This is a genomic window from Nocardia sp. NBC_01499, assembly GCF_045040275.1.
Classification (GTDB): domain Bacteria; phylum Actinomycetota; class Actinomycetes; order Mycobacteriales; family Mycobacteriaceae; genus Nocardia.
In genome coordinates this window covers 4,252,931-4,366,426 of sequence record NZ_CP109426.1, presented here as the reverse complement: position 1 = coordinate 4,366,426, position 113,496 = coordinate 4,252,931, and the positions used below count along the sequence as shown (strand labels likewise).

General features: G+C 66.3%; 108 protein-coding genes, 3 pseudogenes and 1 riboswitch (1 of these 112 running past the window's edge). Of the genes and pseudogenes, 67 read left to right on the top strand and 44 right to left on the bottom strand.

The genetic code is table 11. The features are described 5' to 3' along the window. Positions 1-413, bottom strand: partial view of a cupredoxin family copper-binding protein gene (locus OG203_RS20180; protein WP_405167186.1) — the 5' portion only. Its footprint begins 16 nt before the window's first position; 413 of the gene's 429 nt are visible here — the first part of the coding sequence; the start codon lies at positions 411-413; its stop codon lies off the left edge, out of view. A gap of 103 nt (positions 414-516) precedes the next feature. On the opposite strand from OG203_RS20180, the gene OG203_RS20175 reads away from it, so the two are divergent. The 7 genes from OG203_RS20175 to tsaD all read left to right on the top strand — a co-directional run bounded on the left by OG203_RS20175 (position 517) and on the right by tsaD (position 7,349). Further along, entirely contained in the window at positions 517-1,965 is a 1,449-nt protein-coding gene (locus tag OG203_RS20175) for an NAD(P)H-hydrate dehydratase (RefSeq protein WP_405167185.1), read from the top strand. Positions 1,966-2,271: 306 nt separating this feature from the next. Then, on the top strand, positions 2,272-3,444 hold the full coding sequence (gene alr, locus OG203_RS20170) for an alanine racemase (protein ID WP_405167184.1): 1,173 nt from the start codon (positions 2,272-2,274) through the stop codon (positions 3,442-3,444). Next, a complete protein-coding gene (locus OG203_RS20165; RefSeq protein WP_405167183.1) occupies positions 3,441-4,523 on the top strand; it encodes an alpha/beta fold hydrolase in 1,083 nt (360 codons plus the stop codon). Before alr ends, OG203_RS20165 begins: the two co-directional genes overlap by 4 nt. Further along, the gene (gene tsaE / locus OG203_RS20160; protein WP_397294334.1) at positions 4,516-4,962 is read left to right on the top strand and encodes a tRNA (adenosine(37)-N6)-threonylcarbamoyltransferase complex ATPase subunit type 1 TsaE; all 447 of its coding nucleotides are present in this window, start codon (positions 4,516-4,518) and stop codon (positions 4,960-4,962) included. Before OG203_RS20165 ends, tsaE begins: the two co-directional genes overlap by 8 nt. Positions 4,963-5,017: 55 nt before the next feature. Further along, complete coding sequence (tsaB, locus tag OG203_RS20155; protein WP_405167182.1) at positions 5,018-5,809, top strand: tRNA (adenosine(37)-N6)-threonylcarbamoyltransferase complex dimerization subunit type 1 TsaB; 792 nt, start codon at positions 5,018-5,020, stop codon at positions 5,807-5,809. A 5-nt stretch (positions 5,810-5,814) separates the two neighbouring features. Continuing rightward, entirely contained in the window at positions 5,815-6,309 is a 495-nt protein-coding gene (gene rimI, locus OG203_RS20150; RefSeq protein WP_405167181.1) for a ribosomal protein S18-alanine N-acetyltransferase, read from the top strand. Then, positions 6,306-7,349: a tRNA (adenosine(37)-N6)-threonylcarbamoyltransferase complex transferase subunit TsaD gene (tsaD, locus tag OG203_RS20145; RefSeq protein WP_405167180.1), complete on the top strand. Its 1,044-nt coding sequence runs from the start codon at positions 6,306-6,308 to the stop codon at positions 7,347-7,349. The genes rimI and tsaD overlap by 4 nt, the downstream gene beginning before the upstream one ends. A 76-nt stretch (positions 7,350-7,425) precedes the next feature. Here the strand turns inward: tsaD and OG203_RS20140 are convergent, their stop codons facing one another. Beyond that, the gene (locus OG203_RS20140) at positions 7,426-8,988 is read right to left on the bottom strand and encodes an Hsp70 family protein (protein WP_405167179.1); all 1,563 of its coding nucleotides are present in this window, start codon (positions 8,986-8,988) and stop codon (positions 7,426-7,428) included. Positions 8,989-9,729: 741 nt separating this feature from the next. Here OG203_RS20140 and groES point away from each other — a divergent pair. Both groES and groL read left to right on the top strand, forming a co-directional pair. After that, positions 9,730-10,029, top strand: coding sequence for a co-chaperone GroES (gene groES, locus OG203_RS20135; protein ID WP_014981824.1), 300 nt, complete (start codon positions 9,730-9,732; stop codon positions 10,027-10,029). Positions 10,030-10,184: 155 nt separating this feature from the next. Then, positions 10,185-11,795, top strand: a complete 1,611-nt coding sequence (gene groL / locus OG203_RS20130; RefSeq protein ID WP_405167178.1) for a chaperonin GroEL — start codon at positions 10,185-10,187, stop codon at positions 11,793-11,795. Between the two features lie 88 nt (positions 11,796-11,883). Here the strand turns inward: groL and OG203_RS20125 are convergent, their stop codons facing one another. The 3 genes from OG203_RS20125 to OG203_RS20115 form a co-directional block, all read right to left on the bottom strand. Then, the gene (locus OG203_RS20125; protein ID WP_405167177.1) at positions 11,884-12,135 is read right to left on the bottom strand and encodes an RskA family anti-sigma factor; all 252 of its coding nucleotides are present in this window, start codon (positions 12,133-12,135) and stop codon (positions 11,884-11,886) included. Between the two features lies 1 nt (position 12,136). Continuing rightward, positions 12,137-12,712 carry a sigma-70 family RNA polymerase sigma factor gene (locus OG203_RS20120; RefSeq protein WP_405167176.1) on the bottom strand — a complete coding sequence of 192 codons (576 nt, stop codon included), beginning with the start codon at positions 12,710-12,712 and terminating at the stop codon, positions 12,137-12,139. A gap of 363 nt (positions 12,713-13,075) precedes the next feature. Continuing rightward, positions 13,076-13,369, bottom strand: coding sequence for a WhiB family transcriptional regulator (locus OG203_RS20115; protein WP_014981828.1), 294 nt, complete (start codon positions 13,367-13,369; stop codon positions 13,076-13,078). A gap of 630 nt (positions 13,370-13,999) precedes the next feature. Between OG203_RS20115 and OG203_RS20110 the strand changes: the two genes are divergently transcribed. From OG203_RS20110 to OG203_RS20100, 3 genes are all read left to right on the top strand, one after another. Continuing rightward, positions 14,000-14,881: a hypothetical protein gene (locus OG203_RS20110; protein ID WP_405167175.1), complete on the top strand. Its 882-nt coding sequence runs from the start codon at positions 14,000-14,002 to the stop codon at positions 14,879-14,881. 179 nt (positions 14,882-15,060) lie between these two features. Further along, the gene (locus OG203_RS20105; protein ID WP_357386413.1) at positions 15,061-15,639 is read left to right on the top strand and encodes a sigma-70 family RNA polymerase sigma factor; all 579 of its coding nucleotides are present in this window, start codon (positions 15,061-15,063) and stop codon (positions 15,637-15,639) included. Continuing rightward, positions 15,632-16,720, top strand: coding sequence for an anti-sigma-D factor RsdA (locus OG203_RS20100; RefSeq protein ID WP_405167174.1), 1,089 nt, complete (start codon positions 15,632-15,634; stop codon positions 16,718-16,720). The genes OG203_RS20105 and OG203_RS20100 overlap by 8 nt, the downstream gene beginning before the upstream one ends. Before the next feature lie 181 nt (positions 16,721-16,901). On the opposite strand, the gene OG203_RS20095 is transcribed toward OG203_RS20100, so the two are convergent. Further along, a complete protein-coding gene (locus OG203_RS20095; protein ID WP_022567296.1) occupies positions 16,902-17,315 on the bottom strand; it encodes a DUF5319 domain-containing protein in 414 nt (137 codons plus the stop codon). 484 nt (positions 17,316-17,799) lie between these two features. Between OG203_RS20095 and guaB the strand changes: the two genes are divergently transcribed. Next, entirely contained in the window at positions 17,800-19,344 is a 1,545-nt protein-coding gene (gene guaB / locus OG203_RS20090) for an IMP dehydrogenase (RefSeq protein WP_405167173.1), read from the top strand. A gap of 298 nt (positions 19,345-19,642) precedes the next feature. Continuing rightward, positions 19,643-20,833 (top strand): GuaB3 family IMP dehydrogenase-related protein, encoded by a 1,191-nt coding sequence (locus OG203_RS20085; RefSeq protein ID WP_405167172.1) that lies wholly within the window; start codon positions 19,643-19,645, stop codon positions 20,831-20,833. Here the strand turns inward: OG203_RS20085 and OG203_RS20080 are convergent. After that, on the bottom strand, positions 20,817-21,626 hold the full coding sequence (locus OG203_RS20080; protein WP_405167171.1) for an alpha/beta fold hydrolase: 810 nt from the start codon (positions 21,624-21,626) through the stop codon (positions 20,817-20,819). The genes OG203_RS20085 and OG203_RS20080 overlap by 17 nt on opposite strands. Before the next feature lie 135 nt (positions 21,627-21,761). On the opposite strand from OG203_RS20080, the gene guaA reads away from it, so the two are divergent. Then, positions 21,762-23,330, top strand: a complete 1,569-nt coding sequence (gene guaA, locus OG203_RS20075; RefSeq protein ID WP_405167170.1) for a glutamine-hydrolyzing GMP synthase — start codon at positions 21,762-21,764, stop codon at positions 23,328-23,330. A 61-nt stretch (positions 23,331-23,391) separates the two neighbouring features. On the opposite strand, the gene OG203_RS20070 is transcribed toward guaA, so the two are convergent. Next, positions 23,392-23,607 carry a hypothetical protein gene (locus OG203_RS20070; protein ID WP_405167169.1) on the bottom strand — a complete coding sequence of 72 codons (216 nt, stop codon included), beginning with the start codon at positions 23,605-23,607 and terminating at the stop codon, positions 23,392-23,394. Further along, complete coding sequence (locus OG203_RS20065) at positions 23,600-25,222, bottom strand: PspC domain-containing protein (RefSeq protein ID WP_405167930.1); 1,623 nt, start codon at positions 25,220-25,222, stop codon at positions 23,600-23,602. The genes OG203_RS20070 and OG203_RS20065 overlap by 8 nt, the downstream gene beginning before the upstream one ends. A gap of 157 nt (positions 25,223-25,379) precedes the next feature. Between OG203_RS20065 and OG203_RS20060 the strand changes: the two genes are divergently transcribed. Continuing rightward, the gene (locus OG203_RS20060) at positions 25,380-26,756 is read left to right on the top strand and encodes a PspC domain-containing protein (RefSeq protein WP_405167168.1); all 1,377 of its coding nucleotides are present in this window, start codon (positions 25,380-25,382) and stop codon (positions 26,754-26,756) included. Positions 26,757-26,888: 132 nt separating this feature from the next. Continuing rightward, positions 26,889-27,524, top strand: coding sequence for a response regulator (locus OG203_RS20055; protein WP_405167929.1), 636 nt, complete (start codon positions 26,889-26,891; stop codon positions 27,522-27,524). A gap of 93 nt (positions 27,525-27,617) precedes the next feature. On the opposite strand, the gene OG203_RS20050 is transcribed toward OG203_RS20055, so the two are convergent. Continuing rightward, positions 27,618-28,739 (bottom strand): serine/threonine-protein kinase, encoded by a 1,122-nt coding sequence (locus tag OG203_RS20050; RefSeq protein WP_405167167.1) that lies wholly within the window; start codon positions 28,737-28,739, stop codon positions 27,618-27,620. Positions 28,740-29,023: 284 nt separating this feature from the next. On the opposite strand from OG203_RS20050, the pseudogene OG203_RS20045 reads away from it, so the two are divergent. The 5 genes and pseudogenes from OG203_RS20045 to OG203_RS20025 form a co-directional block, all read left to right on the top strand. After that, positions 29,024-29,407: pseudogene (locus OG203_RS20045) on the top strand (hypothetical protein); the annotation flags it as partial. 179 nt (positions 29,408-29,586) lie between these two features. After that, on the top strand, positions 29,587-30,693 hold the full coding sequence (locus OG203_RS20040; RefSeq protein WP_405167166.1) for a tyrosine-type recombinase/integrase: 1,107 nt from the start codon (positions 29,587-29,589) through the stop codon (positions 30,691-30,693). Beyond that, the gene (locus OG203_RS20035) at positions 30,690-33,206 is read left to right on the top strand and encodes a tyrosine-type recombinase/integrase (RefSeq protein WP_405167165.1); all 2,517 of its coding nucleotides are present in this window, start codon (positions 30,690-30,692) and stop codon (positions 33,204-33,206) included. The genes OG203_RS20040 and OG203_RS20035 overlap by 4 nt, the downstream gene beginning before the upstream one ends. Before the next feature lies 1 nt (position 33,207). Further along, positions 33,208-33,729: a DUF6262 family protein gene (locus tag OG203_RS20030; protein WP_405167164.1), complete on the top strand. Its 522-nt coding sequence runs from the start codon at positions 33,208-33,210 to the stop codon at positions 33,727-33,729. A gap of 71 nt (positions 33,730-33,800) precedes the next feature. After that, a complete protein-coding gene (locus OG203_RS20025; protein WP_405167163.1) occupies positions 33,801-34,511 on the top strand; it encodes an HAD family hydrolase in 711 nt (236 codons plus the stop codon). Positions 34,512-34,543: 32 nt separating this feature from the next. On the opposite strand, the gene OG203_RS20020 is transcribed toward OG203_RS20025, so the two are convergent. Both OG203_RS20020 and OG203_RS20015 read right to left on the bottom strand, forming a co-directional pair. Then, complete coding sequence (locus OG203_RS20020) at positions 34,544-35,239, bottom strand: hypothetical protein (protein ID WP_405167162.1); 696 nt, start codon at positions 35,237-35,239, stop codon at positions 34,544-34,546. 186 nt (positions 35,240-35,425) lie between these two features. Further along, positions 35,426-35,650: a hypothetical protein gene (locus OG203_RS20015; RefSeq protein ID WP_405167161.1), complete on the bottom strand. Its 225-nt coding sequence runs from the start codon at positions 35,648-35,650 to the stop codon at positions 35,426-35,428. Positions 35,651-35,790: 140 nt separating this feature from the next. On the opposite strand from OG203_RS20015, the pseudogene OG203_RS20010 reads away from it, so the two are divergent. Then, positions 35,791-36,201 (top strand): annotated as a pseudogene (locus tag OG203_RS20010) (hypothetical protein); the annotation flags it as partial. Between the two features lie 77 nt (positions 36,202-36,278). Continuing rightward, positions 36,279-37,991 carry a DNA polymerase Y family protein gene (locus OG203_RS20005; protein ID WP_405167160.1) on the top strand — a complete coding sequence of 571 codons (1,713 nt, stop codon included), beginning with the start codon at positions 36,279-36,281 and terminating at the stop codon, positions 37,989-37,991. Here OG203_RS20005 and OG203_RS20000 read toward each other — a convergent pair. Then, positions 37,982-38,779: a class I SAM-dependent DNA methyltransferase gene (locus tag OG203_RS20000; protein ID WP_405167159.1), complete on the bottom strand. Its 798-nt coding sequence runs from the start codon at positions 38,777-38,779 to the stop codon at positions 37,982-37,984. The genes OG203_RS20005 and OG203_RS20000 overlap by 10 nt on opposite strands. A 63-nt stretch (positions 38,780-38,842) precedes the next feature. Between OG203_RS20000 and OG203_RS19995 the strand changes: the two genes are divergently transcribed. Both OG203_RS19995 and OG203_RS19990 read left to right on the top strand, forming a co-directional pair. After that, entirely contained in the window at positions 38,843-39,625 is a 783-nt protein-coding gene (locus OG203_RS19995) for an alpha/beta fold hydrolase (protein ID WP_405167158.1), read from the top strand. A 20-nt stretch (positions 39,626-39,645) separates the two neighbouring features. Next, positions 39,646-40,542, top strand: a complete 897-nt coding sequence (locus tag OG203_RS19990) for a sucrase ferredoxin (protein WP_405167928.1) — start codon at positions 39,646-39,648, stop codon at positions 40,540-40,542. 102 nt (positions 40,543-40,644) lie between these two features. Here OG203_RS19990 and OG203_RS19985 read toward each other — a convergent pair whose 3' ends face one another. Next, positions 40,645-41,625, bottom strand: a complete 981-nt coding sequence (locus OG203_RS19985; protein WP_405167157.1) for an SDR family NAD(P)-dependent oxidoreductase — start codon at positions 41,623-41,625, stop codon at positions 40,645-40,647. Positions 41,626-41,785: 160 nt separating this feature from the next. Between OG203_RS19985 and OG203_RS19980 the strand changes: the two genes are divergently transcribed. The 4 genes from OG203_RS19980 to OG203_RS19965 all read left to right on the top strand — a co-directional run bounded on the left by OG203_RS19980 (position 41,786) and on the right by OG203_RS19965 (position 47,142). Continuing rightward, positions 41,786-42,241 carry a hypothetical protein gene (locus OG203_RS19980; RefSeq protein ID WP_405167156.1) on the top strand — a complete coding sequence of 152 codons (456 nt, stop codon included), beginning with the start codon at positions 41,786-41,788 and terminating at the stop codon, positions 42,239-42,241. Positions 42,242-42,264: 23 nt separating this feature from the next. Further along, positions 42,265-45,603: an error-prone DNA polymerase gene (locus OG203_RS19975; protein ID WP_405167155.1), complete on the top strand. Its 3,339-nt coding sequence runs from the start codon at positions 42,265-42,267 to the stop codon at positions 45,601-45,603. A 119-nt stretch (positions 45,604-45,722) separates the two neighbouring features. After that, positions 45,723-46,955: a DUF4349 domain-containing protein gene (locus OG203_RS19970; protein ID WP_405167154.1), complete on the top strand. Its 1,233-nt coding sequence runs from the start codon at positions 45,723-45,725 to the stop codon at positions 46,953-46,955. After that, positions 46,912-47,142: a DUF167 domain-containing protein gene (locus OG203_RS19965; RefSeq protein ID WP_405167153.1), complete on the top strand. Its 231-nt coding sequence runs from the start codon at positions 46,912-46,914 to the stop codon at positions 47,140-47,142. The genes OG203_RS19970 and OG203_RS19965 overlap by 44 nt, the downstream gene beginning before the upstream one ends. Before the next feature lie 90 nt (positions 47,143-47,232). Here OG203_RS19965 and OG203_RS19960 read toward each other — a convergent pair whose 3' ends face one another. Next, complete coding sequence (locus OG203_RS19960; protein ID WP_405167152.1) at positions 47,233-47,697, bottom strand: tRNA (cytidine(34)-2'-O)-methyltransferase; 465 nt, start codon at positions 47,695-47,697, stop codon at positions 47,233-47,235. A gap of 238 nt (positions 47,698-47,935) precedes the next feature. Between OG203_RS19960 and OG203_RS19955 the strand changes: the two genes are divergently transcribed. Then, on the top strand, positions 47,936-48,658 hold the full coding sequence (locus tag OG203_RS19955) for a hypothetical protein (RefSeq protein WP_405167151.1): 723 nt from the start codon (positions 47,936-47,938) through the stop codon (positions 48,656-48,658). A gap of 10 nt (positions 48,659-48,668) precedes the next feature. On the opposite strand, the gene OG203_RS19950 is transcribed toward OG203_RS19955, so the two are convergent. Further along, a complete protein-coding gene (locus tag OG203_RS19950; protein ID WP_405167150.1) occupies positions 48,669-49,214 on the bottom strand; it encodes a carboxymuconolactone decarboxylase family protein in 546 nt (181 codons plus the stop codon). A gap of 273 nt (positions 49,215-49,487) precedes the next feature. On the opposite strand from OG203_RS19950, the gene OG203_RS19945 reads away from it, so the two are divergent. The 4 genes from OG203_RS19945 (at position 49,488) to OG203_RS19930 (ending at position 52,665) form a co-directional block, all read left to right on the top strand. Further along, entirely contained in the window at positions 49,488-49,652 is a 165-nt protein-coding gene (locus OG203_RS19945; RefSeq protein WP_405167149.1) for a hypothetical protein, read from the top strand. A 273-nt stretch (positions 49,653-49,925) separates the two neighbouring features. Next, entirely contained in the window at positions 49,926-50,984 is a 1,059-nt protein-coding gene (locus OG203_RS19940) for a lipase family protein (protein WP_405167148.1), read from the top strand. A gap of 219 nt (positions 50,985-51,203) precedes the next feature. Further along, on the top strand, positions 51,204-52,262 hold the full coding sequence (locus OG203_RS19935; protein ID WP_405167147.1) for an alpha/beta hydrolase: 1,059 nt from the start codon (positions 51,204-51,206) through the stop codon (positions 52,260-52,262). Between the two features lie 76 nt (positions 52,263-52,338). Further along, complete coding sequence (locus OG203_RS19930; protein WP_405167146.1) at positions 52,339-52,665, top strand: DUF3017 domain-containing protein; 327 nt, start codon at positions 52,339-52,341, stop codon at positions 52,663-52,665. A gap of 72 nt (positions 52,666-52,737) precedes the next feature. Here OG203_RS19930 and OG203_RS19925 read toward each other — a convergent pair whose 3' ends face one another. Continuing rightward, the gene (locus tag OG203_RS19925) at positions 52,738-53,688 is read right to left on the bottom strand and encodes an oxygenase MpaB family protein (protein WP_405167145.1); all 951 of its coding nucleotides are present in this window, start codon (positions 53,686-53,688) and stop codon (positions 52,738-52,740) included. 164 nt (positions 53,689-53,852) lie between these two features. Here OG203_RS19925 and OG203_RS19920 point away from each other — a divergent pair, with 164 nt between their 5' ends. Continuing rightward, positions 53,853-54,506 carry a TetR/AcrR family transcriptional regulator gene (locus tag OG203_RS19920; protein ID WP_405167144.1) on the top strand — a complete coding sequence of 218 codons (654 nt, stop codon included), beginning with the start codon at positions 53,853-53,855 and terminating at the stop codon, positions 54,504-54,506. Between the two features lie 29 nt (positions 54,507-54,535). Here the strand turns inward: OG203_RS19920 and OG203_RS19915 are convergent, their stop codons facing one another. From OG203_RS19915 to OG203_RS19905, 3 genes are all read right to left on the bottom strand, one after another. Next, positions 54,536-55,654 (bottom strand): homoserine O-acetyltransferase, encoded by a 1,119-nt coding sequence (locus OG203_RS19915; RefSeq protein ID WP_405167927.1) that lies wholly within the window; start codon positions 55,652-55,654, stop codon positions 54,536-54,538. A gap of 38 nt (positions 55,655-55,692) precedes the next feature. Then, on the bottom strand, positions 55,693-57,030 hold the full coding sequence (locus OG203_RS19910) for a bifunctional o-acetylhomoserine/o-acetylserine sulfhydrylase (protein WP_405167143.1): 1,338 nt from the start codon (positions 57,028-57,030) through the stop codon (positions 55,693-55,695). Positions 57,031-57,123: 93 nt separating this feature from the next. Continuing rightward, positions 57,124-57,234, bottom strand: a riboswitch (SAM riboswitch). Between the two features lie 51 nt (positions 57,235-57,285). Then, entirely contained in the window at positions 57,286-58,005 is a 720-nt protein-coding gene (locus OG203_RS19905; protein WP_405167142.1) for a TetR family transcriptional regulator, read from the bottom strand. Between the two features lie 132 nt (positions 58,006-58,137). Here OG203_RS19905 and OG203_RS19900 point away from each other — a divergent pair, with 132 nt between their 5' ends. The 4 genes from OG203_RS19900 (at position 58,138) to OG203_RS19885 (ending at position 63,357) form a co-directional block, all read left to right on the top strand. After that, the gene (locus OG203_RS19900; RefSeq protein WP_405167141.1) at positions 58,138-59,634 is read left to right on the top strand and encodes an MFS transporter; all 1,497 of its coding nucleotides are present in this window, start codon (positions 58,138-58,140) and stop codon (positions 59,632-59,634) included. Between the two features lie 305 nt (positions 59,635-59,939). Further along, complete coding sequence (locus OG203_RS19895; RefSeq protein ID WP_379286579.1) at positions 59,940-61,157, top strand: NADP-dependent isocitrate dehydrogenase; 1,218 nt, start codon at positions 59,940-59,942, stop codon at positions 61,155-61,157. A gap of 324 nt (positions 61,158-61,481) precedes the next feature. Continuing rightward, positions 61,482-62,657 (top strand): MFS transporter, encoded by a 1,176-nt coding sequence (locus OG203_RS19890; protein ID WP_405167926.1) that lies wholly within the window; start codon positions 61,482-61,484, stop codon positions 62,655-62,657. 52 nt (positions 62,658-62,709) lie between these two features. Further along, positions 62,710-63,357, top strand: a complete 648-nt coding sequence (locus OG203_RS19885; protein ID WP_405167140.1) for a TetR/AcrR family transcriptional regulator — start codon at positions 62,710-62,712, stop codon at positions 63,355-63,357. Here OG203_RS19885 and OG203_RS19880 read toward each other — a convergent pair whose 3' ends face one another. Both OG203_RS19880 and OG203_RS19875 read right to left on the bottom strand, forming a co-directional pair. Further along, positions 63,358-64,491 carry a serine hydrolase domain-containing protein gene (locus tag OG203_RS19880; protein ID WP_405167139.1) on the bottom strand — a complete coding sequence of 378 codons (1,134 nt, stop codon included), beginning with the start codon at positions 64,489-64,491 and terminating at the stop codon, positions 63,358-63,360. A gap of 162 nt (positions 64,492-64,653) precedes the next feature. Further along, positions 64,654-66,306, bottom strand: a complete 1,653-nt coding sequence (locus OG203_RS19875; protein ID WP_405167138.1) for a purine-cytosine permease family protein — start codon at positions 66,304-66,306, stop codon at positions 64,654-64,656. A gap of 398 nt (positions 66,307-66,704) precedes the next feature. Here OG203_RS19875 and OG203_RS19870 point away from each other — a divergent pair, with 398 nt between their 5' ends. The 6 genes from OG203_RS19870 (at position 66,705) to OG203_RS19845 (ending at position 72,620) form a co-directional block, all read left to right on the top strand. Then, a complete protein-coding gene (locus OG203_RS19870) occupies positions 66,705-67,961 on the top strand; it encodes a lipid-transfer protein (protein WP_405167137.1) in 1,257 nt (418 codons plus the stop codon). Between the two features lie 55 nt (positions 67,962-68,016). After that, on the top strand, positions 68,017-68,454 hold the full coding sequence (locus OG203_RS19865; protein ID WP_405167136.1) for an SRPBCC family protein: 438 nt from the start codon (positions 68,017-68,019) through the stop codon (positions 68,452-68,454). Positions 68,455-68,512: 58 nt separating this feature from the next. Then, on the top strand, positions 68,513-69,391 hold the full coding sequence (locus OG203_RS19860; protein WP_405167135.1) for a MaoC/PaaZ C-terminal domain-containing protein: 879 nt from the start codon (positions 68,513-68,515) through the stop codon (positions 69,389-69,391). Between the two features lie 90 nt (positions 69,392-69,481). Then, positions 69,482-70,360 (top strand): SDR family oxidoreductase, encoded by an 879-nt coding sequence (locus tag OG203_RS19855; protein ID WP_405167134.1) that lies wholly within the window; start codon positions 69,482-69,484, stop codon positions 70,358-70,360. Between the two features lie 28 nt (positions 70,361-70,388). Continuing rightward, positions 70,389-71,648 carry an acyl-CoA dehydrogenase family protein gene (locus OG203_RS19850; RefSeq protein WP_405167133.1) on the top strand — a complete coding sequence of 420 codons (1,260 nt, stop codon included), beginning with the start codon at positions 70,389-70,391 and terminating at the stop codon, positions 71,646-71,648. Between the two features lie 117 nt (positions 71,649-71,765). Continuing rightward, the gene (locus OG203_RS19845; RefSeq protein ID WP_405167132.1) at positions 71,766-72,620 is read left to right on the top strand and encodes an alpha/beta fold hydrolase; all 855 of its coding nucleotides are present in this window, start codon (positions 71,766-71,768) and stop codon (positions 72,618-72,620) included. A 7-nt stretch (positions 72,621-72,627) separates the two neighbouring features. On the opposite strand, the gene OG203_RS19840 is transcribed toward OG203_RS19845, so the two are convergent. From OG203_RS19840 to OG203_RS19830, 3 genes are all read right to left on the bottom strand, one after another. Then, the gene (locus OG203_RS19840; RefSeq protein WP_405167131.1) at positions 72,628-73,467 is read right to left on the bottom strand and encodes an SDR family NAD(P)-dependent oxidoreductase; all 840 of its coding nucleotides are present in this window, start codon (positions 73,465-73,467) and stop codon (positions 72,628-72,630) included. Positions 73,468-73,618: 151 nt separating this feature from the next. Beyond that, positions 73,619-74,365, bottom strand: coding sequence for a hypothetical protein (locus OG203_RS19835; RefSeq protein WP_405167130.1), 747 nt, complete (start codon positions 74,363-74,365; stop codon positions 73,619-73,621). An 88-nt stretch (positions 74,366-74,453) separates the two neighbouring features. Continuing rightward, on the bottom strand, positions 74,454-75,374 hold the full coding sequence (locus tag OG203_RS19830) for an alpha/beta fold hydrolase (RefSeq protein ID WP_405167129.1): 921 nt from the start codon (positions 75,372-75,374) through the stop codon (positions 74,454-74,456). A 62-nt stretch (positions 75,375-75,436) separates the two neighbouring features. Between OG203_RS19830 and OG203_RS19825 the strand changes: the two genes are divergently transcribed. Continuing rightward, positions 75,437-76,309, top strand: a complete 873-nt coding sequence (locus tag OG203_RS19825; RefSeq protein ID WP_405167128.1) for an exodeoxyribonuclease III — start codon at positions 75,437-75,439, stop codon at positions 76,307-76,309. Positions 76,310-76,339: 30 nt separating this feature from the next. Here OG203_RS19825 and OG203_RS19820 read toward each other — a convergent pair whose 3' ends face one another. Together OG203_RS19820 and OG203_RS19815 are read right to left on the bottom strand one after the other, a co-directional pair. Continuing rightward, positions 76,340-77,257, bottom strand: coding sequence for a helix-turn-helix domain-containing protein (locus tag OG203_RS19820; protein ID WP_405167925.1), 918 nt, complete (start codon positions 77,255-77,257; stop codon positions 76,340-76,342). Between the two features lie 595 nt (positions 77,258-77,852). Beyond that, positions 77,853-78,161 carry a hypothetical protein gene (locus tag OG203_RS19815; RefSeq protein ID WP_405167127.1) on the bottom strand — a complete coding sequence of 103 codons (309 nt, stop codon included), beginning with the start codon at positions 78,159-78,161 and terminating at the stop codon, positions 77,853-77,855. Between the two features lie 5 nt (positions 78,162-78,166). On the opposite strand from OG203_RS19815, the gene OG203_RS19810 reads away from it, so the two are divergent. From OG203_RS19810 to OG203_RS19790, 5 genes are all read left to right on the top strand, one after another. Next, the gene (locus OG203_RS19810; protein WP_405167126.1) at positions 78,167-78,388 is read left to right on the top strand and encodes a hypothetical protein; all 222 of its coding nucleotides are present in this window, start codon (positions 78,167-78,169) and stop codon (positions 78,386-78,388) included. Positions 78,389-78,819: 431 nt separating this feature from the next. Then, positions 78,820-79,314, top strand: a complete 495-nt coding sequence (locus OG203_RS19805; protein WP_405167125.1) for a hypothetical protein — start codon at positions 78,820-78,822, stop codon at positions 79,312-79,314. 356 nt (positions 79,315-79,670) lie between these two features. After that, entirely contained in the window at positions 79,671-80,615 is a 945-nt protein-coding gene (locus OG203_RS19800; protein ID WP_405167124.1) for a hypothetical protein, read from the top strand. 877 nt (positions 80,616-81,492) lie between these two features. Continuing rightward, positions 81,493-81,849 (top strand): hypothetical protein, encoded by a 357-nt coding sequence (locus OG203_RS19795; protein WP_405167123.1) that lies wholly within the window; start codon positions 81,493-81,495, stop codon positions 81,847-81,849. Positions 81,850-82,301: 452 nt separating this feature from the next. Further along, positions 82,302-82,856, top strand: a complete 555-nt coding sequence (locus OG203_RS19790; protein WP_405167122.1) for a recombinase family protein — start codon at positions 82,302-82,304, stop codon at positions 82,854-82,856. An 88-nt stretch (positions 82,857-82,944) separates the two neighbouring features. Here OG203_RS19790 and OG203_RS19785 read toward each other — a convergent pair whose 3' ends face one another. Then, entirely contained in the window at positions 82,945-84,552 is a 1,608-nt protein-coding gene (locus OG203_RS19785; protein ID WP_405167121.1) for a hypothetical protein, read from the bottom strand. Between the two features lie 281 nt (positions 84,553-84,833). Further along, on the bottom strand, positions 84,834-86,420 hold the full coding sequence (locus tag OG203_RS19780; protein ID WP_405167120.1) for a recombinase family protein: 1,587 nt from the start codon (positions 86,418-86,420) through the stop codon (positions 84,834-84,836). A 304-nt stretch (positions 86,421-86,724) separates the two neighbouring features. Between OG203_RS19780 and OG203_RS19775 the strand changes: the two are divergent. From OG203_RS19775 to OG203_RS19765, 3 genes and pseudogenes are all read left to right on the top strand, one after another. Then, positions 86,725-86,853 (top strand): annotated as a pseudogene (locus OG203_RS19775) (exodeoxyribonuclease III); the annotation flags it as partial. Next, positions 86,850-87,335 carry a ribonuclease domain-containing protein gene (locus OG203_RS19770; protein WP_405167119.1) on the top strand — a complete coding sequence of 162 codons (486 nt, stop codon included), beginning with the start codon at positions 86,850-86,852 and terminating at the stop codon, positions 87,333-87,335. The pseudogene OG203_RS19775 and the gene OG203_RS19770, both read left to right, overlap by 4 nt. Then, positions 87,335-87,817 (top strand): barstar family protein, encoded by a 483-nt coding sequence (locus tag OG203_RS19765; RefSeq protein ID WP_405167118.1) that lies wholly within the window; start codon positions 87,335-87,337, stop codon positions 87,815-87,817. The genes OG203_RS19770 and OG203_RS19765 overlap by 1 nt, the downstream gene beginning before the upstream one ends. Positions 87,818-87,824: 7 nt before the next feature. On the opposite strand, the gene OG203_RS19760 is transcribed toward OG203_RS19765, so the two are convergent. Then, positions 87,825-88,457 (bottom strand): TetR/AcrR family transcriptional regulator, encoded by a 633-nt coding sequence (locus OG203_RS19760; protein WP_405167924.1) that lies wholly within the window; start codon positions 88,455-88,457, stop codon positions 87,825-87,827. Positions 88,458-88,522: 65 nt separating this feature from the next. Between OG203_RS19760 and OG203_RS19755 the strand changes: the two genes are divergently transcribed. From OG203_RS19755 to yhjD, 3 genes are read left to right on the top strand one after another with little or no spacing between them, the layout of a single operon-like run. Then, positions 88,523-89,515 carry an oxygenase MpaB family protein gene (locus OG203_RS19755; RefSeq protein WP_405167117.1) on the top strand — a complete coding sequence of 331 codons (993 nt, stop codon included), beginning with the start codon at positions 88,523-88,525 and terminating at the stop codon, positions 89,513-89,515. A gap of 48 nt (positions 89,516-89,563) precedes the next feature. After that, positions 89,564-90,595 carry a tryptophan--tRNA ligase gene (gene trpS / locus OG203_RS19750; RefSeq protein ID WP_405167116.1) on the top strand — a complete coding sequence of 344 codons (1,032 nt, stop codon included), beginning with the start codon at positions 89,564-89,566 and terminating at the stop codon, positions 90,593-90,595. A gap of 39 nt (positions 90,596-90,634) precedes the next feature. After that, positions 90,635-91,663, top strand: coding sequence for an inner membrane protein YhjD (gene yhjD, locus OG203_RS19745; protein WP_405167115.1), 1,029 nt, complete (start codon positions 90,635-90,637; stop codon positions 91,661-91,663). Here yhjD and OG203_RS19740 read toward each other — a convergent pair. The 5 genes from OG203_RS19740 to OG203_RS19720 form a co-directional block, all read right to left on the bottom strand. Further along, positions 91,634-92,794: an RDD family protein gene (locus OG203_RS19740; protein WP_405167114.1), complete on the bottom strand. Its 1,161-nt coding sequence runs from the start codon at positions 92,792-92,794 to the stop codon at positions 91,634-91,636. The genes yhjD and OG203_RS19740 overlap by 30 nt on opposite strands. Positions 92,795-92,798: 4 nt before the next feature. Further along, the gene (locus OG203_RS19735) at positions 92,799-93,458 is read right to left on the bottom strand and encodes a hypothetical protein (RefSeq protein ID WP_405167113.1); all 660 of its coding nucleotides are present in this window, start codon (positions 93,456-93,458) and stop codon (positions 92,799-92,801) included. A 1-nt stretch (position 93,459) separates the two neighbouring features. Beyond that, positions 93,460-94,743, bottom strand: a complete 1,284-nt coding sequence (locus OG203_RS19730) for a hypothetical protein (RefSeq protein ID WP_405167112.1) — start codon at positions 94,741-94,743, stop codon at positions 93,460-93,462. Beyond that, a complete protein-coding gene (locus tag OG203_RS19725) occupies positions 94,740-95,066 on the bottom strand; it encodes a hypothetical protein (RefSeq protein WP_405167111.1) in 327 nt (108 codons plus the stop codon). Before OG203_RS19725 ends, OG203_RS19730 begins: the two co-directional genes overlap by 4 nt. Before the next feature lie 126 nt (positions 95,067-95,192). Continuing rightward, the gene (locus tag OG203_RS19720) at positions 95,193-96,479 is read right to left on the bottom strand and encodes a D-alanyl-D-alanine carboxypeptidase family protein (RefSeq protein ID WP_405167110.1); all 1,287 of its coding nucleotides are present in this window, start codon (positions 96,477-96,479) and stop codon (positions 95,193-95,195) included. A gap of 121 nt (positions 96,480-96,600) precedes the next feature. On the opposite strand from OG203_RS19720, the gene OG203_RS19715 reads away from it, so the two are divergent. Together OG203_RS19715 and OG203_RS19710 are read left to right on the top strand one after the other, a co-directional pair. After that, entirely contained in the window at positions 96,601-98,145 is a 1,545-nt protein-coding gene (locus tag OG203_RS19715; RefSeq protein ID WP_405167109.1) for an MFS transporter, read from the top strand. Then, entirely contained in the window at positions 98,135-98,758 is a 624-nt protein-coding gene (locus OG203_RS19710) for a TetR family transcriptional regulator (protein WP_405167108.1), read from the top strand. The genes OG203_RS19715 and OG203_RS19710 overlap by 11 nt, the downstream gene beginning before the upstream one ends. A 37-nt stretch (positions 98,759-98,795) precedes the next feature. On the opposite strand, the gene OG203_RS19705 is transcribed toward OG203_RS19710, so the two are convergent. Continuing rightward, positions 98,796-99,695 (bottom strand): phenylalanine 4-monooxygenase, encoded by a 900-nt coding sequence (locus OG203_RS19705; RefSeq protein ID WP_405167107.1) that lies wholly within the window; start codon positions 99,693-99,695, stop codon positions 98,796-98,798. A gap of 368 nt (positions 99,696-100,063) precedes the next feature. Between OG203_RS19705 and OG203_RS19700 the strand changes: the two genes are divergently transcribed. Beyond that, complete coding sequence (locus OG203_RS19700; protein ID WP_405167106.1) at positions 100,064-100,267, top strand: type II toxin-antitoxin system VapB family antitoxin; 204 nt, start codon at positions 100,064-100,066, stop codon at positions 100,265-100,267. Positions 100,268-100,276: 9 nt separating this feature from the next. Here the strand turns inward: OG203_RS19700 and OG203_RS19695 are convergent, their stop codons facing one another. Next, positions 100,277-101,788 carry an alpha/beta hydrolase gene (locus tag OG203_RS19695; RefSeq protein ID WP_405167105.1) on the bottom strand — a complete coding sequence of 504 codons (1,512 nt, stop codon included), beginning with the start codon at positions 101,786-101,788 and terminating at the stop codon, positions 100,277-100,279. A 162-nt stretch (positions 101,789-101,950) separates the two neighbouring features. On the opposite strand from OG203_RS19695, the gene OG203_RS19690 reads away from it, so the two are divergent. Continuing rightward, a complete protein-coding gene (locus OG203_RS19690; RefSeq protein ID WP_405167104.1) occupies positions 101,951-102,631 on the top strand; it encodes a RadC family protein in 681 nt (226 codons plus the stop codon). Between the two features lie 82 nt (positions 102,632-102,713). Next, positions 102,714-103,520: an LLM class flavin-dependent oxidoreductase gene (locus tag OG203_RS19685; RefSeq protein ID WP_405167103.1), complete on the top strand. Its 807-nt coding sequence runs from the start codon at positions 102,714-102,716 to the stop codon at positions 103,518-103,520. A gap of 45 nt (positions 103,521-103,565) precedes the next feature. Here the strand turns inward: OG203_RS19685 and OG203_RS19680 are convergent, their stop codons facing one another. Next, on the bottom strand, positions 103,566-104,492 hold the full coding sequence (locus OG203_RS19680; protein WP_405167102.1) for a hypothetical protein: 927 nt from the start codon (positions 104,490-104,492) through the stop codon (positions 103,566-103,568). Between the two features lie 173 nt (positions 104,493-104,665). Between OG203_RS19680 and OG203_RS19675 the strand changes: the two genes are divergently transcribed. Beyond that, a complete protein-coding gene (locus OG203_RS19675; protein ID WP_405167101.1) occupies positions 104,666-105,061 on the top strand; it encodes a PPOX class F420-dependent oxidoreductase in 396 nt (131 codons plus the stop codon). A 58-nt stretch (positions 105,062-105,119) separates the two neighbouring features. Beyond that, on the top strand, positions 105,120-106,970 hold the full coding sequence (locus OG203_RS19670; protein WP_405167100.1) for a hypothetical protein: 1,851 nt from the start codon (positions 105,120-105,122) through the stop codon (positions 106,968-106,970). 78 nt (positions 106,971-107,048) lie between these two features. Here OG203_RS19670 and OG203_RS19665 read toward each other — a convergent pair whose 3' ends face one another. The 4 genes from OG203_RS19665 to sdhC are packed head-to-tail and all read right to left on the bottom strand — an operon-like array spanning position 107,049 to position 110,487. Further along, positions 107,049-107,822 carry a succinate dehydrogenase iron-sulfur subunit gene (locus OG203_RS19665; protein ID WP_405167099.1) on the bottom strand — a complete coding sequence of 258 codons (774 nt, stop codon included), beginning with the start codon at positions 107,820-107,822 and terminating at the stop codon, positions 107,049-107,051. After that, the gene (gene sdhA / locus OG203_RS19660; protein ID WP_379286621.1) at positions 107,822-109,573 is read right to left on the bottom strand and encodes a succinate dehydrogenase flavoprotein subunit; all 1,752 of its coding nucleotides are present in this window, start codon (positions 109,571-109,573) and stop codon (positions 107,822-107,824) included. The genes OG203_RS19665 and sdhA overlap by 1 nt, the downstream gene beginning before the upstream one ends. A gap of 30 nt (positions 109,574-109,603) precedes the next feature. Further along, on the bottom strand, positions 109,604-110,086 hold the full coding sequence (locus OG203_RS19655; RefSeq protein ID WP_405167098.1) for a succinate dehydrogenase hydrophobic membrane anchor subunit: 483 nt from the start codon (positions 110,084-110,086) through the stop codon (positions 109,604-109,606). 2 nt (positions 110,087-110,088) lie between these two features. Further along, a complete protein-coding gene (sdhC, locus tag OG203_RS19650) occupies positions 110,089-110,487 on the bottom strand; it encodes a succinate dehydrogenase, cytochrome b556 subunit (protein ID WP_405167097.1) in 399 nt (132 codons plus the stop codon). Between the two features lie 277 nt (positions 110,488-110,764). Between sdhC and OG203_RS19645 the strand changes: the two genes are divergently transcribed. After that, positions 110,765-111,166 (top strand): cytidine deaminase, encoded by a 402-nt coding sequence (locus OG203_RS19645; protein ID WP_405167096.1) that lies wholly within the window; start codon positions 110,765-110,767, stop codon positions 111,164-111,166. 12 nt (positions 111,167-111,178) lie between these two features. On the opposite strand, the gene OG203_RS19640 is transcribed toward OG203_RS19645, so the two are convergent. Together OG203_RS19640 and OG203_RS19635 are read right to left on the bottom strand one after the other, a co-directional pair. Beyond that, positions 111,179-111,448: a hypothetical protein gene (locus OG203_RS19640; protein ID WP_405167095.1), complete on the bottom strand. Its 270-nt coding sequence runs from the start codon at positions 111,446-111,448 to the stop codon at positions 111,179-111,181. A 10-nt stretch (positions 111,449-111,458) separates the two neighbouring features. After that, positions 111,459-111,728 (bottom strand): hypothetical protein, encoded by a 270-nt coding sequence (locus OG203_RS19635; protein WP_405167094.1) that lies wholly within the window; start codon positions 111,726-111,728, stop codon positions 111,459-111,461. 99 nt (positions 111,729-111,827) lie between these two features. On the opposite strand from OG203_RS19635, the gene OG203_RS19630 reads away from it, so the two are divergent. Further along, the gene (locus OG203_RS19630) at positions 111,828-113,117 is read left to right on the top strand and encodes a thymidine phosphorylase (RefSeq protein WP_405167093.1); all 1,290 of its coding nucleotides are present in this window, start codon (positions 111,828-111,830) and stop codon (positions 113,115-113,117) included. The last annotated feature ends 379 nt before the right edge of the window (positions 113,118-113,496 follow it).

Here is a 113,496-nt window from a genome sequence, read left to right as displayed (position 1 = left end):
GTGCCGCGCATTTCCGGGTGCAGCGAGCACAGGTAGCGGTAGGTGCCCGCGACGGTGAAGGTGTAGCTCCAGTCGCCCTTGTCGATGATGGGGCTGTTGAGGCCCATGGCCTTGTCGCCGATGCCCTGCACGGTGTGCGGAGCCTTGTCGGAGAAGTGCCAGGTGACGGTGTCGCCGATCTTGACGGTGACGTCGGCGGGGGCGAACTTCATGTTGTTCACATCGACGGTGATGGCGGCGGGCTTGGTGTCGCCCGTCGGTTGGGGCGTCGTGGTGGTCGGATGCGGGTGCTTCGTGGTCGTCGCGGCGGCGCCGGAATCGCTACCACCGCACCCGGCGACCAACAGTGCCGCTGCCAGCACGAATCCGGTAACCACCGGGGTGGACCTTGCACGGGGCTTGACCATAGGCATGATCGCCAAGCGTAGTCTGCTGTCGTTGCGGGCTTGTGTGGCACTATCGGCGCCCCGGGGCCGCGCAGTGATGCTCGAGCAGTACCGAAGTGGAGGATCGCTCATGTCCACGCAGCGGGGTTACTACACCGCCGACGAAGTCCGCGCGGCCGAGGCCGAGTTGTTCACCCGAGTTCCCGACGGCGTCCCCATGCGACGCGCGGCGCACGGCCTGGCCACCGTCGTCGCGCGCGAGCTGCGGGCGCGCACCGGCGGCGTCGCCGGACGCGCGGTGACCCTGCTTGTCGGCTCCGGCGACAACGGCGGCGACGCGCTGTGGGCCGGATCGATGCTGCGCCGTCGCGGTGTCGCGGTGACCGCGGTGCTGCTGAACCCGGCCCGTGCGCACGCGAAAGGTCTTGCGGCGCTGCGTAAGGCGGGCGGCCGGGTGCGCGACGAGGTCGATGCTCCCGACTTGGTGATCGACGGCATCGTCGGCATATCCGGTCGCGGAGCGCTGCGGCCTGATGCCGCGGAACTCGTTGCGGCGCTTAAGGTTCCGATCGTTGCTGCGGATTTGCCGAGCGGGGTCGATCCGGATACCGGCGCGATCACCGGGCCCGCCGTCCGCGCCGATGTCACCGTCGCCTTCGGCGCGTACAAGCCGGTGCATGTCCTGGCCGCGCCGCACTGCGGGCGAATCGAGCTGGTGCCCATCGGTTTACGATTACCGGAGCCGAATCTGGTTGCGCTGGAACCCGCCTCGATCGGCGCGAACTGGCCGGTGCCGGATGCGGCCGACGACAAGTACTCCCAGGGTGTGACCGGCGTCTGCGCGGGCAGCGCCGACTATCCGGGTGCGGCGGTGTTGTGTACCGGGGCTGCCGTCGCGGCGACCTCGGGCCTGGTTCGTTACGCCGGAACGGGGGCCGCCGATGTGCTCGCGCACTTCCCGGAAGTCATTGCCACCGAGCAGGTCTCGGAGGTCGGCCGGGTCCAGGCCTGGGTGTTCGGCCCCGGCGCGGGTACCGACGCCGACGCGCACAAACGGCTCGCCGAGATCCTCGCCACCGACCTGCCCGTCATCGTCGACGCGGACGGCCTCACCATGCTCGCCGCCGAACCCGGCCTGGTCCGCGGTCGCTCGGCGCCGACCGTATTGACCCCGCACGCAGGCGAATTCGCGCGATTAACCGGAGCGGAGGTCGGCGACGATCGGGTCGCCGCGGTCCGCGCCCTCGCCGACGATTGGCAGCTCACCGTCCTGCTCAAGGGCCGCGCCACCCTCGTCGCCACCCCCGGTGCCCCGGTCCTGGTCAACGAAGCCGGCGCGTCCTGGGCCGCCACCGCGGGCGCGGGCGACATTCTCTCCGGCATCATCGGCACCCTCCTCGCCGCTGGCCACCCCCCGGCCTGGTCCGCCGCGGCCGCCGCGCGAGTCCACTCCCTCGCCGCCAATCTCGCCGCGCACGAAGGTCACCCCGAAGCCGCGCCCATCTCGGCGACCCCGCTGCTCGACCACATCCGCCCCGCCATCCGAACCCTGCGCGCCCTGGCCCGCCCGGAACTCTGACTCGAGCGTCGTCACGCGTGCGGGTTCGGCCCGGCTGCTCGGCGGGCACCCGTGGTCCGGCCGCGGCGGATGCAGGTTCGGCCCGCTGCTCTCGGGCCACCCGCGACCTGGCCGCAGCGCCGCGCCAGCCCGCCCCACTGTGCCGCAGAACACGGCCGCGGCAACTCGCCGCAACCAGATATCCCCGCGCCAATAGACTTCAGCGAGAACAATCGTGACGACTGACTTCGACAGCACATGGGTAACTCGTCGGGTACGGGCTGACCGCAGCCCACCGCGTCACTGCCAGCCGCCGACGCCACCGCCGTGGCAGCCAACGTCTGGCCTGAATTCCCGGAGAGGCGGACTAGCGTGAACGCGCAGGTGGAGACTGTCGTCGATCTGGATGCCATCGCACACAACGTCGGCGTCCTTCGCGAGCTCGCGGGCGACGCCGCCGTGATGGCGGTGGTCAAGGCCGACGGCTACAACCACGGCGCCGTCGAGGTCGCCACAGCGGCGCTGGCCGCGGGTGCCGCCGAACTCGGCGTCACCACGATCGACGAGGCCGTGCTGCTGCGCGAGGCTGGCATCACCGCGCCGATCCTGAGCTGGCTCAACGACTCCGACGCCGACTACGCCGCCGCGATCGCCGCCGACATCGAGATCGGCGTCTCCTCGCTCAGCCAGCTGCGTGCGGTGGAAGCGGCGGCAAGGAGCACGAGCCGCGCTCCGACGATCACCCTCAAGGTGGATACCGGACTCAACCGCAACGGCCTGTCGACGGCCGAATACCCACAGGCCCTCGCGGAACTGCGCACCCTCGTCGACGAGCAGGCGGTGCGCTTCCGGGCGATTTTCTCCCACCTCGCCCGCGGCGACGAGCCCGAGCACCCGACCAACGACCTACAGCGCGACCGCTTCCTGGAGGCCATCGCCGTTGCCAAGGAGCACGGCCTTGAACCGGAACTGGTGCACCTGGCCAACTCGCCTGCCACGCTGACCCGCCCGGACCTCGCCTTCGACCTGGTCCGCCCCGGCATCGCGATGTACGGCCATTCCCCGATCCCCGACCTCGGCGACTTCGGACTGCGTCCCGCGATGACCTTCCAGGCGCGCGTCGTTCAGGTGAAACAGATCGCGGCCGGGGCGGGCGTCTCCTACGGGCACACCTGGATCGCCCCGCGCGACACCACGGTCGCGCTCATCCCCGCCGGTTACGCCGACGGCGTATTCCGGCCGCTGAGTGGACGTTTCGAGGTATGGATCGGCGGCGCGCGGCACCCGAACGTCGGCCGGGTCTGCATGGACCAGTTCGTGGTCGACCTCGGTGACAATGCCGCGAACATCCGCGAGGGTGACGTCGCGATCATGTTCGGCGGCGGTCAGGGCGAACCACGAGCCGAGGACTGGGCAAACCAGCTCGACACCATCAACTACGAGGTGGTCTGCGCCCCACGCGGCAGAGCGGTCCGCCGCTATGTGGGCGGTGCCCGGTGAGACGTCCCCGGATCACCCCGGTTCGCGGCGGCCTGGCGACCGCGGGCGTGATCGGTGCCCTGGCCGGTGTGCACGCTCTGCGCCGCGCGGGCGCCCGCGTGCTCTGGCCCGCTCGCCGCGACGAATATCGCGACGAGAACTTCGATCTCATCGATCAGGACCGCTCCGGCGCGGTGCTCACCGAGGACGGCGTTCGCCTGGCCACCCGCGAGTGTGGCCCTTCGGACGCGCCGGTCACCGTGATCTTCGTGCACGGCTTCTGCAACACCATGGAGTCCTTCCACTTTCAGCGCCGCGACCTCGAAAAGCGCTGGGGCGCAAGCGCGCGCCTCGTGCTGTTCGACCTACGCGGGCACGGCCGCTCCGGCACACCGGAGACGGAGAGCTGCACCGTCGCCCAGCTCGGCCGCGACCTCGCCGCGGTGATCACGACGAGCGCGCCGACCGGACAGGTGGTGCTCGTCGGTCATTCGCTGGGCGGCATGGCGGTGCTGGCGGCCGCCGCGCAGTTCCCGGAGTTGTTCGCGGCCAGGGTGATCGGGGTCGCGCTGCTCTCCACCGCCGCCGCCGAGGTCACCGCCGCCGGCATCACCCAGCTGCTGCGCAACCCGGCGATCGATGGGTTCCGGATGGCCGTGACCACCGCGCCCGCGCTGGTTCAGGCGGGCCGTTCCACGGCGCGGCAGGTGATCACGCCGATCCTGCACGTCAGCTCGTATCACGGCCAGGTGAGTCCAACCCTGTCCCGCTTCACCACCATGATGATCGACCGGACACCGGTCGAGACCATCGTGAAATTCCTGAAAGCCATCGAGCTGCACGATGAATCGGCCGCGCTGCCAACTCTCGCGCAGCTGCCGGTGCTCGTCCTCGGCGGCACCAACGATCTGGTGATCCCGTTCCGCAACTCCCGCGCGCTGTCGCATGAGCTGCCGAGCAGCGAGTTGATCCGGCTCATCGGCGCCGCGCACATGGCGCACCTGCAGTTCCCGGATATCGTCAACGACGCGCTCGATCGATTGCTCGTGCGCGCGGGCGTGCTCGAATCGACATCGGTCTCGGAGGTGACCAGTGGCTGACCGGCAGCAGCGGATCCTGCCCACCGTCGCCGACACCGAGGCGCTCGGCCGTGAGCTCGCGGCCGGGCTCGGCGCCGGTGACCTGGTTGTGCTCGACGGTCCGCTCGGCGCGGGCAAGACCGCGCTGACCAGAGGCATCGCCGCCGGGCTCGGCGTACAGGGCCGGGTCAGCTCGCCGACGTTCATCATCGCCCGCCAGCACCGCGCGGGCGAGCGCGACGGCGCGGTGCCGTTGGTGCACGTCGACGCCTACCGACTCGGCGGCGATCTGGACGAGCTGGACGCCCTCGACCTCGACACCGATCTGCATCAGGCGGTGGTCGTGGTGGAGTGGGGCCGCGGCGTCGTTGAACACCTGACCGATCGACACCTGCGGGTGCTGCTTTCCCGCGAACCGGATTCGGACGTGCGCACCGCCGTATGGGAATGGGTCGATTAACTACCTGGTAGCTCCGCACCGGCGGCAGCTACCAACCGGTATCGTTGGATCAATCATGCTGGTATTAAGCGTCGACACCGCGACACCCGCCGTGACAGCGGGATTGGTGGAACTGGAGCAGGCCGCACCGGACGCGGCCACCGTCGGTGGTGACCGCTTACCGGTCGCTCGCAACGGCACTGCTGGCGACGGGGCGGAGATCGCTGGCAACGACACCGCCGGTGCGTCCGCTCAGGTCGCCGCCAAGACGCGCACCCTCGCCACCCGCGTTCGAGTCGATCCGCGCGCGCATGCCGAGGTGCTCACCCCGCAGATCCTCGAATGTCTCACCGAGGCAGGACGTTCCAGGACCGACATCGACGCCATCGTGGTCGGCATCGGACCTGGCCCGTTCACCGGGCTGCGCGTCGGCATGGCGACGGCGGCGGCCTTCGGTGACGCGCTTGGCATTCCGGTGTACGGCGTGTGCAGCCTGGACGCGATCGCCGCCGACGCGGTGTCGGACCTCACACCCGACAGCGAGCTGCTCGTGATCACCGACGCGCGCCGCCGCGAGGTGTACTGGGCCCGCTACCGCGCCGGCGTGCGCGTCGCGGGGCCGGACGTCGCCAAGCCGAGCGAGGTGGACATGGGGGAGGCGACGGTGATCGCCGGATCGGCCTCGCACGTCGACTTCTTCGACCTGCCCGTGCTTCCGGTGGAGACGCCGTCGCCCGCCGGGCTCGTGCAGGCCGCCGCGGCCGAGCTGCTCGCGCACACGGTGCCCGCCGCGCTGGTGCCGCTGTACCTGCGCAGGCCCGACGCCGTCGAGAAGAGCTACCGCACCCTCGACCGGACGGGAGCGTGATCTGCGTGACAATCCGAATCGAGCCGATGGTCACTGCGGACATCGAGCGGTGCGTCGAACTCGAGCAGCTGCTGTTCCCGGAGGACGATCCCTGGCATGCGGTGGCGTTCCAGTCGGAGCTGGCCGCGCCGCACAATCGCTACATCACCGCCCGCGACGACGACGGGCGAATGGTCGGCTATGCCGGGGTCGCGCTGCTCGGTGATGACGAACACCCCGAAGCCGAGGTGCACACCATCGGTGTCGACCCGGCCTTCCTGCGCGGCGGTATCGGCACGCTGCTGCTCGAGGCCCTGCTCGACGAGGCGGGCAAGCGCGGCGGGCCGGTGTTCCTCGAGGTGCGCACCGACAACACGCCCGCGATCGCGTTGTACGCCAAGCACGGTTTCCACATCATCGGGTTGCGCAAGAACTACTACCACCCAAGCGGCGCCGACGCCTACACCATGCGCAGGCCGGCGCTGAGCGCGCTGCCCCTCCCGGACGAGGTTCTTTCGTGATCATCATGGGCATCGAAAGTTCCTGCGACGAAACCGGAGTCGGCATCGTGCGCAGGCACGACGACGGTAGCTGCGAACTGCTCGCCGACGAGGTCGCCTCCAGCGTCGACCAGCACGCGCGCTTCGGCGGCGTGGTACCCGAGATCGCGTCGCGGGCACATCTCGAGGCGATCGTGCCCGCCATGCGCCGGGCGCTGGCCGCGGCCGGCATCGCCAAGCCGGACGCGCTTGCCGTGACCATCGGGCCCGGTCTGGCCGGTGCGCTGCTGGTCGGTGTCGCGGCCGCGAAAGCCTATGCGGCGGCGTGGGATGTGCCGTTCTACGCGTTGAATCATCTCGGCGGGCATGTCGCGGTGGACACGCTGGAGCACGGTCCGATGCCGCCGTGCGTCGCGCTGCTCGTCTCCGGCGGGCACACACATCTGTTGAAGGTCACCGATCTGGCCGAGCCGATCGTCGAGTTGGGCAGCACCGTCGACGACGCGGCCGGCGAGGCGTTCGATAAGGTGGCGCGGCTGCTCGGGCTCGGTTTTCCCGGCGGCCCGGCGCTGGATGCCGCTGCGGCCCAGGGGGATTCGCGTGCGATCGCGTTCCCGCGCGGGATGACCGGGCCCAGGGACGCGCGCTACGATTTCTCGTTCTCCGGTCTGAAGACGGCTGTCGCCCGCTATGTCGAGTCTGCGCAGCGCAGCGGCCTGTCCGCCGAGGACCTGCCGATTCCGGATATCGCGGCGTCGTTCCAGGAGGCGGTCGCCGATGTGCTCACCATGAAGGCGGTGCGCGCGGCCAAGGACGTCGGCGTCGACACGCTGGTGCTCGGCGGCGGCGCGACCGCCAACTCCCGTATCCGGTCGATGGCCGAGGAGCGGTGCACCGCAGCCGGTTTGACCCTGCGCGTGCCCAAGCCCCGGCTGTGCACGGATAACGGTGTGATGATCGCGGCCCTCGGCGCGCACGTGATCGCGGGTGGCGCGAAACCGTCCCCGCTGACGGTGGCAACCGATCCAGGCCTGCCGGTCTCGATCAGCCGCGTCAGCTGAACTGCCTGGGGCGTCGGCTAGGTCTCGATCAGCCGCGTCAGCTGAACTGCCTGCGGCGTCGGCTGATTGGCACGGATCAGTCGGTCTCGCCGTACTGACCCTGGCTCGTCCAGCCGGGGTATGTGGAACCGGAGTTCTGGCGGAATGGCGCTGGCAGGTGGGATTGGGCGGGCGCCTGCGTCGGTTCGGATTTCTGGCTCGGCACGGCGGAGGGGGTCTGCGTGCCAGGGCGGCTCTGTTCCTGGGTGGACGAACCTGCTTGCGGGGCAGCGGAATTGCCGAAGAGCGGGCCGAGCAGCTCGGGGAACGGGATGACCGGGAGGTTCGGGTCGGGGCGCAGCGTCGGCTGAGTCGGCGGACTGGCCGGTGTCGGCGTCGGGCTGCTCGACGGCTGGCCGTGATCCTGGGTGATCGGCGGAATGTTGCCGCCGGGCGGACGATTGGTGCTCTCCTGGTTGCTGCCGCCGGTGGCGGTGCCTGCCCCGGTCGGCGCCACGTTGCTGCCGGGCGACGGCGGCTGCTGCACACTGCTCGTGGTGCCCGCGGGAGAGACCTCGTTGTCGGAGGTGGGTGCGAACGTCTTCACGCCGTAGCCGATGATCAGCCCGACCACCACGATCGCCCCGGCCAGCGTGCCGACCACCTTGGTGAACGTGCCGACCGGCGCGTCGGAGCCGAGCGCGGCCACCGGGAACACCGACGGCTGCACCGAATCGGCAACCAGCGCGGCGCCTTTCGCGATCACCGCGTCGGGGTCCTCGACGGTGAACACCGGAACGTCCAGCTGCGCGGCGAGCGTGTCGACGACGGCGGGAATGTTGGCTCCGCCGCCGATCACCGTCACCGCCTGCGGGAACTTGGGCGCCCGCGCGAACACCGCGGCGGCGAACACGGCCGTTTCGCGCAGCAGGTCGGCGATCAGCTCCTCGAAATCGGCCCTGGTCAGTTTGAGCGGCTGGCCAGCGACGTGGTCGATGGTGACGGCGGGCGCGATGGACAGGTGCTCCTTGGCCGCGCGGCCGCGATTGGTCAGCATGCCGCGATTGGGGCGGGTGCCGCGCCTGGCGTAGTGCAGGTCGACCAGGTGGTGGTAGATGAGGTCGTCGATGGCGTTGCCGCTGATCGCGATGGTGCGCTCGGACCGGAGCACGGTGCCGTCGGCCTGGTCGGCGACGGTGACGCTGAGTCCGGTCGCGCCGAGGTCGATGACGGCGACGGTGTCGTAGCGGTCGAGCAGGCCGGTGTGCCGCAGGTAGGTGAGCGCCGCGGTGCCTTCGGGGACCAGCCGTAGCTCGCGCTGCTTGCCGGTGGCCGAGCGGATCGCCTGCGCCTGCTCCTTGCTGCGGTAGGCGACGGCGACGCTGGTCGGCGGGCGACTGGTCGGCGATTCCAGATTGCGCGGCTGCGCGCCGGCGAAGCGCGCGCCGACGGGATAGCCGCCGTCGTGCGCCAGTTGCGAGGTCGGCAGCTGGGTGGTCATCAGCTCGATCGAGGACGCGACGAGGTCGCCGAGATCGGAGTGCGCCGCGTCGGCGGACACGACGCGGTAGTCGAAGCTCTGCGCGCCGTTCGGCGCGGTGGCGACCAGCGCCGAGCACACGACCTCGGAGCCGGCCGAAATGCCAAGAGATGTTCGCATGTTCATTCACCTCCCTTCGAGCGGATGGTCATCTGTAGCGCCGACCATCTCGAATGGACTGCCGGATCGCCGTGTGGTCGACGAACGATCCGGACTGGAAACCCGTTCGGTCCCGTAGTCCGGATAGGCCGCGGGGACCGACGATGGATCACGTGTGGCTAGCTCTCTGGTGCAGCTCTGATGGCGCTGGTTCTTCTGTGACGCTGGGTGTTCGATGACGCCGGAACTTCGGATCACGCTGAGGTATTCGGTGACGCCGAGCGGTGTAGCGACGTACGTTCTGTGACAACCCCTGGTCTCCGACGGCACTGGTTCGTGACGAACACAGCGGTCGGACAGCGACCGTCGTCAATACTGTCACAATCCGTTATCCGAACGTTACAGTTTTCCGGATCTCTTGAAAACCCCTCCGGGCGTGCGTTGGGCGTGTCGGCGACCACGGGCGTGCGTTGGAGCGCTCGCGAGAGCGAATGCTCGAGGCCGCGTGATCTGAAATTGGCACATCCCGGCCTTGAGCGCTGGCACTCTCATGTATAGAGTGCTAGTCGGCACTGCTGATGTGCGCGGCCGGACTTTCGTCCTTCCGGTGCACTGTGCGTGTGCCAGGCATTTTTGACTACTGAGCAGGGGTCCCGGCACCCGCGACGACGGGGCTATGCGACAGGGTCAGCATCAAAACCTGATACCGATGGTCCGGAACAACAGTTGCGGACGACATCCCCTGAAAGTGGAGGGCTCAACGTGGCGAGCGTGAACATCAAGCCGCTCGAGGACAAGATCCTCGTCCAGGCCAACGAGGCCGAGACGACGACGGCCTCCGGCCTGGTCATCCCCGACACGGCGAAGGAAAAGCCGCAGGAGGGCACCGTCATCGCCGTCGGCGAAGGACGCGTCACCGACAAGGGTGACCGCATCCCGGTCGACGTCAAGGAAGGTGACACCGTCATCTACAGCAAGTACGGCGGCACCGAGATCAAGTACCAGGGCGAGGAATACCTCATCCTGTCGGCGCGCGACGTGCTGGCCGTCGTCACCAAGTGACCCGCGCTCCGCGCGGTCGTTCCGGCGAGAGCCGGAATCGAGTGATGAATGCTCACCCGACCGCCGGGATCGAGTCGTCATGACGCTGCCCCGGTTCCCCTGAGCGGGGACCGGGGCAGTGTCGTTTCCGCCCTGGAATCCAAGGAATAGGACTTATGCCAAAGCAGATCGAGTTCGACGAGAAGGCTCGCCGGGCTCTGGAACGCGGCGTCGACAAGCTCGCCGACGCCGTCAAGGTCACCCTCGGCCCGCGCGGTCGCCACGTGGTGCTCGCGAAGGCCTTCGGCGGCCCGACCGTGACCAACGACGGTGTCACCATCGCGCGCGAGATCGACCTGGAAGATCCGTTCGAGAACCTCGGCGCGCAGCTGGTCAAGAGCGTCGCCACCAAGACCAACGACGTCGCCGGCGACGGCACAACCACCGCGACCGTGCTGGCCCAGGCGCTGGTGCGGGCCGGCCTGAAGAACGTTGCCGCCGGCGCGAATCCGATCTCGCTCGGCTACGGCATCGCCAAGGCCGCCGACGCGGTCTCCGCCGCGCTGCTCGCCGCGGCAACCCCGGTGTCCGGCGAGAAGGCGATCGCGCAGGTCGCCACCGTGTCCTCGCGCGACGAGGAAATCGGCGAGATGGTCGGCAAGGCACTGACCGTGGTCGGCAAGGACGGTGTCGTCACCGTCGAGGAGTCCTCGACGACGCAGACCGAACTCGTCGTCACCGAGGGCGTGCAGTTCGACAAGGGCTACCTCTCGCCCTACTTCGTCACCGACACCGACAGCCAGCAGGCCGTGCTCGAGGATGCGCTCATCCTGCTGCACCGCGAGAAGATCAGCTCGCTGCCTGACTTCCTGCCGCTGCTGGAGAAGATCGCCGAATCCGGCAAGCCGGTGCTGATCATCGCCGAGGACGTCGAGGGCGAGGCGCTGTCCACCCTGGTGGTCAACTCGATCCGCAAGACGATCAAGGCCGTCGCGGTGAAGGCGCCGTTCTTCGGTGATCGTCGCAAGGCATTCCTCGACGACCTGGCCGTTGTCACCGCGGGCACCGTGATCAACCCCGACCTCGGTATCAACCTGCGCGAGGCCGGCCTTGACGTGCTCGGCCAGGCGCGGCGCATCGTCGTCACCAAGGACGACACCACGATCGTCGACGGCGTCGGCACCAAGGAAGACATCGCGGCCCGCGGCGCGCAGCTGCGGCGCGAGATCGAGGCCACCGACTCCGACTGGGATCGCGAGAAGCTCGAGGAGCGGCTGGCGAAGCTGTCCGGCGGCGTCGCGGTGATCAAGGTCGGCGCGGCCACCGAGACTGCGCTCAAGGAGCGCAAGTACCGGGTCGAGGACGCGGTGAGCGCGGCAAAGGCCGCCGTCGAGGAGGGCATCGTGCCCGGTGGCGGCTCCGCGCTGGTGCAGGCGGCCGCGAAGCTGATCGAGCTGCGTGACTCGCTGTCCGGCGATGAGGCCACCGGCGTCGAGGTGGTGCGGACCGCACTGTCGGCACCGCTGTTCTGGATCGCCACCAACGCGGGCGTCGACGGTTCCGTGGTCGTCAGCAAGGTCGCCGAGGGCAAGGAAGGCTTCAACGCCGCCACCCTCACCTACGGTGACCTGCTGACCGACGGTGTCGTCGACCCGGTGAAGGTGACCCGCTCGGCCGTCGTGAACGCGGCGTCGGTGGCGCGGATGATCCTCACCACCGAGAGCGCGATCGTGGAGAAGCCCGCCGAAGAGGCGCACGACCACAGCCACCACGGTCACAGCCACTGAGTCGGTCCGCAAAACCAGTGAAGGCCCTCGGACGTCGAGTCCGGGGGCCTTCGTTTTACGAAATCCAGAGGCTTTCGTTCTTACGAAATCATGATGCTACGGGCGGCTTTTCGGCGGCGATGGCCGCGAGCAATCGGGTGCGCAGCGTGGCGGGCGGCGGGGTCGCCGTAGTGCTGGCGAGCGTGGCGAGTGCCTCTCTCGTCCGCCCTATCTCTCTGCTGAACTCCGCGCGTAGAGCGGGGTCTTCGGTGTCGAGCAGTTCCTGCACCTCATGGTGATCTACGTCGTCGATCGATCCGAGCGCGACGGTGTGCGCGAGATCGACCTGGCGTTCGTTCATCTCACGTCACCCCCAAACTTCTTTTGAGTCGTGTCAGTCCGTCCCGAATTCGGGACTTAACGGTCGGTAACCCTACTCCGAGGTAAAGCGCTACCTCCGCGTAGGTTCGCCCGCCGTAGTAGGCGAGCGAGATGGCCTCTCGCTGGGTCTCGGTCAAGGTCGCGAGCCCGTCGAGGACGGCCTGCTGTTCGAGCCTTCGCTCTACCTCTTCGGTTACCTCGTCGAATTCGTTACCGAGAACCCTTATTCCGTAGGCGACTTCGCGTTGGGTGTGCGCCTGCTCGGCCCGCACCCGGTCGACGGCGCGCCGGTGCGCGAGCGTCATCAACCACGTCACGGCCGACCCCTTGTCGGCGTCGAAACTGGCTGCCGTGCGCCAGATTTGCAGGTAGACCTCCTGCGTCGTCTCCTCGGCGTAGCCGGGGTCGTGCAGGACGCGCAGCACCAGACCGAAGACGCGCGCGGACGTCCGGTCGTATAGCTCGGCAAAGGCTTCCTGGTCGGACTCGCCGCAACGGTGTAGCAGGAGGGCGAGTTCGATGCTCTCGGCGGCGCGGGCCGTAACCGCAGAATCCACACCGGGTGGGAAGGCATCTCTTCGGAACGAGTCGCCCTCTGCGGCCGGCTGCCGCGTTGTCACAACGCTCCATTCTGTGTCATCGGTCACCACCGTAGCGGGTCGCTATGACCTCCCTTCGGCTGGGGTGTCGGCAAACCACCTGTGGCCCAGCGACTTTGCGGAAAACTTCGACACGCCAGGTGGCTCCGACAAGAGACACGCCGTGACACGCCGATAGCTAAACGCGAAACGCAGGGCTCGACAGGGTGTGCGGCTGTGGGTCGTAGCCGCCGCAGGCGTGGCGGTGGTGACCGCGTATTGCCTGCCGGTTGTTTGCTAGGGATTCGGCGCGCCGCACCTCATGGATGGGAGCAATTTCAACTACACCGCCATGCGGCGCCGATTGCGCCTGGCGTGCATCTCACGTTCGGTCTCGGACATGCCGCCCCAGATGCCGTAAGGCTCGCTGACTTTGAGGGCGTGGCTGCGGCACTGCATCAGCACCGGGCAGGCCCGGCAGATCTCTTTGGCGCGCATCTCGCGCGCGGTACGGGCTCGGCCACGTTCGCCGTCGGGATGGAAGAACACGGCCGAGTCCTGCCCGCGGCAGGACCCTCGCATCTGCCAATCCCAGACATCGGCGTTCGGCCCGGGGAGGTGGGTCGGCATGGGCATTGTGTGAACTCCTCGTGGTGCGAGCTCGTCAGCGTTGTCGAGCAGTTGTTCTGCAAAAGTGTGGTAGGCCACGGCGCTGTGTCGGCGAAGTGCCCCTGTGCTCGCCCGTTGCGGTCGCTGCAATTTCGCGCGGCGCCGACCGTGGCGATGAGCTACGTTAGGTCCAGCCGCGAAATTCCGTCAATAGTTCGACGCAGCAGTTTCCCAAATCTTAGGCCGCGAAATTTAACCTCTGAGCTGTTTACTTTTCGCATTGGTTCCGGAGATACTGATCGGTTGACTAGTGGCCCATGGCTCGCCGCTGCTCCGGCTCAGGACGTATTTCCGCTGGTAGACCATACTTTTGGGGGCAGGGGCTCGATCGGCGTCCATCGGGGGTCGGGTGGGCGTGGTCACAGCGACGCGCGGCGGCGGGTGTGGCGAGCAGATCCGAGATGGCGTAAACGGGGCGTTGAGGTTAATTGCGCGAAACGCATGTGAATTCGGATCGCGGGCGCTCGGTGATTGCCGGTACGAGATTTACCTGATGGAAACATCGCTTAGTGATCAGAAATGCTGAGTGGTTGCCAGTTGGATGGGCAAGGTCTTTCTCCCGGCCATCTCCGCACCGCCCGGTATAGAGTTTCGGCCGTGTTCGCACCTGCTCCACTCGGAGATACCCCATTCGAGATACTCGCCGAGAGCGCGTTCGGCGCGCGCCCAGGCCGCGCCGCTGCCGAGTTGCCGACCGCGCCCGACGCGCTGAGTTCCTGGTATCGGGCGGTGGTTCTCGGCGGTCAGGGTCGATATGCGGCGGCCCGCGCGGAATTACGAATTGTCCGCACCCTCGGCACCGATCCGATTGTGCTTTCGCTGGCCTCGAGTACCGAGGGTTCGCTGCTGCGCCAGCTCGGCTGGCATGCCCGCGCCGCAGCCTGCGACGGGCGGGCCGCCGCACTGATCTCCGCGCGGTCGATCGGTGATCGCGCGACCGGCCCCGCATCCGCCGACTATCCCTTCGAGCGCGGCGACGCCATCTGTGACGCGCTGACCGGTCTCGCGGCCGACGCGCTCGGCATCGGCCGGGTCGCGCTGGCCTGGCGGCTGCTGCGGCGCTGCGCGGACCTGGTGCCCGATAACGAGCTCGGCTGGCGGCCCGCCGTCCGCAGGCAGTGGGTCAGCGCCGAAACCGCGCTCGCCGCAGGCACTGTCGAGCCAGCCCTGACGCACGCGGCGGCGGCGCTCGAGCTCGCCGAGCGCGGGCCGTCGGTGCGTCATCTGGTCAAGTCCCGGCTGTTGGTCGCCGCGGCGGCCGCGGCGGCGGACGAGCACGACCGGTCGCGCGCGCTCGCCGAGCATGTCGCCGAGCAGTGTCGCGAACACGGCCTGCTGCCGTTGCGCTGGGCGAGCGCGATGCTGCGTGCGGGGCTCGGCGTCGATGGCGCCGCGGCGGAGGCCGAGGACTGCGCCGCGACCATCGTCCGACGTGGCGGTCGGTTTCGTCCGGCGACGACGGCGCAATCGACCGCCTAGCTGTCGCAAAGCTTTTAAGCCGGACTACATCAGGTTGCGCGGGGCCTGTGCCGGGAAGGGCGACCGTGTTGCCTTGTTCCGCGCGCTGTATCGCTATTGTTAGATCCGTTCCGCCCCTTCGGCGGAAGCACTGGTCATCACTGGCCGTGCCACTTGTAACGCCGGGAATCTCTCTGACGATGACGAACATGGGCGAAGAGTTGGACCTCGCCGTCACTGCGGCCGCGCAGGGCGACAGATCCGCTTTAGCTCAGGTACTGGAGATGATCCGCCCGCTTGTGGTGCGTTATTGCCGCGCGCGGATCGGAGCCGCGGAGCGTGGGCAGCTCTCCGCGGATGACGTTGCGCAGGAGGTCTGTTTGGCCGTGATGACCGCCTTGCCCAGGTATCAAGACCAGGGCAGGCCCTTCATGGCCTTCGTTTACGGAATCGCTTCGCACAAGGTCGCCGACGCCCATCGCAACGCCGCCCGTAACAAGGCGGAGGCGATGGCCGAAGTACCAGATGTCATATCCACCGACCATGGCCCGGAACAACGAGCTCTCGAATCGGAGACGAGCAGGCAGATGAATCGTCTGCTCGCGACACTCCCCGAGAAACATCGAGAGATCTTGATCCTGCGATTGGTCATGGGTTTGTCAGCCGAAGAAACCGCAGTCGCCGTGGGCAGTACGGCGGGAGCGATACGAGTGGCCCAGCACAGGGCACTCGCGAAACTGAAGTCTCAAGTGGCGAGGGCAGGTGAAATGTATGGCTAGGGATGGCGAGCGCGGTCGGGGTGACTGGAAAGCGCGGCTTGGATCGCGAAATAGCGGTCCCTACGCCGACGCGTCCGGAGACACCGGCCCGGTCGATATCGCCGCGGTACGCCGCGACGATGCGTTGATCGACGCCATCGGGAGCGATGGCCCGGTACGGACCGACAGCGCGGAGGAATATCAGCTCGCGACATTGCTCGCGGACTGGCGGGCGGAGCTCATCGCTCCGCCGATGGCCGATGCGCCCGATCTTGATGCGATCGTCGCGGCGGTCAATCAGGAGATCGGCGCGCGTCAGGTACGGATCGGGGCGCAAACCACCAACCGATTAAGGCTGGTTCGCCCGTTGCTCGGGGCCGCGGCGGCACTCGCGCTGGTCTTCGGCGGCATGACGGCGTTCTCGTACAACTCGGAACCCGGCGATCCGCTGTGGAAGGTCAAGGAAGTCGTCTTCAACCAGGCGGCGCAGAGCACCGTGGCGCAACGGGCGGGCACCGATCTGGATGAAGCGGGGAAGCTGATCAACCAGAACCCGGTGCAGGCCAAGGCGCGTCTCGAGCAGGCGAAGGCGAACGCGGACCAGGTCGACAGCCCGGAAAAGCACGACAAGCTGATGACGGAGTGGAAGCGCCTCGTCAGTCAGCTGCGTGACATGGGCTACGGCGATCTGGCGGATCAGCTCGATCAGGGCACCTCGGGCCCGGTCGACCCGTCGACCGGCATCAGCGTGACGCCGAAGCCGGTGCCGCCGGTCGGCGACACCACGGTGCCGACGACTCCGCAGACGAAGCCGACCCAGCCGAGTCAGCCGACCGACAAGCCGACCGAGCCGAGTGAACCGACCACCCCGACCAACGACAAGCCGACTCCGCCGACGGTGACCACGCCGCCGCCGACGGCGGAGCCGACCACCACCCAACCCCCGGCGACGCCGACCACTGTGTCCAAGCCGACGGTGGTCGAACCGACCGGCGACAACGGCGGCGCGCCGACGGTACCGACTCGGGTACCGACACAAGGCAATCCGAGTAGCACGTTCGTCATCCCGCCGGGTTCCGGTGGCGCGGCGACACCGAGCTAGTAAGCGGCGCTAGCAACCGTCAAGAAACTTTCGATAAGACAAGAACCGATTGCCAACCGGCGGTCGGTTTTCTGTCTTTCAGGGTGCCGCGCGCCAGCGCCTGTGCGTCGAAGATCACAGCGTCGTACGCCGTATCGCCCGGTCCCCAGAGGGCCGCGGCATCGGCTCGGTGGCCCGAACCTCAGTTGTCGAACCCGTCGAATCCGTCGCCGTGGAAGGCCTCGTTCATCGAGGCGTCCGCGTATCCCCGGCAGTAGTCCCAGGTGACATACGCTTCCGGCGTCGGATCGTAGGCGGGCTCGTGCGGGCGCACGGTGCCGTCCACCAACAGTTGAAGTAGGTTGGCGCGCAACATGTCCCAGTCGTGGTAGTGATCCTGCCGACAGTCTTCGCAGCTGACCACGAGTCCGCGGATACCGCGGTGCGCTAGTAGCGCCTCGTAGACAGCGAGATCGGCGAGATCTTCCTCGACCGCAAGGCGCTCGTGGGGATCCAGCGGCTCACCGGGCTCGATGGCGTCGAGCGCGGCGGACGGGTCGGAGGGGTCTCCGGCGAACGGATCCGGCGGCAAGCCAGGTGGTAGATGGTCACGCACATCCCCACGGTACGCAGAACAGGGTGGTCTGCGCCAGCTATGTCGGCCGCAAGTTTCGCCGGTGCTTACCCACCCCCGGTCGGCTCCGCCTCCCTACCGTCCCCCGATGCTTACCCACCCCCGGTCGGCTCCGCCTCCCCACCGTCCCCCGATGCTTACCCACCCCCGGTCGGCTCCGCCTCCCCACCGTCCCCCGATGCTTACCCACCCCCGGTCGGCTCCGCCTCCCCACCGTCGCCCGGTGCGTACCCATTTCCGGTCGGCTCCGCCTCCCCGCCCGCCCCCGGTGCGCACCCGCCCCCGGTCGGCTTCGCCCCCCAGTGGGCTCACTTCGCCGACGAGTTTGCGGGACAGATACCATGGTGTCAGGCCCCGGCGAGCACCCGACACGATTCCCGGAGCCACCAGTCCATCCCATCAGCTGCGCGCGACGCCGGTGACCCCGGCGCCGGTCGCTGTCGACGTCCAGGAGGGGTCGATCCGAATGAGTAATCCCGTATCGGGCGAACGCACCGCTGTCCGCCCATCTACGGGTGGTGACGATCCGAACAAGATCGCCATGCTCGGCCTCACATTCGACGATGTGCTGTTGCTGCCCGCCGCCTCGGATCTCATCCCAAGCTCTGTGGAGACCTCCAGCCAACTGACCAGGGATATCCGGCTGCGGACCCCGCTGGTCAGCTCCGCGATGGACACGGTCACCGAGGCGCGGATGGCCATCTCGATGGCAAGGGCGGGCGGCATGGGTGTGCTGCACCGCAATCTGTCCGGCGCCGATCAGGCCGCCCAGGTGGAGACCGTGAAGCGGTCCGAGGCGGGCATGGTGACCGACCCGGTCACCTGCCGCCCGTCCGACACCCTCGCCGAGGTCGACGCCATGTGCGCCCGGTTCCGCATCTCCGGTCTGCCGGTGGTGGACGAGGTCGGCAGCCTGGTCGGCATCATCACCAACCGCGACATGCGCTTCGAGGTCGACCAGAACCGCAGGGTCGAAGAGGTGATGACCAAGGCGCCGTTGATCACCGCGCAGGAAGGCGTGACCGCGGAGGCCGCGCTCGGCTTGCTGCGCAGGCACAAGATCGAGAAGCTGCCGATCGTCGACGGCAACGGCAAGCTGCGCGGGCTGATCACCGTCAAGGACTTCGTCAAGACCGATCAGTACCCGGATGCCACCAAGGACCGCGACGGCCGCCTGCTGGTCGGTGCCGCGGTCGGTGTCGGTGACGACGCCTGGTCGCGCGCCATGACGCTGTCCGACGCCGGTGTCGACGTGCTCATCGTCGACACCGCGCACGGTCACCAGGCCCAGGTGCTGCAGATGGTCACCAAGGTCAAGGCCGAGGTCGGCGACCGGATCCAGATCGTCGGCGGCAACGTCGCGACCAGGGCCGGTGCGCTTGCCCTCGTCGAGGCGGGCGCGGACGCGGTGAAGGTCGGCGTCGGTCCCGGCTCAATCTGCACCACCCGCGTGGTCGCCGGTGTCGGCGCGCCGCAGATCACCGCGATCCTCGAGGCCGTCGCCGCGTGCAAGCCGCACGGTGTTCCGGTGATCGCCGACGGCGGCATCCAGTTCTCCGGCGATATCGCCAAGGCGATCGCCGCCGGCGCGTCCACCGTGATGCTCGGCTCGGTGCTCGCCGGCACCGCCGAATCGCCGGGTGAGCTGATCCTGGTGGGCGGCAAGCAGTTCAAGAGCTACCGGGGCATGGGTTCGCTCGGCGCGATGCAGGGCCGCGGCCAGGCCAAGTCCTTCTCCAAGGACCGCTACTTCCAGGACGACGTGCTCGCCGAGGACAAGCTGGTGCCCGAGGGCATCGAGGGCAGGGTGCCGTTCCGCGGACCGGTCAACCAGGTCATCCACCAGCTCGTCGGCGGCCTGCGCGCGGCCATGGGCTACACCGGCTCGCAGTCCATCGCGCACCTGCAGGACGCGCAGTTCGTGCAGATCACCGCGGCGGGTCTCAAAGAGAGCCACCCGCACGACATCACGATGACCGTCGAGGCCCCTAACTACACTGGTCGCGGCTAGCCTGCTTGATGTTCGTGTACGAGACCGCTTGGTCCGTGCATGATTGAGCGTGCCTACGGATCTGGGTACAGCACCGACGGTCGAGCGGAGTTAGGGGCCCTAAGGTCTCTATCTGGCCGCCCACAGGTAAACCACTGGAGGCGCGAGTTTTGCGAGCGCCGTTCGCGGCCCGTCTCGCGTCCGAGTGGCCGAAGCGCATGCGCCGCAGGCGCGAGTCTCGGCCGCTCGGACGCGAGACACCCGGGGGCCGCGAACATGCAGCGCCGCAGGCGCTGCAAATTAGACAAGGAGTACAGACGTGCGCGACATGGTCGAGATCGGCATGGGCCGGACCGCCCGGCGTACCTACGAGCTGGACGATATCGACATCGTTCCCTCGCGCCGGACCCGCTCGTCGAAGCAGGTGTCGCTGTCCTGGCAGCTCGACGCCTACCGCTTCGAGATCCCGTTCCTCGCGCATCCGACCGACGCGCTGGTCTCGCCGGAGTTCGCCATCGAGCTCGGGCGGCTCGGCGGGCTCGGCGTCATCAACGGCGAGGGGCTGTGGGCCAGGCACGCGGACGTCGCCGCGAAGATCGACCAGCTACTCGAACTCGTCGGCAAGGGCGGCTACGAGCGTGCGGTCTCGCTGCTGCAGGAACTGCATGCCGCGCCGATGCAGCCCGAGCTGCTCGCCGCCGCCGTCGCGCAGGTCAAGGCGGCCGGTGTCACCGTCGCAGTGCGGGTGAGCCCGCAGAATGCCCGCGCGCTGACTCCCGCGCTGGTGCAGGCCGGTGTCGACCTGCTCGTCGTGCACGGCACCATCATCTCGGCCGAGCATGTCGGCGGTGTTGTTTCGAACGACCCGCACGCGATCGCCGGCGACGGTGAGCCGTTGAACCTCAAGACCTTCATCGCCGAACTGGACGTGCCCGTGGTCGCGGGCGGGGTCAGCGATCACCGGACCGCGCTGCACCTGATGCGCACCGGCGCCGCCGGTGTCATCGTCGGCTACGGCTCGTTCCCCGGCGCGACGACCACCCGCGAGGTGCTCGGCATCGGCGTGCCGATGGCCACCGCCATCGCCGATGCCGCCGCCGCGCGCCGCGACTACCTCGACGAGACCGGCGGGCGCTACGTGCACGTCATCGCCGACGGCGATGTCGAAACCTCCGGTCAGCTCGCCAAGACGATCGCCTGCGGCGCGGACGCCGCGATGCTCGGTGTGCCACTGGCGTTGGCCGCCGAGGCGCCGGGCCGCGGCTGGTACTGGCCGTCCGCCGCTGCGCACCCCTCGGTGCCGCGCGGCTCGCTGCTCGGCGTGGAATGGGAGCTGGACGAGGGCAACGGCGACGTGGTGCGCCCGAGCCTCGAGCAGGTGCTGTTCGGCCCCTCCGACGACCCGTTCGGTTCGCTGAATCTGGTTGGCGGGCTCCGGCGTTCGATGGCGAAGGCGGGCTACTCCGACCTCAAGGAGTTCCAGAAGGTCGGGCTCAGCGTTCGCGCGTGATCCTGATCGGGGTGATCCGTTCGCGCAGGAATTGCCGCATGGCGATGTTCACCGGTTCCGGGTGCGTCATGGTGACCGCGAGCCTGGCGCCCGCGATCTCGACGTAGCTGGAGCCGGTGAGTCCCTGCGTCAGCTGCCTGGCCCGGTCCGGCGGGATGCCGCTGTCGGTGGCGTGAATCACCAAGGCGGGACAGGTGATTTCGGACAACCGCTCCAGCACCGAGTCCCGGCTGAGCAGGCAGCCCGCCGCGACCTCGATGCCGCGGCACTCGCGCAGCAGCCAGCGGGTTGTCCAGATGGTCCGGTACCAGTTGTCGTTGCCGATCAGCCAGGACGCCAACTGATTGACCGCCTGCTGGCGCGAGCCGTCGTCGTACCACTCCTCGAGGAACTTCTGCGTGGCGTCGGACTGCTCGGGGGTTGGGCCGTTGGCCTCGGTGCTGATCAGGATCAACGCCGACACCCGTTCCGGCGCGATGAGCGCGGTGCGCAGCGCGGTGAAGCCGCCCTGCGCGGTGCCGCCGACCACCGCGCGCTCGGCGCCGAGGTGGTCGAGCACGGTCAACGCGTCGCGTGCTGCGGTCCAGTAGGTGAATGGCAAACCCTCGTCCCTGGTGCGCCCGTGCCCGCGCGCGTCCCAGGAGACGATCCGGAATTCCGGTGCCAGCGCGGCCATCTGGGCCGCGAACATCGTCCGGTCCATGAAGAATTCATGTGCTAGCAGCACCACCGGGCCGCTCCCGCCGCTGTCCTCGTAGTGGATGTCGGCGTCGATCGCGCGGGCGAATGGCACGAGCACGAGGATAGCCAGCGGTGCGGGGGCGAGTGGGGCGATTTGCTGGCTCGTCTTTTTGCTTGCTGGAGCTGGGCTCGGCGAAGGTGCTGTGCCGATGGTTCGCCCGTGTTGCCGCGTCACTAAACTGTGCTGGTGGCAGATACACAGAGACCGGTCCTCGTCGTCGACTTCGGCGCGCAATACGCACAGTTGATCGCCCGGCGGGTCCGTGAGTCGAGTGTGTTCTCGGAGGTGATCCCGCACACCATGACGGTGGCGGAGATCGCCGAGAAGCAGCCGCTCGCCGTGATCCTGTCCGGCGGTCCGTCCAGCGTGTATGCCGATGGCGCACCGCAATTGGACGCGCGGCTGTTCGACCTCGGCATCCCCGTCTTCGGCATCTGCTACGGCTTCCAGGCGATGGCGCAGGCACTCGGCGGCACCGTCTCGCACACCGGCACCCGCGAATACGGCCGCACCGAACTCAATATCGACGGCGGCGTGCTGCACGGCGGACTGCCGACCATCCAGCCGGTCTGGATGAGCCACGGCGACGCGGTCACCGACGCGCCGGAGGGCTTCGAGGTCACCGGCACCACCGCGGGCGCCCCGGTCGCCGCGTTCGAGGATCCGGCCAGGCGCCTGGCCGGTGTGCAGTACCACCCCGAGGTGCTGCACTCGCCGCACGGGCAGCAGGTGCTCAGCCGGTTCCTGCACGAGATCGCCGGCATCCGCGCCACCTGGACGCCGGCCAATATCGCCGAGTCGCTGATCACCTCGGTGCGTGAGCAGATCGGTACCGGACACGCGATCTGCGGGCTGTCCGGCGGTGTCGACTCCGCGGTCGCCGCCGCGCTGGTGCAGCGCGCCATCGGCGACCGGCTGACCTGTGTGTTCGTCGACCACGGCCTGTTGCGGGCCGGCGAACGCGAGCAGGTGCAGCAGGATTTCGTCGCCGCGACCGGTGCCAAGCTGGTGACCGTCGACGCGGTCGACAAGTTCCTCGGTGAGCTGAAGGGCGTCACCGATCCGGAAGAGAAGCGCAAGATCATCGGGCGTGAGTTCATTCGATCCTTCGAGGACGCGGTCTCCGAGGTCGTCATCGAGCAGGGCGGCGGCGCTGCGCCGAAGGTGGAATTCCTGGTGCAGGGCACCCTCTACCCGGACGTCGTCGAATCCGGCGGCGGCAGCGGCACCGCGAACATCAAGAGCCACCACAACGTCGGCGGACTGCCGGACGACCTGGAATTCGAGTTGGTCGAGCCGCTGCGGCTGCTGTTCAAGGACGAGGTGCGGGCCGTCGGCCGCGAGCTCGGGTTGCCCGAGGAACTCGTCGCCCGCCAACCGTTCCCCGGCCCCGGTCTCGCCATCCGCATCGTCGGCGAGGTCACCGAGGATCGGCTGGCCCTGCTGCGGCAGGCCGACGCGATCGCGCGCGAGGAGCTCACCGCGGCCGGGCTGGACAAGCAGATCTGGCAGTGCCCCGTCGTGCTGCTCGCGGATGTGCGCAGCGTCGGCGTGCAGGGCGACGGCCGCACCTACGGCCACCCGATCGTGCTCCGCCCGGTCTCCAGCGAGGACGCGATGACCGCCGACTGGACCAGGCTGCCCTACGAGGTGCTCGAACGGATCTCCACCCGGATCACCAACGAGGTGGCGGAGGTCAACCGGGTCGTCCTCGATGTGACGAGCAAGCCGCCGGGCACCATCGAGTGGGAGTGAATCCCCAGTAGCGCAACAACAATGGCCCGTCCTGGTGGACGGGCCATTGTTGTTCGGTCGATCAACCGCGTCGGCGCGGGGAGACCACGAGCACGATGCCGACGATGATCGCGGCGAGCACCACGATCCAGCCGATCGGGACCACGCTGTTCGCCGGCCACGACTCGGGGCCGACGAAGGCCCACGCGCTCACGCCGAGGGCGAGCAGGCCGATGATGAGCAGCGAGGCGGACGGGCCGCGGCGGGTCTCGACGGATTCGTTGGACTGGTCAGCCACGGTGCACCTCCGCGTTTCCGGCTCGGACATCGATATTCAGGTCGAGCACCGGAGCGCCCGGGGTATTCGGGCCGCTGATGCCGTCGACACATTTGACATCACCCATGCTCGCCGCGCATTTGCTGCGCACCGTCATGCCCGCGGGCAGCCACACCTGGAAGTCGCCCATCTGCACGTCGACATCGACGGTGCGGTTCTCGGTCAGGTTCAGCCGCCGCAGGTCAAGCGAGCCGGACCCCATCGTCACCCGGTACTTCGCGTCCAGCTGGCCGACCGAGGTCGGCGTCCAGACGTGCTCGCCCATCGCGCCGCGATTGAAGTCGATCGGGCCGATCGCCGAGGCGAGCAGGACGAACCCGGCCAGCGGAGCGGTCAGCACCAGCAGGCCGTAACCGCGTCGCAGGAAGGCACCGAGGACAAGTCCGAGCCCGATCACCGCCAACGCCACCGCCGCGATCCGGCCGGGCGTCATCCACTCGACACCCGAGGCGGCCAGCGCGCCCGCACCCGCCGCGGCGAGGATGGCGAGACCGATGATCACCGGGGTCAGCCGGGAGCGCGGGCGCTTCGGCGGTGGCGCGACGATGGTGCGGACCGGGGTCGGTTCGGGCAGGTCCCAGGCGAGGGGGGCGACGCCGAGCGGGTCCCAGGAGGGTGGGGTGGTGCGGCCGATGGTGGCCGGGGTCGGGTGCTTCGGCGCGGCGGATGTGCCGGTGCCGGTGGGGGATTGGGGGGTGCTGCCCGGCTTGCTGAGCGACGGGGTGTGGGGGCTGCTGGCCGGTACGGCGGAAGTCGTTGCGGCGCCGCGTGTTTCGACAACCTCGGTGGTGTTGTCGCCCTTGCTGAGCAGGACGGCGTCGTATCCGCCTGGTGCGTCACCCTTTTCGGGGCGCGCCGCGGCGTCGCTGTCCGCTCCCTTGTGCAGCCGGTCGACGCTGCGCACCTGGTCGGTAGCGATCGGACCGGAATCCTGGTGCGGCAGCACGGTTTCGCCGCTCGGCGCTTCCGGCGCGTAGGTGTCCGGCAGCTTCGTGTACGGCGTGTACGCGCTGGTCGGCGGCACATACATATCGCCCGCGGTGCGCTGCGCGCCCTGCGGGAAGACCGCGCCGGGGTAGCCGGTCGCCATGATCCCGTTGTCCGCGCTGAACCCGCTGAACTCACTGGTGGTCCCCGGCGGCGGTTCCGGATTGCGCAGGTGCAGCATCCACCAGCCCGCCAGCATCAACGCCATGCTGATCAGCCCCGAGCCGCCGAGACCGACGCCGACCGGACCCATCGTGCTCACCGCGATGGCGAGCGCGACGATCAACACGATCGTCTTGGTCTGCGACTGCGAGCTGTGCCCCTTGCCGACCAGCGACTCCGCCGCCGACGACTCGTCACCGGCGGCGCTGAGCAGCAGCCACGCCAGTAGATAGAGCACGACGCCGGATCCGCCGAAGATCGCGGACACCACGAAGGCCACCCGCACCAGCACCGGATCGACGTTGTACCGCTGCGCGAACCCGGCCGCCACGCCCGCGATCGGCCCCTGCCGGGGCAACCGCGCCGGGCGCGTGCGCCAGATCTGCTGGAGCTGGTCCCCGAAGCTCGTTTTCGTCATGGTTCCCATCCTGTGCTTGACCAGCACATCCGCACATCGGGGAGAACCCTGAAGATTCTCCTGATCCTTTTGGAGCCGCCCGGTCAGACCATCATCCGCCGAATGGCAAAAGATCAGGGGGATTCCTGATGGCTAGCTGTCGTCCGGACGTGCCACTATCGAGAGCATGTACCCGTCTGCGCCCTCGTTCGATAGCCGGGGGTTCGATGCCACGCGGGGGTTCGATGCCGCGCGCGGTTTCGGACCCGCGCCGGTGTTCGACCCCGGGCAGCCGCCGCATGCGCGGATGGCGCGACGGTCGGGCGGGCGAATCGTCGGCGGGGTGGCCGGCGGCATCGCCGATCACCTCGGGATCGACGTGTTCAAGGTGCGGATGGCGTTCGTGCTGCTTTCCGCGCTCGGGGCCGGCATCGTCGCCTACGGGTTGCTGTGGATCTTCACCCCCGGCGGCACCGATGTGGCGAAGGCGTCCGGCTCCGAACGGCGCCAGGCGATCGGGCTCGCGATGCTCGGCGTCAGCCTCGCGGTCGGGGTGTCGTGGCTGTTCAGCGGGACCGCGGCGAGTGTGATCGCGCCGATCATCGCCGTCGCGATCGGCGCGGCGCTGGTGTGGCGGGAGTACGACGCCGAGGGTCCTCGGTCGCTACTCGGCCTGCCCGCGCGCCCCTCGGTGGTGACCTGGGCGCGCATTGTCGCGGGCGGCACGCTGATCGTGGCCGGGCTCGGTGTTGTCGTGCTCGCCAGGATCGATCTGAGCTCGCTCGGGTCCGCGTTGATCGCGGTGGCCGTCACGCTGGTCGGAGCCGGGCTGCTGACGGTTCCGCTGTGGCTGCGCATGATGCGGGCGCTGAACGCCGAACGCTCCGCGCGCATCCGCAACGAGGAACGCGAGGAGATCGCCTCCCACCTGCACGATTCGGTGCTGCAGACGCTGGCCCTCATCCAGCGTCAGGCCGACGACCCGCAGGAGGTGGTGCGGCTGGCCCGCAGCCAGGAGCGGGAACTGCGCAAGTGGCTGTTCGAGGATTCCGGTCCGGCGCAGTCGAGCCTGGCCGCCGCGCTGCGCACCATCGCGGGCGAGGTGGAGGACCAGCACGGCGTGAAGGTGACGCCGGTGACCGTCGGCGATGTGTCGATGGATATCGGCGAGACCGGATCCGGCCTGCCCAAGGAGCACTTCACCGCGCTGCTCGGTGCGAGCAGGGAGGCGCTGGTCAACGCCGCCAAGCATGCGGGAGTCCCGGAGATCGACCTGTTCGCCGAGACCGAACCGCACCAGGTGAGCATCTTCGTGCGCGACCGAGGCGCCGGTTTCGACACCACCGCCGTGCCGCAGGACCGGCAGGGTCTGGCGAAGTCCATCCGAGGCCGGATCGAGCGCCGCGGCGGCCAGGTGGAGATCCTGTCCACGCCGGGCCGGGGCACCGAGGTGCGAATCACCATGCCGCGCACGGATTCCGGTGGTCAGGACGACCAGGACGCGGATGCGGCGGCGACCGTCGACGCCGAGCAGGTGCCGGAGCCGGTGCATCCCGGGCAGTGACAGATTTTCGCGACCGTTGTTTTCAGTGCGTCGCGCCCACATGTGGTACCGATGGGGATGCGGGCGGCCCGAGGGCGGCTCGCGCGCCAGGGTGGGTCGATCCACCGACAGTTGAGGAGAAGCAGGTTGACGGTGCGGGTCTTTCTTGTTGATGATCACGCAGTGTTCCGGTCGGGTGTGCGGGCGGAGTTGAGCAGGGAAACCGACATGGAGGTCGTCGGCGAGGCAGGCGGGGTGGCCGAGGCGATCGCGGGGATCAAGGCGACGAATCCGGATGTGGTGCTGCTCGATGTGCACATGCCCGATGGTGGTGGCGTCGCGGTGCTCGCCGGCATCGAAGAGGGACCGGTGTGCCTGGCCTTGAGCGTGTCCGATGCCGCTGAGGACGTGATCGCGGTGATCAGGGCGGGCGCCAGAGGCTATGTGACCAAGACAATTTCGGGCTCGGAACTGGCCGATGGCATCCGCCGGGTGTCCGGCGGCGACGCGGTGTTCAGCCCGCGGCTCGCCGGGTTCGTGCTCGACTCGTTCACCGGCAAATCGCAGGTGCCCGAGCCGCCGCTCGATCCGGAACTGGATTCGCTGACCCCGCGCGAACTCGAGGTGCTGCGGCTGCTCGCCCGCGGCTACACCTACCGCGAAATCGCCGAAACCCTGTTCATCTCGGTGAAAACCGTGGAGACCCACGCCTCCAACGTGCTCCGCAAAACCCAGCAGTCCAACCGCAACGCGCTCACCCGCTGGGCGCATCGGCGCCGCATCGACTGACTTCGCGGACCCGCTTGATTCCTCGCAGACCGATCAGCCGTTTGCCACGGGTGCGAGACGTCAACCGGCTGTATGTGATTGGTAGAGCAGGGTTTACATCATCGCGATGATGATCGCGATGATGATGACCAGCCCGATCAGCAGGCCGACGGCGATCGCCAGCGGCGCGTTGCTCGCCTGCGGCGGCTTGGTCCGCTGCGGCGCGGGAATCGCCGAGGCGCCCGCGGGGGCGCGGTGCGGGCGCGGCAGCGGGGTCGAGTGTGGACTGCGCAGGCCGGACGCCGAATTCCGGGCCGCCCACGCCGGAATCGTGCCGTCCTCGGTGCGCACCGGCGCGCCGAGAATGTAGGGTCCGGTGCCAGGACCGAAAGCCGCGGTGAGGATTTCGTCCCTGGCCTCGGCCATTGTCGGTCGCCGCTGCGGCGCGGGCTCCAACATGTGCAGCAGCGCCTCGGTGAGCATCCCGCTGCGGGTCGGCGGAATGATCTGCGCCATCGCCGCGCGGTGGACCAGCACATCGCTGTCCTCGTCGAGACCGAACGGCGGCTGCCCCTCGATCGCGGTGTACAGGGTGGCGCCGAGGGAGAACACGTCGCTGGCCTTGGTCGGCTGCGCGCCGCGCGCCACCTCCGGCGGCAGGTAGGCGGGGGTGCCGGTGATCACGCCGTCGGGTTCGTCGGAGTGCTCGCCCGCGCCGCGCGAGATGCCGAAGTCGCTGAGCTTGGCCATGCCGACGATCGGACCACGGTCGGCGACAAGGATATTGCCCGGTTTGATGTCGCGGTGCGTGATGCCCGCCGCGTGCGCGGCGGCCAGTGCGTCGGCGACCTGCGCGCCGATCTGCGCCACCTCGATCGGCGGCAGCGTGTCGACCAGCGCGAGCGCCTTGGCCACATTGCGCGACGGTAAGTGCTCCATCACCAGCCAGGGTTCGCCCGCCTCTAGCACCACGTCGTACACGGCGATCGCGTGCTCGTGCGAGAGCTTGGCCGCGACCCGGCCCTCGTGCATGATCTGGCTGCGGATCTCGTTGGCCTCTTCTTCGCCGAGCCCGGCCGTCGAGATGACCTGCTTGATGGCGACATCCCGGTCGAGCAGCCGGTCGTGCGCGAGCCAGACCGCGCCCATGCCACCGCCACCCAGCTTCGACTGCAGCCGGTAGCGCCCGGCAACAAGATAGTCGGGGCCGACAATGGGACGAGCGCGTTCGGTCACGGTGCGAGGGTAGCGGAAAACAGGGTTAGCTGGCCCGATTCGATGCCCGGCTCGCTGCCGAGATAACGGCTGGGCACCGACCGGGCGGCGTTTTACAACGGCATCGTTTCGAAATCGCGGGCGCGAGGGTGGGGCCTTGACGGAACCCGGGGGTCGGTTTCTACTGAGCAGGTATCGAACGTATATTCGATACGGATCGATAGCTGAATCGGTGCTGATCTCTTCATCGAGGGGTCGTTCCGCACGCGTCGCCTCGGGTCCATCGTGGGAAGTAGGTGGTAGGGATGGGTTCGGATGCGAAACCGCAGGAGGGGACACAACCGCATACGACGTCGCTCGGGGTCGGGCGGGAGAGCCCGCCGACGCTGGCTGAGCTGCGCAGAAGAATGGCGGCGATACCCGGTCGCGGCGAGGCGGCGGCCGAGCGCATTCCGCTCGACGCCGAACTGCGCAGGGAGTCGCTCGCGGTGCCGTCCGCGCTCGCTGACCTGTTGCCCGGTGGTGGCCTTGCCAAGGGTTCCGTCGTGTCCTACACGGGTGCGCGTTCGCTGCTCGCCGGCCTGCTCGCCGCGGTAACCGAGGACGGCGGGCATGCCGCGGTGGTCGGGGTGCCTCGGCTCGGCCTGCTCGCCGCGGTGGAGATGGGTGCTCAACTGGAACGACTGGCCTTCTCTTGGGGTCTTCGACCTGCGGCGTGATGTCGTGTCGGAGACACTCCGGCGGGTTTTTGCGACGGTTCTTTGGGGTGTGTAGCTCTGTAGCTCCTTGTTGACCGACGACGGAGTTGGAGGGCAATCGAGTGCGTGCGTTTTGTGTGCAGATGCCGTCAGGTGTTCGGTACTGGACGGTGGTCGACGACGGCTACGAGATCGAGCCGGTCGTGGATAAGTATTTGCGGGAGTTGCGGTTCGGCCGAGATCGAGCGGAGTCGACGACGAAGGCGTATGCCGAAAGTATTGCGCTGTTCCTGCGGTGGTGTGTCCAGACGGGGCGTCAGTGGCGTTCAGCGGCAAGGGATCTCGGGCTATTCATCGTTTGGTTGAAGTACGCCCGGGGTGACGGTAGTCGGGTGTTGGCCGGTCCTGGCGTGGAGCAGGTGCGCAGCGATTCGCGGATCAACAAGGTGCTGGTCGCGATTCGCGGGTTTCTGTCGTTCGCGGTGGCGGCCCGGGAGGTTCCGGGTTGGGTGTTGGAGCAGATTTACGAGCTGGGTGACACTCGGGACTTGCCGTTGGCAGTGCAGGGCGAGGATCTGCGGCTGAGGTATCGGTTGCGGGCGCGTCATAGCCTGCATCAGCCGCAGAAGACGATGGTGGACAGGGCCACCGATGAGGAGGTCGTCGCGTTGTTCCGTCAATGTCGGTCGGCGCGGGACCGGCTGGTCGTGTTACTGCTGGCTCGGGCGGGTTTGCGTCGGGGTGCGGTTGCTGGTTTGCGTCGGTGTGATTTGCATTTGTTGCCGGACAATTCGGTGCACCTTTGCCAGGTCAAGGGCGCGCATCTGCACGTGGTGCGGCGCAATAATCCGAACAGGGCGGTGGCGAAATCGCGGTATTCCCAAGCGGTTCCGCTGGATTTCCTCGTGGTCCGCGCGATAGAGCTTTATCTGTTGGAACGTGAGGAGCAGCCTGCGGCGGCTGATTGTGATTTCTTGCTGGTCAATCTGTTTCGGGAGCCGCTGGGCGCTCCGATGTTGCCGGGCGCGATCAACGAGCTGTTCGCGGCGTTGTGTGTTCGGGCGCAGCTGGCCCGAGCGATTACGCCTCATCAATGCAGGCATGGGTTCGCCAGTAATTTGGCCGATTCCGGAGCGTTGCTGGATGAGATTCAAGGGTTGCTCGGCCATGCATGGGCGGCCTCGGCTCAGCCGTATTTGCATCCGTCACCCGATAGGTTGCGGAATGCGGTCGAGCGAGTGCCGTCTCCTCGGGGGCTGTTGGAGGGCACACTGTGACGGCGGCGCGGCTTGTTGTCGAAACGGCGGTCTCCGAACCCGACGAAGCAGTAGCTGCCGAGTTGTGGTCGCTGATCAAGCCGGAGTTTCTGGCGATGTTCGAGTGGTCGCCGACGCGGCGAGTGTTGTTGTTCCCCAAGCAGCATCCGTTGTTCGGTCGGAAGTACTGCATTGCGAGAGGTTGCGGGGTCAAGGCAGAAAATACCGAGGGTCTGTGCAATACCTGCAGGAAGAGTTGGGAAGAAGCCGGGCGGCCGTCGCTGACCGAATTTTCCGAGACTCCCCGGGACCGGTTGAACGTCAGTTACGGCGAATGCCGCGTCGGGTCGTGTCGGCGCCCGTGGGAAACCAAGTATGCCGGGATTTGCCGTGAGCATAATGCTCAGCGCACTCGCGTTCTCAACCTGACGGTCCGGGAGTTTCTGGTGAGTCCGGATGTCGTTGGCCTGGAATCGATCGGCCCTTGTTCGGTTGCCGCGTGCACGCGTGAGCGGCACAGCGTCGGACCGTATTGCCATATCCACGATCGGCACTGGAGGAAGTTGCGGCAGCAACATCGGTCCGAGACCGGTGCGATGGAGACGGAGGCCGATGAGCAACGTTTCCAATTGCGAACCCCGGCTATTCCGTTTGGCAACGAGTGCAGTCTGCGCGGACTTCCGGATCGGGTCGTTGCCGAAGTGCTGCTTGGGCTTCAGCAGCGGGCCGAGGTCCATCAGGCAAAGACGACGGTCGAGAGTCTGCGACATGTGACCGCGAGTCTGGTCATGAACCAGGCCGAGTCGATCGAGCAGTTGGTGCACAGTGAACTGACCGAGAACGCCCAGGGGCTCTACAGGCAACTGGTCACCTTGGGTCGCCGCGCTCGGATCACCCCGGAATCCGAGCGGGTCAAAGACGAGTGGGACACCTCGGTGTTCGGTTTCACCGGGACGCTGCGATTCGGGAAGATTTTGCAGCCCTGGCTGCGAGAAGCAACCAAAGTCTGGGCCTACAACGAACTTCCGCAACGTCGTGGCACCGCAACGAAATCGGCGGTTCAGTTCGAGGTCAAATGCGTGACCGTGCTGTCGGAGAGCTTGTGGTTGCAGCGGCCCGGGGATCACGGAAACGATCCAAGCGTGCTGTCTCGCAGCGATATCTGCGGGTTCCTGAACAGGATGATGTTCCTGGTCGCCAACGATTCGATGAGCGCCAAAACCCGGCGGACCACGATCACCTCCCTGCGCCGAGTGTTCGGCAAAATGCGTGGCCTGGGTTTGGCCCGGGCGGGGCAGTCGATGCAGGGCCTGCCCGATGATTTCGCCATCCATCTCGAAGACATTCCCGCGCCCGAAGAACCAGACCCGTTGGGCCGCGACTTGCCGGTCGAAGTGATGCGGCACATCTGTTCGCATCTTGACGAGTTGGAGCATCGCTCGGCGAGAGAGGTGCGAGTGGCGGTCGAGCTGTTAATCGATACCGGTCGCCGACCCGACGAAATCTGTCAGTTGCCGCTGGACTGCCTGGATCGCGACGCGCAGGGAAAACCGGTCCTGATCTACACGAACTTCAAATCCAACAGGCCCGAGTCCCGGTTACCGATCCCCGAAGCGACCGCGGCGGTGATCATGGCGCAGCAAGAACGGGTCCGTTCGCGTTTCTCCGGCGAGCCAGCAGACAAGCTGAAGCTCATTTCTGCGGCATCGCGCAATCCGCATGGGCGGCGGGCATTCAACGACCAATACGTGTCGATGCGACATCGGGAATGGGTTCTGGCGCTCCCGGAAATCACGCTTCCCCTCACGGTCGAGGAAGGTGGGAAGCTGGTGACGAAGATGCTGCCGTTCGATCGGTCGAAGATCTTTCTCTACGCCTACCGCCACACCTACGCGCAGCGGCACGCCGACGCGGGAGTCCCGATCGATGTCTTGAGTGAGTTGATGGGACATCGCTCGATCACCACAACGCAGGGCTACTACACCGTTGTCGAGAAGCGGCGTCGAGACGCCGTCGACCGGCTCACGACAATGCATTTCGACCGGCACGGCAACAAAATCTGGCGCGCGGCAGAAGTGTTGCTGGAAGCTGAACACATGCGCCGGGCCGTCGGCGAGGTCGCTGTTCCCTACGGCAGTTGCAGCGAACCCAGCAACGTCGCGGCCGGCGGCAACGATTGCCCGGTCCGGTTCCGTTGCGTCGGATGCGCGCATTTCTCCACCGATGTTTCCTACTTACCGGATCTGGAGGCATATCTGGCCGACCTGCTCCGCAGCCGCGAACGACTCCGCGGTGCTCTGGAAGCCGACGATTGGGCCAAGGCCGAGGCCATGCCCTCCGACGAGGAGATCATTCGCATCCGTCGACTGATCTCGCGGGTCAAAGCCAATGTCGACGACCTCTCCGGAGAAGATCGAGAAAAGATCGAGGAGGCAATCGGGGTCGTGCGCCGCGCCCGCAACCGGGTTGTCGGCCTGGGAACACCACGCATCCGCCAGCCTCTTCCCGATATCCGCCCTGACAGGAGCGCATGAGATGGGCAACCCCATGATCGAGGGCCGCCGCGCCGACTCCGCACGACGTCGTCAACGAGTTATCAAGGCGCTCAACCACGCTCGCGTCAACGGCGGCGAGATCAGTGTTTCAGCGATCGCCCGCGCCGCAAGCGTCGACCGCACTTTTCTCTATCGGCATCAGGATCTGCTCACCGAGATCCACACCGCCCAAACGACACCATCATCGGCCGACGCCAACTCGGCGCCGGTCACACGGGAATCGTTGAAAGCCGATCTCGCCAACGCGCAGCAGCGCATCGCTCGCCTGGCCGCGCACAACAAGCAGCTGGAGCGGAAGCTCTCGGAAATGATGGGCGAGCAGGCCTGGCGAGAGTCCGGGCTCGGCGCACCCACCGACATCGACCAACTCCAGCGGCGCATCACCATGCTCGAACAGCAAGTCGTCGAGCTCACCGGCAAACTCGAAGAGCGCGACCAAGAACTCGACGCGGCCCGCGCCGCGAACCGAGAACTCTTCACCAACATGAACAAACAACGCTGAGAAGGGGGTTGGGCTCCGCTGCGCGGAGCCCAACCCCTCAACCCGCACTCGAACGAAAGCCGTTGACAGTCATGCCGATAACGCACCATTCAGACCAACCGATCCAAGCCGTGATCTTCGACTGGCGAGGCACGCTGGTGTCGGGTTTGGACCCACACGGCTGGACACGCGAAGCGCTTCGCCGCATCGGTCGTGAACACGACGACCACGCGACCGCAGCCTTATGGCAGGCGATCGAAATGGCGGCTGGTCGGCCGGACCGGCTCGGCGGGCCGCACGTCGACACCAGCGCCGCACTGCACAAAGACACCTACTACGCCGTGTTCGCAGACGCGGGCTTCGACACCGAAATCGCCGACGCTCTCTACGCTGTCGAGTCCGATCCAACCTACAACCCATTCGCCAGCGATGCCGCCAAGACACTGCGGGCAGTGGCTGAAATCGGTTGCAAGATAAGCATTCTCAGCGACATTCACTTCGACATTCGACCGGCCTTCGCTCAAGCAGGTCTGCTCGATCTGATCGACACCTTTGTCCTGTCCTACGAACACGGGATACAGAAACCCGACCCCGCCATATTTCGCCTGACCCTGGATCGACTCGCAACCCTGCCCGAACACACCCTGATGGTCGGTGATCGAGCCTCCCACGACGGGGCCGCGGTCGAGTCCGGAATGCCAACCCTGCTCATCCCCACCCTGACCGACATCGAACACAGACGACTCCACCTCGTCGAGGGCATCATCGCCGCCAGCCATCAACGCCTTGCCGACAGGCAATAACGACCACCACACCTGGTGGGCGGCCCGGTCGATCATCCAGTGCTAGTGCGGCGTTCGATAGTCGGCGTCTCCAGGGTCCAGGACGTTTGATCGGGACCGCTGCCCGCAAGGACTAAGCGGCCGGTTCTGGGTTGAAGTCCCTTACCTGAGACCCGGACGTCGAGGTGAACGGACTGAAGGCGGCCTCGGCCGCGGCCGAGGCCGCTATAGGCGGCAGGTCGGGATTCCAGCCGCAGATCTGAGCCGGCCCAGTCGCCGCCGGTGACTACCAGTACTGATCGGTGGCTCCGCACTCTCGCCATGAGGGCACGAGACCGGCTCGGCGCCACTGCGGCACCCGCGAGATCGAGTACCACCAAGTCGAGGCCGTCGAGCAGCACGGCCAACACGGCGAGCCTGTCCTGGCCTGGTTGAGGGATGTGAGCAAGTCGGGAGAGATCTGCACCCATCTCTGCCGCGGCGAGCAAGCCGAGTTGGTGGCATCCGATGACCGCGGCGGACTTCCCGGAGCCGGTGACAGCGGCTAGCAAGCCGTTGACGAGCGAATTGCCCGAGCAGACGACCACGCTGCCCTTGACGAGACCACCGGCGGGCAGCAACCGCCCGAGCCCACCCGGCACGCCGAGCACGTCCTGCTCATGCACGTCAGCCTGGGCCGAGGCGCCCACGCGCGATGGAATCGCGGCCATCCGCGCCCGCAGCACCTCCAGCTGATCGTCCACAGGCATTGCTGCTAATGATTTGCTAGCGGCTGCGTTCGCGCTGGAGTCAGGCTCCTCGCCTGGCAATTGAATCGAACGCATGTTCTAATGATTACATGTCATCGGCCTTCTGGGACAGCCCCCCGCCCAACTTGGGTGAGGTCATGTTCTGCGGTCGTTGCACGGGCTCGAATCATGATCACATTCGGCTGGTCAGGGCTTGTTCGTCTCGAACATTTGCTCGCCGTTGTTCCCGCCGAGGAGAAACCCGAATCGGTCTAGATCCGTGCGCAGATCCTCGATCGAGTAGTCGGGTCCGGCGAACCTGGTCAGCGACGCTCGAACAGCCGGGTCGATGTTTGCCAGCCAGTCATCAAGGAACTGGAGCAGCTCGACAAGTTCAACGGCATCCTCAACAGCAAGTCCGATCTGGGGCACCCGACAACAATGCACCACGACGCGCCATCACACTGCCTATGCACCACACCTGTTGTGATCTGCTACCGTCGCCCCGAGAGTCGCTGAGCTGCACAAACTTTCCTCAAGCACCAGCCTCGCAGGCCTGGACCCCCAGAGAAATTGCCGTGATCCCCGATCCGGGCCCGGACCCGGTTGAGGTGGCCGCCGTGTTGCTCGACGGCCTAGACCTGGTCGTGCTCGGCCTCGGCGGCGCCGCCGTCGCGCCCGCCCGCACCCGGGTGATCGCCGCCCGCGCCCGCAACAAGGGCGCCACCCTCGTGGTCACCGACGGCCGCTGGCCCGGTGCCGCCCTGTACCTCGACGCCCGCATCGCCGGTTACGCGGGCCTCGGGCACGGCCGCGGCCGCCTGCGCTCCCTCGGCCTCGACGTCGAAGTGCGCGGCAAGGCGGGCCCACCCCGCCGCGGCCGCCTCGACCTCCGCTCGACCTCCGGCCGGGTCGAATGGGCACCGCACGAAACAGTCACGCGCACCGTCGCACCGGCCGATACCAGGGAGGCGGCGTCGTGAAGGAACTATGGTCGCCGCCACCCGTCCGCCTGAGATGAGCCACGCGGCATCATGATTCGGTCTGAGCATTCGAGCCGATGCGTCGAGGTGTCTTCAGCTCTGCCGATGCCGGTGCCCGCGCTTTCCTCGATCGGTTCGGTCGCCGCTGCCTACGGCGTGGCCGAGATGTGTGGTGCGGCACCGTGATTGTGCCCGGCCGAGAGAAAGGCGCGGCGCGGGTGGTGGCGCTGTGGTGTCCGGATTGGCCTGCGGTCGCCGCGGCCGCGGTGGCGCGATTGTCCGCGACTCAGCCGGTGGCGGTGCTCTTCGCCAATCGGGTGATCGCGTGTTCGGCGATCGCGCGAGCCGACGGAGTGCGGCGCGGGATGAAGCGGCGAGAGGCGCAGGGGAAGTGCCCTGATCTGTTTCTCGCGCAGGCGGATCCGGATCGGGACGCGCGATTGTTCGAGCCGGTGGTCGCGGCCGTCGACGCGACGGTGCCAGGGGTCGAGGTGCTGCGGCCGGGGCTGCTGCTGCTCGGCGCGCGCGGCGCCGCCCGGTTCTTCGGTTCCGAGGAGGCGGCGGCCGAGCGGCTCGTCGACGCGGCGGCCGCCACCGGGGTAGAGGCGCAGATCGGCATCGCCGACGAGTTGTCGACGGCGGTGATCGCGGCCAGGCGCGGCGCGATCGTGCCCGCCGGGGCCGGGGCGCGGTTTCTCGCGCCGATGCCGGTGCGCGAGCTCGCGGCCGAGCCGAGCCTGGCCGCGCCGGAACGCGCCGATCTGGTGGATCTATTGCACCGCTTGGGTTTACGCCGGATCGGCGATTTCGCCGCACTGACCCCCGCCGAGGTCGCCTCGCGGTTCGGCGCCGACGCCGTGCTCGCGCACCGCTGCGCGCAGGCGCAACCCGAGCGACCGCCCGCCGTGCGGCAGCCGCCCAAGGACCTGACGGTGGAGTACCCCTGCGACCCGCCGATCGAACGGGTCGATGCCGCCGCCTTCGCGGGCCGCATGCTCGCCACCGAACTGCACGCCGGGCTGTCGAACGCCGGACTGGCCTGCACCCGATTATCGATATTCGCGAAAACAGATGCGGGGGAGGAGCTTTCGCGAATCTGGCGATGTGCGGAGCCGCTCACCCCGGACGGCACCGCCGACCGGGTGCGCTGGCAGCTCGACGGCTGGCTCACCCGCCGTGACCGGCCAACCGCGCCGATCACCCTGCTGCGCCTGGAACCCGTCGAGGTGGTCGCGGCGGGCGCACTGCAGCTCGGACTGTGGGGTGGCGTCGGCGAGGAGGACGAGCGGGCCCGGCGCGCGCTGATCAGGGTGCAGGGTCTGCTCGGCGGCGAAGCGGTGCGGATCGGCGTGCTCAGCGGTGGCCGAGGGCCCGCCGAACGCATCACCCTGGTCGCGCTTGGCGACGAACCCGTCCCCGCCGCCGACCCGGCCCTGCCGTGGCCGGGCAGGCTGCCCGAACCAGCCCCCGCCCTGCTCTTGCTCAACCGGCCACTGGTCCGCCTGGAAGACGCCGACGGCGCCTCGATCCTGGTCACCGAACGCGCCCTGTTCAGCGCCGACCCGTCCCGCCTGCGCTGGGGCAGCAGGCAGTGGCGGCTCACCGGATGGGCGGGCCCGTGGCCGGTGGACGAGCGCTGGTGGGCGCCGGAACCGGCCGAGAACGACGCAACCCCAACCACTTTCACCGCCCGCGCGCAGGTCCAGCTCGACGGCGAGCCGTCCGATGCCCGGGTGCTACTGCTCGTCTATCACGACGAGATCTGGCGCGCGGAAGGACTTTACGACTGAACGGGCCGCGACCACACCGTCGCCATGGTGAACGGCTGCCCACGCAGCTCCGCCCACTTCGGCTTGGCCGTGAGCCAGGTGTCGTCGACCAGCGTTTCGGCGAGTTCGGTGAGCATCCACCCCGCGTCCAGCGCCGCCGTCACATGCTCACTGAGCAGGTGCAGGTTGGTACTGATCGCCACCGGCGCACCACCCCGCGGCGTGTAGTGCGTCGGCATCCCGGTCACCATCATGAACTGCGGGTGGAAGCTGACCAGCACGCACAGCGCGCCGGGTGCGGCCAACCGCAACGCCTCGGCGTAGAACGGCGCCAACTCGGGCAGGTGCTCGTCGATCAACGAGGCGATCACCAGGTCGTAGGCCCCGGCGGTCAGCCCGGTGGCACGTACATCCGCCGTGGTGAGCGTGGTGTGTGCCCCGCGTTCCTCGGCTCGCGCCAGCATCCCCGCGCTCACATCGACACCGTCGATACGGGAAATCCCCTGCGCACGCAGCCACGCCCCGGTCCGCCCTGTCCCGCAGCCCAGGTCGGCGGCCCGCCGCACCCGCGACCACGCCGGTCGCCGCAGCCGGGCCAGCAGCGCGAGATCCATCTCGTCCATGACGGTCTGCTCGTACGTCGGCGCCCATCCGTCGTATCCGGTGGCCACATCGACGGTGGGATAGTTCCGGCGGTCGTAGTCCGCGAATGACGGCATGCGCGGAAGTATTTCGCGGCGCAACGGGATTCGCCAGAGGATTTCCTCGGCCGCGGGTAGCCGTGCGCCGATGTGCGGGCGGCGAGACACCGTCCGGGCGTACGATGTGGCGCTCGGCTCACGTGATCCGTGCGACAAGTCCAAGGCCGGAATATGACAACCCCAGTATTCTCGAAGATCGTGGATCTTCCGGTGACCAGACTCGAGTTCGGTGACGTGCGGATCGCCTACCGGGATTCGGGGGCGACCGCGGATACCGACGTGCCCGTTGTCCTGGTGCACGGCATGGGCGGCGACGGTCACACCTGGGATCGATTCGCGCGAGAACTGGTGCAGGCCGGACGCCGGGTCATCATCCCCGACCTGCGCGGCCACGGCCGCAGCTCACACACCGATTCGTACCGGTTCGAAGAATTCGGCGCCGACGTGCTGAAACTGTGCGAACAACTGGAACTGTCCACGGTGGATCTGGTCGGCCATTCGCTGGGCGGCTACGCGGTCTCCTGCGTCGCGCAGGACCGGCCGCGGTTGGTGCGGCGCCTCGTCATCGAGGAGTGCCCGCTGCCGCTGCAGTCCGGCGGCGAGGAGATGCGGCTGACCCGCCGCTTCCCGACCGTGCCGGAACTCTGGCACGCGACAACCAGCCTGGTCAGGCATCCGCGCGCGGTGCTCGCCTTCGATCGGTCGATGACAAGGACCGCGCTGGAACAGTTCCGCAAGCCGAACCCGGAGTGGTGGGACCGGCTGCCCGATATCGCCGCGCGGACGCTGGTGTTGCGCGGCGGCCCGGGCGGCATGGTCGACCCGGCGAAGCTGGAGCTCATGCGCACCGCCATCCCCGACTGCGCGGTCACCGCCTTCGCCAGCGGCCACAGCATCCACCGCGACCGCTACCGCGAGTTCGCGGCCGTCGTGTACCCGTTCCTCGCGGCGTGAAGCACACCGGATTCGAGGGGATGCTCTGTTCCGCCGCCGCGGTGCAGACTCCGCTGCCAGGCACCGCTACCCAGGTGACCGGCTGGTTGTGCGTCGAGCACCCCGGTGCGTGGGGTCGCGATGTGATCGGCGACGAGGTACTCGGCCAGGAACTCACCCCCGAACTGGCGGCCCGCACCGCCGCCGCGCAGGTGCGTCCGACCCTGATCCGCCGCCCCGGCCGCAACGAATTCGATGGCACCCGAACGGTTTTGATCGCCAGCTCGCGTCCGGAAGGCTCATGGTGTGAGCGCTTCGAGATCACCGATCTGAAGCAGCTGCTCGATGTCGACCTACATCTGTTGAACGGTCCGCCGCCGGGAATCGGTGTGCCCGTGCGTGATCCGCTGGTGCTGGTGTGCGCGCACGGAAAACGCGACCAGTGCTGCGCGCTGCTCGGCCGCCCGATCGCCGCGGCACTCGCGACGAAATACCCTGGGCAGGTGTGGGAGTGCTCGCACACCGGCGGCCACCGCTTCGCGCCCGCCTTGGTGCTACTGCCTTCCGGACTCACCTACGGACGACTCGACGCAACCACCGCCGAGGAGATGGTCGAGGCCGCCCGCCGCGACCAGGTCTCGATGGCCGGCCTGCGCGGCCGCAGCTGCTATCCGCCGCTCGCGCAGCTCGCGGAAGTCGCTGTGCGCGAACAGATTTCCGTTGCCGCCAGTGACCTCACGGTCGCCATCGATCCCGACTCGACTCCGGTCGAGCCCACCTCTGCCGGTGCTGCCGTCGTCACCCATCGCGACGGCCGCCGCTGGCGGGCGACCGCGAGCACGATCGCTTTCCCGCCGCGTCAGGCCAGCTGCAACGCAGCCCCTAAACCGGTAACCGCCCTGACGCTCGACAGCATCCAGCTCCTACCCGCTGACTGACCGCGCCGAGCGGGACGCCACAAAGCGCCCTCGACCGTTCGGCACCGGACCGCCGGAAGTGGCTCGGCGAGCAGGACATACGCGGCCATGCCCCGTTCGTGGCTACCAGTGTGTCCCGGGCACCCAGCGCGCGGCGCGGCGCAGGGCGGTGCCGGTGACCCGGCGGGCCGCCGAGCGGGGACGCGGAGCGGGTTGGGGGACAACGCTTTCCGTCGTTTCGTCAGGCTCGTCGACCTGTTCGCCCTTGGCGGCGGGGGAGTCAGGCAGCGCGCGGTAGTAGCGGTGCAGGATGCGGTCGCGGAACTTGGGGGTGAGCAGGGCGCCGTACTCGGCGAACGTGCCGATCGGCACGTCGATGCGCTTGGGGCGTTCGGTCAGCGCGCGCACGATCGTCGCGGCCGCCCACTCCGGCGATTCGGACGGGCCCTGATCGCCGCTCGGCGCGATCATCGGGGTGCGCACCAGCGGCATGTGGATGGTGGTGAAGGTGACGCCGTCGGCCATGGTCTCGACCGAGGCCACCTCGGCGAACTTGTCCAGGGCCGCCTTGCTGGCCAGGTAGGCGGCGAAGCGCGGCGTCGCCACCTGCACGCCGGCGCTGCTGATGTTGACGATGTGGCCGAACTTGCGCTCCCGCATCTGCGGCAGCAGTGCCAGCGTCATCCGCAGCGCGCCGAAGTAGTTGACCGCCATGGTGCGTTCGAAGTCGTGCAGCCGGTCGGTGGAGCGGTGGATGGCGCGGCGGATGGACCGGCCCGCGTTGTTCACCAGCATGTCGACGTGGCCGTGCTCGTCGAGGATGGTCTTCACCGCGTGGTCGACCGAGTCGGAATCGGTGACGTCACACTGATATCCGTACGCGATGCCGCCCTCGGCCCTGATCTCGTCGACCACGGACGCGAGTTCGTCGGCGCGGCGCGCGAGCAGGAATACGGTGGCGCCCTTGCTCGCAACGGCGATCGCCGCCGCCTTGCCGATGCCGGAGGAGGCTCCGGTGATCAGGACATGCCGCCCGGCGATGTCGCGGTTGCGACGGCCGCGCCGGGTCTCGGGCAGGCCAGCGTCAGCGGATCCGTCACTCATCGCTGCTCCTTTGCGGGGTTAGGGGGATGGCATGAACTTACTCCGAAGTAAGTTTACCCGCCAAGTGGAACCGGTCACTTTTCGGGCCCGGGGTCGAGGTGGTGAACACGGGTCGAACAACCTCTCGAAATCCATCGAACATATGTGCGATACTCACCGCATGGCGGACGATCGGATGGCGGACATCTTTGCCGCGGTGCGGCTCGGTGGTGGGGACCAGGCGGCGGCGCGACAGGCGCTGGAGAAGTTGTGGGACGAGATCGGTGAGGGCGGTGATCCCTTGCACCGCTGCGTGATCGCGCATCACCTCGCCGATCTACAGTACGCGGCCGCCGACGCGCTGCTCTGGGACCGGCGCGCGCTGGCCGCGGTGTTCGGCCCCGGCATCCCCCTGGATGAGGGACTCCGCAGCTTCCTTCCCTCGCTGTACCTCAACCTGGCCGACAGCCACCGTCGAGTGGGCGACTTCGAAGCCGCCCGCATGCAAATGGCCATCGCCCGCGGCCACCTCGACGTGCTCGCCAACGACGCGTACGGCGCCCTGATCCGGGCCGGTCTCGACCAGGTCGATAACGCACTCGCCGAGGGCTCGACGGCGCCACTGCCGACCAACTGATCCGTCCGAGGAGGTGAGCCGAGGTGGGCTGGAGCAACGGGCCGCCCACCTGGGCGGAACTGGAACGGGTGCTGTCCGGGCGACCGGGCCGGACGAACCCCGACGCGATGTATCCCGGCGACGGCGGCGACGGCCCGGCCTGGTCACGCAAACGCGGGCAGTACCTGGCCGAGCCGGTGGTGCCCGCCGACGGGCCGACGGTGCCGTACGCGGAACTGCACGCGCACTCGGCCTACAGCTTCCTGGACGGCGCGAGCCAGCCGGAGGAACTGGTGGAGGAGGCCGTTCGCCTCGGCCTCGAGGCGATCGCGCTCACCGATCACGACGGCTTCTACGGGACCGTGCGCTTCGCGGAGGCGGCCAGGGCATGGGGCATGCCGACGGTCTTCGGGGCCGAGCTGTCGCTGGGCACCCAGCCTGCCGAGGGTGCCACCGCGCCGGATTCCATGCCGCGCACGGGATCACCGGATCCCGCCGGTCCACACCTGCTGGTGCTGGCCCGAGGGCAAGAGGGCTACCGCCGACTATCGCGGGAGATCTCGGCCGCGCATATGGAGGCGGGGGAGAAGGGCATCCTCCGCTACGACCTCGACGCACTCACCGCGGCGGCCGAGGGGCAGTGGCAGATCCTCACCGGCTGCCGGAAAGGCCACCTGCGCCAAGCGCTCGTCAACGATTTACGTTCGGGCAGTACACGTCTCGTGCGCTCCGAGGCCGCGCTGCGCGAGCTGACGGAACGGTTCGGCGCCGACCGGGTGAGCGTGGAACTCACCCACCACGGCATCCCGGAGGACGACGAGCGCAACGCCAACCTGATCGTCCTGGCCGACCGCCTCGGTCTGCCCGTAATAGCAACCACCGGAGCGCATTTCGCCGCGCCAGGCCAGCGCCGCCGCGCCATGGCGCTCGCGGCGATCAGGGCTAGGCAGAGTCTGGACGAGATCGCCGGTTGGCTGGCCCCCACCGGCGGCGCGCACCTGCGCTCCGGCGCGGAGATGGCGCGGCTGTTCGCCGACTGCCCGCAGGCGGTGGCGAACGCGGCAACGCTGGCCCGCGAATGCGCCTTCGATCTGAAGCTGATCGCGCCGAAGCTGCCGCCGTTCGAGGTGCCCGCCGGACACGACGAGAAGTCTTGGCTACGGAAACTGACGCTGACCGGCGCCGCTGCCCGCTACGGCCCGCCGGAGCGAAACCCGAAGGCGTACCGGCAGATCGAGCACGAGCTCGCGGTGATCGAGACGCTGGAATTCCCCGGCTACTTCCTGGTGGTGCACGACATCGTCACCTTCTGCAGGGACAACGACATCCTGTGCCAGGGCCGGGGTTCGGCGGCCAACTCGGCCGTCTGCTACGCGATCGGCATCACCAACGTCGACCCGGTCACCAACAACCTGCTGTTCGAACGCTTCCTCTCGCCGGAACGCGACGGACCGCCCGATATCGACGTCGACATCGAATCCGATCGCCGCGAAGAGGCCATCCAGCACGTCTACACCAAGTACGGTCGCGCGTACGCCGCCCAGGTGGCCAATGTGATCACCTACCGCGGCAAGTCCGCCGTCCGCGATGCCGCACGCGCACTTGGCTTTTCGCAGGGGCAGCAGGACGCGTGGAGCAAGCAGGTGAGCCAGTGGACCGGCATCGGTACCGAAACGGGCACCGACATACCCGCTGAAGTGCTGCAGCTGGCGTCCGAAATCGAAGGCCTGCCAAGGCATCTCGGTATTCATTCGGGCGGCATGGTGATCTGCGACCGCCCCATCGCCGACGTCTGCCCGGTGGAATGGGCCCGCATGCCCGGTCGCAGCGTGCTGCAGTGGGACAAAGACGATTGTGCCGCCATCGATTTGGTGAAGTTCGATCTGCTCGGCCTCGGCATGCTCTCCGCGCTGCGCTACATGATCGACCTGGTGCGCGAGCACACCGGCGTGATCGTCGAGCTGCACAAGCTCGATCTGCAGGAAGCCGCCGTCTACGACATGCTTTCGCGCGCCGACTCGGTCGGCGTGTTCCAGGTGGAGTCGCGGGCGCAGATGGCCACGCTGCCGCGGCTGCGGCCCCGGGAGTTCTACGACCTGGTGGTGGAGGTGGCGCTGATCCGTCCCGGTCCCATCCAGGGTGGGTCGGTGCACCCCTATATCCGGCGCCGCAACGGCAAAGAGGAAGTGACCTACGACCATCCGGCACTTGAGCATTCGCTGTCCCGCACACTCGGCGTTCCGCTGTTCCAGGAACAGCTCATGCAGATGGCCGTCGACGTCGCGGGCTTCACCGCCGTCGAAGCCGATCAGCTGCGCCGCGCGATGGGCTCCAAACGCTCCCCGGAGCGCATGGAGGGACTCAAGGAGCGCCTTTATCAGGGCATGCGCGAATTACACGGCATCACCGGCGAAATCGCCGACCGCATCTACGAGAAGCTCTATGCCTTCGCGAATTTCGGCTTCCCGGAAAGCCATTCGCAGAGCTTCGCCTCGATCGTGTTCTACTCGTCATGGTTCAAGCTGCACCACCCAGCGGCGTTCTGCGCCGGTCTGCTGCGCGCGCAACCGATGGGCTTCTACTCGCCGCAATCTCTGGTCGCCGATGCCCGCAGGCACGGTGTCCTGGTGCACGGCCCCGACATCAACGCCAGCCGCGCCGAACCAACCCTCGAGCACGACGGCACCCAGGTGCGCCTCGGCCTGGCGTCGATCCGGCACATCGGCGCCGACCTTGCCGAAAAGATCGTCGCCGCAAGGGATCAGGGCCCGTACACCTCCTTCCTCGACCTGACCGGACGCGTCGAACTCACCGTTGTCCAGGCGGAATCGCTGGCCACCGCGGGCGCCCTCGGCGGTCTCGGCAGCACCCGTCGCGCCGCCCTGTGGGCCGCTGGCGCCGCCGCGGGGGAACGTCCGGATCGGTTGCCCGGCACCGGCGCCACCACCACCGCCCCCGTGCTGCCCGGCATGAGCGACCTCGAACTGGCCGCCGCCGACGTCTGGGCCACCGGGGTCTCACCGGGCAGCTATCCCACCGAATTCCTGCGCCCTCGGCTCGACGCACTCGGCGTGATTCCCGCGGCTGGCCTGCTCGCCGTGCGCGACGGGTCACGAGTTCTGGTCGGCGGCGCGGTGACGCACCGGCAACGCCCCGCCACCGCCGCCGGCGTCACCTTCCTCAACCTGGAAGACGAGACCGGCATGGTGAACGTCGTCTGCTCGGTCGGCCTGTGGGCCCGCTTCCGCCGCCTGGCGCAGAGTGCCCCCGCCCTGCTCATTCGCGGCCGGGTGCAGAACGCCGAGGGGGCGGTCAGCGTCGTCGCCGAACACCTGCAGCGCATGGACCTGCGCGTCGACTCCAAGTCACGCGACTTCCGCTGAGTCGCTGATCGTTGTCCTGAATGACCTGGCCGCCCACACTTTTAGGAAAGTGTTAGAAGGGCTCTAGAGAACGGTTACGTCAGGCTATTCGCGCAGCCAGAGCGGCTAGTGTGCGAATCATGCGGAAGCTTGCTGTGCTGTGCATCGGTCTGCTCGGTCTGACGTTGCTCGTCGGCTGCGGCAGCGACAATGACAACGCGAAGAAAGTCGCGCCGCCAAACCGGGCGTCGACCTACGCCACCATGGAGCCAGCCCCGGCGGCCGCGCCACCACCGGGGCTGCGCGAGCAGGGGCCCGCGCAGAAAGACGTCCCAGGCACCGGCGGCGAAACGATCACGGCGCGTAAAGAAGTCGTCACCGGCAACGTCGCGATGACCGCTGGCAAACCGATCGACACGGCGAGCAAGATCGCCGACCGGGTGCGCGAGGTCGGCGGCCGGGTCGACAGCAGGACCGAACAGCCGGGCACCGACGACGCCGATCCCAGCGCCAGCCTCACCGTCCGGGTACCCGCGGACAAGACCGACGCGTTCGTCGACGGACTCGGCGGCTTCGGCCGCATCACCCGGGTGCACACCAACCGCGACGACGTGACCATGCAGTGGGAAGACCTGGACGCCAGGATGAAGGCGCTGCAGGCCTCCGTCGACCGGCTGCGCGGGCTCATCGCCGGCGCGACCAACACCGCCGACCTGATCAACGCCGAGCAGGCGCTGTCCAGCCGCCAGGGCGAGCTCGACAGTTTGACCGCGCAGAAGAAGCACCTCGACGATGAGGTCGCGCTGTCCACGCTCAACATCGACATCACAACCACGACAACGAAAGCCCAGGAGGATCGCGCCGACAGCTTCTGGAAGGGGATCGTCACGGGCTGGCATTCGCTGGTGAATTGGCTGAAGGACGCGGTCGTGTTCACCGGCAAGGCGCTGCCGTGGCTCGGCTTCCTGGTGGTGCTCGCCGCCGTGGTCCTCGGCATCGTGCGGCTGGTGCTGCGGCGACGCAAGGGTGCGACCGTTCGGGGACAATCGACACCGGTTGGGGTCGGCGCGGGCGCGAAGTCGGGTCCCGCCGCAGGTGCTGGGTCCGCGGTAGGTGCCGGTTCCGCGGAAGCCGCTGGTTCCACGGAGGGTGCTGGTTCCACGGAGGGTGCTGGTTCCACGGAAGGCGCGGGAGCCACGGAAGGCGCGGGAGCCACGGAAGGCGCGGGCACCGCAGAGGGCGCAGGCACCACAGAAGGCACTGGCACCACGGAAAGTGCTGGGGCCCCGAAGGTTACGGGAGCCGCGGGTACGGCGACAGGAGAGACGAGTGCCGACAACGGTCCGGGCGACCATAAAACCGAACAGCCGTAAGGGCCCGCTCGTCGAAACCCTCGACGACGGCACCCTCCAGCTGTACGTGCGCGCCCCGGCCGTCGAAGGCAAGGCCAACAAGGCCGCCATCGAACTGCTCGCCGAACACTACGGAGTACCGAAAAGCGCCGTCCACCTGTCGGCCGGCGCCACCTCCCGCTTCAAACGCTTCGAGATCGACCGCTGACCCGCCCGCGCGGCAACCCGCATCGTTTGTCCGGCCGCGCCCGATTCTGCTGGTAATTCCTTGCGTCGCCAGCGAATTCGTGCGCGGCGTTCACACCCCGCCGTCGAAGCCGAGCTGGCGCCAGGCCTCATACACCGTGACGGCGGCGGCGTTGGACAGGTTCATCGAGCGGCGCCCCGGCAGCATCGGGATGCGCAGCTGACTGGTCACATGCGGATCATCGAGTACCGCCGCGGGCAGCCCCGTCGGCTCGGTGCCGAACAGCAGCACATCCCCTTCGCGATACGCCACCTCGGTGTAGTGCGTCTTCGCCTGCGTCGTGAACGCGAAGACCCGCTCCGGCCGCACCGACTCCCACGCCGCCGCGAGATCCTTGTGCACCGTCACCGACGCCAGATCGTGGTAATCCAACCCGGCCCGCCGCAACTTCGCCTCCGAAAGATCGAACCCAAGCGGCTCGATCAAATGCAGCTCACACCCGGTCCCGGCGACCAGACGAATCGCATTGCCGGTATTTCCGGGGATAGCGGGCTCATGAAACATCAGTCGGAACACAACAGCCAGTCAATCAGGTGGTTGCGGAACTGATTCGTTGACCTACCGTCGCCGCGGCCGTGCTTCGCGGCGAGATCGGAGGCGGAGGTTTGCCGCCTCATCCCGGAACCGCTCGTGCGCCGTGTGGGCGCTGTTCGGGGTTCAGTGGTGTGAGGTAGGTAACTTATAGCAATATAAGCGACCGATCGGACGTATATATTATCTAGGTCATATTCGCGTCTGACAGGAGTGTGGAAACATGCGCGTTCAGCGGCGTTTGAGTGTTGTGCTGATGGGTTGTTTGACGGTCACCGCGGTGGCGATGGCGGGGAGACCGGCGGTAGTCGAGGCCGCACCGATGCCGGGCTCAGGGGACAGCACTACCGGCGCCGATTCGCTCGATCCGCAGGCGGTCGGCGAGTTGCGGGACGCGCTGGCTCAGCTGCGTCCATTGGCCGCCGCCGATACAGTGTCGTTGCGGGACAAGGCGATTGGTGATGTCGGGGCGGGGGTGGTTCCGTGGCATTCGGCGGATGCTCCGGTGTGGGATCAGGCGGTCGCGTTCGGGCTTCCGAATGGGCGGACGTTGGTGGCCACTCCGTCCACGGCGACCGGCGATTCCCTCGGAGTGCTCTACGACGCCAACGGCGCGGTTTCCCGCCATGTCGAAAGTCGGATCGCGATCCGCCCGGATGAGTCCGCGGCAACCACGGTCTGGATCGACGATGCCGCACCGGTGCAGCGAACCTTCACCGCCGACCAGGTGCACAATGCCGCGGCCTCGGCCAAAGAAGTCTTCTTGGGTCCCGACTGCGCGGCGGCGCTGGCGGAGGTGCCGTTGCTGGCGGTAGGCACCGTCCTCATGCTTTTGACTCTTCCCCTCCTCCTTGTTCCAGGAGTCAATATTGCCGTTGGCCTCGTGTGGGTTGGGGTGATCGTTAACTGGATCGCCGTCCCCGTCATTTGCCTGGGACCGATATAGGAGGTCCGCGCTACTTCGCCGGGCGCTCCGGCAGCGCGCACACCCCGTCCTCAGCCATGCCGGTCGGTCGTACACCGAGGCCTTGGTTGAGGCGGGCGCGCTGGTTTTCCCAGGCGATGGTGGTCGCCAGTTCGGCGAGTTGGGATTTCGACAGGTGGGTCAGCAGGGTGGTGCGTAGTTCGTCGAGGTCGACGGCGGGGGTCGCGGTCATGGCTTCGGCGAAGGCGATGACGAGTTTTTCCAGATCGGTGTAGGCGTCGCTGGTTCGGTAGCGCGGTAGATCGGTGAGCTGCTGTTCGGTCAGGCCCGCGGACTTGGCGAGCGCGGAGCCGATGTCGAGGCAGAATTCGCAGTTCACCAGGCCCGCGGCCTTCAGCTCGGCCAGCTCCTTGAGCTTCGGGTCCAGTCGGTTGGTGAACAGCAGCGCCGTCTCGAACACCATGGTGCCGAACAAGATCTGTGGTCGGCGCAGCAGCCAGCCGAACAGATCGGACCGGTTCCGCTTCGCCTGCCGCACCGCCGCAAGGTAGTGCCGAATCCGCGTCAAGGCTCTCATCGCCCACCCTCCTGGATCAGATGACTCGACTCTACAGTCAAACTACGTTACGTAGTAGGTGTCTGGCTCGACGGGTTTGCCCAATCAATATGAATTTGCGAACGAATCCGAATAAGAAGGTTTCAACCCAGTGAAATGCTCATAACTCCACTCTGTTACATCGTTGATATTAAACGGTTACTCTTCATATCGCTCAACTGTTGACTGAATCACAATCCATCCCTGTAGATTCACCAGCGAAAATAATCCTTCCTGAACCCGAGAGGACGTGCTATGCCGATTATCGGTTCGGCAATTTGCGATCTGATGAACCTGATCCCAACTGCGATCATGTCGACTGTTCTGCCCGGTATAGGTTCGGTTATGGCTCCGGTCACCTATATGGGCTCGGTCGCCTTCAATACCATCGCGGCAGTGTTTACGGGTTCCATGCTGTGATCGGTGCTTGATCGCGTCGTGCGTGGCACGACAGCGATTGCCGTGTCACGCACGACGCTTGCCTCAGCATCGCCGAACCGTTGTTATCGATCTCGGTGCCAGGCTGACCGCCCCGCCTTCGCGCATATTCGTCTTCGCTGGAACGGAAAGTGGTATTAGATGCGATTGTTCGGCTCGTGGCGGTGCGCGGTTCTCGCGGCGGCAGTGGCGGTCTCCGCGTTCGGCGTCGCCGCGACACCGTCGAGTGCGGCGACAGTGGGGACTGTCATCTCCGTGACTCCACAACCCGAAGGTTGGCGCGGTATGCCCGGCGGCTCGGTCGTCGAGTATTGGATGACCGGCTCGGATGGTTCGCCGCAACCGGCGAGCGGTGCCGTGCTCATTCCTCGGGGCACGCCGCCCGCTGGTGGTTGGCCGATTATCGCCTACGATCACGGCAGCTTCGGTCTCGGTCGAGGGTGTGGCGGCCAGGCCGATTTCGCCAGCGGTCCATGGCCAGAGCGCCGAGTCCACGAGGACGCGTTCCTGCGGACCTTTGTGTCCAAGGGATTTGCCGTTGTGGCACCGGATTATCTCGGGCTCGGGCGTTTCGATACCGGGCCGCATCCGTATCTGGAGCTGAAAACCGAGGCGACCGCGACCATCGACCTGGTCAAGGCGGCAAGGGCGAGCCACCCCCAGTTATCGCGGACCTGGGCTCTGCTCGGCGGTTCGCAGGGCGGTCAGGCCGCGCTCGGCACCGCCTATCTGCAGCGAACATACGCGCCAGACCTTGATTTTCGTGGCACCATCGCGATCGATCCCGAATCAGAAGCGGAAAACCTGCTGCCGATGGCGGGGCCATGGGGTCCGGATCTGCCAACGGTGATCGGCGATGCTCTCACCATGGTGGTCGCGAGTGTTCTTGTCGGACTGCGTGTCTCGCGACCGGATGCGGACATCGACAGCTATCTGACGCCCCGAGGCCGGGAAGTACTCGACAGCATCAGCGTCTTGTGCCAAGACAAGATACTCGAACGAGTTCAGGGCGTCGGAGTCAGCGATCTATTGTCGAAGCCGCTGGGCGACGAGCACTTTCGCGCCGTTCTCGCCGATTACATGGGCGTGCCAACCAGTGGCTACAACGCCCCGATCCTGTTGCTGCTCAACGCCACCGATATCGCGGTGCCTGCGCCGCTGCACGCGGCCCTTGTCGCCCGGTTCGCCGCTAACCACGTCGACTATCAAGCCGTCGTCGGCACTGGCTTGCATCTCCAGATCAACCAGGCCATGGGCGCGGCCATCGATGCCTTCCTCGCTCGTATCCAGTCCTCGAAGTCAGAACTGAACTAGCCTCGGCCATTTCGCGGTAAGGCGCAGCGGCAGAGCGCAATAGAGAAATCGGTCCTATCGATTTCTCGAAATTGAGCACGAACTCGTTTGTCGCGCATGAGTAATACTCTGGCGTGTCGTTGCGCGTCGATCGAAGCGCAATGTTGGATGCTTTTGCCCATGACCTCGACTGCCAGTACAGGAGCATTGAAATCCCGACGAACACGTTATAGCAACGGTGTGGTAATCGGGCTGATCATCGGTGCTCTTACCTCATTCGGCGTATCGCCCGCAGGCGCCGACCCGACCGATCAGCCGGACCTGATAACCGCCGGTATCACGGCCGAAGATGGTTCTCGGATAGCCGAAGTCGAGCGCATCGACGATCGCGGAATTCGGCTGCAGGTCTACTCCGCGGCGATGGACAAAACCTTTCCGGTGGAGATCCAGCGCCCCGCGGATACTTCGCGGGCGCGGCCGAGCCTGTATCTCCTGAACGGTCTTGACGCGGGGGAAAGCGTCGCCTCCTGGCAGGCGCAAACCGATGTTCGCCAGTTCGTCTCCGACAAGAATGTCAACCTGATCCTGCCGATCGGCGGTAAGGCGAGCTACTACACCGACTGGGTCAAGGACGACCCGAAACTCGGCCGCAACAAGTGGAAGACGTATCTGACCGAAGAATTGCCGCCGCTGATTGATTCGGCACTCGGCACCGACGGAGTCAGGGCCATCGCGGGAATCTCCACCTCCGGCACTTCGGTGCTGGCATTGCCCATTGCCAAGCCGGGTCTGTACCGGGCGGCGGCCGCGTACAGCGGCTGCGCCCAGACCAGCGACCCGATGGGCGCCTACTTCGTGCAAACCGCCGTCGGGATGGCGGGCGGGGACGCCAAAAACATGTGGGGACCGTTGAATTCGCCCGAGTGGGCGGCAAACGATCCGTATGTGCACGCAGACGGGCTGCGTGGGCTCGACCTGTACCTCTCCTCGGGTGACGGCCGACAGGGCGAATACGACACGCTCGACGGCCGGAAGTCGCAGCTCGATGGCATCAAGACCCAAATCGACGGTATGAACGATCAACTCGGGCCGATGGGGCTGGTGAATCAGATCATGGTCGGCGGCACCATCGAGAGTGCCACCTACTACTGCACGCGCAACCTGGAGAAGAAGCTCGCGTCGCTCGATATCCCCGCGACCTTCCACTACGCCTCGGGCACGCACTCCTGGGGCTACTGGCAGGACGAGTTCAAGGAGTCGTGGCCGGTGCTCGCGCACGGATTGGGCTTGGCGGAGTAGGCGAGCGGCTCCGTGCGGACGGGCGAGCAGAGCCCGTCGGCGGCGCGGGGTGGGTGGCGTCTGTAAGAATCGGGGGGTGACCGATGCCGACACGTCCACCGCGGACCAGCGGGCAGGCAGCAGCTTGGGCTCCCAGTTTCTGCGCTGCCACCTGCCGCTGGTCATCGTGGCGCTGGTCATCGCGGTGGCGATCGTGTTCGTCGCCCAGGATCGGTGGCGCCGCGGCGCGCTGTTCTTCGGCGGGGCGACCTTGCTTGCCGCGGCGTTCCGACTGTGCCTGCCGACCGCGCGGGTGGGCTTGCTCGCCGTGCGCAGCAAGCCCTTCGACGTCGGCGCGCTGACCCTGCTCGGCTCCGCCATCGTCTTCATCGCCGCAACCATCAACACCTTGGGCGTGGGCTAGTCGCCTGCGGCAGAGGCTATTTCGTTGATTCGCCCGCCGCACCCCTCGATGCGGCGGGCGAATCGGCGAAACTCAGGCAGGCTCGGCGACCAGCGCGGCGCGCCCGGATCGACTGCCGTACAACGCGCGTGCCTCCGTCGGGCTGACCGTCTCGAGCCTGGTCGGCGCCGCCGCGTTGATGTGCTCCTTCAGGATCTGGCCCGCCATCGGCGCGATGAACGGCGCCGCGACAAGCAGTCCGAACGAGTTGAACCGGGTGAATCCCCACACCAGCACCTTCGCGGGCAGCCGCACCGCGAGATCGACGATGCCGAGCCGATCGAACCGCCCGAGCTTGCGCATCCACTTCGGCAGCGTCGACACCGACGCCAGCGAAAGCAGCCTGCTGCCAATGGCATACGAGAGCCCGGCACCGTTGCGCGGTGAGGTCCACAGCAGGTGGTGCATGCCCTCCTCGGCCCGCTCGGACGTGCACAGGCGCGGGCGAACCCGCTCGAAGTACTCGCGTACCTCGGCGCGCGAGCGCGGCACGTCCTCGGGCTTGCAGGTCTGCAGCTCGGCCGCGACCGCGCACTCCTGCCAGAAACGCGTTTCCTCTTCCGGTGTCAGCCCTGGGCCGAACATCTCGTAGGCCTTGAGTACCGAATGCCAGCCGGTGATGTGGATCCACAGCTGGGTTTCCGGGCTGTTCGCGCTGTAGCGGTTCCCGCTGATCGGTTCGATGCCGGTCATCGGCGCGTGGATCCGCATGAGGTGCTCGGCCGCCTGGATGGCGGTGCGTCCGTCGGCGATCGCGGCGATCAGGAAGTAGGAGAAGGTGTGATCGAGGCGCTTGCGCGGGTCGCTGTAGATGCCGCGCGAATCGGCGACGGCCGCGGTGAGGAACGGGTCGAAGTGCTCGAGCACGACGGCCCGCTGGAATCCGATGACCGCGGTCGGCGCGGTCCAGACCTTCCAGCTCGGCGAATCGGGGCCGAAGAACCCGTAGTCGTCCCGGCGCAGGGTGGTCGGATCGAAGTGCATCACGTGCTCCTTTGCGGTGATCGCCCCGGCACCGGGGTTGAATACAACGCAACCGTAGCAATTGCGTGCAGTGAATACAACGGTTGCGTAGCATTTGTGATCGGAAGGATTCGGGATCGAGGCCGGGATGCTGTCAGGATGGACCGCATGGAGGTGAGACGGCAGTGACCACATCGCGCGCCGCGGCGGACCGGCCGCGTCGGCGCTACGCACCGCGCCTGCCGCCGGAGCAGCGCAGGGCCCAGCTGCTCGATGCTGCCTTCGCGGTGCTGAGCCGGGTGGAACTGCACGAGCTGAGCATGGAGGCGGTCGCCCAGGAGGCTGGCGTCGGCAAGCCGGTGCTCTACACCGTCTTCAAGACTCGCGCCGAACTCGTTGCGGCACTGCTGGAACGGGAGCGCGAGCGCGGCCTCGAACAGGTCGCCGAGACCCTGCCGACCGACCTGATGGGCGCCGACCCGGTCGTCGCCGCCTCGGCCACCGTCGAGGCGTTCGTCGGTGTGGCACTGGAGAATCCGACCCGCTGGCGACTGATCCTGGCCGGGCCGGGCAACGCCCCCGACGAATACCGTGAGGCGCTGCGCAAATCCCGCGCGGGCATCTTCGACCAGGCCGAAGCGCTGGTCCGCGTCGGCACCGCACTCGAACCCCGTTGGGCCGGAGTGGATTCCGGTCTGCTCACCAACTCGCTACTGCAGGTCGCGGAGATGCTCGGCCGCCTAGCCGTCAGCGAACCCGACGAATACCCCCGCGAACGCCTCCAGGGATTCGTCCACGCCATCGTCCAACTACTGGTCGGCGCCCCCACCTCCGACTAACCGCGAAAAGTGCTGCGCTCGAGGTGGATTCAGCGGATGGGCTGACGGCTCTGCTGGGCCAATCGCATGGTTTCGGTCAGCAGCTTGGATACCGCCGCGGCTTCGGTGAGGAACCCGTCGTGCCCGTCGCGCGAGTGCACGATCTCCAGTCCGTCGCAGCCAGGTAATCCCTCGGCGAGTTCCTGCTGCGTGCGCAGCGGGTACAGCCGGTCGGAGTCGACGCCGCCGACGACGCACGGCACCGGCGTCGCGGCCAAGGCCGCCCGCACCCCACCGCGGCCGCGGCCGATGTCGTGCCGGTTCATCGCCTCGGTGAGCAGCACATAGGTGGCCGGATCGAAACGCCCGCAGAGCTTGTCGGCCTGATGGTCCAGGTAGCTCTGCACCGCGTACCGGCCGCCGCGCCACGGATCCTCGGCGCCCTGCGCGCTGTTCTCGTACCGGTGGTCGAGCTCGTCCTCGGTGCGATAGGTCAGGTGCGCGATGCGCCGGGCGATGCCCATGCCCGTCATCGGCGCGCGGTCGGTGTCGTGATAGTCGCCGCCCTGCCAGTCCGGATCGGCCTTGATCGCCGCGATCTGGGTGGTCTGCGTGCCGATCTGGTCCGCGGTGGCGCGGGCGCCGACGGCGAGCACCAGCGCGGCGCCGACCCGGTCCGGCGCGCCGACCATCCACTCCAGCACCCGCATGCCGCCCATCGACCCGCCGACAACGGCGGCGAGCCGCTCGATGCCGAGCCGGTCGATCAGCGCCGCCTCGGCGGCCACCTGGTCTCGGATGGAGATCTCCGGAAACCGTGCGCCCCAAGGCTTTCCGTCCGGTGCCAGCGTCGAGGGCCCGGTGCTGCCCTGGCAGCCGCCGAGCACGTTCGTCGCGATCACACACCACTCGTCGGTGTCGAGCGGACAGCCGGGGCCGACCATGCCGTCCCACCAGCCGGGCAGCTGATGGATGTCGTCCGGGTGGCCGACCACGTGCGAGTCGCCGGTCAGTGCGTGCTCGACCAGCACGACGTTGTCCAGCGTGGGGGAGAGCTCACCCCAGCGCTGCACCGCGAGGTGCACCTGCGGAATGACCGCGCCGCTCTCCAGCTTCACGTCTCCGATGGCGATGATGCCGAGCCGCCCGTCCGAGGGTGGCAGGGCCACCCCGGACGAACGGGCGAAACTCGGTTCGGTACTCAATGTCACGTCGCCGCCGCCGCGAAACCGGCCCGCAGATCGGCAAGGATGTCGTCGATGCCCTCGATCCCCACGGCCAAGCGGACCAGGCCCGGAGTGACACCCGCGAGCAGTTGCTCGCCGGGCGTCAGCTGCGAATGTGTGGTCGACGCGGGGTGAATCACGAGAGAGCGCACATCTCCGATGTTAGCCACATGGCTGTGCAGGGCTAATCCGTCCACGAACTTCTTGCCCGCATCGACACCGCCGCGCAGCTCGAAGGAAACGATCGCGCCAGGGCCCTTGGGCGCCAGCTGGTTGGCGCGTTCGTACCACGGCGACGACGGCAGACCCGCGTAGATGACCTTCGTGACCTCCGGCTGGGTGCCGAGGAAGTCGGCCACCGCCTTGGCGTTGGCGACGTGCCGCTCGACCCGCAGGCTCAGCGTCTCGATGCCCTGGCTGATCAGGAACGCGTTGAACGGCGAGATCGCCGCGCCGAGGTCGCGCAGCAGTTGCACGCGCGCCTTGAGCGCGAAGGCGGGCGCGCCGAGGTCGGCGAATACCGCGCCGTGGTAGCTCGGGTCCGGGGTGGTGAAGCCGGGGAAGCGCGACTGTCCCTTCGCGTCGGTCACCGTCCAGTCGAAGTTGCCGCCGTCGACGATTACGCCCGCCACCGCGGCGCCGTGCCCGCCGAGGTACTTGGTCGCCGAGTGCACGACGATGTCGGCGCCGTGCGCCAGCGGCTGGATCAGGTACGGGGTGGCGACCGTGTTGTCCACGATCAGCGGCAGCCCGGCCGCGTGCGCGATGGCGGCGATGCCGGGAATGTCGAAGATGGCGCTGCTCGGGTTGGCGATGGTCTCGCCGTAGAACGCCTTGGTGTTCGGCCGGATCGCGGCCCGCCACTCGTCCAGGTTGTCGGGGTCGCCGACGAAGGACACCTCGATGCCGAGCTTGGGCAGCGTGTAGTGGAAGAGGTTGTAGGTGCCGCCGTAGAGGTGCGGGCTCGACACGATGTGATCGCCGGACGCGGCCAGGTTCAGGATCGCGTACGTCTCCGCGGCCTGTCCGGAGGCGAGCAGCAGTGCGGCGACACCGCCTTCGAGCGCGGCGACGCGCTGCTCGACCACGTCCTGGGTCGGGTTCATGATCCGGGTGTAGATGTTGCCCGGCTCGGCGAGCCCGAACAGCGCGGCGGCGTGATCGGTGTCGCGGAAGGCGTACGAGGTGGTCTGGTATATGGGCAGGGCACGGGCACCGGTGGTGCCGTCGGGTGCCTGTCCCGCGTGCACCTGCTTGGTCTCGAAGGACCACTGCGCGGTGGGATCGACATCGGCCGCGGGCACGGTGGAATCACTCATGAGCTTTGCTCCAAAGGAAAAGGTTGTTCGCCAGAACTACAAGGGTTATCGGGATATGGGCGAAGGACAACAACACATTTCGGGAACCTCCTGAAAGCGCGCTTGCTCTCGACCTTCGAGAGCCCGGTCATCACCCGGAGCACCCCACCGCTGCTGGAGGGTTGCCGTCCAGCAAGCCGGGGCTTCGCGCTGGCACTCATGACCTGAGGGCATCATAACCGGCCGTCGCGCGACGGCCGAAACCTATCGGCGAACTCAGTCCGACGCGCTGGTCCGCGCGCCGCCGCAGACGCGACGGAACTCGTCGAACGCCGCGGTGAAAGAGTTCCGGCCCGCCGCGGCCGCGGCGCGCAGATCGTCATAGTCGAACATGCTCTCGCCGCACTCCATCGCGAGATGGCCGATGAGCTGCCAGGTGCCGAGGATCAGCCGCACCGGGAGCGCGCAGGGTGTGGTGTCGAGTCGTTCGGCGACCGCCGCGGCGATCGCCCTGTTCTTGCTGTCGGCGTGTTCGAGGCTGCGCGCGCTCACCGAGGGACTGCTGCGCACGATCCGCTGCATCTGCTGGAACTGCCGGAACGAGATGGGGCCGCCCGCTGGTTCGTGCACGGCTCGGTCGATCACGTGCAGAAACGCCTTGCGCAGCGATTCCAGTTCGTTGCCGTCGACCGGGAGTTGGCGCAGCGCCTCCGCCACGGCCTGGCCGAAGTCCTGGACCGGGCCGAGGACGATGTCCTCTTTGCTGTCGAAGTACCGGTTGATCGTGCGCGGCGAGACGTCGGCGGCGTTGGCGATCTGCTCGACCGTCGTCGCGTCGAAACCCTGTGTGTCGCACAGGCTCAGCCCGACCTCGATGATCCGCAACCTGGTCTGCTGCTTCTTGCGTTCGCGCAGGCCGGGATTGGCGTTCGGCGCGGCGCTCGCAGGAGTTTCCGCTGCGGCACTCGCGCCCGTCGGCGTCGGTGACTCGAGCATGTGCACACCCTATCGCAACCTAGTGTTTTCGTGTCCGTAACCGTCAAATGTCGCATCACGACATTTTTCTCTTGACGACAAATGTCGGCTAGTGACAGGATAGCCACGCACTTCCTACGATGAGGAGACGACGTGACCGAGACTGCGACAGCAGTAGAAGTTCCGGTAAGAAAGGGCAGTTCGGCACGCTGGTTCGCACTCGGCGTGATCGCGTTGGCCCAGCTCATGGTGGTTCTGGACGCCACCATCGTGACCATCTCGCTGCCATTCGCCCAGCAGGATCTCGGCATCAGCGATGGCAACAAGCAATGGATGCTCACCGCTTACACGCTGATCTTCGGCGGCCTGCTGCTGCTCGGTGGTCGGCTGGCCGACTACCTGGGCCGACGCAGGATGTTCATCATCGGCCTGGTCGGTTTCGCCGCCGCGTCGGCACTTGCCGGTCTCGCGCAGAACGGCGCGGAGATGTTCGCCGGGCGCGCGCTGCAGGGCGCGTTCGCGGCGTTGCTCGCGCCCGCGGCGCTGTCGCTGCTGTCGGTGACCTTCACCGAGGCCCGCGAACGGGCCACCGCGTTCGGCGTGTTCGCCGGCATCTCGGCCGGTGGCGCCGCGCTCGGCCTGATCGCCGGTGGCGCGCTCACCGAGTACGCGTCGTGGCGCTGGTGCCTGCTGGTGAACACCCCGATCGCGCTGCTCGCCCTGCTCGGCGCGCTGGCGTGGGTGGTCAAGGACGTGCCGACGCCGCGCACCGGCGGCTACGACGTGCCCGGCGCGGTCACCGTGACGCTCGGCCTGATCGCGATCGTGTACGGCTTCAGCCGCGCCGCCGAGGACGGCTGGCTGTCCGGCAGCACCCTCGGCCTGCTCGTCGCCGGTGCCGCGCTGCTGATCGCCTTCGTCGTCATCGAACGTCGCTCGGCCAATCCGCTACTGCCGCTGCATATTCCGGGTGAGATCAACCGTGGCGGCGCGTTCCTCGCCGCGCTGCTTGTGCCGATCGCCATGTTCGCGATGTTCCTGTTCCTCAGCTACTACTTCCAGATCACCCTCGGTTACTCGTCGCTGAAGGCGGGCTTCGCGTTCCTGCCTTTCCCGGCCGGTATCGCGATCTCCGCGGGTATCACCAGCGCGCTGCTGCCCAAGCTCGGCCCGCGCCCGCTGATGGTGGCCGGTGCGGTGCTCGGCGTGCTCGGCCTGCTGTGGCTGGCTCAGCTCGGCTTCGGCGACAGTTACGCGTCGAGCGTGCTGCCCGCGCAGGTGCTGATCGCGCTCGGCATGGGCCCGCTGTTCGTCGGCATGCAGACCGTCGCGCTGCACCAGGTCGAGGAGGCGGATTCCGGCGTGGCCAGTGCGCTGCTCAACGCGGCGCAGCAGGTCGGTGGCGCGGTCGGCACGGCTTTGCTGACGACCATCTCGGTGCAGACGGCCAAGTCCTATGCGGAGAGCCATGCCACGATCGACAACCTGATCGCCCGCGCCTCGATCCACAGCTACGACGTGGCGTTCTACGTCGGCGCCGGGTTCTTCCTTGCCGCCGTCCCGGTGATCGCGCTGATGATCAGGGACCGGCCGGAGAACCTGATCGAGGGTTCCGAGGACGGGGCGCGCCCGGTGCACGTCGGAGTCTGATCTCGAAGTAGTACCCCTCGGTCCGCGTATCGCCAGCTCGGCGGTGCGCGGACCGAGGTCGTTGCGGGCGGCGACCTGCGAATTGCGCAAATGACCTACCAGTCAGTAAGTTCGTGGGGTTTCTCACTCGGGGGGCTGCCCGCACACCACGATCATCGGCAGCAGTACGCTTGTCTTGTTTGACCACTCGTCTCGCGGACAACGCGGGGCATATACGTTGTCTGTTGGAACAGCTGGGGTCCGCTCACAAGCGTGTTCACCTGGCCGTGCAATGAGGGCACCATCCTAGGAGGACACGAAGATCCATGTCCAAAATCAAGGTTGAAGGTACCGTCGTCGAACTCGACGGCGACGAGATGACCCGGATCATCTGGCAGTTCATCAAGGACAAGCTGATCCACCCGTACCTCGATGTGAATCTCGAGTACTACGACCTGGGCATCGAGTATCGGGACAAGACAGACGACCAGGTCACCGTCGACGCGGCCGAGGCGATCAAGCGCCACGGTGTCGGCGTCAAGTGCGCCACCATCACGCCGGACGAGGCGCGCGTCGAGGAATTCGGCCTGAAGAAGATGTGGCGCTCGCCCAACGGCACCATCCGCAACATTCTCGGTGGCACCATTTTCCGCGCGCCGATCATCATCTCCAACGTCCCGCGCCTGGTGCCCGGCTGGACCAAGCCGATCATCATCGGCAGGCACGCGTTCGGCGACCAGTACCGCGCCACCGACTTCAAGGTGTATCAGGCCGGTTCGGTCACCATCACTTTCACGCCGGAGGACGGCAGCGAGCCGATCCAGCACGAGGTCGTGAAGATGCCCGAGGACGGCGGCGTCGTCATGGGCATGTACAACTTCAAGGCTTCGATCATCGATTTCGCGCGGGCCTCGTTCAATTACGGCCTGCAGCAGAACTACCCGGTGTATCTGTCCACCAAGAACACCATCCTCAAGGCCTACGACGGCATGTTCAAGGACACGTTCCAGGACGTGTTCGATGCCGAGTTCAAGACCCAGTTCGACGCGGCGGGCCTGACCTACGAGCACCGCCTGATCGACGACATGGTCGCCTCCTCCATGAAGTGGGAGGGCGGCTACGTCTGGGCCTGCAAGAACTACGACGGTGACGTGCAGTCCGACACCGTGGCGCAGGGCTTCGGCTCGCTCGGCCTGATGACGTCGGTGCTGCTGACCCCGGACGGCAAGACCTGTGAGGCGGAGGCCGCGCACGGCACCGTCACCAGGCACTACCGCCAGCACCAGCAGGGCAAGCCGACCTCTACCAACCCGATCGCGTCGATCTTCGCCTGGACGCGCGGGCTCGAGCACCGAGGCAAGCTCGACAACACCCCCGAGGTCATCGGCTTCGCGCAGACCCTCGAGGATGTCGTCATCAAGACCGTCGAAGGCGGCCAGATGACCAAGGACCTCGCGTCGCTCGTCGGCGGCGATCAGGGCTACCTGAGCACCGAGGAATTCCTCGGCGCGCTCGACGCCAACCTGGCCCGCGCTCTCCGCTGACCAGGTAACACCCGGCGCTGGAAGCGAATCCGGCGCCGGGGGATGACTTCACGGGCACCCGCACCACATGGTGGTACGGGTGCCCGGACTGTTTTCCTGGTACCCGATTGGTTCCGAACGGAATTTGCCAGGTCATGGGGCATGACGTGTCCTTAATGCACTTTTTTTACATGCTGACCTGCACGTTTTCTCGTTGTTAGCGTGTCTCAACTCACGTTTACCGGGGAAGCGAAACTGACTTAAGAAGCGTTTCATGGATACGTGACCACTCCCCTCGCCACCCAGGCCTCCGCACGCTCCGAAGCCGCGCGGACGACCTGGCATATGCCTGCCATGCTCGCGCTGGCACTCGGCGGGTTCGGCATCGGCACAACAGAATTCGTCACCATGGGTTTGCTGCCGGACATCGCGCGGGCCATGGGTGTCTCCGAGCCGACCGCGGGGCACGCGGTATCGGCGTACGCGCTCGGCGTGGTGATCGGCGCGCCGGTCATCGCGGCGCTGTGCGCGCGGGTCTCCCGCAAGAAGTTGCTCATCGCCTTGATGGCGGCATTCACGCTGGGCAATGTGGCGACCGTGCTCGCGCCGACCTTCCACCTGCTGGTGCTCGCCCGGTTCGTTTCCGGCCTGCCGCACGGCGCCTACTTCGGGGTGGCTTCGCTGGCCGCCGCCACGCTCGCTCCGGTGGGGCAGCGCGCTAAAGCGGTTGCCGCGGTTATGCTCGGCTTGAGCGCCGCCAATGTTGTCGGCGTTCCCTTGGCCACCTGGCTCGGCCAGCATCTCGGCTGGCGCGACGCCTACGTGGTGGTCGCGGTCATCGGCCTGGCGACGATAGCCGCCCTGATCAGGTACGTACCGGAGCTCACCGGCATCACCATGACCAATCCGATGACCGAACTCGGCGCACTGCGCCGCCCCCAGGTGCTGCTGACCCTGCTGGTCGGCGCGATCGGCTTCGGCGGCATGTTTGCCGTCTACACCTACATCACCACCACGCTCACCGGTGTCGCCGGGATGTCGGCCGGACTGGTTCCGGTGGTACTGATGCTGTTCGGTGTCGGCATGGTGGTCGGCAACATCGTCGGCGGGGTGCTCGCCGACAAGGGTGTGGATCGGGCGATCTATGCCTCGATGATCGGCATGGCCGTCATTCTCGCCGTTTTCGTCGCGGCGGCACACAATCCCTACACCGCCGCGATCGGCGCGTTCCTGGTCGGTGCGACCGGCGCGTCGCTGGCGCCCGGGCTGCAGACCAGGCTGATGGACGTGGCACACGAGGCGCAGACCCTGGCCGCCGCGTTGAACCATGCCGCGCTGAACATCGCCAACGCCGCCGGCGCGTGGCTCGGCGGTGCCGTGATCGCCGCCGGGTTCGGCTACACCGCGCCGGCGATGGTCGGTGCCGGCCTCGCCGTGGTCGGCGTGGTGCTGTTCGCGATCACCATCGCGGTGGCCCGCCGCGACGCCCGCCTCGTCGCGGCGGCCGCGCTGGTCGCCTGACGCCGCGCTTCGTCTGAACATACAGAGCTGTATGTAAGTGTAGAATCGCCGGATGGCCAGGATCGAAGTCGCGAAACCGCAGCGGCGCACCCAGGAGCAACGCAGCACCGAAATGCGCACCCGGCTGCTCGACGCGACCATCGACTGTCTGGTCGAATACGGATACGCCGGGACGACGACGCCGCGGGTCGCCGAACGCGCCGGGGTCACCCGCGGCGCGCAGGTGCACCACTTCGGTTCCAAGACCGACCTGGTGGTCGCGGCGATCAGTCACCTGGCGCAACTGCGCGCCGAGACCGCGATGCGCGAGATGGCCAAGGTCGAGCGCGGCAACGACCCGGTCGCCGCGGCGCTGGAATTCCTGTGGGAGCTGCACCAGGGCCCGCTGTTCATCGCGACCGTCGAACTGTGGGTGGCCGGACGGACCGATCCGATACTGGCCGCCGCGATGGAGAAGGTCGAGCCGTTCGTCAACAACGCCGTGTTGATGGCGGTCGCCCGGTTCGTGCCGGACGAGATTCGCCGCAAAGAGGCGCGCGACTTCATCTACACCGCGATGGACGCCCTGCGCGGCATCCTGATCTCCAACTTCGTCGACCCGGATAACGAACGCGCGCAACGGCGTTGGCGCCGCGCGACCACCCACCTGCACAACATTGCCGACGCCGCGTTGGCGGACGTGCGCGGCACCGACTCGTAGCTATTGCCCGCACAGCCCTTTGGTCAGCACGGATTCCTCTTTCGCGATCAACGGCAAGAGGGTGCTCGGGTTGCCCGAGTCCATGGTCGGCCCCATAGTCACGGACACTTCGATGCGCCTGGTGCCATCGGCGGTGCTGTACATATCCGTGTAGTAGCCGGGGACGCCGCCGTTGTGACCGAGACCGACGCAGTCCGGGGTGAACTCCAATTGCGCCAACCCCAGGCCGTAGCCCGCGTCTGGCCCGATCGCACGGACGGCACGCATCTCGGCGAGCAGCGGTGGCGCGAGGAGGCGGCCGCCGAGCAGTGCGGTCACGAAGGTGTCGAGATCTCTTGTGGTCGAGATGATTTCACCGGCGGCGCCCGCCCATGAGGGATTTTGCCGGGTGATATCGACAGTTATCGGCGCGCCGCCGTCGGTGTAGGCGGCGTATCCGTGCGCGTGCGGCCCGACGATCTCCGGCCAGTTGCCGGGCAACATGGTGTTCCAGAGGCCGAGCGGCGCCACGATGCGGCTGTAGATCTGCACGCTGTACGGCAGTCCGGTGAGCTTTTCGATCAGCATCCCGGCCAGCTGGTAGTTCGTGTTGGAGTACGACCAGGCGGTGCCGGGCTCGAACCGTGCGGGTTTGGTCAATGCGAACCGAATCAGTTCGTCGGGCCGATAGTCACGTTGCACCGCGTCCACCGACTCCCGGCCGGACAGCGGCAGAATTCCCGGTTCGGTGCTGCCGTCGGGCCGTGCTTCACCGGTGTAGTTGAACAGGCCGCTGGTGTGCTGCAACATCATTCGGACGGTGATGCGCGGGTCGAGGCCGAACTGGGGCAGATGCTCGGCAAGCGGGTCGTCCAGCGTCAGCCGGCCCTCGCCGACCAATTGCAGCAGCACCGTGGACACGAACATCTTGGTGATGCTGCCGATGCGGAACTCGCCGTCCACCGAAACCGGCTCAGGCCGGCCGAGTTCCGCGACTCCGGCGCTGCCGGTCCACTCGCCGCGCTGATCATGCACGCGCACTTGGACTCCGGCCGCGCCCGCGGCGACCAGATCATCGATGGCCCGCTGGAGTTCGGCGCGATCCGTGCCCGCCGGAGCGGCGACGGCGCTCGCACCTGCCGAGGCGGTCAACACGATTGCCGAGATGATCGCAATTCCGAACCGTCGCAACACCATCAACCCCCCCGATGAACTGTGTGTTCGCTGATACTAGCCAACAGTCGTTCAGTCAGAGCGCTTTACCGGCGAGCCGGACATGTCGGAGCGTCGCTCGACATGTCCCGCTCGCCGGATGGGTCAGTGCTGTTGGGGGAGGAGGTGGTGGCCGAGTTTGTCGGTGGACAGGGCGAGGGAGCTGATGTACTGGATCTCGCCTTCGGGGCCGGGCACCGCGGAGGCGATCATGTCCGGGCGTTCGAACTCCAGCCCGGTCACGTGGCAGGTCAGCGTCTCGCCCGACGGGTTGCCGTGCTCGTCGTACATCGGCAGGTCGATGCCGTCGTCGCTGCGCCGCAGGTAGTACTTGCCCTTGGTGGCGAGCGCGGTGAGCGGCGTGGCCACGAACGCGACCGCGAGCGCGACGATCGGCGAGTACGGCTTCAGCAGCTCACCGAAGACCCCGAAGAACGTCATGATCGACAGCACCGCCGAGAGCCCGAACCCGACCAGCCCCACGGGGTTGAAGTCGTAGAGCATGCCGCGACGGAACTCCGGCTGCTTCGGCGAGATCTTCAGCAGATACTTGTTGACCGCGATATCCGTTGCGACGGTGACGATCCAGGCGATGCCGCAGTTGGCGTAGAAGCCGAGAATGTTGTTGAGGAAGTCGAACATGTTGGCTTCCATCAGGATCAGCGCGATCACCAGGTTCACGGCGAGGAAGATCAGCCGACCCGGGTAGGACTTGGTGACCCGGGTGTAGGAGTTGGTCCAGGCCAGCGACCCCGAATACGCGTTGGTGACATTGATTTTGATCTGGCTGATCACGACGAGCACCACGGCAAGCGTCATGGCGAGCCAGCCGGGCACCATGTCGCGGTAGATCTCCAGGAACTGGTGCACCGGCTGGTTCGCGATGCCCTGCGCGGCAGGCAGATTCGCGATCAGATACACCGCGAGGAACAACCCGACCACCTGCTTGAGCGCGCCGAAGACCACCCAGCCCGGCCCGGCGAGCAGCATCCAGCCCCACCACTTGCGCGCGTTCTCCGGCGTCCGCGGCGGCATGAAGCGCAGGTAGTCGATCTGCTCGGCGATCTGCGCGATCAGTGAGAGGCACACGCCCGCGGCCAGCAGCGTGCCGGAAATGCTTACCCCGGAACCATTTTCGCCGCCGTAGGCGAAGAACGACGACACCGAATCCGGATGGCGGACCAGCAGGAACCCGAATGGCAGCACCATCAGCAACAGCCACAGCGGGGTCGTCCAGACCTGCAGTTTGGCCAGCGTATTCATGCCGTAGATGACCAGCGGGAAAATGAGCAGCGTCGAGGCGAGATAGCCGAGCCACAGCGGTACGCCTAGACCGAGTTTCAGCCCCTGGGCCATGATCGACCCCTCCAGCGCGAAGAAGATGAAGGTGAACGACGCGAACACGACATTGGTGAGCACCGAGCCGTAATAACCGAATCCGCTACCGCGCGTGATCAAGTCGAGATCGAGGTTGTAGCGCGCCGCGTAATAGGCGAGCGGGAATCCGGTCACCATGATGACGATCGCGAAGAAGCCGATGCCGAGCAGCGCGTTCCCGGTGCCGTGCGCGATGCCGATGTTCGCGCCGATGGCGAAGTCGGCCAGGTAGGCGATGCCGCCCAGGGCGGAGATGCCGACGACGGCCGGGCTCCATTTCCGGTAGCTGCGTGGCGCGAACCGTAGCGTGTAGTCCTCGAGCGTTTCCTTCGCCGCGGCGATCCCGTCGGAATTCGACGATCGGGTATCGAGCTCGACCACGTTTTACTCCTCATCCCCGCACCGAAAACTGCAACCATTCGACGGTCGTACACGGTTGTGGACGGGGAATTTCCGAACGATTACACGGCTGTTACGTCATCGAGGGCGGTGAGTCACGTCACAGCCACGGAATCCGTATAGCGCCGACGCCCGGCGATTCGCTGCGTACCAGCATGAACTGGCTACACATACACCTCCACCTGTATGTCTCGGGCCGGATGCTATCACCTGGCTATTTAGTAGCCGCAACCTCGGGTAACGGAGACAACCTTGCGTACTTACATACATCTCTGTATGTTTGTTTTCAGCTGGTTCCGGACGGATCGGCCCACCGCTGCCCGCCCGCGGACGGCACCTGGCGGAGCACGCCGGGACAGGCACCAAACCTGAGGAGTTCGATGGCGAACAAGGCCCACCCGTCACCCGACCACCACCCCTCATCGACTCGCTCCGCGAGGAGGGTCTATGTCGTCGGCGTCGGCATGACGAAGTTCGAAAAGCCGGGCCGCCGCAAGAACGAAGACGGCACCGATTGGGACTATCCCGATATGGCTCGGGAGTCGGGGACCAAGGCGCTCGCCGACGCGGGCATCGCCTACGACCTGGTCGAGCAGGCCTACGTCGGTTACGTCTACGGCGAATCCACCTCCGGCCAGCGCGCGGTCTACGAACTGGGCATGACCGGCATCCCGGTGGTCAACGTCAACAACAACTGTTCCACCGGCTCGACCGCGCTTTATCTTGCGGCACAGTCGATTCGGGGTGGCCTCGCCGAGTGCACGCTGGCCCTCGGCTTCGAGAAGATGCAGCCCGGCTCGCTCGGCTCCACCTGGGACGACCGCGAGCAGCCGATGGCACGGCACATCATGGCGCTCGCCGAGATCTCCGAGGTGCTGTTCCCGGTGGCGCCGTGGATGTTCGGCGCGGCGGGCCGCGAGCACATGAAGCTGTACGGCACCACCGCGGAGCAGTTCGCCAAGATCGGCTACAAGAACCACAAGCACTCGGTGAACAACCCGTATTCGCAGTTCCAGGACGAGTATTCGATGGATGACATCCTCGGCTCGCGGATGATCTACGACCCGCTCACCAAGCTGCAGTGCTCGCCGACCTCCGACGGCTCCGGCGCGGTGATCCTGGCCAGCGAGGCGTTCGTCGACAAGCACAATCTGGCCGCGCAGGCGGTGGAGATCGTCGGACAGGCGATGACCACCGACTTCAAGTCCACCTTCGACGAGACCGCGAAGAACCTCGTCGGCTACGACATGACAGTCCAAGCGGCACAGCAGGTTTACCAGCAGTCCGGCCTCGGCCCGGAGGACTTCCAGGCCATCGAGCTGCACGACTGCTTCTCGGCGAACGAACTGCTGACCTACGAGGCGCTCGGCCTGTGCGGCGAGGGCGAGGCCGGAAAGCTGATCGACGAGAACCTGACCACCTACGGCGGCACGTGGGTGGTGAACCCCTCCGGCGGCCTGATCTCCAAGGGACACCCGCTCGGCGCGACGGGTTTGGCGCAGTGCTCCGAGCTCACCTGGCAGCTGCGCGGCACCGCGGACAAGCGTCAGGTCGACAACGTCACCGCCTGCCTGCAGCACAACATCGGCCTCGGCGGCGCCGCGGTCGTCACCGCCTATCAGCGCGCAGAACGCTGAGCCTGCGAAGCGTCATCAACTCAGCGCACAACGAACTCGACGAGGAGCTAACCCAATGGGACACATCGAAGCCACCAAGGACGTCAACGCCACCCCCGAGGCGCTCTGGGCGGTCGTCTCCGACCCGAACACCTGGGACAAGTGGTTCACCATCCACGAGCGCTTCATGGAGGAGCCGCCCGCCGTGCTGACCGAGGGCTCCAAGCTGGTCGCCAAGATCGTCATGCTCGGCATGGCGAACAAGATGGAGTGGACCGTGCTTTCGGTTCAGCAGCCGACCAAGCTCACCCTCGGCGGCGCCGGAATGGCCGGTGTGAAGACCGAATTCACCTTCGACATCCAGCCCAAGGGCGACGGAGGCAGCACCATCCTCGTCTCCGGCGACTTCGAAGGCGCGCTGATCAAGGGTGCGCTCGGCAAGGCGGTCGAGAAGGACGGCCTCAAGCAGCTGGACAAGACCCTCGAGCAGCTCGACGCCCTGGCCTCGGCATGAGCGGCGACAGCCTGCTCAACCACGCGGGGCCAAGTCCGCATGCCGGAGAGGACACAGCATGACATCGGAGACCAGCACCGCACGGCTCGTCGAATTCGATGACGCCGGTCTCGAAACCTGGTGCGACGAAGAACGTTTCGAGGTAACCGGCGAGCGGATCGGCGAATACGCCGCGGCGACCAACGATCCGATCCAGGCGCACCTCGCCGGTAAGGTGGCCTCGCCGATCTTCGGCATCGTTCCGGTGTTCGAGGCCATGCTGATGCCGGTGATCGACGTCGCGCCGTTGGACATCTTCGGCCGGGTCGTGCACGGCGAGCAGGACTTCCACTTCCATCGGGCGATCGTGCCCGGCGACAAGCTGGTCTCGCGCGGCAAGGCGATCGGCTACACCAGCCGGTCCAACGGCTCGACCATCACCATCCTCATCGAATGCCGCACCGAGGACGGGGAACTGGTCAACGAGCAGTACCTGACCGCCTTCTTCCGCCATATCGACGCCGGGAAGACGGTCGGCGTCGCGGCGCCGCCGCACAAGTTCGACGAGAGCCTGCGGGCGGCGCCGCCGGTGGCCGTTGTCCCGCAGCACGTCGACGACGACCAAACCTTCCGTTACTCACCGGCTGCCGGTGATCCGGTGCCGCTGCACCTGGACGAGCAGGTGGCCAAGGATGCCGGGCTGCCCGGCATCATCGCGCACGGGCTGTGCACCATGGCGTTCGCGTCCTGGGCGGTGCTCACCGAGGTCGGCGGGTCGGATGTCAACCGGCTCAAGCGGTTTGCCGTGCGCTTCGCCAAGATGGTGCTCCCCGGCGACGATCTGGAGACCCGCATCTGGCGGGTCGGCTCGGCCGACGGCGTCACCACCTACGCCTTCGAAACCGTGCGCGGCGAGGACGTTGTCCTCAGCGACGGGCTCGCCGAGATCGCCGACTGAGCCCGCGCCGGGACGGCCAACTCGTCGTCCCGGCGAAAGCCGTTCTCCGGCCGCAACATTCAGCACAGACTTCAGGAAGAGGAGGCATCGATGGGTGCACTCGAAGGTCGAGTAGCCGTCATCACCGGCGCCGGTCGCGGTATCGGCCGCGAGCACGCCTTGCTGTTCGCACGAGAGGGCGCGGCCGTGGTCGTCAACGACCTCGGCGGCAGCAACGAGGGTGAGGGCGCCGACACCACGCCCGCGCAAGAGGTCGTCGACGAGATCATCGCCGCGGGCGGCAAGGCGATCGCCAACACCGCGAACATCGCCACCTGGGACGGCGCGAAGAACGTGGTCGACCAGGCGGTCGCCGAGCTCGGCGGACTCGATATCGTGGTCAACAACGCGGGCATTCTGCGCGACGCGTTCATCGCGGGCCTGGACGAGGCGCAGTGGGACTCGGTGATCGCCGTGCACCTCAAGGGCCACGCCGCCGTGCTGCACCATGCCGCCGCCTACTGGAAAGACCAGAGCAAGGCTGGCAATCAGCCGAACGCCGCGGTGATCAACACCGCGTCCGCCTCCGGCACCACGGTGCCGAACGCTGGCCAGGCCAACTACGGCGCGGCCAAGGCGGGGATCGCCGCGCTCACCCTGGTCGCGGCCGACGAACTGGCCCGCTACGGGGTGCGCGTCAACGCCATCGCGCCGATCGCGCGCACCAGGCTCACCCTGGCCACACCCGGCATGGGCGCCATGATGGCGGCCGAGGCCGACGAGGTCGAAGAGGGCGAATTCGATGCCTTCAGCCCGGCCAATATCTCGCCCCTGGTGGCCTACCTCGCCTCGGACAAGTGCCCGATCACCGGCAAGGTGTTCGCGGTGCAGGGCGGGGCCATCTCCGAGCTGGCCGGTTGGCACGATGTGAAGACGATCGAGACCGAGGGACCGTGGTTGATCGACGACATCTCCGCACGGCTGCCCTGAGCTCGCCGCAACGATAGGGAGAACGACGATGTTCGAATGGTCCGAGACCGATGTGCTGATCCGCGATGCCGTGCGGACGTTCATCGACAAGGAAATCCGGCCCAACCTGGACGCGCTGGACAGTGGCGAGATGTCGCCGTACCCGATCATCCGGAAGCTGTTCAGCGAGTTCGGGATCGATGCGATGGGCGGCGAGGCGGTGGAGAAGCTGCTCGCCAAGCAGAAGGCCAAAGAGGCGGCCATCGCCGCGGGCGAGCCGAAGCCGGAGAAGAAGGAAAAGTCGTCCGGCGGCAGCCCGTTCGCCGGGCAGGAATCGCTGATGGCAGTGGTGGTCGGCGAATTGTCCGGTGTCTGTATGGGTGTGGTCACCGCGCTCGGCGTCAGTATCGGCCTCGGCGCGACCACCATCATGTCCCGCGGCACCCTTGCCCAGAAGGAGCGCTGGCTCGCCGACATTGTGACCGCGAAAAAGGTTGCGTCATGGGCGATCACGGAGCCCGACTCTGGCTCGGACGCGTTCGGTGGCATGAAGACCTACGTCAAGCGCGACGGCGAGGACTACCTGCTCAACGGGCAGAAGACCTTCATAACCAACGGTCCGTTCGCCGACGTGATGATCGTCTACGCCAAGCTCGATGAGGGCGACGGCGCGGACAAGCGCGACCGCAAGGTGCTCACCTTCGTGCTCGACAAGGGCATGGAGGGGCTCACTCAGGGCAAGCCGTTCAAGAAGATGGGCCTGCACGCCTCGCCCACCGGCGAGCTGTTCTTCGACAATGTCCGCCTCGGCAAGGATCGCCTGCTCGGCGAGACCGAGGAGCACAAGGGCGGTGACGGCAGGGAGAGCGCCAGGTCCAGCTTCACCGCCGAGCGCGTCGGGGTGGCCTTCATGGCGCTCGGCATCATCAACGAATGCCACCGGCTCTGCCTGGATTACGCGAAGAATCGCAAGCTCTGGGGTCAGGAGATCGGCCGCTTCCAGCTCGTCCAGCTCAAGCTGGCCAAGATGGAGATCGCCCGAATCAACGTGCAGAACATGGTGTTCAACACGTTGGAGCGGGGTCGCGCGGGTAAGCCGCCGACGCTGGCCGAGGCGTCGGCGATGAAGCTCTACGCATCCGAGGCGGCCACCGATGTCGCCATGGAGGCGGTGCAGCTGTTCGGCGGCAACGGGTACATGACCGAGTATCGCGTGGAACAGCTCGCGCGCGACGCCAAGTCGCTGATGATCTACGCGGGCAGCAACGAGATCCAGGTGACCCACATCGCCAAGGGTCTACTGGCGTAACAGTTTACGGAGTCCCGGGTGCGCTACAACGGCGTGCGCGCCCGGGATTCCCTGTCCCGCAATCGAAACGCCACTAGTCCTGCGCACCTGTGCGAGCTCGTAAGGGGCAACCGGCCGATGATCACCGAAACCACCGCCCGCTACAACGACGTCAACACGCGGGTCCTTTCCGTCTCCGGATCCGGCACCCCGATCCTGCTGCTGCACGGTTACGCCGACAGCGCGGACACCTGGCACGGCGTCCTCACCGCCCTGGCCGCCGAGGGACGGGCGGCCTTCGCCGTCGACCTCCCCGGCTTCGGCCTGGCTGATCCGCGCGGGCCTGGCCCGCTGACCCCGCAGTTCGACGCCTTCGTCGACGCGATCATCGCCGAACACGGTCCGCTGACCCTCGTCGGCAACTCCCTCGGCGCCGCCACCGCTCTGCACGCCGCCGCCCGGCACCCGGGCGGGGTCACCGCCGTGGTCGCCCTCGACGAGCCACTGCTGGCCCGGCACTGGCTGGCCCGCGTCGGTCGGCTGCGTGAATACCGATTGTTCTTCCGCCTTGTCGGCCTCCTGCCTATTCCGACCGCGCTGGTGCGCTGGGGTGTGCGCCGCGCGGTAGCGCTGTTCGTCTACGGTCCCGGCGTCCTCGCCGACCCCGAATTCCTCACTACCGCGGTACGTTCGGTGCCCGATATGGCCGCCGTCGCCGCGCGCGGCCAGGACGCCACCCGCTACGCCCGCGAACATCCTTCGGGCCACGTCGATCTCGTCATCACCTGCCCGGTCCTCGTCGTGCACGGCACCAAGGACCGCATCATCCCGATCTCCGCCGCTCGTGCCCTGCACGCCATGCTGCCCGGCAGTGAGTTCGTCGCCCTCCCCGGCGTCGGCCACTGCCCCCAACTCGACGTCCCCGACGAGGTCTGCCGACTGCTGCTCGGCTTCCCCCGATCCGACGGTAAGCGGACCGGCGTCGCGTCCTGAGTTGCGGTTACCGGCCGGGCGGCGGTAACTGAGTGGGGTTGTCGCCGTTGATGATCTGTCTCATCCGGTGTTCGATGTGTCCTTTCCATTCCGGGTGCGTCAGCACATAGAAGCGTTCCTCATGAATTGCCCGAACGACATGCTCGCCGATGACGCGCGGACTGGTGCCGAGCGCGAATGCTTTCCGGGCCGCCTCGATATTCCAGCCGTCCGGGCGCGGACCGACATCGGATAGCCGATTCGGCCGATTGCGTTCTGAATCAAAGATGTTCGTGTCGACTACTCCGGGTATCAGCACGGATACCCGAGGCTGGAAACCGCCACCGACGAGCTCGAGATACACCGTCTCCGACAACGCGAGCACCGCCGACTTCGTCGCACCGTACAGCGACGAGCCGCCGACCGCCGCGGCAAGCGACGCGGTATTGACGATGTGCGCAGCTACGCCCTGCTCGATCATGATCGGCAGAAAGACGCTGTGCCCGTGCACCACACCCATCAGATTGACCCCGAGAATCCACTCCCAGTCGTCCAGCGTGCTGTCCCAACTGGGCCTGCTACCCGCATAGACCCCCGCGTTATTGGCCAAAACATGCACGGCCCCATACTTTTCGAGCGTCGCCTCGGCCAGCTCCGTAACGTCATCCGGCGCCGAGACATCCGCGACAACCGCATGCACATCCGCCCCGGCGGCCCGCAATTCGGCAGTCGTGGAATGCAGCGCGTCCACCTCCACATCACTCAACACAACCCGCATCCCCGCGTCGACAAACGCCTCGGCCATCCCGCGCCCGATCCCACTCGCCGCCCCGGTAACCACGGCGACTTTATCCAGCAGATCGTCCATTTTCTCTCCACCCTGTGCCCGGACCGAAACTGTTCCACAGGTTAAGGGCGCGACCGTCGCCGATACATCGACCCGAAGGCCGATGTATCGCGACCGTTGCCCAGGTTAAAATGAAAGGGGGACAGGGGAAGCGCCGCGTCGAGAACGCTGGTTATCCCGCACCGTCCTGCGAAGCAGGCTGCTGCTTCCGCAGGAGGTCGACCACAACATCGAGGGTCTTCGAGTTCTGACGCACGACTACCGCCAGTTCAGTCACGTGTACTTCGAGCCGATTCACCCGCGCGGGCAGTTCTGCGAGTTGGTCCACTCGTTCCGTCAGATGATCCATCCGTTCTGTCAGGTGAGTCACCTGCCCCATCAGGCTGTTCACTTGTGCTGGCAGTGCCGCAAGTTCGTCGACTCGTTCCGTCAGGTGGTCGACTCGTTCTGTCAGGTGCGTGACCTGTCCCGTCAGGCCGGTGACCTGTCCCGTCAGGTCGGTGACCTGTCCCGTCAGGTCGGTGACCTGCCCCGTCAGGCCATTTACTTGTGCTGGCAGCGGTGCAAGTTCGTCGACTTGCTCCGTCAGGTGGTCGACTCGTTCTGTCAGGTAGTTCACCTGCCCTGCCAGTTCATCCACTCGTGCTGGCAGTGGTGCCAGGTTGTTCACCTGCGTCACCACTTCCCCGAGAGCCGATTCCACGCGATCGAAGCGGTGCGCGTGCTGTCGCTGAGTGGCGAGAAGAAGACCGAACTGTCGACCACACGTCGTCTCCAACCGTTGGAGACGTTTATCGATGCCGCGAACCGTGCAGCCGGTTTTCTCGACCTCCTCGTTGGTCTTGCTGTTCAGTTCATACAGTCCGTCGACGTCGCCGCGGAGCTGATGCATCACGCGGTCGGTTGGTGTGCTCCCCATGACTCGAAACAGTAGGCGTCGGCGAGACCGAGATCGAGAGCTTTCCTCGATCTGTGGATAACTCTCTGACCTGTGGATATCCCGTGCCTCACACCGCGCGCAGGCGGTTGCGGCTGGCGTACACGTGCTCGGCGATGAGGGTCGCGATACGGTCCGGCGCCTCGAGCATCGGGACGTGCCCGACGCCGTGGACGACGATGCGGTCGGCGGACTCGGGGAGTTCCTTCAGGTAGCGGCGGGCGTAGACGCGATTGGGAATGACCCGGTCGTATTCGGAGAGCAGCAGCCGCACCGGCGTCTCCAGGGTGGACAGGTCTTCCTGCGCGGGGCCGCGGATGCTGCTGACGATGAACGGCAGCATGGACGGGCAATGCAGGGCGGCCATGATGGCGGCGGCGGTATCGCGCCGGGGCACCGCGGCCGCGTTCTTGCTCAGCAGCAACAGGGTGAAGCGCTGGGCGATCGGGTTGTTGATCGCGAAACCGCCGAGGCGCTTGCCGATTTCGACGATCGGCACCAGCGAGAGGAATTTCAGATTGATCCGCAGCTGAGTGAGCGACGGCGCGTGCCAGCCGCCCGCCGGGGCGACGAGGGTGAGCGTGCGGGCCCGGCCGCGCCTGGCGAGTTCGACACCGACCCAGCCGCCGAGCGAGTTGCCCGCGATATGGCAGGTGCGCCAGCCGAGTTCATCGAGCTGATCCTCGATCCGGTCGGCCAGCGAGTGCACGTCGACCGACCAGCCGTCCGCGCGCTCACCACCCCAGTGGCCAGCGAAGGCCGGCGCGTACACCTCGCATTGGCTCGACAGCCGCGTCGCGGTCTGTTCCCAGCAGTGCGGCGACATCATGAAGCCGTGCAACAGGAGCAGCGGATCACCGGAGCCCGTGTGCAATGCCTTGACAGCCTTGGGTAGCTCCGGCTTGGTCTTGGTCGTGACCGGCGGGCGGGCGGCGCTTGTGGCGCGTTTCGCGGCGGCGGAGGACTTGGCGGTGTCAGACGGCATCGTCATCACCCTTTCCTGGACGGCGGTGTCCGAGGGAGTTCATCTGACCAGCATTGTACGGTCGTGCGGTGGCCTACATCATTTCGACTGTGAACGTAAATGGCGTCCGCGCGGCCGCGGGCAAAGGCATGCTGGCCTGGCTCGCCGCGACGGAGGCCGACATCGTCTGCGTCCAAGAGACGAGGGCCACCGACGAGCAGACCAGAGCGGCGCTGGCACCGGCGCTGGCCGAGGGCTGGTGGCTAGCGCAGGCCGAGCCGGAATCCAAGGGCAGAGCGGGCGTCGCGATCCTGTCGAGGCGCGAACCGGACGCGGTCCGAATCGGCTTCGGCAGCAGTGAGTTCGGCGCGTCCGGGCGCTACCTCGAGGCCGACTTCGGCGAGGTCACGGTTGCCAGCGTGTACGTGCACTCGGGTGAGGCGGGCACCACGCGCCAGGACGAAAAGTACCGGTACATGGCCGAACTCGGCGCCTACCTCACCGCACGCACCGGCGAGTTCGTGGTCAGCGGCGACTGGAACATCGCACACACCGAACTCGACCTGAAGAACTGGAAGGGCAACCGGAAGTCGGCCGGATTCCTCCCCGAGGAGCGCGCCTGGATCGATGAGCTGCTCGCCGCGGGCTACGTCGACGTGGTGCGCCAGCTGCATCCGGCCGTCGAGGGCCCGTACAGCTGGTGGTCCTATCGAGGCCGCGCCTTCGATAACGACACCGGTTGGCGCATCGACGCGGTTTACACAACGCAGGATATCGCAGCCCGAGCCATATCGGCGCGGGTGGAGCGTGCTGCTTCCTATGACCAGCGCTGGTCCGACCACGCGCCGGTCACGGTGGAGTTTGCGGAGAAGGCGCGCCAACCGCTGGTCTGCGTCTCGCATCTGTCGCCCGAGGCATCAGCGATGGCGGACACCCTCGCCACGAGCGGACAGGTCGGATAGTTCCGCAAGCAGCCGTGAGACCGCGAAGACTCAGGGGATTGTCATCTCCGGGTTGATCCGGCGGAGCATGATGCCCAGCCATTCGGAGTGCTGGAATTCCGGAGGTAAGGCAGCGACCCCAGCCCTGGCCTCCCGTACGGCTTCGGACTCGCGGCCGAGCAGTGACAGCACTACGCCGCGTTGCACGGCCCAGAACCCCTCGATATACCAATATCCATGCCGAGGCAGGTCGAGCTCATCGGTGGATTCCGCCGCCTTATCGGCCTTGTGGAGCGCTCGAACAGCCCCGGTGTGATCACCTTCTGCTGCAAGCAATTCGGCCTGCTGATAGCGGTCATAGGCACCGAGTACCGGGTGTGCTTTCGGCACCCGGATCGCGGCGTCTGTCACGTCGAGCGCTCGCGCCGAATCCCCGCGATGCCAGGCCGTATACGCGAGGAACGACAAGGCGTGTTCGATCAGGGAGGCATCCCCAGATTCTTCGGCGAGCTGCACCGCATCGGTGAGTGCCTTGTCGGCAAGCACGAAGTTGCCCGCTACGTGTTCGAGCCACCCCCGATAGGTAGCAACCTCGGACGCTAAAGCGGCACCACCAGCCGAAATCAAAGACCTTGCTGCGCCGTCGATTCCACGAATAGCTGGAATGACCAAAGCTGTCCCGATTTGGTCTTCGAGACGCCGGGTCCGTTCGAGGATCACCGAGATGTCTTCCAGCGCCGAGCCTCCCGCCGATGACGGATCAGCCATCGTTGCCGTCAACCGATCCACGTCCAACGTCGGATCACTGCCGAGCACTTCACGGTAGGCGGCGATCACGGCCGCAGGAACAGGCCGCTTGCCGTTCTCGATCTCGGACAGGTAGCTGGGGCTGTAGTGGGTCTTCCCAGACATCTGACGCAGGCCGACACCGGCCACCACCCGCAACTCCCTTAGCAGATGGCCCGTCACGTCCGATTCTGCGAACACATGCGAACACTAACCCTGTTCTGCTGGGGATGCATCGAGGTCAGGGTTATTACAAGGCCCGGCTCCAAAGCTTCGGGGGACCAGGCCGCCTAGTCCGTTTGATCCGAGCAGGGGGCTTGAATCACGATGAAAAACATTTCGTTCGGGGACACACCAGTCTCACGATGCGTCTACTACCGGTTGGTCTGCGGACTGGCCGCCAACATCAACCCGCCCGACTCCGAGCGAATCACCTTCCTTGCCGGGAGTACCGGCGCATTGACCATGCCCGGAACGCTGGGAAGCGTTCTACGCCAACATATGCAGCGCCACGGCGTAGCGGTCGGCCCGATCGTGTCGCATGTCGGGTCGAACCGATGGACGTTCCTGGTTCGGCCCGATGTGCCCGATGACGACACGCGGCTGTTCAACCAGCTTTTCCCGCTGAACGTAAGCATCGTTCGCGAGGGAGCCATCGCGTTGCCGTCGCCGACAGCGGAACCCGGAGGGGGTAGCCGACGGTGGATCGAACTACCACGCAACACGTTTCGTCCCTCGGCCTGTGTCGTCGTGGACTCGATCCTCGGATGTACCGGTATCAATCGCGATTCGCGATCGTTGGCGGTGCATCGTGGCTGATTGCGGATGTGGATGCGGGTGTGGCCCGTGGATCAAGGCATCGCAGTGCAAAGGCGGGGCCGTGCTGTTCCACAAGACCGGTGAAATATTCAGGGTCGGTTGCCCGTCGATGCTCTGTTCCGGCATGGTCCCGGTGGTCGACGGCCGGATCGGCGAGCACGACGGGATAGTTCCGGGCCGCTGCCCATGGATCGGGACGCGGGTCGTAGACGACCGCGCCGACTTCGCACGCGTGGAGCCCGGTGCCGACAGCGGCAGCGATCGGCATTCGCGATGACTGCCGAGCACCGATCCCCCCATCCTGACGAGCCGGACGTGCACCTACGCGTCACGCTGCGGGGCGAACAACTGGACTTCGCCGCCTGCCTTACCTCGGCGCTGTTCTTCCTGGAGGAGCAACGCCAGCGGTGCTACATCGACGGCGTGAGTGTGATCCCAGGTGCTGCAACCGGATTGGATCGACTCCCGAACGAACGACTGTACGAAGGGCCATGACGATGCTTGGTTCTGCGAGCAAGCCCGTAGCGATCGGCTACCTCCGCAGGGACATAGCCGGAGTAGCCCAAGGCTGGAACGAGACTCAAATACGCAGCACAGCAAAGCGACTCGGTTACAACTTCGCCAAGACCGTAGCCTTCGGCGCGAGCACCGAGCATCCGATACAGGAACTGATAGCCGCAGCACGACGGGCGAAGGCCGATGCCGTAATCGTGCCCAGCGCAACGCACTTCGAAGACAACGACATCCCTGCGGAACTCACACAAGTTGTCGATGTGGTCACCGTGTCGCCTGAACATACTTACGCCCGTTGGGCGTTGAACCCGACTCGGTGGAGCGACCAAACCCAAGGTCCCACATGATGGATGCAACCTGCTTGTATCTTGAGCCGTGGACGCGGGACTCTGGCCGCAACGAGAGGGGTAGACGTGAGTGACGACGAACAAACGACGATGGATCTCGGCGTACCTGTCGAGCAGTCCGAGTGGAGCAAATGGGTCAATGCTGACCGCCGTAAGGCGCAGGCCCGGAAATTCATGGATCGTGTCGGGATTCAGAGCATTCCAGATGAGTTCTCGTGGTTCGGCGATGTCGAGGACTCGGCGAACGCTGCACTATCAGAAGCATTCCCTGACGCCGAGTTGCCGACACCAGAGAACTACTCCGACCTGGTCGACACATTCGTATGTTTTCTCGGGGAGTATCTGAACAAGTTCGCTGAGGCCGAGTGGTACGACTCGCCGGTGAACCGAGAGAACGCGATATACAAGAACATAAACCCTGCGCTTCGCTACCGAGGCTCCGAAGACGCTACAGCGACGGAGCTGTTGCAGGACATACTTAATCACGGGAAAGAACTCGATGGCCGCATATTCACGAGTGCGATGGTAATCAGTTACGAACTTCATCTCAATTCGTTGTAGGCGCAGCCCTGGGGGCCGGTATGTCCGCAGAGAGTAACCAGCAAGGAGAATACTTCCATCGCGGAATGGCGGAGATTCGGGGGGAGACTCGCGAGCATGGATGGGTGCGGGAGCATCCAGAGCCATCTACGGGTCAGCGGCTAGATCAGGCCCGCATCTACGTAAACGAGAGAGAACGCGAGTTTACGGAATACAAGTCGGGTCGAATTGATGCGCGGTGCGTCGAGCAACTTGGCAAGCACTTAGAATTGCTGGATCGGGGGGTGTACCGTGCTGCCGAATGGGTCTCGGTAATCCCGCTGGAAAGGACGCCGCGAGAGTTCCAAGAACTAGTACGCGGAGCGCGAGAACGGGGTTTGAAGTTCAACTACCTCACCCCGGATCGTCAGGTAGTCAAAGCTGCCATAGAAAAGGGGAAGCAGCAGATACCCGGGCAGCAACTTGAGCTACCCGGGGTCGGAGATAAAGCGCGGGAAGTCAATCAAAAAGCTGTTGAGAATCGTCGGGAGAAAATCGCAGAAATCGCCAAGGCGCGTGATCGTAAAGAGCGTGCTCGGGTACGGCTCGCGAAGATACGCGTAATCGCCAAGGCGCGGGAAGAAGCCGACCGCGCCAGAGCCGCTGGCGAGACAGCCGCTAGACGGGTGGCGCTGGAGTTCCCGACTCCTGATCAGCTCAGACGAATTGAATCGCCCACCGCCGACCGAGCCAAAGAACGCGAGACACCAGAGACCGAGCGCGATCGGGTCACCCGTGAGGCTGCCGAGAAAGCCGTGAGGGAATTCCAGGGCCGACTACAGAGCGGCCCTGAACCGTCCGCAGATAAGCCCCCCGAGAAGACCACACCGGAACGAGAGACACCCGAAGCCGCACGCGCCAGAGTCGAGCAGGAAGCACGCGAACAGGTATTGCGGGAATTCCCATTCCCGGTACCTGATCGGCCCCAGGAGCGAAAAACAGTCGAGATCGGGGAACGACCTACCCCGGAGCTAAATCAGGCCGCCAGCGTGGAACGTGAGGCCGAGCGCACAGCAGCCGAAAAGGCTCGCGAGGCAGCTACACAGCAACGAGAAGCCGAAGCACGCGAGGCCGAGCGGAAGCAGGCCGAGTTGGACCAAGCACGGGACGCGGCGTACCGCGAGATGCTGAATCAACCCCAGGTGCCGGAGCATGTCCGACTGGCGTTGTCGCACGCGCAGGCACCGGAGGCGGCTGTACGGACACCTCCTGGACAAGCACCCAGCGTCGAACGAGGTGGAACGCGAGGACCAGAAACACGCGGCATAGAACGCACCCGTTGATGCCTGCCCCGATGGACTGGCGATGCCTGGATGCGAGTCGAGCCCGATCCGAAGGAACGGACCAGGCTCGATTACCCCACGAAGCCTGCGTCAGATCAGACCAACTCTTTGACGGTTACCGACATTTCTGGGTGCCCTCGTTGCCCCCTTGGTTACCCGTATCGGTCCCTTGGCCAGCCGCTTCGTTGCCCGGACTGTTCCCATTGTTGCCTGAGCCGCCTGCTTGGTTGTTCCCGTTGCCCGTTTGGGGGGACACCTGCTGACTACCCGGGTTGTTACCCGATTGATCGACGCTGCTTTGCTCGCAGTCTTCGTAGCACTTCTTGAACTTTTCGTACGTCTTCGACGCCTTGACGCAGAACCCGACAGGGTCGGCTTGGGCCGTCGGGGCTGAGATGACCCAACCCCCGGCGCTCAAGACGATTGCGGCGAGTAAGGCGGTGGTTCGAGCACGATCAAGACGCATAGCGGTTCCCATCCGTTGAAGGTGGACCAGCTGTCCGGTTCACCGTATCCCCACGTATTCGGAACAGAGACGATTCCGGATGGGAGTGTCACACCAGGTCGGCTACTGATGGCTTGGAAGCGAATCAACGATCTCGATTCGCGATCACTCGGAAGCGTAGAAACCAACTCTGAGCAGCGCAAACATCGCACCGCGGCTTAGGTAACGAAAGCCCGGAACCCGTACACGACCGGGCGCCCGCATTACGAGCCGGTCTAGGGACCGTGGGTGAGGTTCCCTCCCCTGGGATACACAAAGGGGCAACGTGCAGATGGTTGCCATTGGGGCACAACCGATCTCGAGTCGGGATACGCAACGTCGTGGGACGATCTGTGTCGGTCGGTAGCGGACCGACCAGGAGGAGGCAACGCCATGTCTGACGAGCAAGCCACACCCGAGACCACCGACCTGGGAGAGATCCCGGCAACCGAGATCACCCCCGACGATGCAGGCGTACAACAGATTCCGGCCACAGTGAGCCAGGCAGCGGCAGACCCCACTGCCGCCGTCACCCGCGAGAAGCTGCTAGTGGCCATCGGGCAGGAAGCCGACCGCATCGCGAACAACGAAACAGTCCAAGCGTCCAAGGCGCTCGAAGAACTGGCCCGCGCCTACGCCTTGGTAGCCCTCGGTCGTGTGGTCGTAGACGAGTCCGGCTCTCCTATCGCGCTTCATGCGACGCCTGGGGCTCGAGTGAGCTCGTTCGCTGACTGGGCAGCCAGCGCATAAACCGTCAGCGTTAAGAGCACTCCGCGTCGACTGCGGGTGCTAACTCGTCTCAATCTCCGTAACGGCCTGCCGGTTCGCCAGACGGGCCGTTACGGCTTGCTGAGCACCCCCTCCCCCCGTCGTGCGTGCGTGCGGCCCGTATGACTGAGGAGTAGGCCACGAAGGGGGTGGGAGGGGACCTCCCCACCCCGGTACATCAGTTCGGGGGGATATTGGCCGGTATGCCTGAGAGCAGGCCGCAACGGGCTAGGCGGGGTGGACCCCCATCCGGTCCCGTTAGTCGAGTCCTGGTGCGGTGTCTCAAAAACGAACGGTTGTTGAGAACCGAGACAGCCTCAGCCGGTCGTTCGTCGTCCTCGAGAAACAGTCTCGGAATCTGTCTTGAAAACCCGTCTCAAAACCTATAGTCTCAAAACATCAGGTTCGACGGGATTATGAGACAGGCGGGGGCCATGGCAGTCATCGGATACGCACGAGTCAGCACCACCGACCAAGACCCACAGTTGCAACTCGACGCGTTGAACGCTGCTGGGGCACAACGGATCTTCACCGACCATGGCGTATCAGGCTCCAAGACCGAACGTCCCGAACTCGATGCTTGCTTGGATCACCTCCGCGAAGGTGACGTGCTCACCGTGTGGAAGCTCGACAGGTTGGGCCGGAACACGGTCCACGTACTCCAGCTCATCCAAGAACTGACCACACGCAAGATCGGATTCCGTTCCCTCACAGAGGGATTGCACACAGACGGACCGATGGGACAGGCCATGATTACGATCATGGCCGCATTCGCACAGCTCGAACGGGACACGATGATCGAACGAACCCGTGCCGGACTGGCAGCAGCAGCGACCAACGGACGCAAAGGCGGTCGGCCCCGCAAGGTGGACGACGCCGACGCGGCTAAGGCCCGGAAGCTGAAGGCTCAGGGCATCACCGCCCCGGACATCGCTCGGATGCTCGGATGCTCCCGAGCCACGGTCTACCGGTACTTGTCCGAGAACTGACCTACGACACGACGAAGGCCCCGGCGCAAACCGGGGCCTATTTTCGTTCCTAAGCCACGAAGCCAAGGGGCTTCACACCCTGGACGATTCAGACGATGCCGGGCCACTCCCCGGACTCCCAGCGTCGACGTTTCTCGTCGGCAATGTCCCGGTCGATCTCCTCCGTAACCTGAGCCTCGATCGTGGCTTTGTCCTCGTCGGTCAACTCATCTGCTGCACTCTGTTGGCGTGCACCAGCCAATCGCATCTTGGTACGGAAACCTTCCCGGTTCCGTTCGTTCTGCTCGGCCTGCCGGACAGCCCGGTCGATAGTCCCAAACTCCACCGCCAACTCATCCAAACGGCGGGAGTCTCCGGAAACCTCCCACCGAATACCGGTCTTCACAGCTAGACCGTGTTTACCCAACTCGATCAGATGACGATCAACGGTTCGACGGTTCCCGCCGACCGTGTCGGCAATCTCTAGGGCCGTCATCGGACGGCCAGCATTCTTCAATATCAACCATGTCTGTCCTCGGTTCTTGCCGAGTCCAGAACCGTTACGGAAGACCGGGTGCATCAACACCCGGTCATCACCAAGTTGGTCATCAGTACCGCACATAGTTCTTATATCTAACTGGGGGGACGTACTAAGTGCGGTCATCTTGTCCACCGTTGGTCCGAATCGGTAGGTATCGGCGTCCCCCAATCGGGACGCTTTCACCCTGACCAACCAATCTGCATCAACCAACCGGCTCAGCGCTTTACGCGCTGTCTTGTCTTGGATCTGGGCAACCTCAGCGATACGCCGTGAACCGAACGCCAGCGCTGTTGTCGCCGACGTAGTACCCAGCTCGCACAACGCGAGCATCACAGCCCGATCGGTATTCCCGGTCTTTCCCGGCCACGGTGCCCCCATTACCTGAGCCCGGACGTTCTCCAAGTCGGCAACGATCTGTTTCGGCGATAGCTGATCGGCTGACTTCTCCCAGACTCGAACTAGGAATGCTTCAGGGTCTTCGGTGCCCTCACCGTTGACGAGCGCGAAATACTTCGTGCTACACCCGTTCGTCGGATTCGTCATCGCTGCACGGAAATATTCGAACCCGTACCCGCAACGACGAAGACCAGACGCAACCGCCAACGCCATAGGAGAACGCCCCGAGTATTTACCTTCGGGGTCACCGTCGTTGATTACCGAAATCAACCACGGAGGCAGGTTCTTGTACCGCGTCTCGTCATGTTCCGAGGGTCCGAGTACCTCCAACGCTTTTTCGACCGTCAGCGGGACAATCAGAGCCGTTTGCAGCCCTAGCCGATGCGGAGCCAACGGCGGACGTATCGCCTTGGTGTGCCGATGGGCATCTTTACCGATACCTAACGTCACCGCTTGGTGTTCCACCGCCGCACGATCATCAGTCTGGATATAGAGATGCTGGTGATTCTCTCGACCCGACGAAACCAGCAACGTCGGCAGTGCCACGGATTCGGACCATTGCCGAAGACGTTCCCCCGACTCCACAAGTTCCGGCGTATCCAGATCGAACGCCGTAAGCGTCGCCTTGACGTTCACTATGAATGCCTGACCGGACGCCACCGCGTCTTCGATAGGAATCCACCCAGCGGGATCGGCACCGTTCCACTCATCAATCAGCCGGGCCTTACCGCCCCGCTTCACCACTGCCAGCGCCAACGCCAACACATCCGACTCCGACACAGTCCCCACCCCTTCACTCATCAACTACCAACAGCCACCGTACCGGCCTCATGCGACAACTAGCCGTACTCGCCTACCCCCGAACCGATTACGGCCGTCTCCGGCCAAACCAGCACCCACTACGCGCCCCCGGCGCGGCTACCCACGCAACAGAGAGGCCCCTCCCGCAGGAAGGGCCTAAACTGTGAACCGATTGTCAGCGCTATCCGCTTCCAACCGTCACAACGGTCACTGTGAGCAATGCTGATTTAGACACTTGCTTCTCGAACTGGTATTCAGCGTCAGAGCAGTGGAGAGCCCCAACCACCGTCGGCGGTGACTGCCCACGGCAGACTGTTCCTGCGTTGTTCTCTTCGCTTTTCCGCCACATCCTCCGGAATATTCAGAGCGTCGTACAATTCATCTGGCACATGGAGCCTGCAATCGGGAGGTTGCAGACTGGTGATATACAACCTGATCCCCGCTCTCATGAGCAAGGCTCGCCGTTCCTCCGGGTTCATCCGCTCATATGCCTCTGCGTAAGTCTCCTCAGTGGGTTCGTCTATGTAGTGCGCTTCACTCTGGGGGAGTGATTCGAGTTGCTGCCGCTTTTCGACCAGAGCGGCCAGACGTTCTCGATAGTCTTCCTGTCCGCCTTCGTAGGCATAGAATCCAAGATCGAATTCATCTCGGATACTCGACATGGCGCGGGTGACGGCTTCAAGTTCGTCTGTGTGGTCCTCGCCCGGAATAAACTTACGGACCGTAACCGGCAGGTCGTGGAGTTCGACAATTACGCCGTTATTCAAGATTCTTTGTACCATCGATTCAGTGAATGTGCATCCGATGCATCGAGGTTTGCCCGATTTCGGGACACATCGGTAATATGAATACTTCTTGGTGCCATTGGTATTCACTACCCGGTACAGCCTGTTCTCGCACTTGCCGCAGTAAACGACCCCGAGCAGCGGGGCTGCGCCGTGTGAGCGCTCACGAGTACGTGAGCGATTGCGTAGGATTTCCTGAATCTGATTCCACTGTTCCTCGTTGAATATTCCTGTAGGCGTGTATCGGATGGGCATCCCATCCGCGCCACGGGCAAGCCTGCGTTCCCTAACTGAGCGGCCAATTAGTTTGAAACCCTGAGTGGCGGGAGACTTGAGGATTTTCCCGACACTCGATTGGTTCCAAGTATCGCTTATCTCAGTTTTGCGCTTAGCTCCCTCTTTGTGATAGTACCTGGCAGGTGTCGGGAAGCTCTCTGCTGTCAGTCTTGCGGCTATCTCCCATTGAGATTTCCCTGATAGCGTCATTTCTCCCATGATTCGAACCGCTTCGGATGACACAGGATCAATCGCCAGGGTCTTACCGGCGCGAGCGTGATCAACGATTCGATAACCGTACGGCGGTTGTCCGCCGGGCCAACGATCCATCTTCCTCAGCGCAACGTGAGAATCCTTTACGCGGGTTGCAAGCGTGCCCGCCTCAAGCTCGCCGAGTGCGGCAATAATCGCCGCCATTGCCTTGCCAAACGGTGTGCTTAGGTCAAACCCTTCGGTAGTGGATACCAAAGACTTGCCGTTAGCCTCGCACCAAGAAAGCAAATCAGCGAGGTCCTTGGATGACCGCACCAGGCGGTCAAGCCTCCACGCCACGATCACGTCGAATTCGTGATGCCGGTTCTTCAGCCAGTCGCCTAGCTCCGGCCGATCGAACGGTGAGTACTTGGTGGCGGACACATCTAGGTCGGTCGCTGCCCCTACCTCTGTCCATCCGCGACCTTGCACCGTGTTGCGTCCGTGTTCCAGCTGCCGGGCTGGTGACGTAGATTCGTCAGTCATGACGGACAGCCGTGCAACCAGCAATGCGCGCAAAGTATCGCTACCCACGTGCTACCCCCTCAATCAGCGCCGCTACTGCTTCCCTGCGGGTTCGATGCCCCTCCGAGTTCCATCGTGCCGCAGTGTCGCCCTGTTTCCGGTGGCAGGCTCCCCAGCGTCGGCCGCCGTCGCCCCATCCGCGCCATTCGCGTTCGTCTGCAATCCAGCCGACCCATTCCTCCGACTCGGTGTAGCACCGGTAAACGACGGTGCCGCCGCCCCACGGAGTGTGATCAGGGTCTTTCACGAGTCTGAGCATGTCTCTCGGTTCCTCACGGTCGGTTCCAGTTCTTGTAGAACCGAGTCGATCCGCTGGCGCATCGATTACCAGCTCGCCCGCGGTGATCTCGCGGCGCGCGCCAAGCAGGCCGTCGTGGAACGCGCCGCCGCCTACGACCAGCGCTGGTCCGATCACGCGCCGGTCACGGTGCAGTACCGATGAACCTGTCGCCCAAGGCAATTCGTTCGATCGCGGTCGGTGGCGCGGTGGTGCTCGCGCTGATCGTCGTCGCGGTCCTCGGACTGCGCGGCGGCGGTAACGACACCGTCGCGGCCACCACAACGGCGCGAGCCACCAGCGCCGCGCCCGCCACCGGCGCGCCGCGGCTACCGAACGCCGCCCCGCCGGTCAGTCAAGCGCCGGGTGTACCCGCGCAGGCCTACGACACCCTGCGCGAAATCGACGCGGGTCGCTGGCCCGGTTCGGCGAACGCCCCGGGCACCAAGGGCGGTGACCGCTGGATGAATCGCGCGGGCACGCTGGCCACCAAAGATAGTGCGGGCAAACCGATCACCTATCAGGAGTGGGACGTGAACCCCAAACAGCGCGGCCGATCCAGGGACGCCGAACGGATCGTCACCGGCAGCGACGGATCGGCCTGGTACACCGGGGACCACTACGAGACCTTCACGAGGATGCGCTGATGACCAAGCCGATCCCGTTGTCGCAGTTCCTCGCTCGCCCCGTCGATGCGGATTCGCGCGTGCAATCGTCCGCGCCCGCACTCGGCGCGGCCAGCGTCGACGCCGCCGAGCTGAGTAGCGTGCGCTACCGTGCGCCGTCCGGCTACCTGGTGCGCGAACTGCGCGGCACGAAGATGCGGACGGTCGCGCGGGTATTCGACGAAATCGCCGCGGCCATGCAGTTTCCGTACTACTTCGGTCAGAACAAAGACGCGTTCGACGAATGCCTGCGTGATCTGGACGATTTCGTCGGCGAAGGCACGGGATACGTTGTCGTGATCCGTGATTCGGCGGACCTGCTGGCCGAGGAGCCGGCCGAGCGAGAGTGGTTCGCCGAGGCGATGCGTGACTGCGCCGAGTACTGGTCGCGCAAGGGTGTCTCGTTTCGCGTTGTCCTGCAAGGCGAAACGACCGGACTGCACGACGTTTCGCTGGAGCTCTGAGCGGGCGTCAGGCCAATCGGCGCGCCAAATCCTCACCGAGCAGGACGAATACGTCGGTGGTGTGCTCGATCAGCTCGTCGCGGGTGAGCGGCAGTTCGCCTTGTAACCACGCGGTGAGCGTCTGCACCAGGCCGCCGACGAGATAGTTGGCGCGAAAGTCGATCGCCGGATCGGAGTTCGGGTCATCGATCCCGTAGAAGTCGACGCCCTCGGCCGCGACCATCCGCGTGAACACCCGCACCGTTTCCGTGGTGCGGGCCCGCAACTCCGGCGTCGCCATCCCGGCGACCAGGGTGACCTTGGCCTTGCGCGGGTCGTCGGTGAGCAGGTGGATGCCTGCGGCGATCGCGGCACGCGCCGTGCTCCGCGAGTCCTTCGGCGCGCCGCCGACCGCCGCGACGATCGCGATCGCGAGTTCCTCGGCGATCGTGTCGACGAGTGCGGTCAGCACGGCATCGCGGCTGTCGAAGCTCTCGTAGTAGTACCGCTCGTTCAGCCCGGCCTGCGCGCACAGTCCCGATACGGTCAGCTTGGCCAGCCCCTGCGCGCCGATGATCTCCAACGCGGCCTCCAGCAACGCCGCGCGCCGCTGCGCCCGCCGCTCGTCCGCGGAGATCCCGCCATACGTCCGCTGTGCCATCACGACTCGATTCTGGCACGGGAGCATTCTGGTAGAGGGTATTGCCAGAATGGATAATCTGGCGGATGCTGTTGCCAGATGCTCTCGACGAGGAGGCGGCAATGTCCGAGCCCGGCTACTTCAGCGACCACTCCATGGCCAGGCGGGTCATGAGCAAACGAGTGGTCGGCCTGACCTACGGCCAGCGCGCCCTGGTTGTCGGCGCGGTCAACCCGCTGCTCTACGTGGGCACCGCGGAGAACACCGAGCATCGGATGACGCCGTATACCCGCCTCTCGCTCACCGGCCACTTGTTCGAGGCGGTCTTCCTCGGCAGCAAAGCGGAGGCGGATCGGGCACTCGAGTTCACCACGAAGAAGCACGCAAGGGTGCGCGGTGCACTGCCGGAAGACGCCGGGAAACACCACCCAGCGGGCACCGGCTATTCCGCGCTCGACCCACACCTGATGTACATGACGATGGCGTTCACCTTCGACTCCGCCGAGGTGATGTACGACCTGCTGGTCCGCACCCTGACCGACGGCGAGCGCGAGGGCCTATATCAGGATTATGTGCGCTGGGCCGAGCTGTTCGGCATGCCCGCCGACGCGGCACCGGCCAGCTACCCGGAGTTCCGCGCCTCCTTCGACGCCTACCTCGCCTCCGACGAGCTGTTCCTCACCGACGAGGCGCGACTCGTCGGCTCCTACCTGGCAGGGCAGCGCGTGCCGTATCCGCAACGGATGCCACTGCAACAGGTCACCACAGCGGCTTTCCTGCTGGTGCAGGGCAGCCTGCCGCCGCGGATCCGGCAGCTGTACGGCATGCGCTGGGGATTGGCCGACCAGATCGCCTACCGGGCACTCGGCCAGGCCGTGCGCACCGCGCATCTGGCGCCGCCGCTGCTGCCGCCGGTGTTGCGTGGCACCCTGCTCGGCCCGAGCGCGCCGGTCTACAAGCTCGTTTCGCGTCGTGAACACAAGCTCGTCACCAAAGGGCGGCCGAGTATGCCTGGAGTAGACCCGCGTAATTGGGTGGAGCGAAATTCGATTGAGCAGCGTCGCGCAGCGACTCGATGAGGGGTGGTGGCCGGGCGACGGGTGGGCGCGGCATGGAAAGATCGGGGTATGTCCGTTCCTGCAGAAACCCCGGCCGCTGAGCGCAAGCAGCGGGTCCTTTCCGGGATCCAGCCCACCGGCACCTCGTTCCACCTCGGCAACTACCTTGGGGCGCTGCAGTACTGGGTGACCATGCAGGACGATTACGACGCGCTGTACTTCATCCCGAACCTGCACGCGATCACCGTGCCGCAGGATCCGAAGGCGCTGCGGGCGCAGACCAAGGCCGCCGCCGCGCAACTGCTCGCCCTCGGCATCGACCCGAAGAAGTCGACGTTGTTCGTGCAGAGCCAGGTGCCCGAGCACGCCGAGCTAGCCTGGGTGCTCAGCTGCATCACCGGATTCGGTGAGGCGAGCCGGATGACCCAGTTCAAGGACAAGTCGGTCAAGCAGGGCTCGGACAACGCGTCGGTCGGGCTGTTCACCTATCCGGTGCTGATGGCGTCGGATATCCTGCTCTACCGCCCGCATCAGGTGCCGGTCGGCGAGGACCAGCGCCAGCACCTCGAGCTGACCCGAAATCTGGCGCAGCGCTTCAACACCCGGTTCAAGAAGACCTTCGTCGTGCCCGAGGCGCACATCGAAAAGGGCACCGCCAAGATCTACGATCTGCAGGACCCGACCTCGAAGATGAGCAAGTCGGCCGCCAGCGACGCGGGCCTGATCAACCTGCTCGACGATCCGAAGATCACCGCCAAGCGGGTGCGTTCCGCGGTGACCGACACCGAGCGCGAGATCCGCTACGACGTCGAGCACAAGCCCGGTGTCAGCAACCTGCTGGTGATCCTGAGCTCGCTGTCCGGTACACCGATCGTCACGCTCGAAAATGACTATGCGGGCAAGGGCTACGGTGATCTGAAATCCGACGTCGCCGACGCGCTGGTCGAATTTGTCACGCCATTGCAGGCGAAGGTGCAAGAGTATTTGTCGGATCAGGGCGAACTCGACCGTATCCTCGCCGCCGGTGCCGAGCGCGCGCGAGAGATCGCCGGCAACACCCTCGCACAGGTATACGACCGAGTGGGCCTGCTGGCCCGCTAGCGGGCGGCACCTGCGAGATCTCTCCTAAGGGGCGAACTGGTGCAGGTGATCGACAACATCAAGGCCGGGATCGAACGACGGATCCAGGCGCTGCCATGGCTGGACCATCTGGTGCGCGCGGGCGGGCGGTATCAGCGGCAACGCGGCGACTACTTCGCGGCGGGCATCACGTATTTCACGGTGCTTTCGCTGTTTCCGCTGCTGATGGTCGCCTTCGCGATCGCGGGCTTCGTGCTGTCCAGTCACCCGGAATTGCTCAGCGAACTACAGACCAAGATCGTCGACAATGTTCCCGGCTCGCTCGGCACCCAGCTGAACGATCTGATCGATCAGGCTGTCAGGTCCCGCGGCACCGTCGGCATCCTCGGTCTGCTGGCCGGGATCTGGACCGGTCTCGGCTGGATGGCCAACCTGCGGGCGGCGTTGACCGAACAGTGGGAGCAGAAGAGCGAGGACCAGAACTGGTTCCTCGCCAAGCTGTCCGATCTCGGCGCGCTGCTCGGCCTCGGCCTGGCCTTCGTTGTCTCCCTCGGCCTTTCCGCGCTCGCGTCCAGCACCCTCGGCGCCCGGCTACTGATCAGCCTCGGCCTCGCGCACCTGCCCGGCGCCCGCCTGCTGCTGGCGCTCGCCTCGATCCTGCTCGGCTTCCTCGCCTCCTGGGCGGTGTTCGCCTGGATCATCGCCCGCCTGCCCCGCGAACCGGTCACCCTGGCCAGCGCCGCCAAGGCCGCCGCGCTCGCCGCCCTGGTCTTCGAGGTCTTCAAGTTCGTCGCCTCGATCTACCTGCAAAAGGTGCTGAGCAGTCCCGCGGGCGCCGCCTTCGGTTCGATCATCGGCCTGATGGTCTTCAGCTACGTCACCTACCGCATCATCCTGTTCGCCACCGCCTGGGCCGCCACCGCCGCCGACAACGAACCCGAAGCGGAAATCCCCGCACCCCCCGCCGCCATCATCGCCCCCCGCATCTCAGCCCGCGAACTCTCCGTCGGCGCGGGCGCAACCTTCTTCGGTGCGGGAGCCCTTGCCGCCCTGGCCCTTTCAAGCCTGCGCCGCCCGCGCGGCCGGTGATTCCTTGCCGCGCGGTACGTCTCGTCGTCGCACCGCGGGCAGGAAGTAGTCCTCGAGCTGGTCCGGGCCTGGCCCACCGAGTAGGCCATAGGGGAGGTATACATGCAACAACCACACTGCCAGCAAGCGGCCGAATGACGGGTACTTGCCGTCCTGCGGTCGGATGACGACCAATCCGAACAATGCCTTACCGATTGTTGTGTGAAATATCGACTGGATGACGATCCGGTCGAATGCGGAGGCGGCGAGGAAAAAGCCCACCGCGACAACAGGATTGACACCGAGGTGCTGCCAGTCGTGCCGCGCGACGGCGTCCGGAGAGAACTCGGGACTTACCGCAATCGCGGCACCAACGCCGCATCCCACGTGGATCATCCAATCGATGATGAAGGCGAGTACGCGCCGCAGCATGCGTGGCGAGGGGTACTGGTCATCGTCCTTCCCGCCATGCCGTTTCGGTTTTTCGTGCGAATCGTCGACAGGGGTCATCGAGATCCGTCCGCGCTCCCGTGTCAGCTGATACTCGGGTCCTGGTGATGTGCTCCGATCTGGCTGATCACTTAGATCATTCGTTCTGAAGGTGAGTTTCGGCGGTGTTCTGGAACTAGAGCGGTAGGCATAACGCAAATCACCGCCGCCTGGCCTGGATATGACGCCGTACTTCATCGGATCGCCGGCGAACCAGATCTCGGAGGTGCTGTGGTTCACTAGTTTTCCGATATCTTTTGGCCATGTGCTCAGTATGAGCGTAGACACTGGCTGTCGATTCTGGTCGAGTAGTTGTATCCATTCGTATCGGCCAGTGGAGATATAGCTCACTGGCCAGGACAACCATGGATATCGCTTGAGTGCTTTCCGTCTTCTCCGATTGGTCCATAGCAGTACTCCACCGAGGATCAGCCCGACCGTCATGCTGGCCGCCGACAGATTTATGCCGAGCGAAACGAGCGTCTCCAGGTTCTTCGAGGTGACCCTCGGTTGGATATCTATCAAGACCACCGTGAGCGGCAAGCAGCCGAGGCCGATCAGGAAGAGAAGCCAGCGCCTGGCACTGCCTTTCCGCATCGCAACGCTGGTCGCCGGGTAGGACTTTGCGGGTGGCGGTGCGATTACCTTGTCGGGCGTGATCATCGGCTCACAGATCCAATGAGGAGGGTGCACTGGACCGAACCGATGGAGTGGCAAAGTCCACCGAAGCTGCCATGGCAGCGATCATCGGAACGAATTCCTCGCCATATTCTACGAACGAAGTCGAGAATTCGATGACCGTAATGGTGGCGCCGTCCGACGAGGGAACAATGGCCTCCAGCTGGTATACTTTTTCGTCGAGATCGACGGATGTCCGATCAGGGAGGTCGGGAGCTGGGAACGTCCGCACTCTGTCGAGCATCAGAATCGACCGGCCTGCTATGTCAATGAGCTCAACGTTTGTGAAGGTCTCGCCACCGCTGCTTCTTGCCGTCAGTACGTCCGCCAGGGTCAGGCGCGGATTTCGCTGCTCGCCGTACTCGTTTACTGAGACAATCAGATTGGATGATATCAACTGGCCGTCGGCTGAGGAATGTCGGCCAAGACCGCAATAGACGGCGTTCAGCTGCGTGATCCGGGTAAGGAGCACTTTCAACGCCTGCAGCACAGCTGGTGCTGCTGACCTCACGGCGCCGGGGCCGATCTGGGCCAATATTGATCCGGCGCGTGATATCGAGCCGTCGATATCCTCCAGCGGAAGCGCGACATATCCGCCTGGTATGTCGATCGCGATCGACACGGATGCAGATGTTTCGGACACAGACATGTCAATCACCTTGCGACATCACGGGGGTCAGCATCGAGTTGACGACCTTGCCATAGCGGGAGAACAAGTCGATGGCCTCGGTGGCCGTCACGACTTCCGCATGCTTTCCGGCTACACCGGTGGCTTGCAATATGCCGCGAGCGGCATGATCGAGAGTCAGCGCTTCGACAACCTTGGGCACGCCGGGCAGCCCCCCGATGGCCTTGGAGAATATCCCCGGTTCGTGGGTCAGTGCGCTGTATGCGGTTCCACCGAGCCGCTCCAGCACGCCCAACGATTCGGCAGCGTGTTTGACGCCGGCAACCTCCGAACCGCCTCTCAGCAGCCCCCAGCCAACCTTTCCTACGCCAACGCCCGCGCCGCCGACCGGGGCAAGCCCTAGCGAGTCGAGCCCGACCGTCTTCCATGCATCCAGCTCTCCGTTCTTCAGTCCCTCACGTATTTTCGGATCTGACAAGTCCAGCGCCAGCAGTCCCGCAGTGGCGCTGGCGGCGACAGCGAAGGCGATGATGTCGACGGGGGGCGGCGTCACAAGGGCGACCAAGCCACCGACCGCGGCAATGATCGAGAGCGCTTGGTGGACGCCAACGCGATGCTCATCGATCCACTTACCGACGGCCTTGACTGCGTCGGCGATGCGGTCCCAAATGCTCTTGTCCGGCGGGCTCGGGGCGAAATCCTTTGCGGCGGCGTCCAACTCGGCGGCGATGCGGCGGGCGGTGGTGTCGTGCTGGCTTTCCAGGTCGCGGGCGCGCTGGAGGATGGCGTTGATCTTTGCCTGCCAGTCGTCGACCGAGGTGCTGGCCGAGCGGACCTGGGCGGTGGCCGCGTCGAGGCGGGATTGGGCGGCTTGCAGTTCACCTTGGTCGGTGAACATCACGTTCGCGAGGCCGAGGTCCGGGTTGGCCTGGGCGCGTTGCAGGGCCGCGACGGCCTGGGTGTGTTGGCCTTTGGCGTCGGCGGCCTCGGCCTCGAGTCCCTTGGCGGAGTCCTGGTAGCCGACCAGGTCGGTGTGCCATTGGTCGAGCAGGCCGACGGCGCGTTCGAGGGACTTCTGCGCGTAGCCGAGGTCTTGGGCGAGGGTGGCGTCGAAGTTGCTGCGGAAGGCGTCGCCGGCGTCGCCCTTCCAGACGTTGTCGTTGCTGTTGCGCAGGCGGGTGAGCAGGTCGTTGGTTTCCTTGACCGCGTCCGCCGAGGTGTTGATCTGCCCGCGCAGCCCGGCGACGTCGGTGGGTGCGCCGGGGACCGGGTTGAAACCCAGGTTGGGATACGGGTTCGCACTCATGCCTTGGCCTGTGTCTTTCCGTCGATGGCACTCGTGACCTGCGCGAGCGCTGCGGCAAGGGCATTGTCGACGTCCTGGTAGGCGTCATGGCATTTGGCAACACCGTCCGCGGTGACCTTCGCCGATTCGCCGATCCGCTCGATCCCGAAATGCCATCGCCGCTGGAAACTATCGGCGGCGTCATTGAGCACCTTCGTACCGATATCGCCGTGACCGTCCTTGGTCATCGCCTTCATCGCGTCGTTGAGCACCTGCTCGGCACCCCGCAGTGACTGAACCGTCTTGCCCAACATCTCGATGTCGACACCAAGTATTCCGGCCACCTCGATAGACCCCTTTCACACACGGCAACCGCACCCGGTCGGCGGAAGTCACTTACACAAGCCATAGACGCACCGTCGCGGGAAACGGTTCCATCCCCGCGAACATTGTGCGATGAACCCCCGGATCTACCGGCGTCGGCTCATTCGGCGCGCACCGAGGAGCAGGGCGAGGACCAGGATGACGCCGCCGACGATCCACACGGTTCGGTTGTCGCCGTGGCCTTCCTCGTGCGGCGGCTGGGATTCCTGGTCTTTGGGTGGTGGGGAGGCAAGGGCCGCACCGGTTTTCGGCTGCTTACGGTCGGGGTCGGGGAGCCTGCCGACGGACGTGCCGCGGGGGAGGGCGAAGCCGTAGTCGAGCAGGCGAGCCGCCTGGTTCGCGGGGCGCAACGGCAGGACGTCGGCTTTGAGGAGGGTGATGGCGAGTCGGCGGCCGTCGCGTTCGGCGGCGGCGACGAAGGTCTGCCTGGCGTCGTCGGTGTAGCCGGTCTTGCCGCCGATGGCACCGTCGTAGTCGTAGAGCAGGTGGTTGTCGTTGGCGATGGGGAAGCCGGGGTGGTCCTTGTCGTCCTGGATCTTCGGGTTCGCGGGATAGCCGGGGAAGTCCACCTGCTGGGTGTGGATGAGCTCGGCGAACACCGGGATGGTCATGGCCTCGCGGAACAGCACCGACAGGTCGTAGGCCGAAGTGCTCATGCCGGGTCCGTCCAGGCCGGACGGGCTGGCCGCGTGGGTGTCCAAGGCGCCCAACGACTTCGCCAGTTCGTTCATCTTCGCGACGGTGGCCGTCTCGCCGCCGAGCTGGGTGGCGATTGCGTGCGCCGCGTCGTTGCCGGAGGTCATGATCAGGCCCTGCATGAGCTGGTGGTTGGTGTAGCGGCCGCCTGGACCGATGCCGACCCGGGTGCCGTCGGCGTTCGCGTCGTCCTCGGTGCCGATGACGACCTTGTTCAAATCCAGTGTGCGCAAGGCGACTGTGGCGAGCAGCACCTTGATGGTGCTTGCGGGCCGGTAGCGGCCGTGCGGGTCCTTGGCCGCGAGCACCTCGCCGGTGTCGAGGTCGGACAGCTGCCAGGCGGTGGCCGAAATGTCCGGTGGCACAGGTGGTGCCCCCTTGGGCAGCACCACACCGCACTGGCCGAGCTGGCCGCCGCCGACCGGGGGCGTCGGGATGGGCGGCGCGGTCGGCGTCGGCTCCCCTGGCGCCGGGACCTCGGACTCATCGATCGGCGCCGGCGGGCGCGTCTTCTGCGGGCAGCTGTCGGTATTCGGGGTGGTGAACGGCGTCGTTGGCGTGCTCGGCGGCGGCGCGGCGAACGACGGTGCCGCGACCGAACCCGCGATCACCGCCACGGCGGCCAGCGCGGAACCGAGGCAAAGTGTGGCGCGGCGGCGCGAGTCCCGGATCTTCATCGTTCGCGAGCCTAGCGATTTTGCCGTTGGTCGGCCGAATGCACGCCGGAGCGGGTATTGACAGCAGCTACTAAGTGGGAGCTACTATCAAAAAGTAGTTTCTATCTTTTTCGGAGGGGTAATGAAAACAGACTCGACTCGCCGCTGGCTTGCGCTCGGCGCGCTCGCGGTGGCCATGCTGACCATCGGGCTCGACACCACGGTGCTTACCGTGGCGCTGCCGACCCTCGCCGTCGACCTGCACGCGAATACCGCTGCGCTGCAATGGTTCACCGGCGCCTACACGCTGGCGCTCGCTTCGGTGATGCTGCCCGCCGGTGCGCTCGGCGATCGATACGGCCGCAAGAAGTTCCTGCTCGCCGCGCTGCTCGTCTTCGGCGGCGCGTCCATCGCGTGCGCGTTCGCCAGCTCGTCCGGTCAGCTGATCGCGGCCCGGGTGGTGCTCGGTATCGCGGCCGCGGCGATGACGCCGCTGTCGATGGCGGTGCTGCCATCGCTGTTTCCGGAGCCGGCGGCCCGGCAGCGCGCGCTCACCATCTGGATCACCGCGACGGCGATGGGACTGCCGTTGGGTCCGATCGTCGGCGGCTGGCTGCTGCGGAACTTCTGGTGGGGCTCGGTCTTCCTGATCAATGTGCCGATGGTGATCATCGGTGCGCTGGCCGTCTTCGCCCTGGTCCCGGAGTCGCGAAGCGCGAACCGATTCCGCATCGACGTGCCAGGGGTGCTGCTCTCGGCAATCGGCATGCTCGGACTCACCTACGGCTTCATCCGGTTCGGCGAGCACGGTTGGGGCAACGGGTCGGCCGTGGCCGCCGTCGTGGCCGGTGCGCTGTTGCTCGGCGCCTTTGTGCTCTGGCAGCGAAGGACGGCGCATCCGCTGATCGACCTCGCGCTGTTCAAGAACGCCGGATTCCGCTGGGGCACGGTCCTTTCCATCGTCGTCCAATTCGCGATGTTCGGCATGTTCTTTACCGTGCCGCAGTATTTCCAGGCGGTACTCGGAGTGGATGCGCTCGGCAGCGGTCTGCGCCTGCTGCCGCTGATCGGCGGACTGATCGTTGGCAGCAGACTGGGCGACGCGGCACTGCGCAAGCTCGGCACCCGGTTCATGCTCGCCCTCGGCTTCGCCCTGCTGGCGGTCGCGCTCGCGCTCGGCGCGATGACCAACGTGGACAGCGGCTACGGTTTCACCGCGCTGTGGACGACCTTGCTCGGTGCCGGCATGGGGCTGGCGATGCCGACGGCCATGGGCCTGGCGATGGGCGAGCTCACCCCGGAACGTTCCGGTTCCGGCTCCGCGTTGATCCAGGCGCTGCGCCAGGCCGGTGGCACCATCGGTGTCGCGATTCTCGGCACGGTGCTGTCCACCCAGTACCGTTCGCAGCTCGGCTCGTTGAACCACGATCCGATCTCCGATGGCGTGAACGCCGGCGTCGCGGCGGCACACAAGCTCGGTGATTCGGCGGTGCTGCATCAGGTGCAGAGCGCGTTCGTCGGTGGCATGGCCGCGATGCTGTGGGTTTGCGCGGCCCTGTGCGCGGTGGCGGCCGCGGTCGCTCTCGCCTTCGTCCGATCGAAGCAACCCGCTGCGGAAGAGCCGCTGGATATCGTCGGTGGCACCGTCCCGGCCATTGATAGGCCAGAATCGACTTATGTCGGTTGAATTGTCCGGAGAAGAGCCAGCTGTGCGCGGCCTGCGTGAGCGGAAGAAGGAGCGGACCCGCCGGACGATTCGCGTCGAAGCGTTCCGGCTGTTCCGCGAGCAGGGATACAACGAGACCACCATCGAGCAGATCGCGGCGGCCGCTGACGTATCACCGAGCACCTTCTTCCGCTACTTCCCGACCAAGGAACAGTTGGTGCTCGCCGATGACCTCGATCCATTGCTGATCGAGGCCGTCCGGGCGCAGCCGCTCGACCTTTCGCCGCTGACTGCTCTGCGCAATGCGATGGCGGATGTTTTCGCCAACCTGTCCGCGACGGCGCTCGCCTTCGAACAGGAACGTCAGGCGCTGGTCTATCACGTGCCAGAACTGCGGTCGGCCATCGGACTGGAAATGGACCGCAATATCGAAATGGTCGCCACCGTGATGGCCGAACGAGTCGGCGGCACCGCCGACGATTTCGATGTACGGGTACTCGCGGGCGCGATGACCGGCGCCGGCCTTGCCATCGCGCGAATTACGCCGGTGAATCCGGAAAACATCGGCAGGATGCTGGATTTGCTGGAAGCCGGGTTGCCGCTCGAGCAGCGCAATCCCGGCATGCAGGGCTGAGCCCGCGGCCTGCCCGCCGCGGGCTCAGGTCGGAAAACTACTGCGCCCCAGCCGCATTCGAATGCCGCAGCCGGTCAGGGGTCTCGTCGTCCATCGTCGCGAAGAAGCCGCCGATCACGTCCTCGATCTCGGCGACCGACTCCGCGCAGTACAGGATCGGCTGGTAGTGGGTGATGTCGTAGACCGCGGTGCCCATCGCGGCGACATCGAGCGGCCGCAGGTCAGCCTGCCGGAACTCCTCGATCTCACCGTAGGAGGACAGCAGTCCCGCACCGTAGCAGCGGACCTCGTCTTCCTCCCTGACCACCCCGAACTCCATCGAGAACCAGAAGACGTTCGCGAGGAACTTCAGCGCGGGCTCGGTCTCCAAGCGCCCGACCGCCGCGCCGACCGCCTCGTAGATGGCGGCGAAACGTGGGCTCGCGATCTGGTTGGCGTGGCCGATGATCTCGTGGATGGCGTCGGGCTCCGGTGTATACAGCGGCGCCGAATGATGCCGAATGTACTGGGTGGAGTGGAAGGTTCGATCCGCGAACGAACCGAAGAACTGGCGCAGCGGCACCAGCCCGGCGGCCGGGGCGTAGCGGAATCCGCTGAGCGGCACCAGCGCCGCCGACACCTCGTCCAACTGGGGGATGTGGTCCTTGGGCAGTGCGAGCCGAGCCGCCGCCTCCAGTACCTCGGCGCAGGCGTAGATGTCGTGCTTGCGGGCGAGTTCGGCCGAGGCGATTCGCCAGACCCCCTGTTCCTCGTCGGTATAGACGATCTGCGGAACGGGTTTGCCCGGTGCGTAATCGAGTGCGAGCGCGGCGATGGCATTGCGACGGGCCCGGTAGTCCGAGTCGTGCACGCCGGGGTGCTCGTCGCTCAGGTGGACGGTTACATCGCCGTCGCCGGACCGGGTCACCGGTGAGTACAGCTGGGCTTCGGTGAACATACCTTGATGCAAGCACCGCTCAGGCCTCTCGACAACAAAAGCCCGTGCAGGTTGGCAAACTGTCTAGCTGATTGCCCTTTGATCCGTAATTACCGGCATCGGACGAGGCATTCCGGCGACGAGCTGACCAGTGGCCGTCGGGCGGGTGCCGCGCTGTGTCAGGCGCCCGCACGCCGCAAACAGCCGCGCTGCCGAGTGTGTGCGGGAGCCTCATTGCGCACACCGATGGCCGCGGCATTATCGGCCATCGAACCCGCTGTGGCGGTGAAATTCTCGCGGCTCGCGCCCCGGATCCGGCGACTGTGATCTATTTGCCGGACATGAGCGAGCGACATGGCGCAAAATGGCGAACGTATGAAGGAGGACGCATGAAATCCGTCCAGATCGACCTCGACCTGAAGTTGCTCGCCGCCGCGGCCGCTGTCATGGGCACCTCGACGAGTAACGCCACGATCAACGAGGCGCTGCGCCGGATCGTTGTGCACGAGCGCCAGCTGCGTCATCTCGAAAAGCTGGCGGCCACCGCGTTGTTCGCGCTGCCCGGCCCGGAGCTGGTTGTCGTCGACGGGTAAGTCAGCGGCTCACGATTTCGAGCACCGCAGGCCGTCGGCCGGTGGTGTCAGATCGACCAGATACTTCACGACGGGTCCGTCGACGCAGGCGATGCCCTCGAATGCGGCCCCGTGCTGGGTGCCTTCGTAGGTGATCAGCGCGGCGCCAAGGGTTTTGGCGAGCGTGACGCCACCGGGGTAGGGCGTCGCCGGATCGCCGGTCACCGCGACGACCACGGTCTTCGGCAGGCCGACCACCTTGGGCACGTGCGGCTGGGCGGTCGGCGGGACCGGCCAGAACGCGCAGGCGTCGAGGGGCGTCGAGTCATTGACCAGGCCATCGTCGAAAGCCGGTGCGGCGGCACGGGATCGGCGCGCGATATCGGCCGCGACGGCGCGATCGGTCACCCGGACCTCCTCGAGACAGAGCACCGCGCGGTGCACGTCGTCGGAGGAGGCCGCCTCGTAGGTGCCCGCCGCGCCGAGCAGCCCGTCGCCGCGGCCCTTGGCGAGGTCGGCCAGTCCCTTGGTGAGACCGGGCCAGTCCGAGGGACGATAGAGCGAGGCGATCGTCGCGGTGGTGACTGCGGCGTAGTCGAGCCCACGCAGCGGATGCTTGATCAAGGGTGTGACCAGCGCACGGTAGTTCTCGTTCGCCTTCTTCGGGTCGGTGCCGAGCGGGCAGTCCGGCGCTTTGGCGCAGTCGGCGGCATAGGCGTCGAACGCCTGCTGGAAACCGGCGGCGCTGATCACCTGGTCGCCGATATTCGTGGTCGGGTCGACCGCGGCGTCGAGGACCATCGCGCGCACCCGATCCGGAAACATCTCGGCATAGGTCGAGCCGAGGCGGGTGCCGTAGGACCCGCCGAAGTAGGTCAGCTTCTGCTCGCCGAGCGCGGCCCGGACGACGTCCATGTCGCGGGCGACGTCAACGGTGCCGACGTGCCCGAGCAGCGCGAGTCCGGTGCGTCGCGCGCAGGAGTTGGCGTATTCCTCGTTCTCCTCTTCGACCTGATCGATCTCCGCGAGTGGATCGGTCCGGCCGAGAACACGCTGACCCGTCTCGAACTCGGCGACCGAGCGGCAGACGACGTGCGGGGTCGAGGCGCCGAGCCCGCGCACATCCATCCCGATCACGTCGAGACGTTCGGCCACCGGCGACTTCGCCAGTGCCAGCGGCAAACTCAGCCCCGCCGCACCGGGACCGCCCGGGTTTGTCAGCATCGACGCGACTCGCGTGCCAGTGGCGCGCAGCCGGGAGATCGCGATCCGGGCGGTGTCGCCGTCGGGTTTGCCGTAGTCGATCGGCACCGTCACCCTGGCGCACTCGATCCCGGCCGCGGTGAGACCGTCGCCGCCCTGGTAGTCGTCGCACGAACCCCACGCCAGGTTTTGCTGGTAGTACCGATCGAGGGTCGGAGCTGGCGGGCCGACGGTGTTCTTGTTGTCGGCGCACGCCGTCACCAGCAGCAGCATTGCGGCGACAACCGCCGGCAGCGTGACGCGCCTCGAGGCCGCGGTTGCCTTGCGCGGTTTGAACATTCATCTGCCTTCGTGCTCGATCGACGCATTCAGTGTGCCCGACGGGCGCCGATCCGCAATCGGCAGGATCGGACAACTCGGGCGACCCCGCGTTCGCGGGCAACATGTCGGTAGGGCCTGGCACACTCCGTGACACTGTCGCCGTGACCAAGGGGTGGAACGATGCCGGTCTCTCTTATCGATGTACCCGTCGAGCAACGGCCGCGTGAGCGACTGCTCGCGCTCGGTCCACACGCACTCAGCGATGTCGAATTGCTGGCCTTGCTGTTACGGCACGGCAGGCGCGGCGCCAGCGCGCTCGACCTCGCGGTGGAGCTACTCGTCGAGCACGGCGGGCTGGCCGGGTTGGCGGCGGCCAGGCCCGAAGAGTTGTCGCGCCGCGCAGGCGTCGGGGTGGCGAAGGCAGCCGCCGTCATCGCCGCGTTCCACCTCGGCTCCCGGGCTCGTGGCGTCGACGGCACACCCATGCGACTCAGCTGCGCGGCGGATGTCGCCGCCGCGGCCCGTCCCCTGTTCACCGGCGCCCGCGTCGAGCGGCTACTCGTGCTGGTGTGTGACGCTCAGAACCAGTTGCGGCGGAAGGTGTTCGTCGCCGAGGGCGCGGTCGATCAGGTGGCGGTCCCGGTCCGCGAAATCCTGAATACCGTGCTGCGCCACGACGGCCGCGCCTTCGCCGTCGTACACAACCACCCCTCCGGCGACCCGACCCCAAGCCTCGACGACCGCCGCGCCACCACCCTGCTCGCCGACGCCGCGCGCACCGTCGGCCTGCGCTTCCTCGACCACGTGGTGATCGCGGGCGAAGCATGGTCAAGCGCACCGGCCACCACCATCCACCACTGACCCGAGGGGTTGAGCGTTTGCGACATCAACGTGAGCATTCAGGCGATGGGAACGCTCGTCGTTGGCCCGTAGCGTTGCGACAATGAGCATTGAGATAGGCGTTATCCTGCCTACTTCGACTTCCGATCCCGAACACCCGATCCTTGGCGATGTGCGGGCCAGCGCCCGATTCGCCGAAGAACTCGGGCTCGATTCGATCTGGTCTACCGATCACCTGGTGGCGAGCGCTCCGATGCTGGACAGCACCGTCACGCTGGCCACCGCCGCGGCGGTGACCGACCGAATCGGTCTCGGCTACAACGTGATGCTGCTCGCCCTGCGTCCGGTCGCCTGGGCGGCCAAGCAGATCAGCACCCTGCAATATCTGTCCGGCAACCGGCTCGTCGTCGGTGTCGGCACCGGGAATCCGGCGCACGGTGATATCGGGTGGCGCGCGGCCGGAGTGTCCTTCGAGGACCGTGGTCAGCGCACCGACGAGGCTTTGCGGGTGCTGCCCGGTCTCGTCACCGGACGGCCGACCACGCTGGCAGACGGGCTAGCGGTGACCCTCGCGCCCGGCTCGACGATGCCACCGATCATGGTGGGCGGCAACAGCACTCGGGCGCGCCGCCGGGCCGCCGCCTACGCCGACGGATGGATCACCATCCAAGCCGATCCGGAGCAGCTGACCAAGGACATCGCCGAACTCCAGGAGTTTGTGGCGCAGCGCGATCGCGCGCCGCTTTCGGTCACCGTGCTGGCGGTCGGGTTGTCGGCGGACGTGAGCGAGGCTGCCGCACAGGTGTCCGAATATGCGGCACAGGGTGTTTCGCGGGTGATCACGCTCCCAACCGGTACGGATTGGCAGCGTGGCTACGAGTTCGCCGCGAAGGTTCGGGCGGCGCTCTAGATCCGAGGTTGTCCTGACATCGCGAAGATGGTCGTCATCTTTCGATCAGCGGGTCGGCGGGCCAAGCTTCAGCGGGTGGTACTCCGGCTCGGTCGATGCACTGCCCGTGCTTTTGCCGGTCGCGGTGCCCTTGTCGGAGCCAGTGCTGTCGGCCTTGGTGGTGCTCTTATCAGCGCCCGCGCGTGTGGTTTCGTCGCCGGCGACCGGTGATGCCGCACTCAGCGATGCCATTCCCGCACTGCCGGTTGCTATTCCGGCTGCCACACCCGCGCCGAGCGCGACGCCGAAGGGGACGGCGGCGACGCTGCCGCTGCCGAGCATCGCGCTACCGGTGCCTGCCATCGCGGCAAACGGCGCGGCAGCCGCACCCGCGCCAGCCAGGCTTGCGCTGCCGGTGCCCGCGGCCGCGCTGCCCGCGCCGAGCATGGCCAAGGGGGTGCCGAGTCCGCCGGTCGCGACGCTGCCCGAGGCGCCCACCGCAGCACTGCCCGTGCCGAGGAGCGCGGCGCCCGCGCCGAGGACAACCCCGAGGGGCGCGAGCGCGGCGCTGCCGGTGCCCGCGGCCGCGCTGCCGGTGCCGAGAAAGGCCGCCCAGGGGGCCGCGGCGACACTGCCGGTGCCGAGCGCGGCGCTGCCGGTGCCGATCAGTCCGGCCAGGCCGAGGCCGAAGGCCGCGCCGCCCATGCCGAGCGGGCCCGCGGTCTCGACGAGGCCTGGGTACAGCAGTGTGTTGAGCACGGTGCGTCTCGGGCCGAGGGGAGCCGTCGTGACGACGGCCGGGTACAGCAGTGTGTTGAGCACGGTGCGTCGCGGGCAGCGGGCAGTCGTCGTGACAACGGCCGAGCTCGCGTGTGCCGCGACGGAATTGTGCTGTGGCACGGTGCTGACGGGGGCCGACGCCGTCGCGGCTGCGGCAACCAGTGCGGGGCAGGTCAGTACGGTCGCGGCGATCGCCGTTCGGAGCACGTACATGGATGAGCGCCTTCCTCCGAGCTACGCACGACGCGGTGCCGTGGCGTTGCTGACGATGTGTCCCTGGAGAGCACTTTCAAGATCAACGTACCGGCAACCTTCCGCAATTGATGGCACATTGCTATAGACGTAATGGGCGAGCCGGTTTTCCGGCGCGTCGCTACTGTCCAGGCATGGGAATCACGCTCAGCGAAGCCACCATCGCCCTGCTCGATGAAAAGAATTACGCGGTACTGGCCACGATCAACGCCGACGGCAGTCCGCAGACCTCGGCGATGTGGGTCCTGCGCGACGGCGACGACCTGTTGTTCTCCACTCTGGAAGGTCGGCTCAAACACCGCAATATGGTGCGTGACTCGCGCGTCAGCGTGACCGTGATCGACTCCGCCGACGGCGAGAACTACGTCGAGCTGCGCGGCCGGGCGAGCATCGTGCACGACGACGATCTGCGTGTCGGTCACCGACTGTCGTGGAAATACGACGGCAAGGACCACACCCTCCCCGCGCCGGGCCAAGTTCGGGTCGCGGTCCGCGTCCAGGTCGAGAAGGCGACGGGATACGCGGCCTGACAACCGCGGGGGCCTGATGATCGTGCCGCGGTTGGGCCCGCCACTAGGGTGAGTCGGCATGGACACCGCTTCGATCGCACCGTCGAAGGCCGTGCCCAGGCAACCTCCGGGCCCCGCGGCGACGCTGATCGGGCGAGCCTCACCCGTTCTCGTCACGGCCGGGTGCTTGATCGTGCTGCAACTGGCGGTTCGCGGCTGGGTCGCGGGCAGCGGGTACTTCTACTGGGACGACCTCATCCTGGTCGGCCGGGCGGGCCGATATCCGTTGCTTTCCGCGGATCTGCTGCTGCACGACCACGACGGGCATTTCATGCCGCTCGCCTTTGTCACCGCATGGGTGGTGACAAAGGCGGCACCCCTTGTGTGGTCGGTCCCGGCGATCTCGCTGCTGATACTCCAACTCGCGGTGTCGCTGTCGGTACTGCGCATGTTGCGCGTGCTGCTCGGCCTCCGCTTGGTGCTGCTCGTCCCGCTCACGTTCTTTCTGTTCTCGCCGGTGACGCTGCCCGCGTTCGCCTGGTGGTCGGCCGCGTTGAACGCGCTGCCGCTGCAATTCGCGCTCGCCTGGGTTATCGGCGATGCGCTGCTTTTTGTGCGCACCGGGCGGCGCCGGTACGCCGTGTCCGGGACGGTCGTGCTCGCGGTGGCGCTGTTGTTCTTCGAGAAGTCGGTGATCATCCCGTTCGTCGCGTTCGCCGTCGCGGTGCTCGCTCACTATGTCGACGGGCGGGAATCCGCCCTTCGCGTGGTGGCGCGGCGGGGCGTGCGGTTGTGGGTGTGGTCGGGCCTGGTGCTGCTGTGCTGGCTGGCGGGGTATCTGGCGGTGGTCGGTGTCTCCGGCGTGCACGACACCCCGCAGGGCATGCGCGACTGGCTGCCCAACGCGACCTCCCTCGGCGTGGTGCCGGCGCTGGTCGGCGGGCCGTGGCGGTGGGAGCGGTGGTTGCCCGCCGCGCCGTGGGCCGACCCGCCCGCCGGGGCGGTGATCGCGGCCTGGATCGTGCTGATTTCGACTGTGGCACTGACGATTTGGGCGCGACGCAGAGTATGGCCGGTCTGGCTGCTTGCCGCTGTCTATGTGCTGCTGATGCAGTTGCCCGTCGCGCTGGTGCGTGGTGGTCCGAACACCGCGGCCGAACTCATGCAGTCGCTGCGTTACTTCGCCGACCTCGGCGTGACGTTCGCCGTCGTCGGTGCGTTGATACTGCGGGCGGGCCCTCGCGGCAGGACGTCGCTCGATCCGCGCGCCGGGATACCGCTGACTGCGGGGTCGCGCGCCGCGATACCGCTAACCGCGCTGTTCGTCGTGAGCAGCCTGTGCTCCACATATACCTTCGTCCGCTCCTGGAGCCAGAGCCCGACCAAAATCTATGTCGCGAATGTGAAGTCGGCCCTCGCCCAGTGGGACGGCGCGCCACTGCTGGAGCAGGAGGTGCCATGGGAGGTGCTGAACCCGCTGGCCTACCCCCAAAACCTGACCAGCCAGGTCCTCGCACCCATCGCCGCGTCGGGCACCTTCGCCGACACGACACCGCATCTGCGCATGATCACCGACACCGGCACCATCGTCGAGGCCAAGGTCTGGTGGAATCGCGGCATCATCCCCGGTCCAGACCCCAACTGCGGCTACCGAATTCAGGGCGGCGAACGAATCCCCATCCTGCTCGACGGCTCCATGCTCGAGCACGAATGGACCGCCCAACTCAACTACCTCGCCAGCGGAAACGGCCAACTGGCAGTAGCTTTCGAACACGGCAAAACCGTAGCCGTCCCGGTCCGCGAAGGCCTCAACACCGTCTTCGTCCGCCTGATCGGCAGCGGCGCCAACCTCCGAATCTCCTCGCGCACAGAAGGACTCAGCGTCTGCCTCGGCTCCGGCCCCGTCGGCGTAGCCTCCTACGACAACTAGCACTCGGCTCGCTGACTCCTGAACGGCGAAGGCCGCCTTCATCTTTCGATGAAGGCGGCCTTCGGTGTGCCGGGGCGGTCAGCGGGCGAAGAGGAGGGCGCGCTTGACTTCTTGGATGGCCTTGGTGACTTCGATGCCGCGAGGGCAGGCGTCGGTGCAGTTGAAGGTGGTGCGGCAGCGCCAGACACCTTCGACGTCGTTGAGGATGTCGAGGCGTTCGCGGGCGCCTTCGTCGCGGCTGTCGAAGATGAAGCGGTGCGCGTTCACGATCGCGGCCGGGCCGAAGTAGCTGCCGTCGCTCCAGTACACGGGGCAGGAGGTGGTGCAGCAGGCGCACAGGATGCACTTGGTGGTGTCATCGAAGCGGGCCCGGTCGGCCTGGCTCTGGATGCGCTCGCGGGTCGGCTCGTTACCCGAGGTCATCAGGTAGGGCTTCACCGCACGGAACGCGTCGAAGAACGGCTCCATGTTCACCACGAGGTCCTTCTCCACGGGCAGGCCGCGGATCGGCTCGACGGTGATCGTGAGGGACTTGTCGCCCTTGGGCAGCATGTCCTTCATCAGCACCTTGCAGGCCAGCCGGTTCACACCGTTGATCCGCATGGCGTCGGACCCGCACACACCGTGTGCGCAGGAGCGCCGGAAGGTAAGCGTGCCGTCCAGGTAGGACTTGATGTAGATGAGCACGTTGAGGAAACGGTCCGTCGTCAGGACCGGCACCTGGAACGACTCCCAGTGCGCGCCCTTGTCGTCCTCCGGGTTGAAGCGGGCGACCTTGACGGTGACCATCACCGAGCCGTCCGGGACCGGTGCGGGCTTGGCGGGGGGTGTCTTCTCGAGTACGGCAGTCATCAGTACTTACGCTCCATCGGCTCGTAACGGGTCTGCACCACCGGCTTGAAGTCGAGGCGGATATCCGAGATGAGATCCGGGCTCTCCTTGTAGGCCATCGTGTGCCGCATGAAGTTCACGTCGTCGCGGTCCGGGTAGTCCTCGCGGGCGTGGCCGCCGCGCGATTCCTTGCGGTTGAGCGCACCGACGACGGTGACTTCGGCCAGCTCGAGCAGGAAGCCGAGCTCGACGGCCTCGAGCAGGTCGCTGTTGTAGCGCTTGCCCTTGTCCTGCACCGTGATCCGGCTGTAGCGCTCCTTGAGCACGTGGATATCGGTGAGGGCTTGCTTGAGGGTGTCCTCGGTGCGGAACACGGCGGCGTTCATATCCATCGTGTACTGCAGTTCGGTGCGGATGTCGGCGACGCGCTCGTTGCCGTGGTCGGACAGGATCAGCGCGAGCCAGTCCTGCACCATCCGCGCCGGGCTTTCCGGCATCTCCACGAACTCGGTGCGGTGCGCGTACTCCGCGGCGGCGATGCCCGCGCGGCGGCCGAACACGTTGATGTCGAGCAGCGAGTTGGTGCCGAGACGGTTGGAGCCGTGCACCGAGACGCACGCGCATTCGCCCGCCGCGTAGAGGCCGGGCACCACGTCGGTGTTGTTGCGCAGTACCTCGCCGCGGATCTTGGTCGGGATACCGCCCATGACGTAGTGGCAGGTCGGCATGACCGGAACCAGCTCGGTCACCGGGTCCACACCGAGGTAGGTGCGGGCGAATTCGGTGATGTCGGGCAGCTTCTCCTCGAGCACGTCCGCGCCGAGGTGGGTCACGTCGATGTAGACGTAGTCCTTGTTCGGACCGGCGCCGCGACCCTCGAGCACCTCGAGCACCATCGAGCGGGCGACGATGTCGCGCGGCGCGAGATCCTTGATGGTTGGCGCGTAGCGCTCCATGAACCGCTCGCCGCTGGCGTTGCGCAGGATGCCGCCCTCGCCGCGGACGGCCTCGGAGATGAGGATGCCGAGACCGGCCAGACCTGTCGGATGGAACTGGTGGAACTCCATGTCCTCCAGCGGCAGACCCTTGCGGAACACGATCGCCATGCCGTCACCGGTCAGCGTGTGCGCGTTCGAGGTGGTCTTGTACATCCGGCCAGAACCGCCGGTGGCGAAGATGATCGACTTCGCGTGGAAGACGTGGATCTCGCCGGTGGCCAGTTCGTAGGCGACGACACCGGTCGCGACCTGGCCGCGGTCGGTCTCGCTCATCACCAGGTCGAGCACGTAGAACTCGTTGTAGAACTCCACGTCGTGCTTGACGCAGTTCTGGTACAGCGTCTGCAGGATCATGTGACCGGTGCGGTCGGCGGCGTAACACGCGCGGCGCACCGGCGCCTTGCCGTGGTCGCGGGTGTGTCCGCCGAAGCGGCGCTGGTCGATCTTGCCCTCGGGCGTCCGGTTGAACGGCAGGCCCATCTTCTCCAGGTCCATCACCGCGTCGATGGCCTCCTTGGCCATGATCTCCGCGGCATCCTGGTCGACCAGGTAGTCGCCACCCTTGACGGTGTCGAAGGTGTGCCATTCCCAGTTGTCTTCTTCGACGTTCGCCAGCGCGGCGCACATGCCACCCTGCGCCGCACCGGTGTGGCTGCGGGTCGGGTACAGCTTGGTCAGCACGGCGGTACGCGCCCGGGGCCCGGCCTCGATCGCCGCGCGCATGCCGGCGCCACCGGCACCGACGATCACGACGTCGTAGCGATGCTCCTGAATCCGCGAGTCACTCATCGAGTTGACCTGTTCCTAACTGATGTTGGGGTCGAAGGTGAAAATGACGTAGGTGCCGACGGCCAGGATCAGGATCATCGAGATGGCCAGCAGCGTGTTCAGCCAGAAGCGCGTCGAGTCCTTGCGGGAGTAGTCCGCGATCACCGTGCGCAGGCCGTTGCCGCCGTGTAGCTGGGCAAGCCAGAGCATGGTCAGGTCCCACAGCTGCCAGAACGGGCTGGCCCAGCGGCCAGCGACGAAGCCGAAGTTGAGCCGCTTCACGCCGCCGTCGAGCAGCAGCATGATCGACATGTGGCCGAGCACGAGCACGATCAGCAGCAGGCCGGAGAAGCGCATGAACAACCACGCGTACTTCTCGAAGTTGTTGTTCGAGCGGGCACGCGGCGAGCGCGGCGCGTCGAGGCTGGCCGGGCGGTCGTACGACTTACCGAGGACAGGTGCGGGCCCGCCTGCCACCCGACCGCCGCCCCCCACGGAATTGCTCTGCAATGCTGTCATTTTCAGTGCTCCGTGAACAGGTAGAAGAACTGACGGCCGATAGCGGGCGCCGCCAGCAGGAACCAGACCGTGAGGATGATCCACAGCATCAGGCGCTGGTACTTCGGGCCCTTGGCCCAGAAGTCGACCAGGATCACCCGCACGCCGTTGAGCGCGTGGAACAGCACGCAGACGACAAGAGCCATTTCCATCAGCGCGACGATGGGGCTCTTGTAGGTCTCGATCGCCCGGTTGTAGGTGTCCGGGCTGACCCGGACCAGCGCGGTATCCAAGACGTGCACGAAGAGGAAGAAGAAGATGGTGACACCGGTGATCCGGTGCAGCGCCCAAGACCACATCCCTGGGTCGCCTCGGTACAGCGTCTTCCGCTTCGGCTGGGCCGGAGCTTCTATCGTGGTCATAGAGTGCGGTGCCTCCAACGTCGTTGATGGACCCGGTTCATTGATCCGAGGCCGGCTGCGTTGGGCGCAAATGCCCAGGTGGCTGCGCTGCGGCCCGCTGCCGGGAACCTGAACCGATCTGTTCTGGACTCTAATCCTCTAGGTTTGCCGGAACTAATTCGGCGTGCCGTGCGTTGCGCTACAGTCTGGCGAGTTAGGTTTGCCTTTCTTGATCCGTGAAGGGTTCCTTCGAGGGCCTCGCGCGGCCGAGTTCGGCTCGTTCCAGAAGAGGTTCCCGATGTCGCAAATCGACTGGAAATCCCTGCACGACAACGCAATTCAAGTCATGCGTAATGCCTATGCGCCGTACTCGCGGTTTCCGGTCGGCGCGGCGGCGCTCAGTACCGACGGCCGAATTGTGCGCGGGTGCAATGTGGAAAATGTCTCATACGGTTTGGGCCTGTGCGCCGAATGTGTACTCGTCGGTAACTTGCATTCGGATGGTGGCGGGCGCCTGCTCGCCATCTCGGTCACCGATTCCCGCGGCGAAATCCTGCTGCCCTGCGGGCGATGCCGACAACTGCTCTACGAACACGGCGGGCCCGACCTCCTGGTCGACCACAAGGACGGACCCGTCCCACTACGAAGCTTGCTGCCGGACGCCTTCGGCCCGGACGACTTGGACGCCGGGCAGTTGTGAGCGGCGCAGCCCTCAGCAGTCCGCGTCGAGCGCTGCGTCGATCTCGGCCTCGCTCGGCATCTTCAGCTCGATGAAGTTCAGTGGCGGGAGCTTCATTTGCGCCATCATCAAGCCAATGCCTCGTCCCAACTCATTCACGCCGTCGATCAGTTGACCACCGATGATCTTGACCCCGGTGACCTCCCGCTTCAGGTCATAGATGGCGTCGCCGTAGGTGTCTTCGATGTCGGTAACTCGTGTCTCCAGGGTGGTAACGCGGTGGTCGATATGTGCGGATGTCATTGCTGCCCCCTCACAAGTCGGCGTCGAGGGCCGCGTCGATCTCGGCTTCGCTGGCGCGGGTGACCGGCGGGAACTGAATCGGCGGAATCCCTAGCCGTTCCATGATCAGGGTAAAAGCTCGGCTCACGCTGTCGGCGTGGTCGATCAGCCGACCGGTCTCGATCCGGCAGCGGGCATCGCCCCGGGTGAGCTTGTAGAGCGACTCGCTGTGGGTGTCCTCGATGTCGGTGACTCGTGTCTCCAGGTTGCTGACCCGGCGGTCGATGTGTGCGGATGTCATTGCTGCCCCCTAGCCCCTCGAACGTTTGATGCGGTGAGGCTATCGAAGCCCACCGACAAGAACCAGACTTGACTTCGATCTCGTGCCAGACTGGCGAATGTGACGGCATTGGACGCGGTTTCGATCATCACGACCAAGCGGGACGGCGGGGAGCTGTCGGACGCGCAGATCGACTGGGTGGTCGATGGATTCACCCGCGGGGCGGTGGCCGACGAGCAGATGTCGGCGCTGGCGATGGCGATCGTGTGGCGCGGGATGACGCGGCGGGAGACGGCGCGATGGACCGACGCGATGATCGCGTCGGGTAGTCGGCTCGACTTCACCGATCTGCCGCGTCCGACCGTCGACAAGCATTCGACCGGCGGGGTGGGGGACAAGATCACGCTGCCGCTTGCGCCGCTGGTCGCCGCGTGCGGTGCCGCGGTCCCGCAGTTGTCCGGGCGCGGACTCGGGCACACCGGCGGCACGCTGGACAAGCTAGAGGCCATCCAGGGATGGCAGGCCGACGTGTCGGTGCCGCGCATGCGCGAGATCCTCGCCGACCCGGCCATCGGCGCGGTGGTGTGCGCGGCGGGCGCCGATCTCGCACCGGCCGACAAGCGGCTCTACGCGCTGCGCGACGTCACCGGCACGGTCGAATCCATCCCGCTGATCGCCAGCTCGATCATGAGCAAGAAGATCGCGGAGGGCACCGCGGCGCTGGTACTCGATGTGAAAGTCGGGGCTGGCGCGTTTCTGAAGACACTCGACGGCGCCCGCGAATTGGCTACGGCCATGGTCGAATTGGGCACCGATGCCGGGGTGCGGACGGTGGCGCTGCTGACCGCGATGGACACCCCGCTCGGCCGCACCGCCGGCAACGCACTCGAGGTCGCCGAGTCGGTCGAGGTGCTTGCCGGCGGTGGACCCGCCGACATCGTCGAGCTCACTGTCACCCTGGCCCGTGAGATGGTCGCGCTGGCGGGACTCGACATCGACCCGGCCGACGTGCTCGCCGACGGCCGCGCGATGGACCAGTGGCGCGCGATGGTCCGCGCCCAGGGCGGCGACCCGGACGCACCGCTGCCGGTGGCGAAGTACACCGAGATCGTGCGGGCCGAGCGCGACGGTGTGCTGACCCGGCTCGACGCCATGGGAGTCGGCATCGCCGCCTGGCGTCTCGGCGCGGGCCGGGCCCGTCAGGGCGACCCGGTCCAGGCCGGTGCCGGCATCGAAATGCACGCCAAGCCAGGCGATTCCGTCACCACAGGCCAACCCCTGCTCACCTTGCACACCGACACCCCGGACGCGTTCTCCGGTGCCCGCGCCGCACTGCTCGATGCCTTCGCCATAGGTGCATCCGCCGAAAAGCCCGCCATCCCACTGGTACTCGGCCGCATCGAGGCCTGACCAACTTGTGCGGCAATCGAATTGCCTTGCTGTGCAGCGCTGCTGAGCGGCTTCTCATGATCTACGGCACATTACGGTGACCCTTTCTCGCGAAATGTCACAGCCACGTGCCGTTGATCATGAAGTTCGAGCAACGAACGAGTGCGGCTGAACAACTCTCGCGCGCGGCACCTGTGGCGGCCGCCGTGATCGAGGTGCCGCTACGCACGAATTGGTTTGGGGCGCAAAGGTTCGCCAGCTAATCCGTACGCGGGAGGCCAGGATGTACGCGCCGTGTAACCGGCCGTGGGCTGCGTCCGGCAGCCGATGTGCGGCGATCGGGCCAGAACCGTGCGTGAATTGGCTTGGGGCGCAAAGGTTCGTCCGCTGACGGACTGTG

What these genes read in the sequence shown, in the direction of transcription:
- OG203_RS19835 (WP_405167130.1), bottom strand. Translation starts at nt 74,365, where the DNA reads ATGGGGAGCACACCAACCGACCGCGTGATGCATCAGCTCCGCGGCGAC.
- tsaB (WP_405167182.1), top strand. Translation starts at nt 5,018, where the DNA reads ATGCTGGTATTAAGCGTCGACACCGCGACACCCGCCGTGACAGCGGGA.
- OG203_RS19950 (WP_405167150.1), bottom strand. Translation starts at nt 49,214, where the DNA reads ATGAGAGCCTTGACGCGGATTCGGCACTACCTTGCGGCGGTGCGGCAG.
- OG203_RS19635 (WP_405167094.1), bottom strand. Translation starts at nt 111,728, where the DNA reads ATGACATCCGCACACATCGACCGCCGGGTCAGCAACCTGGAGACACGA.
- OG203_RS19945 (WP_405167149.1), top strand. Translation starts at nt 49,488, where the DNA reads ATGCCGATTATCGGTTCGGCAATTTGCGATCTGATGAACCTGATCCCA.
- OG203_RS20065 (WP_405167930.1), bottom strand. Translation starts at nt 25,222, where the DNA reads ATGGGAACCATGACGAAAACGAGCTTCGGGGACCAGCTCCAGCAGATC.
- OG203_RS19905 (WP_405167142.1), bottom strand. Translation starts at nt 58,005, where the DNA reads ATGCTCGAGTCACCGACGCCGACGGGCGCGAGTGCCGCAGCGGAAACT.
- OG203_RS19675 (WP_405167101.1), top strand. Translation starts at nt 104,666, where the DNA reads ATGGGAATCACGCTCAGCGAAGCCACCATCGCCCTGCTCGATGAAAAG.
- OG203_RS19855 (WP_405167134.1), top strand. Translation starts at nt 69,482, where the DNA reads ATGGGTGCACTCGAAGGTCGAGTAGCCGTCATCACCGGCGCCGGTCGC.
- OG203_RS19795 (WP_405167123.1), top strand. Translation starts at nt 81,493, where the DNA reads ATGTCTGACGAGCAAGCCACACCCGAGACCACCGACCTGGGAGAGATC.
- OG203_RS19710 (WP_405167108.1), top strand. Translation starts at nt 98,135, where the DNA reads ATGTCGGTTGAATTGTCCGGAGAAGAGCCAGCTGTGCGCGGCCTGCGT.
- OG203_RS20025 (WP_405167163.1), top strand. Translation starts at nt 33,801, where the DNA reads ATGCCGATAACGCACCATTCAGACCAACCGATCCAAGCCGTGATCTTC.
- OG203_RS19770 (WP_405167119.1), top strand. Translation starts at nt 86,850, where the DNA reads ATGAACCTGTCGCCCAAGGCAATTCGTTCGATCGCGGTCGGTGGCGCG.
- OG203_RS20105 (WP_357386413.1), top strand. Translation starts at nt 15,061, where the DNA reads ATGACGAACATGGGCGAAGAGTTGGACCTCGCCGTCACTGCGGCCGCG.
- OG203_RS19755 (WP_405167117.1), top strand. Translation starts at nt 88,523, where the DNA reads ATGCTGTTGCCAGATGCTCTCGACGAGGAGGCGGCAATGTCCGAGCCC.
- OG203_RS20020 (WP_405167162.1), bottom strand. Translation starts at nt 35,239, where the DNA reads ATGCCTGTGGACGATCAGCTGGAGGTGCTGCGGGCGCGGATGGCCGCG.
- OG203_RS20175 (WP_405167185.1), top strand. Translation starts at nt 517, where the DNA reads ATGTCCACGCAGCGGGGTTACTACACCGCCGACGAAGTCCGCGCGGCC.
- OG203_RS19715 (WP_405167109.1), top strand. Translation starts at nt 96,601, where the DNA reads ATGAAAACAGACTCGACTCGCCGCTGGCTTGCGCTCGGCGCGCTCGCG.
- OG203_RS19955 (WP_405167151.1), top strand. Translation starts at nt 47,936, where the DNA reads ATGCGCGTTCAGCGGCGTTTGAGTGTTGTGCTGATGGGTTGTTTGACG.
- OG203_RS19925 (WP_405167145.1), bottom strand. Translation starts at nt 53,688, where the DNA reads ATGCACTTCGATCCGACCACCCTGCGCCGGGACGACTACGGGTTCTTC.
- OG203_RS19685 (WP_405167103.1), top strand. Translation starts at nt 102,714, where the DNA reads ATGAGCATTGAGATAGGCGTTATCCTGCCTACTTCGACTTCCGATCCC.
- OG203_RS19640 (WP_405167095.1), bottom strand. Translation starts at nt 111,448, where the DNA reads ATGACATCCGCACATATCGACCACCGCGTTACCACCCTGGAGACACGA.
- OG203_RS19670 (WP_405167100.1), top strand. Translation starts at nt 105,120, where the DNA reads ATGGACACCGCTTCGATCGCACCGTCGAAGGCCGTGCCCAGGCAACCT.
- OG203_RS20125 (WP_405167177.1), bottom strand. Translation starts at nt 12,135, where the DNA reads ATGAACGAACGCCAGGTCGATCTCGCGCACACCGTCGCGCTCGGATCG.
- OG203_RS20100 (WP_405167174.1), top strand. Translation starts at nt 15,632, where the DNA reads ATGGCTAGGGATGGCGAGCGCGGTCGGGGTGACTGGAAAGCGCGGCTT.
- sdhC (WP_405167097.1), bottom strand. Translation starts at nt 110,487, where the DNA reads ATGACCACGATAGAAGCTCCGGCCCAGCCGAAGCGGAAGACGCTGTAC.
- OG203_RS19690 (WP_405167104.1), top strand. Translation starts at nt 101,951, where the DNA reads ATGCCGGTCTCTCTTATCGATGTACCCGTCGAGCAACGGCCGCGTGAG.
- OG203_RS19995 (WP_405167158.1), top strand. Translation starts at nt 38,843, where the DNA reads ATGACAACCCCAGTATTCTCGAAGATCGTGGATCTTCCGGTGACCAGA.
- OG203_RS19980 (WP_405167156.1), top strand. Translation starts at nt 41,786, where the DNA reads ATGGCGGACGATCGGATGGCGGACATCTTTGCCGCGGTGCGGCTCGGT.
- OG203_RS19890 (WP_405167926.1), top strand. Translation starts at nt 61,482, where the DNA reads ATGCCTGCCATGCTCGCGCTGGCACTCGGCGGGTTCGGCATCGGCACA.
- OG203_RS19645 (WP_405167096.1), top strand. Translation starts at nt 110,765, where the DNA reads ATGTCGCAAATCGACTGGAAATCCCTGCACGACAACGCAATTCAAGTC.
- OG203_RS19990 (WP_405167928.1), top strand. Translation starts at nt 39,646, where the DNA reads ATGCTCTGTTCCGCCGCCGCGGTGCAGACTCCGCTGCCAGGCACCGCT.
- OG203_RS20140 (WP_405167179.1), bottom strand. Translation starts at nt 8,988, where the DNA reads ATGCGAACATCTCTTGGCATTTCGGCCGGCTCCGAGGTCGTGTGCTCG.
- OG203_RS19830 (WP_405167129.1), bottom strand. Translation starts at nt 75,374, where the DNA reads ATGACGATGCCGTCTGACACCGCCAAGTCCTCCGCCGCCGCGAAACGC.
- OG203_RS20115 (WP_014981828.1), bottom strand. Translation starts at nt 13,369, where the DNA reads ATGCCCATGCCGACCCACCTCCCCGGGCCGAACGCCGATGTCTGGGAT.
- OG203_RS19790 (WP_405167122.1), top strand. Translation starts at nt 82,302, where the DNA reads ATGGCAGTCATCGGATACGCACGAGTCAGCACCACCGACCAAGACCCA.
- OG203_RS19970 (WP_405167154.1), top strand. Translation starts at nt 45,723, where the DNA reads ATGCGGAAGCTTGCTGTGCTGTGCATCGGTCTGCTCGGTCTGACGTTG.
- OG203_RS19720 (WP_405167110.1), bottom strand. Translation starts at nt 96,479, where the DNA reads ATGAAGATCCGGGACTCGCGCCGCCGCGCCACACTTTGCCTCGGTTCC.
- OG203_RS19655 (WP_405167098.1), bottom strand. Translation starts at nt 110,086, where the DNA reads ATGACAGCATTGCAGAGCAATTCCGTGGGGGGCGGCGGTCGGGTGGCA.
- OG203_RS19850 (WP_405167133.1), top strand. Translation starts at nt 70,389, where the DNA reads ATGTTCGAATGGTCCGAGACCGATGTGCTGATCCGCGATGCCGTGCGG.
- OG203_RS20030 (WP_405167164.1), top strand. Translation starts at nt 33,208, where the DNA reads ATGGGCAACCCCATGATCGAGGGCCGCCGCGCCGACTCCGCACGACGT.
- OG203_RS19740 (WP_405167114.1), bottom strand. Translation starts at nt 92,794, where the DNA reads ATGATCACGCCCGACAAGGTAATCGCACCGCCACCCGCAAAGTCCTAC.
- OG203_RS19910 (WP_405167143.1), bottom strand. Translation starts at nt 57,030, where the DNA reads ATGAGTGATTCCACCGTGCCCGCGGCCGATGTCGATCCCACCGCGCAG.
- OG203_RS19700 (WP_405167106.1), top strand. Translation starts at nt 100,064, where the DNA reads ATGAAATCCGTCCAGATCGACCTCGACCTGAAGTTGCTCGCCGCCGCG.
- OG203_RS19705 (WP_405167107.1), bottom strand. Translation starts at nt 99,695, where the DNA reads ATGTTCACCGAAGCCCAGCTGTACTCACCGGTGACCCGGTCCGGCGAC.
- OG203_RS20005 (WP_405167160.1), top strand. Translation starts at nt 36,279, where the DNA reads ATGCGTCGAGGTGTCTTCAGCTCTGCCGATGCCGGTGCCCGCGCTTTC.
- OG203_RS19985 (WP_405167157.1), bottom strand. Translation starts at nt 41,625, where the DNA reads ATGAGTGACGGATCCGCTGACGCTGGCCTGCCCGAGACCCGGCGCGGC.
- groL (WP_405167178.1), top strand. Translation starts at nt 10,185, where the DNA reads ATGCCAAAGCAGATCGAGTTCGACGAGAAGGCTCGCCGGGCTCTGGAA.
- OG203_RS19730 (WP_405167112.1), bottom strand. Translation starts at nt 94,743, where the DNA reads ATGAGTGCGAACCCGTATCCCAACCTGGGTTTCAACCCGGTCCCCGGC.
- OG203_RS19695 (WP_405167105.1), bottom strand. Translation starts at nt 101,788, where the DNA reads ATGTTCAAACCGCGCAAGGCAACCGCGGCCTCGAGGCGCGTCACGCTG.
- OG203_RS19845 (WP_405167132.1), top strand. Translation starts at nt 71,766, where the DNA reads ATGATCACCGAAACCACCGCCCGCTACAACGACGTCAACACGCGGGTC.
- OG203_RS19885 (WP_405167140.1), top strand. Translation starts at nt 62,710, where the DNA reads ATGGCCAGGATCGAAGTCGCGAAACCGCAGCGGCGCACCCAGGAGCAA.
- OG203_RS19870 (WP_405167137.1), top strand. Translation starts at nt 66,705, where the DNA reads ATGGCGAACAAGGCCCACCCGTCACCCGACCACCACCCCTCATCGACT.
- OG203_RS19810 (WP_405167126.1), top strand. Translation starts at nt 78,167, where the DNA reads ATGACTGCCGAGCACCGATCCCCCCATCCTGACGAGCCGGACGTGCAC.
- OG203_RS19895 (WP_379286579.1), top strand. Translation starts at nt 59,940, where the DNA reads ATGTCCAAAATCAAGGTTGAAGGTACCGTCGTCGAACTCGACGGCGAC.
- guaB (WP_405167173.1), top strand. Translation starts at nt 17,800, where the DNA reads ATGAGTAATCCCGTATCGGGCGAACGCACCGCTGTCCGCCCATCTACG.
- OG203_RS20060 (WP_405167168.1), top strand. Translation starts at nt 25,380, where the DNA reads ATGTACCCGTCTGCGCCCTCGTTCGATAGCCGGGGGTTCGATGCCACG.
- OG203_RS19735 (WP_405167113.1), bottom strand. Translation starts at nt 93,458, where the DNA reads ATGTCTGTGTCCGAAACATCTGCATCCGTGTCGATCGCGATCGACATA.
- OG203_RS19665 (WP_405167099.1), bottom strand. Translation starts at nt 107,822, where the DNA reads ATGACTGCCGTACTCGAGAAGACACCCCCCGCCAAGCCCGCACCGGTC.
- OG203_RS19680 (WP_405167102.1), bottom strand. Translation starts at nt 104,492, where the DNA reads ATGTACGTGCTCCGAACGGCGATCGCCGCGACCGTACTGACCTGCCCC.
- OG203_RS19860 (WP_405167135.1), top strand. Translation starts at nt 68,513, where the DNA reads ATGACATCGGAGACCAGCACCGCACGGCTCGTCGAATTCGATGACGCC.
- OG203_RS19815 (WP_405167127.1), bottom strand. Translation starts at nt 78,161, where the DNA reads ATGCCGATCGCTGCCGCTGTCGGCACCGGGCTCCACGCGTGCGAAGTC.
- OG203_RS19865 (WP_405167136.1), top strand. Translation starts at nt 68,017, where the DNA reads ATGGGACACATCGAAGCCACCAAGGACGTCAACGCCACCCCCGAGGCG.
- OG203_RS19840 (WP_405167131.1), bottom strand. Translation starts at nt 73,467, where the DNA reads ATGGACGATCTGCTGGATAAAGTCGCCGTGGTTACCGGGGCGGCGAGT.
- OG203_RS19765 (WP_405167118.1), top strand. Translation starts at nt 87,335, where the DNA reads ATGACCAAGCCGATCCCGTTGTCGCAGTTCCTCGCTCGCCCCGTCGAT.
- trpS (WP_405167116.1), top strand. Translation starts at nt 89,564, where the DNA reads ATGTCCGTTCCTGCAGAAACCCCGGCCGCTGAGCGCAAGCAGCGGGTC.
- OG203_RS19760 (WP_405167924.1), bottom strand. Translation starts at nt 88,457, where the DNA reads ATGGCACAGCGGACGTATGGCGGGATCTCCGCGGACGAGCGGCGGGCG.